This window comes from Mesorhizobium sp. M1307 (genome assembly GCF_040318155.1).
In the GTDB taxonomy this organism is placed as follows: domain Bacteria; phylum Pseudomonadota; class Alphaproteobacteria; order Rhizobiales; family Rhizobiaceae; genus Mesorhizobium.
In genome coordinates, this window is record NZ_JAMYLR010000004.1 from 172,693 (window position 1) to 268,672 (window position 95,980).

The window sequence follows — 95,980 nt, forward strand, 5'->3', positions numbered from 1 at the left end:
CTTCGGCCACCATGTTCGACACGGCCTAAATTGGACAATAGCGTTGCGAAACTATATTTGCGTAAAAATCAGGCAGCAGGATTTTCAGCACGATGAGTACTGACGAAACGATTGGCGCAATGGTCGAAGGCGAGGATACCTCGCTGCTGATCGTGGACGACGACAAGCCGTTCCTGACGCGGCTTGCCCGCGCCATGGAAACCAGGGGTTTCGTGGTCGAGACGGCGGAGAGCGTCGAGGAGGCGGTTGCCAAGGCGCGCGCCAATCCGCCGGCCTATGCGGTGGTCGACATGCGGCTGGCCGACGGCAACGGCCTCGACGTCGTCGCCGCGATTCGCGAGAAGCGCGACGACGCCCGCGCCATCATCCTCACCGGCTACGGCAACATCGCCACTGCGGTGACGGCGGTAAAGCTCGGCGCCATCGACTATCTGTCGAAGCCGGCCGATGCCGACGATATTTTTGCCGCTCTGACCCGCACCGCGGGCGAACGCGCAGCGCCGCCAGAAAATCCAATGTCGGCCGATCGCGTGCGCTGGGAACACATCCAGCGCGTCTACGAAATGTGCGACCGCAACGTCTCGGAAACCGCACGCCGCCTGAACATGCATCGCCGCACGCTGCAACGCATCCTCGCCAAGCGCGCGCCGCGCTAAAGGGCTCTCATTACAGGCTTGCCCGGCCAGCGCTGTTTGCGCATCATCGCTTGGCGGTGTCGGACCTTGCCGCTGATACGACGGAGGCGACATGCAGGACGAAAAGCGGCTGGTCTCCATGCTGCGCGAATTCCTCGACAGCGAGGCGGCCGGCGGCCTCATCCTGATGGCTGCGGCGGCCTTGGCCCTGATCGTCGCCAATTCGCCGCTGGGCGAGGCTTATTTCTCCGCCCTCCATGCCTATCTCGGACCGCTCAGCGTCTCGCACTGGATCAATGACGGCCTGATGGCGGTGTTCTTCCTGCTGGTCGGCCTCGAGATCAAGCGCGAAATGCTTGACGGCCAGCTGTCGACCTGGCCGCGCCGCGTGCTGCCCGGCATCGCCGCCGCCGGCGGCATGGCAGCGCCGGCACTGGTCTACGTCGCCATCAACCGCAACAATCCAGCCGCTCTGTCCGGCTGGGCGATCCCAACCGCCACCGATATCGCCTTTGCGCTCGGCGTGCTGTCGCTGCTCGGCAGCCGCGTCCCGGGCTCGCTGAAGATATTCCTCACCGCGCTCGCCATCATCGACGATCTCGGCGCGGTGCTCATCATCGCGGTGTTCTATACCAGCGGCCTCTCGCTCGCCTATCTCGGCGCCGCCTTCGCCGTGATCGCGCTGCTGGTGGTGCTCAACCGCATGCGGGTGCTGACGCTGCTGCCGTACATCTTGCTCGGCATCGTTCTGTGGGTTTTGGTGCTCAAATCGGGCGTCCATGCGACGCTCGCCGGCGTCGCGCTGGCCCTCACCATACCGCTGAAGATATCGCCGGGCAGCGGCCATGATCTCGACCATTCGCCGCTGCACCGGCTCGAACACGGCCTGCACAAAGTCGTCGCCTTTTTCGTCATCCCGATTTTCGGCTTTGCCAACGCCGGCGTCTCGCTCGCCGGTCTCAGCGCTGCCGCCCTGGCCGAGCCGCTGACGCTCGGCGTCGCCGCCGGCCTCGTCTTGGGCAAGCTGGTCGGCGTGTTCGGGTCTTCCGCGCTTGCCATCCGGCTTGGCTTCGCCGATCTGCCGGTCAATGCCGGCTGGCTGCACATGGTCGGCATTTCGCTGCTCTGTGGCATCGGTTTCACCATGAGCCTGTTCATCGGCCTGCTCGCCTTCGCCAGCGACGCCGCCCTGCAGGACGCGGTCAAGGTCGGCATCCTCGCCGGCTCCTTCATCGCCGCGCTCCTCGGCGCCGCTGTGCTGCTGGTGGCGCCGGCCGCAGGCGAGGCGGAGGAGGCGGAAGAATAGGCGTCTCCTCGCGGGCGCTACCCGTGAGCGACCATGACGTGGCGGACGGCGGTATAGTCCTCCAGCGCGTAGAGCGACATGTCCTTGCCGTAGCCGGATTGTTTTAACCCGCCATGCGGCATCTCGTTGGTCAGCATGAAATGGGTATTGATCCAGGTGCAGCCATATTGCAGCCGGGCCGCCGTCGCCATGGCGCGCGAAACATCCTTGGTCCACACCGACGACGCCAGGCCGTAGTCAGAGTCATTGGCCCAGTTCACCGCTTCGTCGACTTCGGAAAAGCGGGTGACCGAGACCACCGGACCGAACACTTCGCGGCGCACGATCTCGTCCTCCTGCAGCGCGCCGGCGACGACGGTCGGCTGGTAGAAGAAGCCGGAGCCCTCGCCCGGCTTGCCGCCCGTGGTGATCTCGATGTGCTTGAGCTCAGAGGCGCGCTCGACGAAGCTCGAGACGCGGTCGCGCTGGCGACGCGAGATCAGCGGGCCGATCTCGTTTTCGGTATCGTCAGGACGATCATACTTGATGGTCGAGACGGCAGCGGAGAGGTCGGCGACGAGCTTGTCGTAGATCTTCTTGCCGGCGTAGATGCGGCAGGCGGCGGTGCAGTCCTGGCCGGCATTGTAATAGCCGAAGGCGCGCAGGCCGTTGACCACCGCGCCGAGATCGGCGTCGTCGAAGACGATGACCGGCGCCTTGCCGCCGAGCTCGAGATGTGTGCGCTTGACCGATTTGGCGGCAGCCTGCAGCACCTTCTTGCCGGTGGCGACGTCGCCGGTGATCGAGATCATGTTGACCTTCGGGTGGTTGATCAGCGTGTTGCCGACGCTGTCGCCGCGACCGAGCACGACGTTGACGACGCCTTCCGGCAGGATCTCGGCAAGGATTTTCGCCAGCTTCAGCGCGGTCAGCGGCGTCTGTTCCGACGGCTTGAAGACGACGGTGTTGCCGCCGGCAATCGCCGGCGCCAGCTTCCAGGCCATCATCATCAGCGGATAGTTCCACGGCGCGATCGACGCGACAACGCCGATGGCGTCGCGGCGGACCATCGAGGTGTGGCCGGGAATGTATTCGCCGGCGACCTGGCCGGGCATCGAGCGGACCGCGCCGGCAAAGAAGCGGTAGCAGTCGACGATCGCCGGGATCTCGTCATTGAGCACGGCATTGATCGGCTTGCCACAGTTCAGCGCCTCGAGCGCCGCGAAATCCTGTGCAGCAGCCTCGATGCGATCGGCGATCTTCAGGAGATAGCCGGCGCGCTGCGCCGGTGTTGTGCGGGACCAGGTGACGAAGGCTTTTTCGGCAGCAAGCACGGCCGCCTCGATCTGCGCTGGGCTGGCCTCAGGCAGATTGAGGATGGTCGCCCCGGTCTTCGGGTTGAGGATCGGCTCCTCGGTCTCGGTGCCTTTTTCGAATTTCGAGCCGATCAGCATCTGCTTGTCCATGGAAGTCTCTCCCTTATGAACGAGATCATTTGCCCGAACCGGCGATCTGGTCGCCGTCGCGGGTCAGGTAATAGGCAGCGAGGATGGGGAGCAGCGTCACCAGCACTACCACCATCGCCACGACATTGGTGACCGGACGCTGGCGCGGACGGATCAATTCTTCGAGCATCCAGATCGGCACCGTCTGCTGCTGGCCGGCGGTGAAGGTGGTGACGATGACCTCGTCGAAGGACAGCGCAAAGGCAAGCATGCCGCCGGCCAGCAGCGCGGTAGCGATGTTGGGCAGCACGACATGCCGAAAGGTCTGGAAACCATCGGCGCCGAGATCCATCGACGCCTCGATCATCGAGCCGGACGTGCGGCGGAAACGGGCGACCGCGTTGTTGTAGACGACGACCACGCAGAAGGTGGCGTGGCCGAGCACGATCGTCCAGAACGAGAACGGGATTTCGGCCAGCGCGAAGGCCGAGCGCAGCGCGATGCCGGTGATGATGCCGGGCAGCGCGATCGGCAGGATGACCAGCAGCGAGATGGTTTCGCGGCCGAAGAATTTTGTGCGGGACACGGCGGCTGCGCACAGCGTGCCGAGGATCAGAGCGATGGCAGTCGAGATCGCCGCGACCCGCACAGACAATGACAGCGCCTGCCAGACGTCGGGGCGGTTCCAGGTGACGGCGAACCATTGCGTGGTCAGGCCCGGCGGCGGCCAGACGAAGCTCTTCTCCTCGGTGGTGAAGGCATAGACGAAGATCAGCAGGATCGGCAGGTGCAGAAAGAGCAGGCCGCCGGTGGCAGCGAGCTTCAGGCCGATCGGCGCAGATGGGCCACGGTCAGAGCGCATCGAAAGCCCCCATGCGCTTGGCGCCCCAGAGATAGAAGCCCATGATGACGATGGGCACCACGGTAAAGGCGGCGGCGAGCGGGATGTTGCCGGCGGTGCCTTGCTGCGAATAGACGGCCTGGCCGATGAACAGCCGCGAGGTGCCGATGATCTGAGGAATGATGTAGTCGCCGAGCGTCAGCGAGAAGGTGAAGATCGAGCCGGCAACGATGCCGGGCAGCGCCAGCGGGAACAGCACGTTGCCGAAGGTCTGGCCGGGCGAGGCGCCGAGATCGGACGAAGCCTCGACCAAATTGCCCGGCACGCGCTCGAGTGCGGCCTGCACCGGCAGGATCATGAATGGCAGCCAGACATAGACGAAGACGACGAAGGTGCCGGTTGAGGAGACCGACAATGAGTTGCCGCCGACGATCGGCAGCGATAGCCAGGCATCAAGCAGCCAGAGAAGATGCAATTTGGCCAGCAGCCATGTCAGGATGCCTTCCTTGGCCAGGATCAGCTTCCAGGCATAGATCTTGACCAGGTAGCTCGACCACAGCGGCAGCATGACGCCGAGATAAAACAGCGCCTTCCAACGGCCACGCGCATAGCGCGCCGCGTAATAGGCGATGGGAAAGGCGATGACCGCCGCAGCCAGCGTCACCAGCGCCGCCATCGTCACCGTGCGCAGGATGATGTCGAGATTGGCGGCCTGCAGCAGGTCGCCATAAGTCTTCAGCGTGAACTCGCGGTTGATGAGGCCGGAGAACTCATCGATCGAAAAGAAGCTCTGCAAAAGCAGCGCAAACAGCGAGCCGATATAGACGATGCCGAGCCAAAGAACCGGGGGTAGCAGCATCAGGAGCAGCAAGAATTGCGGCCGGCGCCAGAAGAGATCGGAGAGCCCGCCGCGTACGCCGCCACTACCCGGCAGGATGGCGGGGGCCGTGGCCCGCGGCATGGCAGCGTCCAGGCTCATCCTGGCTCGTCCATCAGATGCAAATGCTCGCGGTTGAAGGTGAGCACCACCGCCTCGCCTTCCCGGGGCAAGGCAGCACCCGCCGGCACGATGGCATGCAGCCGCAAGCCCTCTGCATCGAGCGCCAGTCTTGTCGTGGCGCCGAGATAGTTGGTCGAGACCAGGCGGGCGGCAACCCCTTCGCCGTTGGCCCGGCCAATACGGATGGATTCGGGCCGCAGGCTGCCCCAGCGATGCTGGCCGGCATAGCGCTGGACGAAATCCGGCGGCAGCACGTTGGACGAGCCGACGAAATCGGCGACGAAGCGGGTCTTGGGGCGCTGGTAGATGTCTTCCGGCGTGCCGATCTGCATGATCTTGCCGTCATTGAAGACGGCCACGCGGTCGGCCATCGACAGCGCTTCGCCCTGGTCGTGGGTGACGAACACGAAGGTGATGCCGAGCGCCTTCTGCAGCGATTTCAACTCCTCCTGCATGTTTTCGCGAAGCTTGAGGTCGAGGGCGCCGAGCGGCTCGTCGAGCAACAGCACCTTGGGCTGGTTGACCAGCGCACGGGCGAGCGCGACGCGCTGGCGCTGGCCGCCGGAAAGCTGGCCAGGGCGACGGGCGCCGTAGCCGGGAAGCCGCACCAGCGCCAGCGCTTCTTCCGCCGCCTTTTGCCGCTCCGGTCTGCCGACGCCCTTGACCATCAGCCCATAGGCGACGTTGTCGAGCACGTTGAGATGCGGGAACAGCGCATAATCCTGGAACACGGTGTTGACGTTGCGGCGATAGGGCGGCACGCCCTCGGCGCGTTCGCCGAAGATCGAGATCGAGCCCGCCGTCGGCTGCTCGAAACCGGCGATGAGGCGCAGGCACGTCGTCTTGCCCGAGCCGGAAGGCCCGAGCATGGCGAAGAACTCGCCCGGCACGATGTCGAGATCGACCGCGTCGACGGCACGCACGCTGCCGAAATGGCGAGAGACGTTTTGGAAGGAAACGGCGGAGGTCATGGGGCTGTCCTGATCTGTCAGGCTCATCAAATTTCAGGCGGTAGCGCTGCCTCTCATCCGCCTGCCGGCACCTTCTCCTCGTATAGTGGACGGGGAGAAGGGAGGCGCTCCAACGCTGGCGACCCCCCGTTCTTCACGGGGAGAGGGTAAGGGTGAGGGGCAGCGCCGAGCTTCGTAGGTGAGGCGAACTCACCGCCCGCCGATGACGCCGATATAGTCCGACACCCAGCGGTAATAGGGCACGCACTGGTCGTTCTGGGTGGCGCATTTCGAGACCGGCGTCTTCCAGAACTTGATCTTGTCGAAATTGTCGTACCCGTTGGTCTTGCAGCCTTCCTCCCCGAGCAGTTCGTTGCCCTTGCAGGCGGCGGGCACAACCGGCAGCGAGCCGAACCAGGCGGAGACGTCGCCCTGCACTTTTGGCGACAGCGAATGCTCCATCCACATGTAGGCGCAGTTCGGGTGGGCAGCATCGGCCTCCATCATCGTGGTATCCGCCCAGCCGGTGACGCCCTCCTCGGGGATAGTCGAGGCGACCGGCTTCTTGGCCGCGATCAGCGTGTTGACCTGGTAGGGCCAAGAACCGGAGGCGACGACGCCTTCGTTCTGGAAATCGTCGACCTGGATGGCGGCGTCGTGCCAATAGCGTCCGACCAGCGTACGCTGGACCCGCAGCAGGTCGAGCGCCGCCTTGTACTGATCCTCGGTCAGTTCGTACGGATCCTTGATGCCGAGCTCCGGTTTGTGAGCCATCAGGTAATTGGCGGCGTCGGCGATGTGGATCGGCCCGTCATAGGCCTGGACGCGGCCCTTGTTCGACTTGCCGTCGGGAAGCTTCATTTCCTCGAAGACCACGTTCCAGCTCTTCGGCGCCTCCTTGAACACTTCGGTGTTGTACATCAGCACGTTCGGCCCCCACTGATAGGGGACGCCGTAATGGACTCCGCCGACGGTGAACCAGGGCGCATCCTTCAGCCGGTCGTCGACCGTCTTCCAGCTCGGGATGAGGTCGGTGTTGATCGGCTGGACGCGCTTGCCGGCGACCAGACGCAGCGAGGCATCGCCCGAGGCGGTGACCAGGTCGAAACCGCCCTCGTTCATCAGCGAGACCATCTCGTCGGAGGTGTTAGCGGTCTTGACGTTGACCTTGCAGCCGGTTTCCTTCTCGAAGGACGTGACCCAATCATAGCCCTTGTCGGTTTCGCCGCGCTCGATATAGCCCGGCCAGGCGACGATATTGACCTCGCCTTCGCCTTTGCCGAGCTCCTTGACCTGGGCGATGGCCTGGCCGGAGAAGCTCAGCGCGACCGTTAAGGCAGTGCATGATTTCAGCAATGAATTCATCGTCGATCTCCCATTTTGCATGACCTCGAAACCGGTTTCGGGTTTCGGAAGAAGATCATGCGCCCGTTCAAAAACGTTGGATGCGCGGCTCTGAAAGCCCGATGCGAAAACTAAAAGTCTTAGAGCGTACTATGTGCGTCCAATTGGACGCACGTCGCTCTAACGGCAGCTTTGTTCCCTGACCGAAAAGTGCTGCGAAATTTCCGGTTTCGCAAATTCATTTATCAGAAAGCCGATATCGGTTTTTCCGATACGTCAGCGGCCGATCTTCTCGGGCCGTTGGCGCACCATGCGCTGCGACTGGGCAAGTCCGATGAAGTCGCGCGCCGCCTGCGGCAGGCCGGAGCCGCGCCGCCAGACCATGCCGACCTGGACGACTGGTAACGACCCCGAAATATCGCGCGATTCGATGCGGTCGCCTTCCAGCGACCATGGCCGGTAGACGAGGTCGGGCAGCAGCGCCACGCCGGCGCCGGTAGCGACGAGGCTGCGCACCGCTTCGACCGAGCGGGTGCGGAAGGCGACATGCGGCTTGGCGCCGATTGCCGTCAGCAGCTTTCCGGTGTTCTCCTCGATCTCGTCGACGGTCAGCATGATCAGCGGTTCCGAGGCGATGTCGCCGATGCCGATGATGTCGGCACCGGCCAAGGGATGGCCGAGCGGCAGCCACAGCCGATAGGCCGAGACTTCGAGGATTTCGGACTGCAGTGCCGTGCGGTCGCGCAGGTTCGAGGTGACCATGACGGCAATGTCGAGCTTGCCGCCAATTAACAGGTGCTCGAGATAGTCGCCATTGTCCTCGATCGCCGAGACCTCGACACCCGGATAGGCGCGGCGGTAGCGGGCAAGAAGATCGGAAAGCACATAGCCGGCGACCAGCGAGGTGACGCCAAGTTGCAGCCGCCCGCTTGCCGCGGCCTGTTCGCCGAAGAAGGCGCGGCGCGCATCGGAAACGTCGGCCAGGATCTTTCTCGCATGGCGCAGGAACTGGTGGCCTTTGTGGGTGATGTTCAAGCCGCGCGGGTGGCGCTCGAACAGCTCGACGCCGAGATCGTGCTCCAGCTCCTTGATCGCCTCGGTGACCGAGGATTGCGAGATCGACAGGTTCTGGGCGGCGCCCGACACTGTGCCCTGCTCGGCGACGGCGATGAAGAACTGCAATTGGCGGATGGTGAAAGCCATGGCCGGACTAAACACGGCAGAGGCGGCGCTGGGAAGTGGGTGCTGGCGCAGATCTCCCGATGGTGCTCCCGATAGAGCTCAGCCCTCGCTTCCGCCATCGGCAATGCTGAGCCGTGCGCCGGCCTGGGCAAGGGCGGCGGCGATGTCGTGCGGCGGCGGACGGTCGGTCGCGAGTTCGGAAAAGCCGCCGAAGCCGCAGACCTGAACAAGGCCCTGGCGGCCGAATTTGCTGTGGTCGGTGACGACAAGCGAACGCTGGCCGCGCGACAGCACCATGCGGGCGAATTCGGCCTCTTCCAGATCATAGTCCATGACGCCGGTGACGGCATCGACCGCACCGGTCGATATCACTGCATGGCTGACGGAAAAGCGGCTGACGAATTCGATGGCCGAGACGCCGAAGGCAGCACCGGAATCGCTGCGCAGCTCGCCGCCGGCCATGTAGACCTTATTGCCGTTGACGGTGGCCAGCGTGCGGGCGATGTCGGAGGAGTTGGTGACGACCGTCAGCCGCCGGTGGCCGAGCAGTTCCCGGGCCAGGAAAGAGGTGGTGGTGCCGGTGTCGAGCATGATCGATTCGCCGTCGCGGATGGTGGCGGCGACCATGCGCGCTATTGCCCGCTTGGCATCGGCGTTCTCGCGCATGCGCCGCTCGAACGGCGCTTCGCCGGCAATCGACGGCAGGCCGACGGCGCCGTGCATCTTGAGGATGGAACCGTCGCTGGTCAGTGGCTTGACGTCGCGGCGTACTGTCTCCAGCGAGACGCCCAGCCGGTTGGCCAGGCTCGCAATGGTCACGGTGCCTTCCTCCTTGAGGAGGCGCAGGATTTCGCCATGCCGCTTCGAGTGGACCATCGGCTCCATCCGGTCGGATTGTTGCACCGCTGACCGCTTCTACGGCATAAATGCCACTAACTCCAAGGAATTTAGCAAAATTCGGGCAAAAAACCAGAAAATACCACAATTTCGCGTTGACAACGCCTCCAGCGTGGCGCGACATTATCGCTGTGACAGGCTCGGAACGGAGGACGGAGGCTGAGCCGCACGAAAAATCGCTTGCCCGAACACCCGGGAGATCGTCGGGTGCAAGGGTACCGAAATTCAGGATCCGCGGGGGCGGATGCCGGCGTCGAAGAACCCGGCACAAAGGGGCTCGTCGGTGCGGTGCGGGATACCGATCCCGGGATCTGCACCGACGAGATCTTCGCGTTGCCTCCATTCCTCCGTCCGATTGTCATCGCTGGCCAGCCGTGACATGCGTGGAAAATTGACCCAATGTTGGACGAGATCGTGACTGTCGAAGACCGCATCCGTGCGCTGCCTTGCTGGACCGGCAGCATCGACATCGCGCCGCTGCCGGGCGGGCTGAGCAATGCCAATTATCTGGTCAAGGACGCGGCCGGGCGGCACGTCGTGCGGCTCGGCCAGGACTATCCGTTCCACCATGTCTTTCGCGAGCGCGAGATGATGACGGCGCGGGCAGCGCACGCGGCAGGCTTCGCTCCGGCCGTCCACTACACTGGACCCGGCGTCATGGTGACGGAGTATCTCGGCGCCAAGGCCTATGTCGCGCAGGACGTGCGCGCCGATCTCGGCCGCGTTGCCGCGTTGCTGCGCGGTTTCCACCGGGAGATGCCCGGTCATGTCTCCGGCGCCGGCTTCATGTTCTGGGTATTCCATGTCATTCGCGACTATGCGCGCACGCTGGAGGAAGGCCGCAGCCGCAAGCTGGGCGAACTGCCGCGCCTGCTGACGCTGGCGGACGAGCTCGAGCGCGCGCAAAAGCTGCTGCCGATCGTCTTCGGCCATAATGACCTCTTGCCGGCTAACATAATCGACGACGGTCACAGGCTGTGGCTCATCGATTTCGAATATGCAGGCTTCAACACCGCGATGTTCGACCTTGCCGGCGCGGCGTCGAATGCAGGCATGAGCGACGAGGAGTCCTTCGCCTTCCTGACCGTCTATTTCATGAAGGAGCCAGACCCGGCGATACGGCGCTCGCACGCCGCCATGCAATGCGCGTCGCTGCTGCGTGAGGCGATGTGGGGCATGGTTTCCGAGCTTTACCTCGACGCGCCCGGTGTCGACTACGCCGCCTACGCCGACGAAAACCTGGCGCGGCTCGAAGCCGCCCTGGAAAACTACAGGACAAAATACGGGACGCGGACATGACCTTGCCCGCCCAGGCCGGGATCGTCGTCATCGGCGGTGGCATCATCGGCTGTTCGACGGCCTATCATCTGGCGCGCGACCACAAGGCCGAAATCGTGCTGCTCGAACAGGGCAAACTGACCTCGGGTTCGACCTGGCATGCTGCCGGGCTGGTCGGCCAGCTACGCTCGTCGGCGTCGATCACGCGCGTGCTCAAATATTCGGTCGATCTCTACAAGGGGCTGGAAGCCGAAACCGGCCTCGCCACCGGCTGGAAGATGACTGGCTGCCTGCGCCTCGCCACCAATGCCGACCGCTGGACCGAGTATAAGCGGTTGGCAACGACGGCCAAGAGCTTCGGCATGGACATGCATCTGCTGTCGCCGGCCGAGGTCAAGGAGATGTGGCCGCTGATGGAAACCGGCGACCTCGTCGGCGCGTCCTGGCTGCCGACCGACGGTCAGGCAAGCCCTTCCGACATCACCCAGTCACTGGCCAAGGGCGCGCGCATGCATGGCGCCAAATTGTTCGAGGAGGTGCGGGTCACCGGCTTTGAAATGAGAGACGGCCGCATCACCACGGTAAAGACCAGCAAGGGCGATATCGCCTGCGACAAGGTGGTGAACTGCGCCGGGCAATGGGCGCGGCAGGTGGGTGCGCTGGCCGGCATCAACGTGCCGCTGCAGCCCGTGAAGCACCAGTACATCATCACCGAGAGGATCGTCGGCTTGGCGACCGACGCGCCGACAATTCGCGACCCCGATCGCCGCACCTATTTCAAGGAGGAGGTCGGCGGGTTGGTGATGGGCGGCTACGAGCCGAACCCGCAGGCGTGGACGACCGGTCTGCCGGGCGGCGATGTGCCGGACGATTGGGAGTTCCGGCTCTTCGACGATGATTACGATCATTTCGAGCAGCATATGAGCCAGGCGATCGAGCGTGTCCCGGCGCTCGCCAATGCCGGCGTCAAGCAGATGATCAACGGGCCGGAGAGCTTTACGCCGGATGGCAATTTCATCCTCGGTGTGGCGCCGGAATGCGCCAATATGTTCGTCGGCGCCGGCTTCAATGCCTTCGGCATCGCGTCCGGCGGCGGCGCCGGCTGGGTGCTGGCGCAATGGGTCGTCGACGGCGAGGCGCCGCTCGATCTGTGGGTGGTCGACATCCGCCGCTTCTCCGATCTCCACCGCGACCGGCAATGGGTCCGCGACCGCACGCTGGAAGCCTATGGCAAGCACTACACGATCGGCTTCCCGCATGAGGAATATGTCAGCGGCCGGCCGCGCATCGTCTCGCCTTTGTACGAGCGGCTGCAAAAACATCGCGCCGTGTTCGGCTCGAAACTTGGCTGGGAGCGGCCGAACTGGTTCGCGCCGGAAAGCATCGAGCCGAAGGACTTCTATTCGATGGGCCGGCAGAACTGGTTCCCGGCGGTTGGCGACGAGCACCACCACGTGCGCGAGAAGATCGGTATTTTCGACCAGTCGTCTTTCGCCAAATACGAAATGACCGGAGCCGACGCGCTGAAGGCGCTGGACTGGATCTGCGCCAACGACGTCGCCAAGCCGGTCGGCCGGCTGACCTACACGCAGCTCCTCAACACGCGCGGCGGCATCGAGGCCGATTTGACCGTGGCGAGGCTCGGTGAGGAGAAATTCTACATCGTCACCGGCACCGGTTTCCGCACGCATGATTTCTCCTGGATTGCCGATCATATCGGCAGGGAGTTCGACGTGATGCTGACCGACGTCACGGAGGATTTCGGCACATTGTCGCTGATGGGGCCGCGCGCCCGTGACGTGCTGTCAGCGGTGACCGATGCCGACGTCTCGAATGCCGCCTTTCCATTCGGCCATGTTCGCGAGATCGCCATTGCCGGTCATGCCATCCGGGCACTGCGCGTCACCTATGTCGGCGAACTCGGCTGGGAACTGCATGCGCCGATCGCGGCGACGGGCGAGGTTTTCGACGCGCTGATGACGGCGGGCGCTGTCCACGACATTCGCCCGGTCGGCTATCGGGCGCTGGAATCGCTGCGGCTGGAAAAGGGCTACCGCGCCTGGGGCGCCGACATCACGCCCAACGACACGCCGCAGGAGGCCGGCCTCGGCTGGGCGGTGAAGCTCAGGAAGAACACCGATTTCCTCGGCCGGCGGGCTCTGGAAAAGCTCGACGGCGCGGCGCTCGGGAAACGCTTTGCCGGCTTCACTGTCGATGATCCGGACGTCGTGCTGCTCGGGCGCGAGACCATCCTGCGCAACGGCGAGGCGGTCGGTTATCTCACCAGCGGCGGCTATGGCTACACCATCGGCAAGAACATCGGCTACGGCTATGTGCGCAATGCCGATGGCGTCAACGATGATTTCCTCACTTCCGGCAACTACGAGCTGGTGGTGGCAATGGAACGGACGCCGGCTAAGATACACCTCGAGCCGCTTTACGATCCGGCAGGAGCAAAGGTGAAGGCGTAGAGCCTTTCGGTTTCAGCCTCAGTTCACGATGAGCACCAGCCCCCGGCTCGGCACGGTATCGGCCTCGCCTGGCATCGAAACATAGGACGGCGTCTCTTCGGCGCGCGTGACGGTGCCTTGCGCCTCGAGATCGGCGATCCGCGCGGCAAACCCGGCATCCCACAGCGTGTTCTTCACTGTCAGCACGATCACCCCGCCCGGCCGGCAGATGCGGATCAGCTCGTCCAGACCCTCGGCCCCGACATGACCGGACGTGAAGACGCCGGCTGAGATGATCCCGGCATAGGCGTCGTCCACGAAGGGCAGCGGTCCGCCAAGCGCCAGGCAGTGCAGCGCCGAATAGACGCCCTTGCGCGCGGCTTGCGCCAGCATGCCTTCCGAGATGTCGAGCGCCTCGACCTGCGGATAACCGGTAATGGCAAGCCATTCGCCGATGAGCCCGGTGCCGGCGCCGGCATCGAGCAGAGGAGCGGCGCCGCGCGGCAGATGGCGGGCCAGCAAGGCAAGGCAGATGGTGGGATGGCGATAGCCAGCCGCCGACATGTCGGCGTCATAGGTGCCTGCCCAACTGTCGTAGAGCGCCGCGACGTCTTCCGGCCGCTTCGCCGCATAGGCTGCGGCGAGTGCGCTCTGCTGATTGCTGTCCGTCATCGCTTTCCGTCGCCTGGTATCGATCCGCAACGCGATCATAGCCAAACGGCGAAAACTGTGGAACCGTCGTCGTCCCAATAACACGGGGAAAGGAGCGAAATCCATGGCGGACGACCGGGCGCGCGCCGCACTTGCGGCCATTCCGATGCTGGCCGGCTATGACGGCCCTCTGGAACGGCTCGGCGGTCTCACCAACCTCGTCTTCAGGGGTAAGGATTTCTGCCTGCGTATCCCCGGCAAGGGCACCGAGGAATACATCAACCGCGCCAACGAGGCAGTGGCGGCGCGGGAAGCGGCGAAGGCAGGCGTCAGTCCCGAAGTGCTGCATGTCGATGCCGAGACCGGCGTGTTGGTGACCCGCTTCGTTGCCGGTGCCGAGACGATGTCACCGGAAAAGTTCAAGACTCGGCCGGGCAGCCCGGCACGCGCCGGCAAGGCCTTTCGCAAACTGCACACATCCGGCGCGGTGTTCCCCTTCCGCTTCGAGCTGTTTGCGATGATCGACGATTATCTGAAAGTGCTGTCAACCAAGGACGTCGCCCTGCCTGCCGGCTACCACGATGTGGTCCGCGAGGCGGAGGCAGTGCGCTCAGCACTTGCGGCTCAAGCTCTGCCGATCGTCGCCTGCCACTGCGACCCGCTCTGCGAAAACTTTCTCGATACGGGCGACAGGATGTGGATCGTCGACTGGGAATATTCCGGCATGAACGATCCGCTCTGGGATCTCGGCGACCTCAGCGTCGAAGGGCAATTCAACGCCGCGCAGGACGAAGAGATGATGCTGGCCTATTTCGGCGGCGAGCCGAGACCGGCGGAGCGCGGCCGCATCGTCATCTACAAGGCGATGTGCGACCTGTTGTGGACGCTCTGGGGCTTGATCCAGCTTGCCAACAAAAATCCGGCCGACGACTTTCGCGCCTATGCCGACGGCCGGTTTGCGCGCTGCAAGGCGCTGATGGAGACGCCGGAATTTTCGCGGCATCTCGCGGCGGTGCGCCGGGGTTAATTTACACCCTTCGGCACGTTTTCCGGCGGTACCGTGTCGACCACCTTCTGGCGGTGGAAGATGAACAGGCCGGCCAGCACGACGATGGCCGAGCCGATCAGGATGCGCGGCCCAGGCACATCGCCGAAGAAGGCGAGGCCGAAGACCACTGCCCACAACAGCAGGCTGTAATGCAGCGGCGCCAAGGTCGAGGCCGGCGCCAGCTTCAACGCCCTGGTGATCATCAGATGCGCGCCGCAGGAGACGATGCCGAGAAGCAGCATGGCGCCGAAATCGAGCGAGGACGGCGTCTTCCAGCTGCCGAGGGTCAACGCAGCGCCGACCAGCAGCGTGCCGATGGTTTGCCAGGTGACCAGCGAGGTGTCGCTGGTGCCGCGCAGCCGCCGATTGAGGATGATGGCGAAGGCAAAGGAAATGCTGCCGGCGAGCGCGAACATCGACGACAGCGAGAACGCGGCCGAGGACGGCTTCAGCATGATCAGCACGCCGCAGAAACCGACCAGGATAGCCGCCCAGCGGCGCCAGCCGACCCTTTCGCCGAGCAGGAAGTGCGACAGCGCCGCGACATAGATCGGCCCGGCCATGTAAAAACTCATCACATCGGCGAGCGGCAGATAGACGACCGCCGCGTAGAACAGCGCCGTGTCGAGCGTCGTCATCACCACGCGAAGCAGCTGCAGCTCCGGCCGCTCCATGCGAAACAGCTTGGCCGCACCCTGATGTGCAATCATCGGCCCGAGTATGAAAAACGCGCCGATCGAGCGGATCAGCACGACCTGGCCGACGGAAAAACTGGCGACCAGCCACTTGCCCATCGCGTCGTTCAGCGCAAACAGGAAGTCGCCGGCGAGCATCAGCAGGATGCCGGCCAGCAGCACGTTCATGATCGTTGAGTACTGGGCTGCGGGCTGCGCCATCCGTTACCGGTTCCTCGCCGTGGGGTACGGTGACCCGCGTCGTAGTCGCAAGCTGCGGCCATGACGAGGCGAAAATCGAGAATTCGGTAAGACCAGCGCCGGAAATCGGCTGGACTAATGCATGTCGCGCAAAAGTGTGCAGCGGTTTTGCGATAACGACACGCTTAAAAACAAGACCTTAAAGCGCGTCGCGTGGGTCCGTTCAAACGCGACGCGCTTTAAGCGTGGCGCCGGTTCACCGTGCCCGGCCTTCCAGCGATCGAAAGCCGCGTGTCCTGCCGGCTGCGCTCGGCCACCACCTTGCCCCTGGCGATGACGCAGAGACGCTCTGGGCGCAGCCGCAGCGCCTCGACTGGGTTGCCGGCATCGAGAACGACCAGGCTGGCGCGCTTGCCGACCGCCAGGCCAAGGTGGTCGAGGCCCATGATGGCGGCATTGACGTTGGTGACCATATCGAAGCAGCGCGCCATCTCGGCCGGGCTCGACATCTGCGCGACATGCAGGCCCATGAAGGCGACGTCGAGCATGTCTGCGGTGCCCAGCGAATACCAGGGGTCGAGCACGCAATCCTGGCCCCAGCCGACGCGGATGCCTTGCGCCAGCATCTCCTTGACCCGCGTCAGTCCGCGGCGCTGGGGAAAGGTGTCGTGGCGGCCCTGCAGCATGATGTTGATCAGCGGATTGGGGATCGCCGAAACGCCGGCCTCGGCAATCAGCGGCAATAGCTTCGAAACGTAGTAATTATCCATCGAATGCATCGATGTCAGGTGCGAGCCGGCCACTCTGCCCTGCAACCCGAGCCGCTGCGTCTCATAGGCAAGCTGCTCGACGTGGCGCGACAGCGGATCGTCGGTCTCGTCGCAATGCAAGTCGACCATCAGGCCGCGCTTCGCCGCGATTTCGCAGAGCTCGGTGACGGAGCGCGTGCCGTCGGCCATTGTGCGCTCGAAATGCGGAATGCCGCCGACGACATCGACGCCTATGTCGAGCGCCCGGATGGTGTTGTCGCGCGCCGTCGGCGAGCGGTAAAACCCGTCCTGCGGGAAGGCGACCAGCTGCAGGTCGATATAGGGGCCAACCGTCTTCTTCACGTCGAGCAGCGCTTCGACCGCCAGCAGGCGGTCGTCGCAAACATCGACATGGGTGCGGATGGCGAGCAGGCCCATCGACACCGCCCAGTCGCAATAGGCGAGCGCACGGTCGCGCACCGCTTCGTGGGTCAGAAGCGGCTTCAACTCGCCCCAAAGCGAGATGCCTTCGAGCAGCGTGCCCGAGACATTGATGCGCGGAATGCCGAGCGAAAGCGTGGCGTCCATATGGAAATGCGGATCGACGAAGGGCGGCGAGACCAGATTGCCATGGGCATCGATCGCCGTGCCGGCGCTGACGTTCAGCTCGGGCTCTATCGCTGCGATCGTTTCGCCGACGATGCCGATATCCGCGATCCTGCCGTCGGGCAGCATCCCGCCGCGCACCACAAGGTCAAAATCCATCTAGCGCCACCTCGTTCAAAAAAGCCGTTTCTTTCCATGCAGCGTGCTGCCGCAAGGCGGAACCTTCAGGCGCGGCCCTTCCCTTCTTCCCTTGTGGAAGAAGGTGGCCGCGAAGCGGCCAGATGAGGGGTGTTCCAGCTTGGCGCCGGCGGCACTCCGTCCAGCACCCCTCAACCGTCTTGGCGTTGCGCGCCAATCCACCTTCTCCCACAAAGGGAGAAGGAAAAGCCTCTATTCCGGCACGTACCGCACCGCCCCCTTGGCGGCACTTGTCGCCATCGCCGCATAGGCGCGCAAGGCTGTCGTCACCTTGCGCTTGCGCTTTTCTTCGGGCTTCCAGGCAGCCGTTCCCCTGGCCTCCATCGCGGCGCGACGGGCGATGAGTTCGGCGTCGTCGACAGCAAGCCTGATGGTGCGGTTGGGGATATCGATCTCGATCGTGTCGCCTTCCCTGACCAGCCCGATCAGACCGCCTTCCGCGGCTTCCGGCGAGACATGGCCGATCGACAGGCCGGAGGTGCCGCCGGAAAAACGACCGTCGGTGATCAGTGCGCAGGCTTTGCCGAGACCTTTCGACTTCAAATAGCTGGTCGGGTAGAGCATTTCCTGCATGCCGGGTCCGCCGCGTGGCCCTTCATAGCGGATGACGACGACATCGCCGGCCTTGATCTCGTTCGACAGGATCGCCTTGACGCTGGCGTCCTGGCTTTCGAACACTCTTGCCGGACCGGTGAATTTCAGGATCGATTCATCGACGCCCGCCGTCTTCACGATGCAGCCATCGATTGCCAGATTGCCTTTCAGCACGGCAAGGCCGCCATCCCTGGAGAAAGGATGTTCGGCCGAGCGGATGACGCCCTTCTCGCGGTCGAGATCGAGATCGTCCCAGCGGCGGTCCTGGCTGAACGCGACTTGCGTCGGCACGCCGCCGGGTGCCGCCAGGAAGAAATCCCGGACATTCTGGCTGGTGGTGCGCGAAATGTCCCAATGATCGAGCGCTTCGCCGAGGCTTGCGGTGTGCACCGTCGGCAGGTCGCGGTTGATCAGCCCGGCGCTATCCAACTGGCCGAGGATGGCCATGATGCCGCCGGCGCGATGGACATCCTCCATGTGGACGTCAGCCTTGGCCGGAGCCACCTTGCACAGCACCGGCACCCGCCGCGACAGCCGGTCGATGTCCTCCATGGTGAAGTCGACCTCGCCCTCATGTGCCGCGGCGAGGATGTGCAGGACCGTGTTGGTCGAGCCGCCCATGGCGATGTCGAGCGTCATGGCATTCTCGAAGGCGCCCTTCGAGGCGATGCTGCGCGGCAGCGCGGTGTCATCGTCCTGCTCGTAATAGCGCTGGGCGAGATCGACGATCAGATGACCGGCCTCGACAAACAGCCGCTTGCGGTCGGCGTGCGTGGCCAACGTCGAGCCGTTGCCGGGCAGCGAGAGGCCGAGCGCCTCGGTCAGGCAGTTCATCGAATTGGCGGTGAACATGCCGGAGCAGGAGCCACAGGTCGGACAGGCCGAGCGCTCGATGATCCTGACGTCCTCGTCGGACACCTTGTCGTCGGCGGCTGCGACCATGGCGTCGACCAGGTCAAGCGCCTGGGTCTTGCCGGCGAGCACCACCTTGCCGGCCTCCATCGGCCCGCCGGAGACGAAGACGGTCGGGATGTTGAGGCGCAGCGACGCCATCAGCATGCCGGGCGTGATCTTGTCGCAATTCGAGATGCAGACCATCGCGTCGGCGCAGTGCGCGTTGACCATGTATTCGACCGAGTCGGCGATCAATTCGCGCGACGGCAGCGAATAGAGCATGCCGTCATGGCCCATGGCGATGCCGTCATCGACGGCAATGGTGTTGAACTCCTTGGCGACGCCGCCGGCTTTTTCGATCTCGCGGGCAACCAGCTGGCCGAGATCCTTCAAATGGACATGGCCCGGCACGAATTGGGTGAAGGAATTGACCACGGCAATGATCGGCTTGCCGAAATCCGAATCCTTCATGCCGGTAGCGCGCCACAGGCCGCGGGCGCCGGCCATGTTGCGGCCATGGGTGGTGGTGCGGGAACGGTAGGCGGGCATTGAACTGTCCTTGCTGTCTGCGTCGCGCCCAAAGGTGCGGAAAACCGGAATTGAGCCGCAGACCTTATAGACGGCACACTCTGGTCTGGCCACAATTTTGCGCTGCGCCAGGGTGCGGAACGAGCGGCCAGCCAAAGACGCAGCCGGTCCAGGCCGTAAAAAAGTCAGAAGCGCTGTCGGATCGTGGTTTGCTCGAGCGTCCTTGAGCAGACGGCGGACCGGGCATCAATTGCCAGCCGGCCGTTTGCGAGCGAAACAAGCCAAAACCAGCCCGAGGAGCAAGCGAATGCAAAAGATCACCCCCTGCCTGTGGTTCGACGACCAGGCCGAGGAGGCCATGAACCATTACATCTCCATCTTCAAGAATTCGAAGGTGCTGAGCGTGATGCGCTGGCCCAAGGGCAGCGGCGATAATGAGGGCAAGGTGCTGATGGTCTCATTCGAGCTCGACGGCGTTCAGTTCCAGGCGCTCAACGGCGGCCCGCAATTCAAGTTCACCCAGGCAGTCTCGCTTTCCATCGACTGCAAGACGCAGGAAGAGGTCGACTATTTCTGGGACAGGCTCATCGCGGGCGGTGGCCAGCCCAGCCAGTGCAGCTGGCTGAAGGACAGATTCGGCCTCTCCTGGCAGGTCGTTCCCGAACAGCTGCCCAGGCTGCTGCTGGACCCCGACACGGAAAAGGCTGGCCGCGTGATGCAGGCGATGATGCAGATGAGCAAGATCGACATCGCCAAGATCGAAGAGGCAGCCAAGGGGTGAATGGAACGCGATCTTGCCTTCTCCCCCTGTGGGAGAAGGTGGATCGGCGCGAAGCGCCGAGACGGTTGAGGGGTGTGGGACGGAATGAGACGTTGGTGTTTTCTGGAACACCCCTCATCCGTCGCCTTCGGCGACACCTTCTCCCACAAGGGGAGAAGGGAAAACCAACAGCTCAAGCCGCCCTGTCGCGGACCTGATAATCCTTGACCGCGGTGAAGCGGATCGCCTTCCAGCGCTCGGCCTCGTAGTTGAGCGAGAAGGCGTGCTGGGCGAGGAACACCGGATCGTTGTCGAGGTCGCGGGCAATGTCGCCGCGATGCGCCTCGATGAAGCGCTGGAGCTCGGCCCTGTCGTCGGCCGATATCCAGCGGCAGACGGAAAAGCGCGACATTTCGAAATCGACCGGCAGTGTGTATTCGAAGTTTAGCCGCTCCTTCAAGACGTCGAGCTGCAGGGCGCCGACGACGCCGACGATGGCTGGCGAGCCGTCCTCCGGCGAGAACAATTGCACGACGCCTTCCTCGGCCATCTGGTGCAGCGCTTCCTTGAGCTTCTTGGCTTTCATGGCATCGCCGAGGCGAACGCGGCGCAGGATTTCAGGCGCGAAATTCGGCACGCCGCGAAACAGGATCTCCTCGCCCTCGGTCAGCGTGTCGCCGATGCGCAGCGTGCCGTGGTTGGGGATGCCGACGACATCGCCGGCGAACGCCTCGTCGGCCGTGACGCGGGTGCGGGCGAAGAAGAATTGCGGTGCCGACAGGCTCATCGGTTTCCCCGTGCGCACCAGCTTGGCCTTCATGCCGCGCTCGAGCTTGCCGGAGCAGACGCGCACGAAAGCGATGCGGTCGCGGTGATTGGGGTCCATATTGGCCTGGATCTTGAAGACGAAGGAGGTCATCTTGTCCTCGGTCGCCTCGACCTTGCGGCTGTCGGCCTCCTGCGCGCGCGGCGGCGGCCCGTAGGCGCCGAGCGCCTCGATCAGGTCGCGCACGCCGTAATTGCGCAGCGCCGAGCCGAAATAGACCGGGGTCAGATGGCCCTCGCGGAAGGCATCGAGGTCGAGCGGGCGACAGGCCGCGCGCGCCAGCTCCAGCTCCTCGATGAAGGCCTCGCGCTCGTTCTCCGGCAACAGGCCGGCGACGCGGTTGGAATCGGGTCCATTGACCGGCGTGCGCTCCTTTTCGGCGTCGCCCTTGCGCACCGCGTTCAGCGCCAGATGGTAGGTCCCGGAAAAGGTCTTGCCGCGGCCGATCGGCCAGGTGATCGGCGCTGTATCCAGTGCCAGCTTCTGCTCGATCTCGTCGAGGATGTCGAATGGGTCTCGGCTTTCGCGGTCCATTTTGTTGACGAAGGTGATGATCGGGATGTCGCGCAGCCGGCAGACCTCGAACAGTTTCAGCGTGCGCGGCTCGATGCCCTTGGCGGCGTCGATGACCATGACCGCGCTGTCGACCGCCGACAGCGTGCGATAGGTGTCGTCGGCGAAATCCTCGTGGCCGGGCGTGTCGAGCAGGTTGAAGACGGTGTCCTCGTATTCGAAGGTCATCACCGAGGTGACCACCGAAATGCCGCGCTCGCGTTCGATCTTCATCCAGTCCGAGCGGGTCTGGATGCGGTCCTTCTTGGCCTTGACCTCGCCGGCAAGCTGGATGGCGCCGCCGAACAAAAGCAGTTTTTCGGTGAGCGTCGTCTTGCCGGCGTCGGGGTGGGCGATGATCGCGAAAGTGCGGCGGCGCGATACCGCTTGTTCGATGTCTTCAGCCAATTTCATGGAATCCTGTCTGTGGCGCGGGCTTCTAGCAGCGCTTTTCCAGCCTGTCGAACGGAAACACCGCTGATACCCCGGCAGCAGGTTCAGTCTCTGACGATAGCCGCCTGCGAGACCGAGCCAACGTCATCCAGGCGCATAACCAGCCATTCAGAGTCGATCGAAAAAAATCCTCTTTCCGAACCAAGAATATAAACCAGACTCCAGTCCTCGAAATAGTCCGTCTTCGGCGGCTCGCCGAGCATGGCAACAACTTCTGCCCGCGATTTCCCAACCAACGCCCCGGTCAGCACCAAACCGTCAGCGATGCGATGGCGTTTATGCAAAGGATCCAGCCAGTTGTCGTCCTGCCACCAAGATCGAACGAACGGCAGCGGGCCAAAGAAGACGGCATAGACAATGGCGGCTCCGGCTGCAGCAAAAACCAACCCTTTTATCCAGCGGCGCAAATGACCCTCATGTGATTGAGCTGAACGTTTCCAGTGAGGCGATCGTCATCGACCCGCTTCGAGAGCGGTCCCGGCAACGCCCTTGGTAAGTCTGTAGCATGGTGGCAATGAGGGCAAGAAGTCCTGGGCGTTTGAAGGTACACGGCCGTGAGCAAGAACATCATCGTCATTGGATCCGGCATCATTGGCGCCTCCATCGCTTGGCACCGGCAGAGCTAAGCTGTCGACCTCTCCGGCTGCCGCCGGTTCACGTCCCGACGTCAGGCCGATTCGGTCGCTCGGCTCTCGAAGGCCACCTCCGGAATCCACTCGGCAATTGTGGCGCCGATCCTGCCGGCATGGTCCTCCTGTAGATAATGCGCGCCGGGTCCGAGATCGATCAACCGGCAGTTCTTCAGGCCGGCCGCGAATTCCCGTGCCGCATGCGGCGAGACGAGGGCCCCCGGATCGCCTGAGAAAAGCAGCTTCGGGTAGGAGGAGAGCCGGAGCGCCCGATGGTCGTGCTCGCTGATGGCAGCGACATCGGCGGGCTGGCCTTCAATCGGCAGGTCGCGCGGCAGCCGCAGGATCGGCTTGCGCGATTGGGGCGTCGGGAACGGTGCCCGGTAGGAGGCCATTTCCTCATCGCTCATCGTGCGCAGCACCGCAGCCGGAAGCACCTTTTCGACGAAGACGTTGTCTTCCAGGACAAGCTTCTCACCGACGCCAGGCGTGCGCATTGCCTTGAACAATTCGCGCGCCTGCGGACGCTGGTGAAAATCGTCCCAACTCTCGAAGGGGCGGATGAATTCCATGAAGGCGAGGCCGAGGATCCGCTGCGGCCGCCGGGCCGCGAGATGGAAGGCGAGCGCGGTGCCCCAGTCCTGCGCGACGACCACCACGTCACTGATGCCAAGCGTCTCGATGAAGGCGTCGAGATAGCGGACGTGGTCGAAGAAGCGATAGTCGATGTCCGGCTTGCCGGATTGGCCATAGCCGATCAGGTCGGGCGCAATGCAGCGGCCGAACGGCGCCACATGCGGGATGATGTCGCGCCAGATGTAGGACGACGTCGGGTTGCCGTGCAGGAATAGCACCGTCGGACCGGCAGTACCTGCCTCGACATAGGAGATGGTGGAATCGAGTACCGCGACTTCCGAGCGCGGCACCGTTGTGCGGGATTGCTGCTTTTCGAGTTTCGGGTTCATCGGATCAGCTCCTTTTTTACGAAGACTGTTTTGAAGACGATATTCTTGAAACGCTCGAGCGGTTCGGGACTGCGCTCCACCTTCATGCGCAGCATCGCGCCTTGCCAGGAACTCAACAGGAAATCGGCGAGGTCCTCGGCATCGAACGCGTCGGTGATGTCGCCAGCCGCCTGGCCCTCGGCGATGCATTCGGCAAAGGGCTTGCGCCAGCGTTCGAAGATGGCGACGAGTTGCAGCCTCAGCGCCTCACTGTGAGCCGCCGTCTCGAGGCTGAGATTGCCGATCATGCAGCCCCGTGCCCAATCATGCGCCTCCAGCTTCGACGTGATGATTTCGAGATAGCGGCGCAAGCGCCCGACCGGGGGTGTGCCGTCCCGGGCAAGGGCCTGCTCCGCCAAACCGCTCACATAGGCGAAATAGCGGTCCAGCACCTCGCCGGTGAACGCCTCCTTGGAGGCAAAATGATTGGTGAAGGACCCCGGACGGGCATCGGCCGCGGCGACGATGTCGCGTACGCCGGCGGCCGAATAGCCGGAGCTCCAGATGGTTTTGAAACCGGCGTCGAGAAGTTTTTCGCGAAGTGAATGTCTAGCCATGCCAGGTAAAATACGTACGTACGTATTAAAGTCAAGAGGCACATTTGATACGGCTCGCTCTTGGCAGAACCCACGGGCAATGGCATCGCAGTGGTGGCGTTGGAACGAGGAGTGAAGCATGACAGCTGCGAAAGAAGTGATCGTCATCGGCGCCGGTATCATCGGCGCCTCCATCGCCTGGCACCTGACCAGGGCTGGAGCAAAGGTGACGGTCGTTGCCGGCAGCGGCGCCGGCGGCGTCGCGACACCGAATTCCTTTGCCTGGATCAATGCCAGCTGGGGTAATCCGCAGCCTTACTTCCGACTACGGACTCGATCGATGGCCGAATGGACGCGACTGGCGAACGAGGTGCCCGGCATCCCGTTGCAATGGTGCGGCGGCCTGTGCTGGGACCTGCCACGTCCCGAACTCGAAGCCTATGCGGCCGAGCACTCCGCATGGGGCTACGGCATCGAGCGTGTCGACCTTGCCGGAGCGGCCCGCATCGAGCCCAATCTGACCGAGCTTCCCGATTTCGCCCTTTATGTCGCCGAGGAAGGCGTTGCCGAGCCGGTCGCCGCCACGCAAGCACTGCTGGCCGACGCCGAACGGCGCGGCGCGCGAATTGTAGCCGGGACGACCGTCACCGCTCTGGTGCAAGCCAACGGCAGGATTGCCGGCGTCGATACATCCGGCGGGCGGATTGCTGCCGACGAGGTGGTGATCGCGGCCGGAGCCGGCTCCCCGGCAATCGCTGCCACAGCCGGGATAGAACTGCCGATCGAAACGCCGCCCGGCCTGATCGTGCATTCGCGCCCCTACGAAAAGCTGCTCAACGGCCTGGTGATCGGCGACCGCCTGCATATGCGCCAGACGGCGGAAGGCCGCGTCATCGCCGGCTCGGATTTCGGTGGCGCCGATCCCGGCATGGATGCCCCGGCCACCGCCCGCGAGCTGTTTGCGGCGATGAAGGCGATGCTGCGCGGCGCGGATGGGCTGGAACTCGATTTCCACACCATTGGCTATCGGCCCACGCCGGTCGATGGCTTTCCGATCATAGGCCGCGCCGAAGGCACGAGCGGCGTCTATGTCGCCGTTATGCATTCCGGCATCACGCTGGCGCCGGCCGTCGCCCTGTTCGCCGCCCGCGAAATCCTCGACGGCGAGCGCGATCCGCTGCTTGATCCCTACGGACTGGCGCGGTTTACTCAATAGCCGGGCGGGCGGCGAAAGCCGCCGGCCAGCGGCTCGATTGCCCTGGCGATTCCGAGCAGGCGCCGCTCCGACCAGCGTTTGCCGACAAGCTGTAGTCCGATGGGCAGGCCGTCGCGATCTTGTCCGCAGGGCAGCGACAGTGCCGGATGGCCGCTGTAGTTGAACACCGCGCCATAGGCCGGCAGCATCAAGTAGCTTTGCGTCTTGCCGTCGACCTCGATCGGCGTTCCCGGCTCGCAATGCGGGAAGGCGGTGGCCATGGCGACCGGGCACAGCAAGGCGTCGCAGCCGTCGAAGAACCGTTCCCACGCCAGGATGGAGCTGTCGCGGCGGGCGAGCGCCTCGAACCAGCGCGAGACCGGCGTCGGCTTCTCCGGTGGTTTGGGCTGGGCCGCCTCCAGCATCATGCCGATCAGCGCACCGCCTTGTGCTAGGTCGTCGTGCAGGTCGAGCTCCGGCAATTTGGCATCCTCGACGATGGCGCCTGCCGACTGAAGCTCCTTTGCCAGACTTTCGACCGCCGCGCTGATCTCGCCGGCCACCGGAAAGCCCGGAAAGGACGGCGCGACGGCAATGCGCAAATTTCTGAGATCCAGCTCCGGCATGGTTTCGACCGGTACCGGCGCAAGGTCGGTATCGCTTCCATCCGGCCCGGCAATGAGGCCGTAGATCAGTGCCAGGTCCTCGACGCTGCGCGCCAGCGGTCCGAGGCAGGACATCAGCCGCACGCTGCGCGGCGCCCCGCCCGGGTCGGGGAAGGCGCCGGCGAGCGAGACGCGGTGCTCGGTCGGCTTGAGGCCGTAGACGCCACAAAAGGCGGCCGGCAGCCGGATCGAATCCTGCATGTCGGTGCCGACCTCGAACGGCGTCATACCAGTGCCGAGCGCCGCCGCCGCACCGCCGCTGGAGCCGCCGGCGGTGCGCTGGAGGTTCCAGGGGTTGCCGGTGCGGCCGAACAGTGGATTGTCAGACTGCCAGTCACCGAGCATCGTCGCCACGTTCGTCTTGCCCACCAGCACGCCGCCTGCCGCCTTCAGCCGGGCAACGACCGGACTGTCTGCCCTCGGAGCATAGTCGGCGAAGGCCGGGAAGCCGACGGTGGTTCTCATGCCGGCGGTTTCATGCGTGTCTTTCAGTGTGAACGGCACGCCATGCAGCGGCCCAAGAGCCTCGCCGCGCGCCTGCGCGTCGTCGGCTTTGACGGCGCGTTGCCGCGCACCGTCCCGATCGAGGGTTACGACGGCATTGACCGCCTTATTGTGCCTGTCGATCTGCGCCAGATGCTCGTCCAGCACCTCTATTGCGGAAACCGTACGGTCGCGGATGGCCGCGGCCAGTTTGGTGGTCGAGGAAAAGACGATATCCATGGTGAATGCTCCGGGCTATCGCGCCGCGATCCTCAAAATGGCGGATTGGCGCGTGGATACAAGCCTGGCTCGGCATTCGACGATGGCGGCGCTTGATCGGGATTGCGCTGCGGGGCCTGTTGAGGGTCGGCGCTGTCCAGCGGCCTCGCTGCGCTCGGTACCTCTGCGGCTTACCGTCCTCTGTTGTGCGTCCGCTCATAGAGCTCACGGATGATGCCGCTTGCCGTGGTCTCGAACAGAAACGGCAAGAAAGCATGAACGAGCGCGGCAAAGGCCGCCATGAACAATCGCGACGAGAACCATGCGGCGAAAGCCATATGGCCGAAATAACTCTCGCCGACCGCGGCCGGGTGAGAGGTGAAAAGTCTTGCGAGCCGTGCGGTCATGTCGATCCCTCCTGCCGGCATGAAGAGCCGGCGATGAGTATACTGGCATGGGTGTTCGGTTCATCGGTCTCAAATTGTCCTTGTGAAAGGCTGAATTTTGGGACAAACATCCCACATGGCGCCGGAAATAGACGAAATAGACCGGAGATTGCTGGCCGAGCTGCAACGCGACGGCACGCTGTCCGTCGACCAGCTCTCGGCAAGAATATCGCTGTCGCGCAATGCCTGCTGGCGCCGGGTGAAGCGGCTGGAGGAGGACGGCGTCATCACCGGCCGGGTGGCGCTGGTCGATGCCGACAAGCTTGGGCTCGGCCTTTCGGTGTTCATCCTGATCCGCACCTCCAACCACGATCCCGACTGGCTGCAAAGATTCCGGGCGGCGGTGACCGGCTTTGCCGAGATCACCGGCGCTTACCGCATGTCCGGCGATCTCGACTATGTCCTGCGCGCCCGCGTCGCCGATGTGAAGGCGTATGACCGGCTCTATCAACGGCTGATCGCCAAGGTGGCACTATCCGACGTTTCGGCCTCCTTCGTCATGGAGGAGATCAAGGAGACCACGGTCGTTCCGATGGAACTGCGCTGAGGCGGAACCGCACTGAAAGAAAGCCGTTGATAGCATTGCCGCCGAGTTGACTGAGCCGGCGTTCGCGACGATAGGATCAGCCTCATGCGCGCAGCACTTTATCCCACCTCCGTCATCGGTCCGGCTGTCGGCTTCGTCAGGCTGCCGCATGGCGAGGGCTTGCCGCTTCCGGCCTATGAAAGCTCGGGCGCCGCCGGCATGGACCTGCGCGCCGCCGTCCCGGACGACAGGCCGCTTTTGATCCTGCCGGGAAAGCGCGCGCTGGTGCCGACCGGGCTGGTCCTGGAAATTCCGGAGGGCGTCGAAGGCCAGGTCCGGCCGCGTTCGGGCCTCGCCTTCAAGCACGGGCTCACCTGCCTCAACACGCCGGGCACCATCGACAGTGACTATCGCGGCGAGGTCAAGGTGCTGCTGATCAATCTCGGCGACGAGGATTTCGCGGTGACGCGGGGCATGCGGATCGCCCAGATCGTCTTCGCCCCGGTGACGCAGGCGACCGTCGAGGAGCGCACATTGGCTGGCGGTACGGCGCGCGGCTCGGGCGGCTTCGGATCGACCGGCACGGCCTGATGAAAATACCCAAGCTCGTCATCTTCGATTGCGACGGGGTTCTGGTCGACACCGAGAACCTGGCCAATCGGCGCCTCGCCGAGTGGCTGACCGCGGCCGGCTTTCCGGCCAGCTTCGAATATTGCCGCAAGAATTTCTCCGGCCGCAGCATGGTCTCGGTGCAGAAGGAAGTCGAGGCGACCGGCGTCAGCCTCGGCGCCGATTTCGTCGAGCGTTGGAACGCCGGCCTGCCGGACCTGTTTGCGCATGGCGTCGAGGCCATCCCCTACGTTCGCGAGTTCATCGAAACCGTGCACGCCGCCGGCATCGCCACCTGCGTCGCCTCGTCGGCACGGGTACCGAAAATGCACATCACGCTCGGTCAGACCGGGCTGCTGCCGCTGTTCGAGCATGCGCTGTTCAGCTCGACCATGGTCTCGCGCGGTAAGCCGTTCCCCGACCTCTTCCTGCATGCGGCAGCGACGATGGGCTTCGCACCCGCCGACTGCATCGTCATCGAGGACAGCGTCGCCGGCACGGCAGCCGGCATCGCCGCCGGCATGCGCGTCTATTCCTACCACGGCGACCCGCTTTCCGACCGCGACGGGCTGATCGAAGCCGGCGGCATCCTGTTCGACGACATGCGTGAACTGGCCGGGCTGGTGCCGATCCACTGATCGCCTTTGCGCAGCCTGCATGCGCGCCCGATCTCAGACCGGGCGCGGCGCCCCAAGTACTCGGTCGACCGTGTCGCGTATGAGACTGCGCAGATTGGCCGGCCTGTCGAGATGACTGACGACAAGGAGGCCGTCGGCCGCCACCGTTAGCGCGTCCGCGGTGCGGTCCGGATCGGGATCTGCGTCGGCGATCAGCAAGTCCCTGAGGGTGCCCCACTTCCAGTGACGATGCTGATCGATCGCCTGGCGAACCGGGCTGCTGGGGTCCGGATATTCAGCAGCGGCGTTCTGAAACGGGCAGCCGCGGTAGCCCGGCTGATCCGCCGCGTCGGCGATGAGATCGAATATGGCAAGGATCATCTGGCGAGGTGGCCGCCGGCCAAGGCTCGCGATTGCCGCCCGTCCTCCCTTGCTGAGCTCCTCGATATAGGCGCGGACGAGGTCGTCCTTGGCCGCGAAGTGATGATAGAACGTCGCCTTGGCAACGCCGGCCTCGGCGATGATGCGGTCGATCCCGACTGCACGGACCCCCTCCAGAGAAAACAGTGCGGTCGCCGTATCGAGGATGCGACGGGACGGTGGGCGACTTCGCCGGCGGCGCCCAACGGATAGCCCCAGGCGTTTTTCGTCGACTGCCGGGTGGATGAGGGCGACGTACGGGCCCTTACTTTCGCCGACGGCAAGATTGTGCGAGAGCGGCTCATCGCCCGCGACGAGCAGAGCCGGCGGATCGTGTGGGGATGGCTCGGCGACGAGGTCACCCACGATAATACCTTCATGCAGGTCTTTGCCGAGGGCGAGGGCCGGAGCCGCCTGGTCTGGATCCACGACACTCTGCCCGACGAACTCGGCGCGTGGCTCGCAGCCGCCATGGATCAGCTGGTGCCGGTTTTCCAGCAGACCCTGGCGAGCCAAGCCAAGCCAACATAGTGAGGCAACGCCAGGTGTTTCCTCTTGGTCGCAAAATGCTCTAGCTTGCGCGCGCCCGACATAACGAGCGCGCGCATGACCTTCTCCCTGCTTCGTTTCATCTTTGCCTGCCTGCTGCTGCCTTGCCTTTGGACGGCGGCCAGCGCCGAGGCCGTCAGTTTCCCGGAGCTCGGCAGCGCTGTCCCCGGCCACGGCGATGTCACCTATCTCGATCTCGCCAGGATGGTCATTCCCGATCTGACCGCGGACAAGAACGGTTTTTTCCGAGGTTCGATGCCGATCGAGATGCGCCACGTCGCTGGACCGGACTACGACGGCTCGCCGCCGGCGACGTCGGGTCTTTCCAGCGGCGACGTGCTCGGCATCAAGGCCGGCGGCAAGGACCGGCTGGCGATGCTGCTCGACCTCGGCGACTCGCCTGACAGCGCCGAGGGTTATGCCGTGCTGGCACTCTACGACATCACCGGCAAGCCGGCCTTGCTCGACGCGGTCAATGTCGCCGTCGACCGCAGCACCTACTTTCGCGATCCGGGCAAGCTGTCGATCGGGCCCGGCGATGACGCCATCATCAGCATGAGCATGCATTTCAATTCGAGCCAGGGCTATGGGATCACGCCGCTGATCATGGTCCGCAACGACAGGTTCGAGCTGATCGACATGATCTATACGTTCGACGAAAACCTCTGCACCCATAGGAGGACACAGAATGCGGCGTTCCAGGTGATCGCCGACGGCCAGCCCTATGCAGCCATCAAGGTCACGGTGACCGACGCGACGCTGCCGGGAGAAGAAAGCTGCGACGGCCAGCCGCCGCCAGAGGCGTCTTCGCGCGACATCTCCGTCACCTATCATTGGGACAAAAATGCTTCGCGCTACGTCAAGGATTCCGACGCGCTGGATCGATTGGCAGATGACAACGCCAAACGCTTCTGAGCCAACCGCATTTGTTTGCCCGGCGCCTTCCGCCGGGCTAGAATTTGCCTCACATTCTGCACTGGAGGGGAGCATCCATGGACAAGGGCAAGATTTTTCGCGACCTGCATGCCTCGATCTTCGTCATGGCCAATTCCTGGGACGTCGGCACGACCAAGCTCTTGGCCTCATTCGGCTTCAAGGCGCTGGCCACGACCAGCGCCGGCTTTGCCTTTTCGCGCGGCCTGCCGGACGGCGCGGTGACGTTCGAGGCGATGATCCATCATTGCCGTGAAGTGTCAGCGGCGACCGGGCTGCCGGTTTCGGCGGACCTCGAAAAGGGCAAGGGCGACAGCGCGACAAGTGCCGGCGAGACCATCTTCGCCGCCGAGGCGGCTGGCCTCGCCGGCTGCTCGATCGAGGACCATACCGGCGAGCCCGACAAGCCGATCTATGATTTTGCGCATGCCGTCGAGCGCGTCGCGGCGGCGGCGGAAGCGGCACGGGCACTGAAACGCGATTTCGTCTTCACCGCGCGGGCCGAGAATTTCCTGTGGGGCAAGCCCGACCTCGACGACACGATCAAGCGGCTGCAGGCCTTCGAGAAGGCCGGCGCCGACGTGCTCTATGCACCGGGGCTGGGCGACATCGAGATGGTGCGAACCGTCTGCTCGGCGCTGACCAAGCCGGTCAACGTCATGGCCGGGCCCGGCTTCACCATCGCCGACCTGGCCATGGCGGGGGTAAAGCGCGTCTCGCTCGGCCCATGGCTGACCAATTTCGCCTTCGGCATGCTGGAGACCGCGGCGCGCGAGATCCAGCAGGATGGCACCTTCGGCTTCACCCGCGCCGCCATGCCGTTCGGCAAGCTGCAGGCGCTATTTGCCAAACCTTCCGCCTAGGTCGGGCCCGGCGAATGACGCTCACCGTCGTCGACATGCACACCGGCGGCGAGCCGCTGCGGATCGTCACCGGCGGCTACCCCGACATTCCCAAGGGCACGATCCTCGAAAAGCGTGCCTACGTGCGCGACTATCTCGATCATCTCAGAAAGATCCTGATGTTCGAGCCGCGCGGCCATTACGACATGTATGGCGCGCTGCTGGTGGAGCCCGACCTGCCGGGCGCCGACCTCGCGGTGCTGTTCATGCACAATGAGGGCTATTCGACGATGTGCGGCCACGCCATCGTCGCGCTCGGCCGCTACGCCGTCGACGAGCGGCTGGTGGCGCCACGCGAGCCGCTGACGACCGTCAATATCGAGGCGCCATGCGGGCTGATTTCGGCTGCAGTCGAGGTAAGGGATGGCAAGGCCGGCGCGGTGTCCTTCGAAAGCGTGCCGGCGTTTCTGTTTGCCCGCGACCGGCGGATCGAGCTGCCGGGCTATGGTCCGGTCGGCTTTGACATCGCCTATGGCGGCGCCTTCTATGCACTCGCCGACTGCCGCCAGTTCGGGCTGGAATTCGGCAGGAATCGGGTGCGCGATTTCGTCGATGCGGCGACCGCGCTGACCAATAAGCTCAAGGCCGAATTGCCGCTGTCGCATCCCGACCATGCCGATCTCGCCTTTCTCTACGGCACCATCCTGACCGACGGACAGGATGCGTTCTCCGATACGCCGACCAAAAACATCTGCGTTTTCGCCGAAGCCGAGGTCGACCGTTCGCCGACCGGCTCCGGCGTCACCGCGCGGCTGGCGACCATGCACGCCAAGGGTCAGATCGAAATTGGCCGGACGCGGCTGTTCGAGAGCATTGCCGGCTCGCGCTTTTCCGGCGCCGTCGTACGCACGGCCACGGCCGGGCCGCATGACGCCATCATCGCCCGCGTCGGCGGCCGCGCCTATTACTCAGGGCGGGCCGAATTCATCGTCGAGGACGATGATGAACTGGGGCGCGGCTTTCTGCTGCGCTAGCTCCCTTCCCGTGCCGAGATCGCCTTGTGCAGGTGCACCATCATGGCGGCGGCGAACAGTGGCGTCAGAAGGTTGAGCAGCGGCACGGCGAGGAAAGCGGCGACCACCAACCCGGCCAGGAACACGGTGATGGAGTGCTTTCTGCGCAACGCCCGTGCCTCGGCCTCCGGGCGAAAGCGCATGGCGGCGAACTCGAAGAACTCGCGCCCGAGCAGATAGCCGTTGACGACGAAAAAGGCGGCGATGTTGATGCCTGGCACCAGCAGAAGCAGCAGGGCGACGATATTGCCGAGGATGACGACGCCGAAAAACCGGATCGCTAGCACCAGCGAGCGCAACGCCGGCACGGCGCGGCCGGGCGGATCGTTTGGATAGTCGGTGCGCTCGACCACTTCGGCGACGTCGTCGAGGAACAGGCCGGCGATGATCGCCGTCACCGGCGCGATGAGCAGCGCCAAGCCCAGCGCAAGGCCGACGCCGGCGACGACGGCGCCCAGCCACCCGGCCCAGGAGGGTAGGGCGGGCAGCCATGCATCGATCCACGGCCAGGCCAGCCATTCGAACAGGCTCTTGATCCCGAACCAAAGCGCCGCCAGCGCCAGCAAGGTCAGCCCAGCGTCTTCAGGAACACGGAACGGAATGCGGGCGAGAACTGCCGGCTCAAGGCGGCACGGGCGGCGTCGAGGATCACGGCGTTTCCAATTCCATGTCAAACGAGGCCATGGGCGATATTTCGGGATAGGCGGAGACAGGTCGCGAGACAAGCGCAAACCGCGCGATACGAAGCATGCGCTCTGCCCGGATTTATAACTCGCGGCCTAGGCAAAGCCGCATCAAACCGCTAGACCCGCCCGCGCCCGGCGTGGCAGAAAGCCGGTGGGCTTTTGGCGGAGACATGAATTGATGCCGGACTATGACGTGCTTTGTATCGGAAATGCCATCGTCGACATCATCGCCCAGTGCGACGAGGCGTTCCTGGAGACCAACGGCATCATCAAGGGCGCAATGAATTTGATCGACACGAGGCGCGCCGAACTGCTCTACAGCCGCATGGGCCCGGCCATTGAAGCCTCGGGCGGCAGCGCCGGCAACACGGCGGCGGGCGTGGCCTCCTTCGGCGGTCGCGCCGCTTTCTTCGGCAAGGTCTCCAACGACGCGCTCGGCGAAATCTACGCGCATGACATCCATGCCCAGGGTGTCGCCTTCGACACCAGGCCGCTTAACGGCGAACCGCCGACAGCGCGCTCGATGATCTTCGTCACGCCGGACGGCGAGCGCTCGATGAACACCTATCTCGGCGCCTGCGTCGAGCTCGGCCCGGAGGACGTCGAGGCCGACAAGGCCTCGGGCGCCGCGGTCACCTATTTCGAGGGCTATCTGTGGGACCCGCCGCGCGCCAAGGAGGCGATCCGGCAGACGGCTAAGCTCGCCCACGCCGCCGGGCGCGAAGTGTCGATGACATTGTCGGACTCGTTCTGCGTCGATCGCTACCGCGACGAATTCCTCGATCTGATGCGCTCCGGCACCGTCGATATCGTCTTTGCCAACAGCCACGAGATCAAGTCGCTCTACCAGACCGCGTCCTTCGACGAGGCGCTGGCCCAGATCCGCAAGGATTGCAAGATCGCCGCCGTCACCCGCTCGGAAAAGGGCTCGGTCATCGTGCGCGGCGACGAGACCGTGACCATCAATGCGACCAGGATCCGCGAGCTGGTCGACACCACCGGCGCCGGCGACCTCTATGCCGCCGGCTTCCTCTACGGCTACACGCAAGGCCGCAGCCTCAAGGATTGCGGCGATCTCGGCTCGCTGGCAGCCGGGCTGGTCATCCAGCAAATCGGCCCAAGGCCACGGCAAAATCTGCGCCGAGAGGCCGAGCAGGCGGGGCTTCTGTAGCGGCACCTCTTCCTTCTCCCCCTGTGGGAGAAGGTGGATCGGCGCGCAGCGCCGAGACGGTTGAGGGGTGCTGGACGGAGTGCTGCCGGTGCCAAGCTGGAACACCCCTCATCCGACCGAGCTTCGCTCGGCCACCTTCTCCCCCAGGGGGAGAAGGGAGAGGCGCTGCTGCTGCCCCCGCTCGTCAAGCTCCCGCGCTATACGCCGCAATCGCTGCCATGTTGACGATGTCCGAATCCTTGGCATTGAGCGAGACGATCTGAACCGGCTTGTTCAGGCCGACCAGCAGCGGGCCGATGACGGTCGAGCCGCCGAGCTCCTGCAGCATCTTGGTCGAGATCGAGGCCGAGTGGAAGGCCGGCATGATCAGCACATTGGCCGGGCCGGTCAGCCTGATGAACGGGTACTGCGCCATGGCGCGGGCGTTGAGCGCCACGTCGGCGGCCATCTCGCCGTCATACTCGAAATCGACGCGGCGCTTGTCGAGGATGCGCACCGCTTCCTGGACGCGCTCGGAGCGCTCGCCCTGCGGATGGCCGAAGGTTGAATAGGCGAGCATGGCGAGCCTCGGCTCGTAGCCCATGCGGCGGGCGAAACCGGCGGCCTCCTCGGCGATGTCGGCGATCTCGACGGCATCCGGCATGTCATGCACCGCGGTGTCGGCAACGAGGACGGTGCGACCGCGCGCCAGCACGATCGACACGCCGATGACGCAATGGCCAGGCCTTGCGTCAATGACGCGGCGGATGTCGTCGAGCGCCGTCGAATAGTTACGGGTAACGCCGGTGACAATGCCGTCGGCATCGCCCAGCGCCACCATGCAGGCGGCGAAATGGTTGCGGTCGTTGTTGATCAGCCGCTGGCAGTCGCGGAACAGAAAGCCTTTGCGCTGCATGCGCTCGTAGAGATAGTCGGTGTAGACCGAGTTGCGCCGCGACAGCCGCGCATTGATGATCTCGATGCCTTGCTTGCCGAGATCGATGCCGGCGTTCCTGGCGTTTTCCTTGATGATGTCGTCGCGGCCGAGCAGGATGGCGGTGCCGAGCCGCTGGTTCACATAGGAGACGGCGGCGCGCATCACCTGCTCCTCCTCGCCCTCGGCAAAGACGATGCGCTTGGGCTGGCGGCGGACGCGGTCGTAGATGCGCTGCAGCGTCGAGGCGATCGGGTCGCGGCGCGCGGAAAGCTCCTGCGCGTAGCGGTCGAGATCAAGGATCGGCTTGCGCGCGACGCCGGAGTCCATCGCCGCTTTGGCCACCGCAATCGGAATGGCCGAGATCAGGCGCGGGTCGAACGGCACCGGGATGATGTAGTTGGGGCCGAATTTCGGCCGCATGCCCTGGTAGGCGGCGGCGACGTCGTCGGGCACGTCCTGGCGCGCCAGTTCGGCGAGCGCTTTAGCCGCGGCGATCTTCATGTCGTCGTTGATGGTGGTCGCCCGCACATCGAGCGCGCCGCGGAAGATGTAGGGGAAGCCAAGCACGTTGTTGACCTGGTTCGGGTAATCCGAGCGGCCGGTCGCCATGATGGCGTCGGTGCGGATCTCGGCGACCTCCTCCGGCGTGATCTCGGGGTCGGGATTGGCCATGGCGAAGATGATCGGGTTTTTGGCCATCGACTGCACCATCCTGGTGGTCAGCGTGCCTTTGGCCGAGAGGCCGAGGAACACGTCGGCGCCGTCCAGCGCCTCGGCCAGCGAGCGCGCGCCGGTTTTCACGGCGTGCGCCGATTTCCACTGGTTCATGCCTTCGGTGCGGCCCTGGAAGACGACGCCCTTGGTGTCGCAGAGAATGATATTTTCGGACGCAAAGCCCATCGCCTTCATCAATTCGATGCAGGCGATGCCGGCAGCACCGGCGCCGTTGCAGACCATTTTCGTGGTCTTCATGTCGCGGCCGGTGATTTCCAGCGCGTTGATCAGGCCGGCGGCCGAGATGATGGCGGTGCCGTGCTGGTCGTCATGGAAGACCGGGATGTCCATCAGCTCGCGCAGCCGCTGCTCGATGATGAAGCATTCCGGTGCCTTGATGTCCTCGAGGTTGATGCCGCCGAAGGAGGGTCCAAGGAAACGCACGCAGTTGATGAATTCGTCGGCATCCTCGGTGTCGACCTCGAGGTCGATGGAATCGACATCGGCGAAGCGCTTGAACAGCACCGCCTTGCCTTCCATCACCGGCTTCGAGGCCAGCGCGCCGAGATTGCCGAGGCCGAGGATGGCGGTGCCGTTGGAGATGACCGCGACCATGTTGCCGCGAACCGTGTAGTCGAAGGCGCGGCTCGGGTCCTCGGCGATGGCGAGAACCGGCACGGCGACGCCCGGCGAATAGGCAAGGCTGAGATCGCGCTGCGTCGCCATTGGTTTTGTGGCTACGATCTCCAGCTTACCGGGGCGGCCCATGGCATGGAATTCCAATGCCTCCTGGGCGCTGACGGAGGGCCCGTTGCTTTCGGTTTTCTTGGCCATGGTACTTTTGGTTTCCTCGCCCGTACGGCACCGCTTGAGATGGGTGCGCATGCTTTCTTTTGTGGAAGGTTCGGGATTAAGGCTACACTTCGCCGCTGTAAACCGCCAAGCATGGCTTGCAAAATTTTGGAAGCAGCTTCTTGAACGACGAGACGCCCATTCGAAGCGACAACGCCACGCCGGCCTTCGCGCCGGCGACGCCGATGATGGAGCAGTATATCGAGATCAAGGCGGCGAATCCGGATTCGCTGCTGTTCTACCGCATGGGCGATTTCTACGAGCTGTTCTTCGACGATGCCGAGAAGGCAAGCCGGGCGCTCGGCATCGTGCTGACCAAGCGCGGCAGGCACCAGGGGCTCGACATCCCGATGTGCGGCGTACCGGTGCATGCCGCCGACGATTATCTGCAGAAGCTGATCGGCCAGGGGTTCCGCGTCGCCGTCTGCGAGCAGATCGAGGATCCGGCCGAGGCGAAGAAGCGCGGCGGCAAATCGGTGGTGCGCCGTGATGTGGTGCGGCTGGTCACCCCAGGCACCATCACCGAGGACAAACTGCTGGCGCCGTCGGAATCGAGTTTCCTGATGGCGCTGGGACGGGTCAAGGGCGGCAGCAGCGATACAAGAGGCGGGGAGCGCGGCAGCGCGACAGGGAACCAAGGAAGTTTCGCCCTAGCCTGGATCGAGATCTCGACCGGCGTCTTCCGCGTCGCCGAGACAACCGCCGACCGGCTGCTCGCCGATGTCTTCCGCGTCGATCCGCGCGAGCTGATCGTCGCCGAGCCGGTGTTTTACGACCCGGAGCTGAAACCGGTGTTCGACGTGCTCGGCCGCGTCGCCAGCCCGCAGCCGCCGTCACTGTTCGATTCGGCTTCGGCCGCCGGCCGCATCGCCCGCTTCTTCGAGGTGGCAACGCCGGATAGTTTCGGCACGTTTTCGCGCGCCGAACTGTCGGCGATCTCAGGCGTCATCGCCTATGTCGAGAAGACGCAGAAAGCCGAGCGGCCGCCGCTGTCGCGGCCGCAGCGCGAGGAGCAGGGTTCGACGCTGTTCATCGACCCGGCGACGCGCGCCAATCTGGAGCTGCTGCGCACGCTGTCCGGCAGCCGCGACGGATCGCTGTTCAAGGCGATCGACCGCACGGTGACCGGCGGCGGTGCAAGGCTGCTCGCCGACCGCTTGATGGCGCCGCTGACCGACCCGGCGGCAATCGCTGCAAGGCTGGACTCGGTGTCGTTCTTCCGCTCCGAAACGCGCCTCTGCCAGGCGGTGCGGGCAAGCCTGAAGAGCGTCGCCGACATGCCGCGGGCGCTGTCCAGGCTGGCGCTCAACCGCGGCGGTCCGCGAGACCTCGGCGCGCTGCGCGCCGGTTTCGAAGCGGCCGGCGCCATCGCCGAACTGTTCGGCCAAACCGCATTGCCGGCCGAACTGACCGCGGCGTTGGGAGCTATCAAGGCACTGCCCAGTGATCTGGCGACGCATCTGGCACAGGCGCTCAGCGACGAGCTGCCGTTGCTCAGGCGCGACGGCGGCTTCGTCCGCGGCGGCTACCACACCGAACTCGACGAGATGCGGGCACTGCGCGACGAGTCGCGGAAGGTGATCGCCGGGCTGGAGCGTTCGCTGATCGACGAGACCGGCATCCGCTCGCTGAAGATCAGGCACAACAATGTGCTCGGCTACTATATCGAGGTCACCGCCAATCATCATGCGCTGATGACCGGCAGCGACGGCGCCAAGGCGCGCTTCATCCATCGCCAGACCATGGCCAACGCCATGCGCTTCACCACCACGGAACTCGCCGAACTGGAAACCAAGATCGCCAACGCCGCCGACCGGGCGCTGGCGATCGAGCTTGCCGCTTTCGAGGCGCTGACGGCGGAAGTGGTCGGCCAGGCCGACACGATCCGTGCCGGCGCCGAAGCGCTCGCCGTGCTCGACGTTTCGACCGCACTTGCCTTGCTTTCCGAGAGCGAGGCCTGGTGCCGGCCGCTGGTCGATGCAAGCCTTGCCTTCGAGATTTCGGGTGGACGTCATCCGGTGGTCGAACAGGCGCTGCGGCGTTCCGGCGAAGGCCCGTTCGTCGCCAATGATTGCGATCTGTCGCCGCAAGGCGATGCCAAGGCCGGCGCGATCTGGCTGCTGACCGGCCCCAATATGGGCGGCAAATCGACCTTCCTCAGGCAAAACGCGCTGATCGCCATCCTCGCCCAGACCGGCTCCTTCGTGCCGGCGGCATCAGCCCATATCGGCGTCGTCGACCGGCTGTTTTCGCGGGTCGGCGCCTCCGACGATCTGGCGCGCGGCCGCTCCACCTTCATGGTCGAGATGGTCGAGACGGCGGCGATCCTCAACCAGGCAGGCGAACGCGCACTGGTCATCCTCGACGAGATCGGCCGCGGCACCGCCACCTTCGACGGCCTGTCGATCGCCTGGGCGGCGGTCGAATATTTGCACGAGAAAAACCGCTGCCGGGCGATCTTCGCCACGCATTTCCATGAAATGACGGCGCTGGCCGGAAAACTGCCGCGGCTCTCAAACGTCACCATGCGGGTCAAGGAATGGGAGGGCGACGTGGTCTTCCTGCACGAGGTCGGCAAGGGTGCGGCCGACCGTTCCTACGGCGTCCAGGTAGCGCGGCTGGCCGGCCTGCCGGAAGCGGTCGTCGGCCGGGCCAAGGAAGTGCTGCACCAGCTTGAAGCCGGCGAGGTCTCGGGCAAGGCCAACCGTCTGGTCGACGACCTGCCGCTGTTTTCAGTGGCGGCGAAGCGGGAAGCGTCGAAGCCGGCGAAGAGTGACGGGCTGGGCGCGGCGCTAGCGGAGATCAATCCCGACGAGATGACGCCAAGGGAGGCGCTGGAGGCGCTGTACCGGCTGAAGGGGCTGGCGGGGAAATAGTGCTCGTCCGATAGCGCTCTACGGCACCCCCCTCTGTCCTGCAGGACAGAGGGGGGTGTGACGGAACGCTGCTTTGGCTTGCCTTCCGCCCCACCCCTCAAATCATCGCCAGGCCCGACTTCCGCCTCGGCGGCGGAAAAGCGCGATCAATTTCGGCGAAATCTTCGCTCGTGAGCGCGATGTCCAACGCCGCGACATTCTGCCGGATATGCTCCGGGCGGCTGGCCTTCGGAATGGCGATGACGCCCTCCTGCGCCATCACCCAGGCAAGTGCGATCTGCGCCGGCGTCGCACCGTGGCGGGCGGCGATGGCATCTAACCTGGCGTTGCGCGCCAATACCCCCTGATCGACCGGCGAATAGGCCATCAGCGGCATGCCGCGTTGCCGGCTCCACGGGGCGAGGTCGAACTCGACGCCGCGCTGCGACAGATTGTAGAGCACCTGGTTGGTCTGGACGTTGCCTCCGGCCGGCAACCGAACCAGCTCTTCCATCTCATCGGTATCGAAATTGCTGACGCCCCAGTGGCGGATCTTGCCGGCTGCCTTCAACGCTTCGAATGCCTCTACCGTTTCCGTCAAAGGCACGCTGCCCGGCCAATGCAGCAGATAAAGATCGATTCGGTCGGTGGCGAGATGCCTCAGGCTGTTCTCGCAGGCCCGTTTCACGCCGGAGCGTGAGGCATTGGACGGCAGCACCTTGGAGACCAGGAAGACCTCGTCGCGGCGCCCGGCGATGGCCTCCGCCACCACCTCCTCGGCGCCGCCGCCGGCATACATTTCGGCGGTGTCGATCAGCGTCATGCCGAGATCCAGCCCGAGCTTCAGGGCATTGGCCTCGTCGCCACGGCGGCGGCCGTCCTCGCCCATCTTCCAGGTGCCCTGGCCGAGCACCGGCACGGCTTCGCCGCAGGGCAGGGTGGTCGTTCTTATCGTCGATGGCATGGCATGCTCCAGTCCGAGACCCGGATAGCACCATAGCCGCCAAGGCAAATCCAGGTGAAGCACAAATCCAGGCGAAGCCTCTCGCCCGGATTCCCCGACAGCGTGACGCCTACTTCACCGGATGGGCGGCGAGCCAGTCATGCATCTGCTTGATCTCGGCTTGCTGCGCGGCGATCACTGCTTCCGCCAGCTTGCGGATTTCCGGGTCCTTGCCATTGGCGAGCTCGACCTTGGCCATGTCGATGGCCGCCTGGTGATGCGGGATCATGCCGCGGGCGAAATCGACATCGGCATTGCCGGAATATTCGATTGCCATCATGTCGGTATGCATCTTGTCCATCGCCGCCTTGTAGCCCTCGGTCGAGGGACTCTGCGCACCCATTGCGCCCATGTCGTGCTTCATCTCCTCGGCCTGCGCCGGAACGCTTTCGAGGAAAACGGCAAGCAGCATTCCCGCCGCCATCATCAGCAGCACGATCTTCTTGGCCAACGTCATTCGTCGTCTCCTTTTTTGAACAGGGTCTATCTGGAAGTTTTACTCAGAGTTTCAACATCCTGAGCCGCAATGCGTTGGCGATCACCGAAACCGAAGACAGGCTCATCGCCGCCGCCGCAATCATCGGCGACAGTAGCGTGCCGGTGAGCGGATAAAGCACGCCGGCAGCAACCGGCACGCCGAGCACATTGTAGAGGAAAGCGAAAAACAGGTTCTGGCGGATGTTGCGGATCGTCGCGCGGGCGAGCGTGCGGGCCCTGACGATGCCGTTGAGATCGCCCTTGACCAGGGTAATTCCCGCACTTTCGACCGCAACATCGGCGCCGGTGCCCATGGCGATGCCGACGTCGGCGGCGGCCAGTGCTGGCGCATCGTTGACCCCGTCGCCGGCCATGGCGACGCCGGCGCCGTTTGCACGCAATTCCTCGACCAGCGCACCCTTCTGCTCGGGCAAAAGCCCAGCACGCACCTCGTCGATGCCGAGCTTGGCTGCGATGGCCTTGGCGGTGCGCTCGTTGTCGCCGGTCGCCATGACGATCTTCAGCCCGCTGTCATGCAGCGCCTTGATCGCCTCGGCGGTGGTCGCCTTGATCGGGTCGGCGACGGCGACGAGGCCGGCGAGCCGGGTGCCGACAGCAACGAACATCGCGGTCTTGCCGTCGGCCTGCAGCGCCTCGGCGCTGGCCAGGACCGACGCCGTGTCGATGCCGAGATCGGCCATCATCGCGGCATTTCCGAGCGCCACCTTCTGTCCCGAAACCGTGCCGGAAACACCCTTGCCGGTGACGGCCTCGAAACCGCCGGCATCCGGGATATTCACCCCGCGTTCGCGGGCGCCGTCGACGATCGCCTCGGCCAGCGGATGCTCCGAGCCTTTTTCCAGCCCGGCGGCGAGCGCCAGCAGATCGTCTTGCGCCATCCCTTCGAAAGCGACGACGTCGGTCAGCCGCGGCCGGCCTTCGGTCAGCGTTCCCGTCTTGTCGACGATCAACGTGTCGACCGAGGCAAAGCGCTCGAGCGCCGCCGCTTCCTTGATCAGCACGCCGGCATGCGCGCCGCGCCCGGTGGCGGTCATGATCGACATTGGCGTGGCAAGGCCGAGCGCACAGGGGCAGGCAATGATCAGCACCGAGACCGCCGAGACGATGGCAAACACCAGGCTGGGTTCCGGTCCGACGATCGCCCAGGCGACGAACGCAATGATCGCAACCAGAACGACGGCCGGGACGAAGTAGAACGAGACGCGGTCGGCCAACCCCTGGATCGGCGCGCGTGAACGCTGCGCCTTGGCGACCAGCTCGACGATGCGCGCCAGCGTCGTCTCGGCGCCGATCTTTTCGGCGCGCATGATCAGCGAACCGTTCTTGTTCAGCGTGCCGCCGGTGAGGTTGTCGCCTTCGGTCTTTTCGACCGGCAGCGGCTCGCCTGTGATCATCGATTCATCGATGGAAGAGCGTCCTTCGAGCACAATGCCGTCGACCGGCACGGCGTCACCGGGGCGGATGCGCAGACGGTCGCCGGCTTTGACAATATCGAGCGGCACGTCGTTTTCGGAACCGTCCGCGCCGATCAGCCGCGCCGTCTTCGGCGCCAGGTCGAGCAGCGCACGGATCGCCGAACCGGTTTTCTCGCGGGCACGCAATTCCAGCACCTGGCCGAGGAACACCAGCGCGACGATTACCGCCGCCGCCTCGAAATAGACCGGTACGGTGCCGTCATGGCCGCGGAACTGGTGCGGAAAGAGGCCTGGAAACAGCGTGGCGATGACGCTGTAGAGGTAGGCGGCACCGACGCCGAGCGAAATCAGCGTCCACATATTGGGGCTGCGGTTGAGGATCGAATCCCAGCCGCGGTGGAAGAACGGGAATGCCGCCCACAGCACCACCGGGCTGGCCAGCGCCAGCTCCAGCCAGACCTTCGCCCGCTCGTCGATAAAGGCCTGAAACGTCAGGCCGAGCATCGGCGCCATGGCGATGAGCAGCAACGGCACGGACAGCACCGCGCTCACCCAAAAGCGCCTGGTGAAGTCGACCAGTTCCGGGTTAGGTCCCTCGTCGCCGGTCGGCACGCCCATCGGCTCCAGCGCCATGCCGCAGATCGGGCAGGAGCCGGGCTTGTCGCGGATGATTTCCGGATGCATCGGGCAGGTGTATTGCGTGCCTTTCGGCATCGGCTGCGGCGCCGGCCTGTCGCCGAGATATTTTGCCGGCTCGGCTTCGAACTTCGCCTTGCAGCCGGCCGAGCAGAAATAGAAGCCCCGGCCCTCGTGCCGCAAAAAGTGCTTGGCCGTGGCGCGATCGACGCTCATGCCGCAGACGGGATCGGTAGCGGTCAGGTATTTTTCCGGCTCGGCGACGAATTTCGCGCGGCAGCTCTCGCTGCAGAAATGATAGCGATGGCCGTCATGCTCGGCCGTCGGCTTGCCGGCAGCCGGATCGACGGTCATGCCGCAGACCGGATCGCGGACGACGGCGTCCGCAGCAGAGGAGGCGCCTTTTGCCGAGCAGCAGCTGCCATGGGCGTGATGATGGTGGTCGGAATGCGTCATGCCGAAAGCCCCTGTATTTCGATGTTGCGGCGGAGGTAGTGCTTCCAGTAACTGGAAGGTCAAGGGCTGATTTCGATTTTTCGTGGCCAGGCCCAAACTGCACCGGCCGCGGGCATGAGACGATCGTCCCGTTCCACGGCTGCGGAGAACGCGTCCGTCCGCCCCATACCCAGCGCCGCGAAAACGCGCTATAGACGCCGCCGAAACGGCGAGGCCGAACGGCATTTATGGCAAGAATATCCCTGAAGCTCGAGGAACTGATCGACGGCGAAGCCTTGCGCCGCGAGATGACCGAACTGACCGCGGCCACGGCAGGGGACGGCTCCGGCAAGGCCGCGCGCAGCGGCGTTCTCAAGCTTCTCAAAAGCCGACTAGCCGACGGCCGCACGGTCGCCGAACGCATGCTGATGGACGATGGCAGCGGTACCGCCTGCGCCGCCCGGCTGTCGCATCTGATGGATGAGATCATCCGCGCGCTCTACGACTTCGCCGCCACCCATGTCTATCGCGTCAAAAACCCGTCATCGGCCGAGCGCATGGCGGTCGTGGCCGTCGGCGGCTATGGCCGTGGCACGCTGGCGCCCGGGTCCGACATCGACCTGCTGTTCCTGCTGCCCTACAAGCAGACGCCATGGGGCGAGCAGATCGTCGAATACATGCTCTACATGCTGTGGGACCTCGGGCTGAAGGTCGGCCATGCCACCCGCAACATCGACGAGTGCCTCAGGCTGTCGCGCACCGACATCACCATCCGCACCTCGATCCTGGAGGCGCGCTTCCTGTGGGGCGAGCAAAAGCTCTATGACGAGCTTTTGCAGCGCTTCGACCACGAGGTGGTGCGCACCACCGGCCCCGAATATGTCCAGGCCAAGCTCGCCGAACGCGACGAGCGCCACGCCAAGGCCGGCGAGAGCCGCTATCTGGTCGAGCCCAACGTCAAGGACGGCAAGGGCGGCCTGCGCGACCTGCAGACGCTGTTCTGGATCGCCAAATATTTCTACCGCGTGCGCACCGGCGAGGAACTGGTCGACAAGGGCGTCTTTACCGACGCCGAATACAGGGAATTCCAGAAGGCCGAGGATTTCCTATGGGCGGTGCGCTGCCACATGCATTTCCTCACCGGCAAGGCCGAGGAGCGGCTGCATTTCGACATCCAGCGCGACATTGCCGAGCGGCTGGGCTACACCACCCATCCCGGCCTGTCGGCGGTCGAACGCTTCATGAAGCACTACTTCCTCGTCGCCAAGGATGTCGGCGACCTGACCCGCATTTTCTGCGCCGCGCTGGAAGAAGAGCAGGCCAAGCATGTGCCGGGCTTCAACCGCATCTTCCTCACCTTTTCGCGCCGCAAGCGCAAGCTCGCCGGCACGGCCGATTTCATCGTCGACAACCACCGCATCAACATTGCCGACGACGAGGTGTTCGAGCGCGATCCGGTTAACCTGCTCAGGCTGTTCTGGTTTGCCGACAAGCATGGCCTTGAATTCCACCCCGATGCGCTGAAGCTGTTGACCCGTTCGCTCGGCCTCGTCGGCAAGGCGCTCAGGCGCGACGAGGAGGCCAACCGGCTGTTCCTCGACATCTTGACCTCGGACCGCAATGCCGAGCTCAATCTGCGGCGCATGAACGAGGCCGGACTGCTGGCAAAGCTGATCCCGGATTTCGGCAAGATCGTCGCCATGATGCAGTTCTCGATGTACCACCACTACACGGTGGACGAGCACCTCATCCGCTGCATCGGGGTGCTGGCCGAGATCGAGCGCGGCGACGGGGAAAAGATCCATCCACTCGCCCACTCGCTGATGCCGGGGCTGAAGAAGAGCCGCGAGGCGCTCTATGTCGCCGTGCTGCTGCACGACATCGCCAAGGGCAGGCCGGAGGACCATTCGCAAGCCGGCGCCAGGATCGCCCGGCGCATCTGCCCGCATATGGGGCTCTCGCCGGCCGACACCGAAACGGTCGCCTGGCTGGTCGAGAACCACCTCGTCATGTCGATGACGGCGCAGACCCGCGATCTCAACGACCGCAAGACGATCGAGGATTTTGCCGCCATCGTGCAGTCGGTCGAACGGCTGAAGATGCTGCTTGTGCTTACCGTCTGCGATATCCGCGGCGTCGGGCCTGGGGTCTGGAACGGCTGGAAGGGCCAGCTGCTGCGTACGCTCTATTACGAGACCGAGCTTTTGTTGACCGGCGGGTTTTCGGAGGTGTCGCGCGCCAAACGGACGGCGGCGGCGCGCGAACAACTGGCCGAGGCGCTTGCCGACTGGCCGGAAAAGGCCCGCAAGCGTTATGTCGGCCAGCACTACGAGAACTATCTGCTGGCGGTCGATCTTCCCGACCAGCTCCGCCATGCCGAATTCATCCGCGAGGCCGATCACGCCGGCAAGAAGCTCGCCACCATGGTGAAAACCCACCAGTTCGAGGCGGTGACCGAGATCACGGTGCTGGCGCAGGACCATCCGCGCCTGCTTTCGGTGATTGCCGGCGCCTGTGCCGCGGCCGGCGGCAACATCGTCGACGCGCAGATATTCACCACCTCGGATGGTCGGGCGCTCGACACCATCCTGATCTCGAGGGAGTTCGACCTCGACGAGGACGAGCGCCGCCGTGCCGAGCGCGTCGGCCGGCTGATCGAGGACGTGCTGTCGGGCAAGAGCTGGCTGCCCGAAATGATCGAGAAGCGGACCAAGCCGCGGCGCGGCGCCAAGGTTTTCCGTATTCCGCCACGCGCCGAGATCCGCAACACCCTGTCGAACCGTTTCTCGGTGATCGAGGTCGAGGGGCTGGACAGGCCGGGCCTTCTGTCGGAGATCACCGGCATGTTGTCGGACCTGTCGCTCGACATCGCCTCGGCCCACATCACCACCTTCGGCGAAAAGGTCATCGACACGTTCTACGTCACCGATCTCACCGGCCAGAAGATCGACAGCCCGTCGCGCACCGCGACCATCCGCAACAGGCTGATCGCGGTGCTCGAGGGCACGGCGTCCGAGCGCGGCAAGACCAAAACGGCCGCCGAGTGACCGTTACCTTCCATTTGCCCCAATCGCACAGGCAGTCTTCAAGCGCATGAGCCTTGTCAAGAAATTCGCCACGGTCGCTTCCGGCACTCTGATGAGCCGCGCCCTCGGTTTCGGCCGCGAGATGCTGATGGCTGCCGCACTCGGCACCGGGCCGATCGCCGACGCCTTCAACGCCGCCTTCCAGTTTCCCAACACCTTTCGCCGGCTGTTCGCCGAAGGCGCCTTCAATGCCGCCTTCGTGCCGCTGTTCGCCAAGGAGATCGAGACGCACGGCACCGACGGCGCCAAGCGCTTTTCCGAAGAGGTGTTCGGCGTCTTGTTCACGGCGCTTCTGGCGCTGACCATCGCCATGGAACTGGCGATGCCGCTGATCGTGCGCTACCTGGTGGCGCCGGGCTTTGCCGACACGCCGGGAAAATTCGAGACGACGGTGGCGCTGGCGACCGTCATGTTCCCCTACCTGATCTGCATGTCGCTCGGCGCCATGATGGCCGGCATGCTGAATTCGCTGCGCCGCTATTTCGCCGCTGCGGTGGCGCCGGTGTTCCTCAACGTCATTCTTATCGCCGTGCTTGCCTATGCCTGGTACAAGGGTTCGGACGCCCGCACCGTTGGTTTCGGTCTGGCCTGGGGCGTGCTGGCGGCCGGCCTGGTGCAGCTGGCGATCGTCTGGGCGGCGGTGCGCCATGCCGGCATTTCGATCGGCTTCCGGCGGCCGAAGATGACGCCGAACGTCAAGCGGCTGCTGATCCTGGCACTGCCGGCGGCGATCACCGGCGGCATCACCCAGATCAACCAGCTGATCGGCACGGCGATCGCGTCGGCGCAGGACAGCGCGGTGTCGTCGCTGGCCTATGCCGACCGCGTCTACCAGCTGCCGCTGGGCGTCGTCGGCGTCGCCGTCGCCATCGTGCTTTTGCCGGAACTGTCGCGGGCGCTGAAATCAGGCAATCTGGTCGAGGCCGCCAATCTGCAGAACCGCTCGGTCGAGTTTACCCTTTTCATGACCTTGCCGGCGGCGGCCGCGCTGCTGGTCATGTCCGAGCCGATCGTGCGGCTGGTCTATGAGCGCGGCGCCTTTGCCGCCAACAATTCGACGCCTACGGTCGCGGCAATCCTGGCGATCTTCGGCATCGGCCTGCCGGCCTTCGTGCTGATCAAGGCGTTCACCCCAGGCTATTTCGCCCGCGAGGACACGCGCACGCCAATGATTTTTGCCGCCATCTCGGTGGCGGTTAACATTACGACGGCACTGACGCTGTTTCCGACCATGGGCGCGCCCGGCATTGCGGTTGCCTCGGCCGTCGCCGGCTGGGTGAATGCGGCGATGCTGCTCGCCGTGCTGATCCGGCGCGGCCATTGGGGCCGCGACGTGCCGCTCATGAAACGCATCCCGCGGCTGGTGCTGTCGGCGGCGGTGATGGCCGCGGCGCTCTATTTTGCCGAACACTGGTTCGCCGCAAGTCTCGGCTCCGGCTCGCCGCTGGTGATCAAGGCGGTGACGCTGCTTGCGCTCGTCGCCGGCGGGGCGCTGCTTTACTTCGTCACCGCCTTCGCCACCGGCGGCGCCGATTTCGGCATGATCCGCCGCAATATCGGGCGCAAGGGCTCCCAGCCGGTCAAGCAACAGTCTCCAGATCCGTGAAGCGGAATTCGTCCGCCGTCGAAAGCATCGGAACGGCGTAGTAGCGCGCACAGGCGTAGTGGAAACAGTCGGCCATGTTGAGGCGGCCAGCGTTGTTGCGAAACCGCGATGCAGCCTCAACAGCCAGAGATGCCGCGTCAGAGGGAGGCGGAAGCTCCCGCAAGGTGATTCCACGCTCTTCGAGAAAACGGCTGACTATCTTGAAGCTTGTGGCGACCGGTACGGCCAGCTTTTCCGATCGCGAAAGCGCCATCGCCGCTTCCCAAACCGCGATCGCCGACGTGAACGGAGCCGACGCTTTCATGACCGCCTGCGCGCAGCGCGGGGCTTCGGTCTCGTTGCTCAGTATTGCAACGATAGCGGCTGCATCGATGAACATCAGTCTTCGCCGGACAATTCGTCGTAGACCGAGCGCGGCAGCGGCTTGCGCGCCTGCTCGCTCAGCTCAATCCCGAACTCGGCCCGGAGCCGTGCCGCCGTTTCCAGCGGCGTCTCGCGATTGCGCCGGCGCTCCAGAGCTTCGCGCATGGCGATCACGATTGCCTCGGTGATCCCGACACCTTCAAGCCTGGCAAAAGCCCGCGTCAGGCTGTCCGCTTCCTTGTTGTTGATGTTGATCGTCATTGTTTTGCTTCCGCTGTGTAGCAAATATTATGTAGCTATCTACATCAGTCCGTCAATGTGACCCTAAGCCAAATCGAAGCGATTGCCGACGCGAGCTATTTTGTTCTTGCTTTGTGCCGGCAGCTATGCTATTAATCTCGCTATGGTGCTAATTGGCTCCAACGACCCGCCCACCGAGGCGGGTTTTTGTTTCTGGTCGGCGCCATCCCTCAAACAGCCTTCTGTTCGGCCGACGTCAAAGCCTGCGCGCCCTGGCCAACGCCCCTCTTGATCGTCTCCTCGCTCTCGTCCATAAGCGCGCCGTCGCAAGACTTTCGCCGCGCGCGAAACGGCCCTCCACAAGCCAGGGAAACACCATGACCGATCAGCCCGCCTTCAAACCGCTCGTTTTTTCCGGCGTCCAGCCAACCGGCAATCTGCATCTCGGCAATTATCTCGGCGCCATCAAGAAATTCGTCGCCCTGCAGGACACCTCCGACTGTATCTATTGCGTCGTCGATCTGCATTCGCTGACCGCACAGCTCGTCTATGAGGATCTTCAGGACCAGACGCGTTCGATCACCGCGGCGTTTCTCGCCTCGGGCATCGACCCGAAAAAACACATCGTCTTCAACCAGTCGCGGGTGATGCAGCACGCCGAGCTTGCCTGGATCTTCAACTGCGTGGCGCGCATCGGTTGGATGAACCGCATGACGCAGTTCAAGGATAAGGCCGGCAAGGACCGCGAGAACGCCTCGCTCGGCCTGCTCGCCTATCCCTCCCTGATGGCCGCCGACATCCTCGTCTACCGCGCCACCCACGTGCCGGTCGGCGACGACCAGAAGCAGCATCTGGAGCTGACCCGCGACATCGCGCAGAAATTCAACAACGACTTTTCGGACCGCATCGCAGCGCTTGGCGTCGGCGTCGAAATGGAGGTCGGCGAAGAGACGGTGAACGGCTATTTCCCGCTGACCGAGCCGGTCATCGGCGGCCCGGCAGCGCGCATCATGTCGCTGCGCGACGGTTCGAAGAAGATGTCGAAATCCGATCCGTCGGACCTGTCGCGCATCAACCTGACCGACGATGCCGACGCCATCTCGAAGAAAATCCGCAAGGCCAAGACCGACCCGGAGGCTTTGCCCGGCGAACTGGACGGGCTTGCCGGCCGGCCGGAAGCGGAAAACCTCGTCGGCATCTATGCCGGCCTCGCCGAAATCTCGAAAGAGGCGGTGCTGAAGGAATATGGCGGCCAGCAGTTTTCGGTGTTCAAGCCGGCGCTGGCCGACCTTGCGGTGGAAAAGCTGGCGCCGATCGCCGGCGAGATGCGCCGCATCTCCGGCGACCGCGCCTATGTCGACGCGGTGCTGCGCGATGGCGGCGAGCGTGCCGGCACATTGGCCGAAGCGACCATGAAGACCGTGCGCGACATTATCGGCCTGTTGCAAGGCTAATGCATGTCGCGCAAAAGTGTGCAGCGGTTTTGCGATAACGACATGCATAAAACAAGAACCTGAAGCGCGTCGCTGGTCGAACGCATCGCGCTTTAAGCTGCACCAGCATTGCCACAGCCGCCGGTCGCTTGCGGGCGGGCTGTGGCGGTGGCAGATTGCGGCCGAAACCATCGAACAGGGTGAATATGGTCTCCAAACGCCTCAGCCGCGAAGTCGGTCATCGCCGCAAGTTCCTGGCGATCATCGACGATACGCCCGAATGCGAGCGCGCCGTCGCCTACGCCTCGAAGCGGGCGCAAAGCACGGGCGGCGTGCTGGTGCTGCTCTATGTCATCGAGCCGGATGATTTCCAGCACTGGCTGGGCGTCGAGAAGATCATGCGCGAGGAGGCGACCGCCACGGCGCGTGCCGCACTGGACAGCTACGCCAACAAGGTGCGCCAGAAGCTCGGCATCGAGCCGGAACTGGTGGTGCGCGAAGGTAAGCCGACCGAAGAGATCCACAAGCTGATCGAGGAAGACCAGGACATCGCCATTCTGGTGCTGGCGGCAGGCGCCGGCAAGGAAGGCCCAGGGCCGCTGGTCGGCGCGGTCGCCGGCAAGGGCGCCGCCTTTCCGATTCCCGTCACGGTGGTGCCGCAGAACCTGTCGGACGAGGAGATCGACAGCCTCGCCTGAGATGTGCTGATATTCAGGTGAGGCCGGCCTGCAAGTGGCGGCTTCCTGCGCTTCCGGTGCTCACGTACCAAAAGTACGCTCCGCTCCGGTTCTCGGAAACCACCATTTTCGGCTCGGCCTGACCTGAATCTCAACACATCTCCAATCGTTTCAGCGAACTAGCAAAACATTCCGCCAGCCAGCCGTTCCCCCCGATGCCTTTCGCTTGAATGTCGGGCGGATAAAGCCTAATTAGAATTATTCCAAACTAGCTGCCCCAAACGGGCACGGAGACGGCCATGTTCATCCAGACCGAGTCGACGCCAAACCCGGCGACGCTGAAATTCCTGCCCGGCAAGGAAGTGCTGCAAGAAGGCACCGCCGATTTCCGCGATGCCGATAGCGCCGCGACGGCTTCGCCGCTCGCCGGCCGGCTGTTCGAAATCCCCGGTGTCACCGGCGTCTTCTTCGGCTATGATTTCATCACCGTGACCAAGGACGGCCCCGACTGGCAGCATCTGAAGCCGGCTATCCTCGGCGCCATCATGGAGCATTTCATGTCCGGCGCCCCGGTGATGGCCAAGGCTGGCCCCGCCGCCGAGACCAGCCAGACCGGCGAATTCTACGACAAGGCCGACGAGGAGCTGGTCGTCACCATCAAGGAGCTGCTCGACACCCGGGTGCGCCCGGCGGTGGCCCAGGACGGCGGCGACATCACCTTCCGCGGCTTCGAGAACGGCACCGTGTTCCTGCACATGAAGGGCGCCTGCGCCGGCTGCCCGTCGTCGACGGCGACGCTGAAGCACGGCATCCAGAACCTGCTCCGGCACTTTGTGCCGGAAGTGCAGCATGTCGAACAGGTCTCCTGACGCGACGTTCCATCGTCAACATCGATAGACAACAAAAAACCGGGCCAAAGTGCCCGGTTTTCTGTTTGCGACGTCTGTGTTGTTGCCTAGACGGTCCGCGTATAAGGGTTTTATATCACAATGACCTTGGCGCCGACCGAGGTGCGGTCGTAGAGGTCGATAATGTCCTGGTTCATCAGCCGGATGCAGCCCGACGACATCGCCTTGCCGATCGAATTCCATTCCGGGCTGCCATGCAGGCGATAACCCATGTCGCCACCCTTGTTGAACAGGTACATAGCGCGCGCGCCGAGCGGGTTCTTCAACCCCGGCTCCATGCCACCGGCAAACTTGGCCAACTCCGGCTGGCGCTTGATCATCTGCGAAGGCGGTGTCCAGGTCGGCCATTCGCGCTTCAGCGCGATATGGGCGGTGCCGTGCCATTCGAAACCCTCACGGCCGACGCCGATGCCGTAGCGCATCGCTTCGCCGTCGCCCATGACGAAATAGAGGAACTTGTTCTGCGTATCGACGATAATGGTGCCTGGCTTTTCCCTGGTGTCGTAGTCGACGATCTGCCGGCGGTATTTGAACGGCACCTTTTCGATCGGAACGCGCGGCAAATGATAGCCGGCGTCGGTTACCGCGCCGTAGTTGTTGGTGAAGATCTGCGAGCCGATGGTGCTGCAACCGGCGACAGCCGTCGACAGCGCCAGGGCCGCGACGATTGCAAGTGACTTCATGCGCATGAAAAGGTCCGATGCCTGCCCAAACAACAGCGGCTCGAGTCGGCCGCTTTTTTCATCTTCATTCATGCTGGCATTTGCTTTGCTTGCCAAGCGGGCGATGCCCATATCCTTGGACTTACGTGCTGGTAAACCTGCGACTATGGCATTTCGGCAACAGCCCCGGCAGGATTATGTTGCAAAATCAATGGGCCAAGAACAAGAACCAGGAGACGAAGAAATCACCCATGAATGTCGGTGACGCTGCCCGGCGCTCTGGCCTGCGGCCAAGACCATCCGTTGCTACGAGGAGATCGGCCTGAGACGCGGCCGCTGCAGGGGAAAGTCCAGACGGGCCGAGTTCAATAAAGGACGCCGCGAAGCACGGTCCAAGCCAGAAGCCCGAACGTGCCGATCACCACTAATGCACCAAGGACCGCGCCGATCTTTTCAGGCAGTCCATCGGGGCGACCAGGATCGTTGGCCATTCAACTATCGATCATGACGTAGGCCGCACCAAACACGGCAACGATAATTGCCCCAAGCATCGCCCAGCCTCTGATGGCCGAGCGGATTTCCTCCGGCGTCGCCGATTTCCGGTCGTCATCTTCCGTCATCTAATGCTCCTCCTAAAATCCGTGGCAGACATTGAAAGCGCAAGCTGCCGGCGCTGCCAAGAGCCGCAGTGGACTCTTTTGCGCAAAAGTTTAGGAACGTGCGCAGTTCGCGAGCAAGCGTTACCAGCCTTCGACACTCCGCAAAGCGCGGGCGGCGGTCACGATCCCGGTGGGCGATACCGGATCGACTTGGCTTTCCCAAGAGCGTCCATCGTCTCTTCGACACTTAACAGCACGGTGGTCTGGTACGAGCTGAGCGCGCCTCCCGCACCGATGGCCAGCATGACGGATGCCATCGACACGTTGTCCGGCGCCTCCCATAGGTTCCAGCCATCGTACTCTCCGAAGGCATACCAGAACCCGTGCAGCTTTCCGCCGACCGACTCGATGTAGGAGCGGGCAGCCTCGCGTCTATCCTCGGGATTATCCATCAAGCGCGCCCAGGTTTCGGGCCTGTAGCTGAATCGCGTGAGATACATCGGCATGGTTCGTCTCCTCCCAGAGCTGCCCCCACCAAGACAGTTAAGCGCCCCAATCCCGGAGAACGCGAGTCGTTTCCGAGGCGTAGTACCGCTGGCTTAGTTGCGGGGCCGCTAATAGACCTGTTTCAATGTTTTTTTCAGGGAGTAAGGTCAATGGCCGCATATCTCATTGCTGATGTAGACATAACCGACGCCGCCGTTTTCGAGGAATACCGCCGGGACGTGCCGGCAACCGAAGCCCGCTATGGGGGGAGGTATATCGCTCGCGGCGGAGCCACCAAAGTTCTGGAGGGCGATTGGGAACCTCATCGCCTCGTCATTGTCGAATTCCCGGACATGGCGTCCCTCCTGGCATGGTACGACTCTCCGGAATACGGCCGCCTCAAAGCCATCCGCGAACGCTGCGCAAAGACGAGAATTATTGCTCTGGAGGGCATGATGCCGGTTAGCTGAGGGCTGGGTCGATGACAATGGCAAATCTGAGTTGCCATATCTGGTGCGGCCCGGCGACGGGACAGGAGCATTCTGATATGAATCAGCAAGCTTTAAACTTGCGGGCGGGAAATGACGGCCAATGATGGGAGGATGACGCCGGAAGCACTCATTGAACGGGACCTACAAATCAATATGACCCAACACCAGATCGGCAGGCGGTGTTACAGCGTGACCTAGGGTTGTGTCATGGCATTGAAAATGCCGGCGCCAACTATCGCACATAAGGCTGCGGCCCCAAGCCCTCCCACAATGATGCACCACCAGGCGCGGCCATTTCCCCGAAGCACGGGATTCATTTTTATCATCCGTCGCGCCAGAAGCCCCTGGTAGAGTGCATAAGAAGACCCGAAACCGGCGAGCCAAATGACGGAAAATACGACGCCCCGCGCGAGCATCCTGTTGAGCCTGGTTTGCTCGGCCGTCAAACTCGTATTCTCAGTAGCCATGCTTCGCCACCTTTGTGGTCACGCTATGACCACTCGGGCCTGCAGCGGTGAATATTAGATCGACGGCGACGCCTCGCGAAAACATAGCTCCGTCACCGTAGGAATTGCATTGCTAACGCGAGCGGCACGCCTTGTGGTAGGGTGGGCCTTTATCGTTTCTCAAAAGGCAATTATGTACTTTACAAACAGGAAGGCCTGAAGACGCGGGTAGGCCCTTCTTCGGGGTCGATCACCAGCACAACGTTTTCTGGGTTTTGCCAAGGCAACAACATCACGTAGGCCGCAAAATCGTCTTCAGGGAAATGGTTGAAGCCACCACCGGCTACAAACATTTGCGGGTGCTTGCTGCCGCCAAAGCTATCCTCGACGCTGTTAAGTTGTTGGAAGGGGGCGCGCTCTGCCAGCCATTCCTGTATGTTCTCGAAGAGAATGGGCAGGCCGTTCGGGCTCGATAGATCTTCAGCAGAAGACGTACAAAGCACCACACCGCTCACGACGCTCATTGTGACTCAGCCATTGCCTGACGGGTCTTCTTGCCCGTCTCCAGCCGTTCGAAAGCAGCTTCTTCGTTGTGGAAGTGTGGCTCGAAAAGGACACTCATAACCCGGATTCCTACTGTGGATTCAAGGTATCAGGCACATCGCCGTGTTTGTAAAGTGCGTAATCGCCCGCAAAACCGGTTCAAACCGTGAACAAAATCTGCCATGGTATCCTCCATGCCGATCATCTCACCTCTACCCCTCAATCCGCTCATCGACGGCCGCCAGTCGGAGCGTGCCATGCTGGTCAGGCGTGGCGTGCAGCGGCTGCTCAGGCAGATGGGCGCGCATGTCTTGCCCGAACTGTCGCTGGCCACCAGCCGGCGCGCCGATCTCGTCGCGCTGACCCGCCAGGGCGACATCTGGATCATCGAGATCAAATCCTCGATCGAGGATTTCAGGGTCGACCGCAAATGGCCGGACTACCGCCTGCATTCCGACCGGTTCTTCTTCGCCACCCATCCCGGCGTACCCCAGGAGATATTTCCGGAGGAGTGCGGCTTCATTCTCTCCGACGGCTACGGTGCCGAGATTTTGCGCGATGCGCCCGAGCACCGCATGGCAGCGGCGACGCGCAAGGCGCTGATGCTGCGGATCGCACGCGCCGGTGCGTCGCGGCTGCTCGCGGCCGAGCTTGCCGGCGTGTCGGTGCCGGCGCTGGACGGCGAGAGCGAGTAGGGGCTTTTCGCTCGTCGTAATTTTGGACGTCGCGCTGCCCCTCATCCGGCTGCCGCCACCTTCTCCCCGTAAGTGACGGGGAGAAGGGAGTAAGCCGGACTGCTATTCCACGATGCGGTAGATGTTCCACAAGCTGGTGCCCCGACACCACATAGGGCTCCATCTCCTTGCCCCATTTGGCGTGCGCGTCGATCTTGCCGATCCTGGCGAAGAACGCCTCCAACTGGCGAGGCTTTCGACCTGGTGATGTGACCCGACCGTCGCTTCCCGCGTCGATCGATCCGGTCATGATCTGGAACTTGAGGTCGTCGAGACCGGCCTGCGAGCCGATCTCGCGTTCCCATTTCTTCAACAGAGCACGGTCTGCTTTTGGCCGAATTTTGCGTCGATCTGCCATCTGGCACTGAACATCGCCGCCTCCTCACTCGTCCCACGCCTGCACGACGGTCTGCCGCACGATCAGGCCGTTCTTCAGCTCCAGTATCGCCGCGCAGAACACCTTGGTCCCGTCCGGATAGGCGCAGGCCTGGGTGAAGGCGAGATTTTTGCCGTCGGCGATGGTGGTGTCGACCTTGTGGGTCATCGCCCGGCTGCAGATGTCGTCCCAGAACGTGGTGATCGCAGCGCGCCCGCGGATTTCGCGCGGCTTGCTCGGCGGGTTGTTGCGGTCGATCACCCGCACCAATGCGTCGTCGGCATAGAAGCTCGCCAGCAATTTTCCATCACGGCCCTCAATCGCCTTCTTGATCGCAGCGCCGTCTATCGTCTGTGTCTTGGTCAGCATTTTTTCCTCCATAGGCCCGTCTTCACCGGGCGTTCAATTGATCAGAACCGCCCGGCGCTCATAGACGGGCAGGTGGTTCACTGCGACTTCGCCTTGACGGCCGCGAACACCTCGTCGGACTGCTTCTTGAAAGTGGCGAGATCGACCTGGCTGCCGTTGAGCATCGTCGACCAGTGGCGCACGATCGCCGCCATCGCCACCGCCTCCTTGATCTCCTCGTCGCTGGCCCCATTGAGCTTGGCCGCCTGCGTGTGGAAATAGATGCAGTACTGGCAGGGGATCTGCGAGGCGACGGCGAGGCCCATCAATTCCTTGGTCTTGCCGTCGAGCGCGGTGTTCGGGTTGAGCTGCACGCCCTTGATCTCGGCCCAGGCGCCGGCAACGGCGACGTCCGGCAGCGTCTTGAACATGTCCGGTACCGAGCCGAGCGTTGCCTGGATGTCCTTGTAGGCAGCCGTCGCCGAGGCGTCTTCGGCCTTGGCAGGAACTATCGCCAACAGCGCGCCAACGCCTGCCGCTAGCACCAGTGATTTGAGTGTCAACTTCAGCATTTTATTCCTCCCTTCGCAGCGCCTTTCCCGGCGATATCCGCCTGGCCTGCATGGGACGAAGTGATAGCGCTTACGCATGCCCGGCCGCTTCGCCCGAAAGCGCCATGGCTCCTATGGCCCGTGCGGGCCAGCGTGCCGGGCCGAGAACGCCGCCGCCGCCGCCCGCGACGGCAGGTCCAGCTTGAGCAGAATATTGGCGACGTGGCGCTTGACGGTGTGTTCGCTCAGCTCGAGTTCGGCGGCGATCGCGGCATTGCTCTTGCCATCGGCGATGAGGTTCACCACCTCGCTTTCGCGCGCCGTCAGTGCGGCCGGCTCGGCAGCCTTGGCCTTCGGCCGGCAGGCCGGCTCCAGATGCTGTTCCGAGGTCGCCTGCACCAGCGCCAGCGGCTCATCCAGCTCGTCAAGCGCAATGCGCCCGGCGTCATTGAAATGAAGGCCTGAACCGGCGGCGAGGTCGGCGACCAGCCGCGAAGCGAGGATGTCGCCGCGCCCGGCATGCGCGGCAAGCTGCATCGTCACGCGCGCCGTCAATCCCGTCGGCGGTCCGCGCAACTCGACCTCGCCGACATGCACGCCCTGCGCGCTGGCGACGCCGATCTCCTGCGCCGCATCGCGCAGCGCCGCCGCGCAGCGTACGGCCCGCGCCGGGCCGTCGAAGCGCGCCATCATCAACTCGCCATGCGTGCCGGCCGGGCGGCCGCCATGGCGCCCGACCAGCCGCCGCCAGCTTTCCAGGAACCGCTGGCTGCGCTCACTCCACATGCGGTCGCCAAGCCGCGCCGTATCGTAGATCCGGGTCACCAGCAGTGCCGCCAGCACGCGTTCCACCTCGGCTACCGCTCGCGCTCCGGTCAGGAACTCCTCGATCAGATCGGCCACCCGGTCGACATCGCCGGTCCAGATCGGGTGGTCGCGCCCGGGCACCTCGACCAATCGCGAATTCGGGATCTTCCTTGTCAGGAAGCGGCTGGCCTCCGGGTCGACGCGTGCGTCGTTGCGGCGATGGATCAGCAGTGTCGGTGCGCTGATCGCTTCCAGTACGCCGCGCACGTCGATCGCCGCATTCATGCGGGCCAGGGCGATTGCCGCCGTCGGGCTCGCCGACAGCCGCTCGAAGCGCGCCCACCACGTCGCGAAACGCGGATCGTCGACGCGTCCGGGCGCGAAATGCGGCAGGGTGGCGCCGGTGCCCCATGCGGTCTCCGCCGTCGCGATGAAGGCCTCCAGGCGCTCCGGCGGCATCACCCATTTGTGGAAATGCGCATAGCCGCCATAAAGCGTCAGCGCCCGCGTCCGCTCCGGGTAGGTGGCGGCGAACAGCATTGCCATCGGCGCGCCTTCCGAAGCGCCGAGCAAGGCGGCGCGGCCGCTGCCGGTCGCATCCATCACGGCGCGCACATCGTCCATGCGGGTTTCGAGGCTGGGCAGGTGGTGGACATCGACGCGGTCGGACAGGCCGGTGCCGCGCTTGTCGAACAGGATCAGCCGTGAGAACGCGGAAAGCCGCTTCAACAGCCGGGTGTAGCCCTCGTCTTCCCAGTGCAGGTCGAGATTGGAAATGAAACCCGGCACGAAGACGAGATCGAGCGATCCCTGGCCGACCACCTGATAGGCGATCCGCACGTCGCCACTGAGCGCGTATCGAGTTTCGATCGGCCTCACGAGTTGCCCGCCCGACCCGACGATTTCTTATCGCCGGATCATAGCAGAGCCGCGCAGCTTGCGGCAGATGAAACTTTAGAGCGAGTGAATGTGGGCCCGCGACGCCTACTTCTGTGACGCGGCGGTCTCGGTGTTCGCTCCGCCGACGCTAAAACCTGCGCCCTCCGGCGCGCCCGGCCGCTTGATGTGTGGCGCGGCCGCGACGACAAGTTCATTGAACCCTTCGCCGCCGCTGTCAAGCATCTCGAACAATTGCCGGCGCATCCTCGGCTCCCAGAACTTGTTGATGTGCTCGGCGACGCCGGCAATGCCTTGCTCGCGCGGCTTGGAGTGGAAAAAGGCGGCGATCTGGTTGGCCATGCGAACCAGCTTTTCGCTGGTGCTCATGAGGTGGCCCTCGTCATGCGACATGCTTGGCAACTCCGGAAACCACTCGGTCAGGATGGGTGAAAATATCGAAATCGTCGCCGCGCACCAGCGCCACCAGCGTCATGCCGGAATCGTCCGCGGTGCGGATGGCAAGTGCGGTCGGCGCCGAGACGGCAATGATGACGGCCGAGCCGATCGCCGCGGTCTTCTGCACCATCTCGACCGAAACGCGCGACGTGACGACGACCGCACCCGACCTGCCGTCGATACCGGCTTTGGCCAGCGCGCCAGCCAGCTTGTCCAGCGCGTTGTGGCGGCCGACATCCTCGCGCGCCATGACGATGCCCTTGCCGGGAAGGTAAAAACCGGCGGCGTGGACGGCACCGGTCTCGGCGTGCAGCGGCTGCAGCTTCGACAAAAGCTTGACCGAGCGGACGATGTCATCGGCCTGAAGTGTAAGTTGCGACGCACCGACCGGGTTTACCGAGCGCATTGCCTCCTCGATGGATTCGATGCCGCACAGCCCGCAGCCGACCGGCCCGGCGAGCCTGCGCCGCCGCGCTTCGAAGCGGGTGTTGGCCTGATCCTTCAGCCGGATCTGGATATCGATGCCGGCGCCGTGATCCTCGACCTCGATCGCTTCGATTTCGTCCGGCGAGGCAATGATGCCTTCGGTCAGCGAGAAGCCGAGCGCGAAATCCTCGAAATCAGCCGGGCTTGCCATCATCACCGCATGCGTGGTGCCGGCAAAGGAGAACGCCACCGGCGTCTCTTCCGGCACCATCCGGTTCGCGGCCGCAGTGCCGCCGGCGCGGCGCGCCAGGCGGCTGATCTGTGTGACAGCACGACGTTTGGGCATCACGCGGCACCCCCCTCTGGCCTGCCCTCTTTGTCATCATTTGGCATCTCCCCCTCAAGGGGGGAGATCGGCAGTTCAGGCGTCGCGGCGCACCTTTCGACTTTGGTGATTGGCGAAAGTCGAGATGACATCCAATCTCCCCCCCTGAGGGGGAGATGGCCGGCAGGCCAGAGGGGGGTACTCCGGCACGAAACCAAAACCGCTACTCCGCTGCTTGCAGCGGGGCGATGCGGCGGCTTTGCTTTGCCTGCTCGTCATAGTCGCGCTGCCATTCCGACGGGCCGTTGGATGCACCCACCTGCACCGCGGTCACCTTGTATTCCGGGCAGTTGGTCGCCCAGTCGGAGAAGTCGGTGGTGATGACGTTGGCCTGGGTGTCGGGATGATGGAAGGTCGTATAGACGACGCCCGGCGACACCCGCTCGGTGATCAGCGCGCGCAGCGTCGTCTCGCCGGAGCGGCTGGTCAGCCGCACCCAGTCGCCGTCGCGCAGGCCGCGATTTTCGGCATCGTGCGGATGGATCTCCAGCCGGTCCTCGCTATGCCAGACCACATTGTCGGTGCGCCGGGTCTGCGCGCCGACATTGTATTGCGACAGGATGCGGCCGGTGGTCAGCAGCAGCGGGAAGCGCGGTCCGGTCCTTTCATCGGTCGCGACGTATTCGGTGCGGATGAACTTGCCCTTGCCGCGCACGAAGCCGCCGATATGCATGATCGGCGTGCCTTCCGGCGACTTCTCGTTGCAGGGCCACTGCACCGAGCCCACCCTGTCGAGAAGGTCGAAGGAAACGCCGGCGAAACTTGGTGTTGTCTTGGCGATCTCGTCCATGATCTGGGACGGATGCGTGTAGTTCCAGCCGAGGCCGAGCGCCTTGGCGAGCTCCTGCGTCGCTTCCCAGTCGGCATAGCCGCATTTCGGCTCCATCACCTTGCGCACCATGTTGATGCGGCGCTCGGCATTGGTGAAGGTGCCGTCCTTCTCGAGGAACGTCGAGCCGGGCAGGAACACATGCGCGTAGTTGGCCGTCTCGTTGAGGAAGAGGTCGTGCACGACGACGCATTCCATCGCGGCGAGACCGGCGGCGACATGCTTGGTGTCGGGGTCCGACTGCAGGATGTCCTCGCCCTGCACATAGAGCCCCTTGAACGAGCCGTCGACGGCCGCATCCAGCATATTGGGGATGCGCAGGCCGGGCTCGTCGTCGAGCTTGACGCCCCACAGGCTCTCATAGATGGCGCGCACCGCGTCGCCTGAAATGTGGCGATAGCCGGGAAGCTCGTGCGGGAACGAGCCCATGTCGCAGGAGCCCTGCACATTGTTCTGGCCGCGCAGCGGGTTCACGCCGACGCCCGGCCGGCCGATATTGCCGGTCGCCATGGCGAGGTTGGCAATGGCGATGACGGTGGTCGAGCCCTGGCTGTGCTCGGTCACGCCGAGGCCGTAATAGATCGCGCCGTTACCGCCGCGAGCGTAGAGCCGCGCCGCGCCGCGTATGTCGTCGGGATCGACATTTGCAAGCTGGCCGACGACTTCCGGGCTGTTTTCCGGCAGCGCCACGAACGATGCCCAGTCCTGGAACTCGTCCCAGTCGCAGCGCTCGCGGATGAAGGCCTCGTCGAACAGGCCCTCGGTGACGATGACATGGGCAAGTGCGGTCAGCATGGCGACATTGGTGCCCGGCTTCAGCGGCAGATGGAACTGCGCCTCGACGTGGGCCGAGCGCACGATGTCGGTGCGGCGCGGATCGAGCACGATCAGCTTGGCGCCCTCGCGCATGCGCTTCTTCATGCGCGAGGCGAACACCGGATGCGCATCGGTCGGATTGGCGCCGATCAGCAGGATCACGTCCGTCTGCTCGATCGAATCGAAGTCCTGCGTGCCGGCGGAGGTGCCGAAGGTCTGGCCGAGACCATAGCCGGTCGGCGAATGGCAGACGCGGGCGCAGGTATCGACATTGTTGTTGCGGAAGCCCTGCCGGACAAGCTTCTGGACGAGGTAGGTCTCCTCGTTGGTGCAGCGCGAGGAGGTGATGCCGCCGATCGAGGTGCGGCCGTACTGGTACTGGATGCGGCGGAATTCATTCGCCGTATGGGTGAGCGCCTCTTCCCACGACACTTCGCGCCACGGATCGCCGACCTTCTCGCGGATCATTGGTTTCAGGATACGGTCCTTGTGCGTCGCGTAGCCATAGGCGAAGCGGCCCTTGACGCAGGAGTGGCCGTGATTGGCCTTGCCTGCCTTGTAGGGCATCATGCGGATGACCTCGTCGCCCTTGACCTCGGCCTTGAACGAGCAGCCGACGCCGCAATAGGCGCAGGTGGTGACGGTCGAGCGCTCGGGAAGGCCTTTCGCCAGCACGGTCTTTTCCCTCAGCGCATCGGTCGGGCAGGCCTGCACGCAGGCCCCGCACGACACGCATTCGGAATCGACGAACGCCTCGTGCATGCCGGCCGAGACCCTGGATTCGAAGCCGCGGCCCTCGATGGTCAGCGCGAACGTGCCCTGCACCTCCTCACAGGCGCGCACGCAGCGCGAGCAGACGATGCACTGCGTCGGATCGTAGGTGAAATACGGGTTCGATTCATCGCGGGCGATGTAATCGATGGTCAGCGAGCCATGGCCGGGCGCCACGCCGTTTTCCTGCTTGACGTGGTTGCGGCCGTCCACGCCATAGCGGTTCTCGGTCAGGCCGACCGTCCTGACGATCTTGTCGAACTCGCTGGCGCCAGTGCCGGCCTTCTCGCCCCATGCGACAGGATGGTCGGAGACGTAGAGTTCCATCACGCCGCGGCGAACGGCGTCTAGCCGGTCGCTCTGCGTATGCACGACCATGCCTTCGCCGACCGGCGTCGTGCACGAGGCCGGCGTGCCGCCGCGCCCGTCGATCTCGACGAGGCAGACCCGGCAGGAGCCGAACGAGTCCAGCATGTCAGTGGCGCAGAGTTTCGGGATTTCGACGCCCGCTTCCATCGAAGCGCGCATGATCGAGGTCCCCGCCGGCACCGTCACCGACTTGCCGTCGACGGTCAGCGTCACTTGCTGCTCGGCTTCAGAGGCAGGTGTGCCGTAGTCGATTTCCTGGACCAGCGATTTGATATCGAATGCCGCGTTCATACCTGTCCGCTCCTATTCCGCTGCTTCGGCGACCGGCGTCGGCCGAAAGTCGTCCGGGAAATGGTTGAGTGCACTCATCACTGGATATGGGGTGAAGCCGCCGAGAGCGCAAAGCGAGCCGAACTTCATCGTGTTGCAAAGGTCGGTGACCAGCGCGATCTGCTTTTCCGGTTCGACGTTCTGGGCGAGCCGGTCCAGCACCTCGACACCGCGCGTCGAGCCGATGCGGCACGGCGTGCACTTGCCGCAGCTCTCGATGGCGCAGAATTCCATGGCAAAGCGTGCCTGCTTCAGCATGTCGGCGCTGTCGTCGAAAACGACGATGCCGGCATGGCCGATCAGCCCGTCCTTGGCGGCAAACGCTTCGTAGTCGAACGGCGTGTCGAACAGCGCGCGCGGGAAATAGGCGCCGAGCGGGCCACCCACCTGCACCGCTTTGACCGGGCGTCCCGTCGCCGTGCCGCCGCCGATATCGTCGACGATCTCGCCCAGCGTCATGCCGAACGCCGCCTCGTAGAGACCGGGATACTTGACGTTGCCGGCAATCTGGATCGGGATGGTGCCGCGTGAACGGCCCATGCCGAAATCCTTGTAGAAGGCGGCGCCCTTGTCCATGATCACCGGCACAGAGGCCAGCGAGATGACGTTGTTGATCACTGTCGGCTTGCCGAACAGGCCCTTGTGCGCCGGCAGCGGCGGCTTGGCCCGCACCTGTCCGCGCTTGCCTTCGAGGCTGTCGAGCAGGGCGGTTTCCTCGCCGCAAACATAGGCGCCGGCGCCGACGCGCACTTCCATGTCGAATGAATTGGCCGAGCCGAGCACATTGACGCCGAGCACGCCGGCCTTGCGGGCGATCTGGACGGCCTTCTGCATCACCGCCACCGCGTGCGGATATTCGGAGCGGATATAGATAAAGCCCTTGGTCGCGCCGGTGGCGATGCCGGCGATCGCCATGCCTTCGATCAGCACGAAGGGGTCGCCTTCCATGATCATGCGGTCGGCGAACGTGCCGGAATCGCCTTCATCGGCATTGCAGACGATGTATTTGCGGTCGGCCGACGTATCGAGCACAGTTTTCCATTTGATGCCAGTCGGGAAGCCGGCGCCGCCACGACCGCGCAGCCCGGACTCGGTCACCTGCTTGACGACCTCGGCCGGCGTCATCGCCACTGCATTCTGCAGGCCCTTCAGCCCGCCATGCGCCTTGTAGTGATCGAGCGACAGCGGATCGGTGACGCCGCAGCGCGCAAAGGTCAGCCGCGTCTGCCTGGCAAGGAACGGGATCTTGTCCGGTGCGCCCAGCCAGCGCTTGTGGTGGCCGCCGGTGAGAAAGCCGCAGTCGAACAGGCTTTTGACGTCGGAGGGCTTCACCGGCCCATAGGCGACGCGGCCACTAGCTGTTGCCACTTCGACCATCGGCTCGAGGAAATAGGCGCCGCGCGAGCCGTTGCGCACGATCTTGGCCTCGATGCCGCGCTCGGCCAGTTCCGCCCGAATCGCCTTGGCGACCTTTTCCGCGCCGAGCGCCAGCGCGCCGGAATCGCCGGGAATATAGATACGCGGGATCATGAGCGCACCTCGGCAACGATCTCGTTGAGCTTTTCGTCGTCGAGCCGACCGATCACCTCCCCGTCCAGCATCGCCGACGGTGAGCAGGCGCAAAGGCCGAGGCAATAGACCGGCTCCAGCGTCACCGAACCGTCACGGGTTGTCTCGTGGAAGCCGATGCCCAGCAATGATTTGAGCTTGGCGGCGATCGCATCCGAACCCATCGACTGGCAGGCTTCCGCCTGGCAGAGCTTCAGCACATGGCGGCCAGCCGGCTGGCTGCGATAATCGTGATAGAAGGTCACGACGCCGTGCACCTCGGCCCTGGAGATGTTCAGCGCCTCGGCGATGACCGGAAGCGCGTCCTGCGGCACATAACCGAACTCTTCCTGGATGCCGTGCAGGATCGGCAGCAGCGGGCCTTCGAGGCCTTTCAGCTCGTGGATGATCGCCGCGGTGCGCGATGCGATCTCGGTACTTGCAGGCTGCATCGTCATGCAGCGCCCTCCCTGGTCGTGGCGGTCTTCCGCTAAGTGCTTAGGAAATCAGAGGAAACCCGCTAAATCAATAAAGCCGATCCGTTGCTCGATAGAAATTTTCTATCGTTCGCGGTCACCAGCCTTGTCTAGCCTAGCGGCGGGCACGGAAATCGTCCGCCAGCGCCATTGCCTCGTCCAACAGCGCCGAGACCAGTGGCGTGTGCGGTTCGCGCGGTGCCGCCACCAGCCCGACGGTGTGGCTGGCATCCGGCTCGACGATCGGGATAGCCCGGATCGGCTCGGAAAAGCCGAACGTTTCCGCAAGGTTAAGCGGCATGATGGACGACCATTTGCCGGTGCGGATATGCGAAAACAGCACGATCATCGAGTTGGATTCCAATGTCGGCCGCACCTGCACGCCGGCTTCGGCCAGATGCTGGTCGATGATGCGGCGGTTCTGCATGTCGGGCGTCAGCAGGCAGAGCGGCAGCTGACTGAGTTCCGCCCATGTCACTTTGTCGCGGTCGAAATAGGGGTTCCCGACGGCGGTGATCAGTTGGTAGCGCTCGTCGTAGAGCGGCACGCTGGTGACGCGTCCGAGCGGTTCGTTGTCGAGATAGGTGATACCGGCGTCGATGTCGAAATTGCCGAGCAGCGACAGCACCTCGATCGAGGTGCGCGACAGCACCGAGAAGGTGACGCCGGGATGCTTTGCCCGAAACGGCGTCGTCAATCGCGCCACCATGGCCAGCGCCGTCGGGATCGCGGCGATGCGGATGCGCCCCGACAGGCCGTGGCGTGCCGCCCGCATCTCCTCGCGCATGGTCCTGCTGTCGCCGACGATGCGGCGCGCCCATACCAACACCTGCTTGCCTTCCGGCGTCAATCCCTGGAAGCGCGAGCCGCGCAGCACCAGCATCACGCCGAGCTGGCCTTCCAGCTGCTTGATGCCGGCCGAAAGCGTCGGTTGGGTGACGCCGCACACCTCCGCCGCCCGGCCGAAATGTTCTTCCCTGGCAAGTGCTATGAAGAATTCCAGCTTATCGATCATGCCGTCGGGAGCCTGTCACGGACGCTGTGTCCGATTGTAGCGCGCAACGTCGTGGAAATCGCCTTCGGCCGCAAGCCGCGTGTGTAAATCGTCCGCATCCACATCTTTCAGCCGGCTTACTGTTTCCCGCGATGGAATGCGGCGCTATGTGAATGAGACGGGGTCGTGGACTGGACACGACGGGAGACCGAACATGCTGGGCTGGTTCCGCAAGCTGCTGCCGCGCGAAGATCGCTTCTTCGACCTGTTCGAGCGGCATTCCCGCACCGTGGTCGGTGGCGCCGAGGCACTGCAGCAGCTTTTGCAGGGCAACGACATCGACCGCTGGTGTCAGACGATCATCGATCTCGAGGACGAAGCCGATCAGATCACCGCGGAAGTGCTGCTGGCCGTGCGCCGCTCCTTCATCACGCCCTTCGACCGCGGCGACATCAAGGACCTGATCCAGTCGATGGATGATGCCATCGACATGATGCACAAGACCGTCAAGACGGTAAAGCTGTTCGAAAAGAAGGAATTCGACCCGCTGATGCAGGAAATGGGGGGCGTCATCGTCGAGGCCGCCAAGTTGGTGGCCGAGGCGATCCCGCTTCTCGGCAAGGTCGGGGCGCATACGGTGCGCCTCAACGCCATCGCCGAGGAAGTCATGCGCGCCGAAGGCCGGGCCGACGACCTGCACGAACAGGGCCTGAAGGACCTGTTCAAGCGGCACGGCCGCAGCGATCCTATGGCCTATCTGATCGGCAGCGAGATCTACGGCCAGCTGGAAAAGGTGGTCGACCGCTTCGAGGACGTCGCCAACGAAATCAGCGGCATCGTCATCGAGAACGTATAGTGGAAGCCGCGATAGCCTTTCCGGTGCTGGTCGGCCTTGTCGTCGTCGCGCTGTTCTTCGATTTCCTCAACGGCCTGCACGATGCCGCCAACTCCATCGCCACCATCGTCTCCACCCGGGTGCTGCGGCCGCATTATGCGGTGTTCTGGGCGGCCTTCTTCAATTTCATCGCCTTCATGTTCTTCGGTCTCCACGTAGCGGAGACGCTCGGAACCGGCATCATCGACGCCAGCATCGTCACGCCGGCAGTGGTCTTCGCAGCACTTGTCGGCGCCATCGTCTGGAATATCGTCACCTGGCTCGTCGGAATTCCGTCCAGCAGCTCGCACGCGCTGATCGGCGGTTTGGTCGGCGCCGGCGTTGCCAAGGCAGGCACCGGTGCCATCGTCTGGACCGGGTTGGGCAAAACGACGGCGGCCATCGTGCTATCGCCGGCGGCAGGTTTTCTGCTGGCGCTCGTCCTGATCCTCGCGGTCTCCTGGCTGTTCGTGCGGCGGACGCCGTTCGCCGTCGACAGCACCTTCCGCGTCATGCAGTTCTTTTCCGCCTCGCTCTATTCGCTCGGCCATGGCGGCAACGACGCGCAGAAGACTATGGGCATCATCGCCGTGCTGCTCTATTCGCAAGGCATGCTCGGCGCGAATTTTTACGTGCCGCTGTGGGTCGTCATCACCTGTCAGTCGGCGCTAGCGCTGGGCACGTTGCTCGGCGGCTGGCGCATCGTCCACACCATGGGCTCGAAGATCACCCGGCTGAACCCGATGCAGGGTTTCTGCGCCGAGACCGGCGGAGCGATCACCCTGTTCGCCGCCACCTGGCTCGGTATTCCTGTATCGACCACGCACACGATCACCGGCGCCATCATCGGCGTCGGCGCCGCCCGCCGCCTCTCCGCCGTTCGCTGGGGCATTGCCGGTAACATCGTGGTGGCATGGATCGTCACCCTGCCGGCAACCGCGGCGATCGCGGCTCTCACCTACCTCGCGGTCGGCCTGGCATGGTGACAGCACCGTAGCACTGCGCGGCAGGCGATGCGCCGTATCTACCTATCCACAAGGTTCAGTATGTTGCCGTCCGGATCCTTGAACCATGCGACCTTCATGCCCTGACCGACATGAACGTCACCCTCCAGCGTCAGGCCTGGCATGTCGTAATGCTCGAAGGTCACGCCCTTCGATTTCAATGCCTCAACGATCTTGCCGAGTTCGTCGCCGACCGTCCATGTCACAGCCGTCGCCTTGTTGGTCCCAGCGAAGTTCGAACGGTAGACGTTGATGCTGGTGTCGCCGCTTTTATAGACGATCAGTTCGCCACCTTCATTGTGCACCTCTTTCAGGCCAAGGACCCCTTCGTAGAATGCCCTGGCCTTGGCCAGGTCCTTCACGGCGAGATTGGCCGTCGCGTTGCTGTTTGCGAGCATGATTCGTCTCCTTCCCTGGCTGTCATTCCATGCTCATGAAATAGGCTGCGTTGCCGATTTGGCGACGGCTGCTCCCACTGGAAATGCCGTCATATGCTCGCTGCCTCCCCGATACGCCGCTGCAATTGGTGGTCCATCGCTTGGTTCTGTTCCGGAACTGCATTATCTGGAGCGGAAAAGTAGAGGAAAAACTCATGCCCGCCGCCAATGAAAACGTGACCAAGGAAATCGTTATCGAGCGCCTGAAGACGGTCAATGGGCCGGATTTCACCGGCAATATCGTCGACCTCGGCCTGGTTTCCGAGATTTTCATTGCCGATGCCAAGGTGTTCTTTTCGATCACCGTTCCCGCTGCCCGTGCCCAGGAGATGGAACCGCTGCGTGCGGCGGCCGAACGTGTCGTCAAGGCGATCCCCGGTGTTGCCGGCGCCGTGGTCGCGTTGACGGCGGAAAAGAAGGGCGGCGGCATGGAGGCGCCGGTTCCGCAAAGACCGGCTCAGAGGCCCGCTCCGCCGGCCGCACCTGCGCGTCCCGCGCCGCAGGCGCCCGCCTCGCACAGCCAGGGCAAGCGCGGCGTACCCGGCATCGAAGCGATCATCGCCGTCGCTTCCGGCAAGGGCGGCGTCGGCAAGTCGACCACCGCCGTCAATATCGCCCTTGGGCTTGCCGCCAACGGGCTGCGGGTCGGGGTGCTCGATGCCGACATTTATGGCCCTTCCATGCCGCGTCTGCTCAACATTCGTGGCAGGCCGCAGACCGTCGACGGCAAGATCCTGAAGCCGATGCAGAATTATGGCCTCAAGGTCATGTCGATGGGCTTCCTCGTCGATGAGGAGACGCCGATGATCTGGCGCGGGCCGATGGTGATGTCGGCATTGACGCAGATGCTGCGCGAGGTCGAATGGGGACCGCTTGATGTGCTCGTCGTCGACATGCCGCCCGGCACCGGCGACGCCCAGCTGACCATGGCCCAACAGGTGCCGCTGGCCGGCGCCGTCATCGTCTCGACGCCACAGGACTTGGCCCTGATCGATGCGCGCAAAGGCCTCAACATGTTCAGGAAGGTCGACGTGCCGCTATTGGGTATCGTCGAAAACATGAGCTATTTTCTCGCCCCCGATACGGGAAAACGCTACGACATCTTCGGCCATGGCGGCGCGCGCCGCGAGGCCGAGCGTCTCGGCGTCACCTTCCTTGGCGAAGTGCCGCTCGAGATGGGCATCCGCGAAAGCTCCGATGCCGGCACGCCGGTGGTGGTCTCCAAGCCGGATGGCGCTGAGGCGAAAATCTATCGCGACATCGCCGCCAGGGTCTGGGACCGCGTCAATGAAGAGCGCGGCGCGGCCGAGGCTGCAGTGCCGAGCATCGTGTTCGAGTGATGCGGATGTCCCTCCCCCAAGTGGGCCCCTTGAGGGGGAGGGTGGCCGGAAGGGTCAGGTAGGGTCCGCGGCGACGCGCTCCAACTCTCCGGGATAGCGGGCTGACAAACCACGATCCCGTCTAGCGCGGAGGCAGATGTATGTCTTTCGTACCAAAGAGCGGATTCGGATGGCGCGTGCCCCTTGCCTGCTCCCGCGCGTTGTCATATCGATTTGTCATACAAATACGGAGACCACGATGGCAGGCCCCCCCACTCACAAGAAAAAATTTCGCTCGCAGGAGTGGTTCGACAATCCCGACAATCCGGGCATGACGGCACTCTATCTGGAGCGCTACCTGAATTACGGGCTGACGCGGGCCGAACTGATGTCCGGCAAGCCGCTGATCGGCATCGCCCAGACCGGCTCGGACCTGTCGCCCTGCAACCGCCATCACATCGAACTGGCCAAGCGCGTGCGCGAAGGCATCGTCTCGATGGGTGGCATCCCTTTCGAGTTCCCTTGCCACCCGATCCAGGAGACCGGCAAGCGGCCGACTGCTGCACTTGACCGCAACCTTGCCTATCTCAGCCTGGTAGAGGTGCTCTACGGCTATCCGCTCGACGGCGTGGTGCTCACCATCGGCTGCGACAAGACGACGCCGGCCATGCTGATGGCCGCGGCCACCGTCAACATTCCGGCTATCGCGCTTTCGGTCGGCCCGATGCTCAACGGCTGGCACAAGGGCAAGCGCACCGGCTCCGGCACTATCGTCTGGGAATCGCGCCAGCGCCTGTCGGCCGGCGAGATTGGCTATGACGAGTTCATGGATATCGTTGCCTCCTCGGCGCCGTCGACCGGCTATTGCAACACGATGGGTACCGCCACCACGATGAATTCGCTGGCCGAGGCGCTCGGCATGCAATTGCCGGGCTCGGCCGCTATCCCCGCCCCCTATCGCGAGCGCGGCCAGATCGCCTACGAGACCGGAAAGCGCATCGTCGACATGGTGCATGAGGATCTGAAGCCCTCCGACATCATGACCCGTAAGGCCTTCGAGAACGCCATCGTCGTCAACTCGGCGATCGGCGGCTCGACCAATGCGCCGATCCACCTCAACGCCATCGCCCGCCATCTCGGCGTTTCGCTCGACAATGACGATTGGCAGAAGGTCGGCCTCAACATACCGCTCATCGTCAATCTGCAGCCGACGGGCGAATATCTCGGCGAGGACTATCACCATGCCGGCGGCGTGCCGGCCGTGGTCGCCGAACTGATGAAGGGCGGCCTGCTGCCCTATCCGGATGCCATGACAGCTAACGGCAAGACCATCGGCGACAATTGCAGCGGCGCCGTCAACGAGAACCTCGACGTCATCCGCACGGTTGCCGAGCCGTTGAAAGCCAATGCCGGCTTCATCAATCTCAAGGGCAATCTGTTCGATTCGGCGATCATGAAGACCAGCGGCATCTCGCCCGAATTCCGCGAGCGCTATCTGTCGAACCCGAAGGACCCCGAAGCCTTCGAGGGCAACGCCATGGTCTTCGACGGCCCCGAGGACTATCACGCCCGCATCGACGACCCGGCACAGGGCATCGACGAGCACACCATCCTGTTCATGCGCGGCGCCGGCCCGATCGGCTATCCCGGCGGCGCCGAAGTCGTCAACATGCAGCCGCCTGCCTATCTGATCAAAAAGGGCATCCACGCGCTGGCCTGTATCGGCGACGGTCGCCAGTCGGGCACGTCGGGCTCGCCATCGATCCTCAACGCCTCGCCGGAAGCCGCCATCGGCGGCGGCCTGGCGCTGCTGAAGACCGGCGACCGCGTCCGCATCGACCTGCGCAAGGGCACCGCCGACATCCTCGTCAGCGACGACGAGATCACGCGGCGCCGCGCCGAGCTGCAAAACAATGGCGGCTATCAGTATCCGAAGCACCAGACGCCCTGGCAGGAAATCCAGCGCGGCATGGTCGACCAGTTTTCCGAAGGAATGGTGCTGAAGCCGGCGGTGAAATACCAGGATGTGGCTCATACAAGCGGCGTGCCGAGGGACAATCACTGACCAGGGTCCGTCGCACGAGCCAGCCGCCGATGCAGGCAATTTGCCGAGGTCAGCGCCAGGAGGGGTAGGGGTGGGGGTACATCGTAGAGCGAAAGCCTCGGCTTTCCACCTGCGATAGCCTGCCGTTAATGGGCAGAAATGCCCGGCACAGGGTTGGACGCGGTCATTTGTCAACAGCGATTGCTCCCGCGAGAACGGCAATGCTTGACAAGCGGGCGTGACAAATCCACGATCATCGCAAGGGGTGCATCGCGACGACCCCGTGAGGCGTCAGCCCAACGTTCGCGTCCAAGCTTCTCTTTCAAGGAGGTGGACGCCATGCCGTCAACAACCGCTATCACTGTATCGCAACTGTCCCGTCTGATTGGGCTGCCGGGTGCACCCGCAATCATCGACGTCCGCATCGATGATGACTACAACGCCGATCCGCGCCTGCTGCCGGGGTCGGATCGTCGTGATTTCAGGAGTGTCTCGAACTGGGCTGCCGACTTCGCCGGCAGGCAAGTGACAGTTGTCTGCCAACAGGGAAAAAAGCTCTCGCAAGGCGTGGCCGCATGGCTACGGCAGGAGGGCGTTGCCGCCGAATCGCTCGATGGCGGGTTTGAAGCGTGGCGCGATGCCAAGGGCCTTCTCGTTCACGCCGACAAGATACCGCCCGCCGATGCCAAGGGCCGCACCGTTTGGGTGACGCGTACGCGCCCGAAGATCGACCGCATCGGCTGCCCCTGGCTGATCCGGCGCTTCATCGATCCTCACGCGGTCTTTCTCTTCGTCGAGCCGGCCGAAGTGGCGGCCGTCGCCGATCGCTTTCAGGCCATCCCCTTCGACATCGAGAACGTGTTCTGGAGCCACCGCGGCGAACGCTGCACCTTCGACACCATGATCGAGGAGTTCGGGCTCAAATCCGAAGCGCTCGATCGCCTGGCCACGATCATACGCGCTGCCGATACTGCGAGCCTCGATCTTGTTCCACAGGCGGCCGGGTTCCTGGCCGCCTCGCTTGGCCTGTCACGGATGTTTCGCGACGATCTGGAGCAGCTCGAGGCCGGCATGCTGCTTTACGATGCGTTCTTCCGCTGGTGCCGCGATGCCACCGAGGAGACGCATAACTGGCCGGTCGCCGGCGCAGTCAGTCTCGGCACAGGCAAACCATCGTGAGCGCCGTCCTTTCGAAAAAGCCGGCGGAGATTCAGGAGCCCGCTGTGCCGAGCTTCCGGCAGGCCGTGAAGGTCTGGGCAAAAATCGGCGTGCTCAGCTTTGGCGGCCCGGCCGGGCAGATCGCGCTCATGCACAAGGAACTGGTCGAGGAACGGCGCTGGATCGGCGAACAGCGCTTTCTGCATGCGTTGAACTACTGCATGCTGCTGCCTGGCCCCGAGGCCCAGCAACTCGCCATCTATATCGGCTGGTTGCTGCACAAAACGGCCGGCGGCCTTGTTGCCGGCATTCTCTTCGTCGTGCCGGGCGCGCTTGTCATGCTCGTCCTGAGCAGCCTCTATGCGCTCTATGGCGATGTACCGCTCGTCGCGGCGCTGTTTTTCGGGGTCAAGGCGACCGTGCTCGCCATTGTCATCGACGCGGTGATCCGGATTGGCAGACGCGCGCTGAAAAACCCGGTCATGGTGTCGATCGCACTCGCCGCCTTCATTGCCATCTACGCGTTGAACGTGCCGTTTCCGCTGATCGTGCTGCTTGCCGGGCTGGCAGGCTGGATCGGCAACCGTAGTGCGCCGGCAGTTTTTTCCGGCGCCTCGCATGGCAAGGGCGATGTTCCCGACATAAAGGGCGTGGTCGATCTGATGTTCGAGCGCGGTGAACTGACCCACGTCAGGCCGACACGATGGCACGCGCCGCGCACTTTGGCGATCTGGCTGCCGATCTGGCTGGGGCCTGTTCTGCTGGTCTGGGCTTTCACCGGCCCTGCCAGCGTTTGGACTCAAATCGGTGGCTTCTTCAGTGTCATGGCGGTCGTCACCTTCGGCGGCGCCTACGCAGCCCTTGCCTATGTCGCGCAGGCAGCGGTCGAGTACTTCGGCTGGCTGGCACCCGGTGAAATGGTCGACGGCCTCGGACTTGCCGAAACCACGCCGGGTCCGCTCATCCTGGTCTTGCAGTTCGTCGGCTTCGTTGCCGCGTTCCGCCAGCCGGGCTTGCTGGCGCCGCTGCTTGCCGGACTGTTTGGCGGGCTGTTCACGCTGTGGGCGACGTTTACCCCATGTTTCCTATGGATATTCCTTGGGGCGCCTTACATCGAAGCGCTGCGCGGCAACAAGGCGCTGTCGGCGGCGCTCGGTGCGATCACCGCCGCCGTCGTCGGCGTCATCATGAATCTCGCTCTATGGTTCGGCTTGCACGTCATCTTCGGCGAAGTGCGCAATGTCGGGCTTGGAATGGACGTGCCGGTGCTTTCATCGATAGACTGGCGCGCGGCGCTGCTTTCCTGTGCCTCGATGATCGCCATTCTGAAGCTGAAGATCGGTATGCTGCCGACGCTTGCCGGATCGGCGCTGGCCGGTGTCTTGTTGCTGGCGGCGAGCGGGTAACGCTCAGCCGCCCATTCTGCTTCGCGGCAGCTTGATCATATCGCCGAAGCGGGCGCGCAATTTGTCGTCGACCGGCTTTGGCACATGGCGCGGGAAGCGTTCGGCAAGCACGCGTTTCTTCTCGATGATCGCCCGCTGCAGGATATCGGGCCTGCCTTTCTCATTCCATTCCTTCGGCGAAAAGCGGTCGCCGACGGCCGGATAGAAATATTCGGTCTGCATCAGCCGCAGCGTCTGCTCGTTGCCGAGATAATGGCCCGGGCCCTTCAGGCAGACATCGGCAATCGTGTCGATCGACAGCGACTCGTCCGTCACTTCGATGCCGCGCACGCAGCGCAGGCAGTGGCCGAGCATGTCGTTGTCGATGATCAGGCTCTCAAGGCAAAAGCCGAGCAGCGAGGCGTGCATGCCGGCCGATTCGTAAACCAGGTTGAGGCCGGCAAGACCGGCCATCACGTCGGTTATGCCCTTTTCGTAGCCGGACTGAATATCAGGCAGTTTCGAATCTGTCATGCCGGCGGCCGAACCACCCGGCAGGTCGTAAAATTGCGCCATCTGCGCGCAGGCCGCGGTCAGCACCGCCTGCTCGGCCGAACCGCCCGACATGGCGCCGGTCCGGAGATCCGAGACAAACGGCCAGGTACCGAAAATCGCCGGATGGCCTGGCTTGATGGCGTTGACGTAGATGAGGCCGACGAGCACTTCGGCGACCGCCTGCACCACGGCGCCGGCAATCGCCGCCGGTGCCGTCGCACCCGCCTGTCCTGCCGACAGCAGCAGGATCGGAATGCCGCCCTCGACGCAGGCTTCGAGAACGCCACAGGCGTCCTCGGCAAACTTCATCGGCGGCACGACAAAGCAGTTCGAATTGGAGACGAAAGGCCGCGCGCGAAAATTCTCTTCGCCGCCCGCGATCGCATAGAGCATGTCGAGCGCCGGCTTGACGTTCTCACGCACGGTAAACGAGGTGCCGACATGCTTCGACGTGCCCATGACGCAGGCGTAGAGCGTGTTGAAATCCATATCGAGCGGGTCGGGAATGTCGCGCGGCACCATCGGCCGCTGAAAGAAATGGATGTTGTCGAGCCCTTCGACCAGGCGCGCGGCATCATAAATGTCCTGCAGCAGCGACTCGCGATACTCACGCTTTTCGACATCGACAAGATGCACCGCAGCACCGGCCGTGCCGTAGTGCACACGCTTGCCCTGGATCACCATGTCGTGCTTCGGATCCTGGCCGTGGAGGGTGAAATGCCGCGCCGCGTTCTTGATGGTGTCGAGCACAAGGCCGCGAGGAAAGCGCAGGCGGCCGTCCTCACTGAAGGTCGCGCCGGCTTTGGTCAGCGCCTCGATGCAGGAGGGGATGGCGTTGGCGAAGCCGACCGTCTCCAGAAGGGTAAGCACGGCCTCGTGGATACGTTCGCAATCGCTGCCGCTGAGCGGGCTGTAGCTTCCGCCTTCGAGGCCGGCACGCACCGGCTTGACGTCGTCGGCAAGCGGTGCCGCCCGCATGGCGCGGCGCGCCTCGCGCCCGCCGGACCGCCGCGAACGCTGGTCTGCGGACACGTCCTGCTTCTCATGGGCCATTGGCATGAAGGACTCCAACTTTAGCTGCGGAGCGGGCGCAGCGGTTGGTCCACCATCGGCCTGCTCCGTCCCCTCTATACAGCGACTATGCCGCCGGCATTGGCACAGCCTATGTGCCAGCCGGTCCCGTCGCATATGCCAAGGAGCTAAAGAACCGGAGCCGCACTACATGCGCCAGGCTCCGGTCGGGGAAGGGAGATCAGGCCGCTGCCGGCCTGCGTCCAGCTGCCGTCGCAAGTTCGCGGATACCGGGTTCGATGTGCTGCAACGCGATCGAGGAAATGCCCAAGCGCATGAAACGCGATGGCTTTTCGGTGCGGTCGAAGAAGCGGTCGCCAGGCTCGATGATGACGCTGCGCGAGGCCGCGGCCTCCGCCAGCCCGCGCGAATCGGTGCCGCGCGGCCCCTCGAGCCAGAGCGACGTGCCGCCGGCCGAATCGGTCGAGCGCCACTCCGGCAGGAAGGCGGAAATCGCATGGACCAGACGCTTGCGCCTCTCGTCGAAGGCGCTCGACAGCCGCCGCACCAGCGCCTCGTGATGGCCGAGCGACAGGAACAATGCGACGGCGCGCTGGTTGTTCGCCGGCGGATGGCGCAGCATGAAGCGGCGGAGCGCCCGAAGCTCGGAGATCAGCCCGGCCGAGGCGACGATGTAGCCGAGCCTGAGGCCGGGAGCCAGCGTCTTCGACATCGAGCCGACATAGACGACGCGGCCGGAGCGATCGAGGCTCTTCAGCGCCTGCTGCGGCGCCTCGTCCAGGAGCTGGCTGTCATATCCGTCCTCGATGATGATCTGGTTGTGCCGGTTGGCGCGCGCCAAAAGCTCCTGCCGCCGCTCTGCCGACAGCGGCACCATGGTCGGGCAATGGTGGCTGGGCGTGACGAAGACGAAGCCGGAATCATTGGGAATGGCCGAGGTTACGATGCCGGAGTGGTCGACCGGAACCGGCTGGATCTCGGCGCCGGCCAGCCGGAAGATCGAACGTGCATCGGGATAGCCGGGGTCCTCCATCGCCACCTTGGAGCCCTTGGTCATCAACAGCGTCGCCAGCATGTAAAGCGCGTTCTGGGCGCCCAACGTCACGATGATCTCGTCCGGATTGGCGAAGATGCCGCGTCGCGGCAGCAGCCGTGCCTGGATCTGCTCGATCAGGAGCGGATCGTCGCGGTCGACCATGTCGGATGCCCAGTTGCGGATTTCGAGCACCGCCAACGCCATGCGGTTGCACTCGCGCCATTCGGCGGTCGGGAACAGCGCCGGGTCGAATTGGCCATAGACGAAGGGGTATGACGACTTGATCCAGTTGTCGTGCTTGGCCGGCGGCGGCATGTCGCTCGCCGCGATCTGCCGACGCGCCTTCCAGTCGATCTCGTTGGCCTGGTCGGGCGCCTTCTGATGCGGCTTGGCCGGCGTCGCCAGCACTTCGGGATTGACGAAATGGCCGCGGCGCTCGCGCGCCACCAGGAAGCCCTGGTCGACCAGCTGCTGGAAGGCCAGCACCACGGTACCGCGCGCCACGCCGAGTTTTTCGGCAAGAATCCGGCAGGACGGAAGCGGCATGGAAGCCGCGATCTGCCGGTCGAGGATGGCGGCGACGATCGCCTGGCGGATCTGCGCCTGCAGGGTCTGACCGGATTCCGCCGAAATCCGGAACAGGCCGGACCATATGGCCGTGTCGTTTCGCTGTGGCATGGGAGATGTTCCTCGATGGCCAGCTTTTTTCACTTGGCTGGACCAGTCGAATGTACCGGTGGCACAAGGTGTTGCGCCAATCAATTTTTCTGATCGCTGGGATTTATGCCAGTGATCCTTTGAGCCGGCCCACGCTGCGCTGCGGCATCGCTGCGCATTGAAACAGATGGAATTCGACCCGATAGTTTGCCGCGACGACACGCGCCGGAAACATCCGGCCTGATAAGATGCATCTCAAGAGACCGGAGCGAAGCAGTGGATCAATCGTCCTTTCAAAAGCAGCTCGACGCATTGCGCGATCATCGTGCGGCCAAATCGGGCTCGATGCGCGAGGCTTTCGCTGCCGATCCGCAGCGCTTCGAGAAATTCTCCGCCAGTGACGGCGACCTGCTGCTCGACTGGTCGAAATGCGCGGTCGATGCGCGGACTATGGAGTTGCTGGAGAAGCTGGCTGAGGCCGCTGACCTCGAAGGCCGGCGCGACGCGATGTTTGCCGGCAAGAAGATCAACGTCACTGAAGGCCGTGCCGTGCTGCACACGGCGCTGCGCAACCTGACCGGCAAGGGCATCGTGCTCGACGGCCAGGACGTGAAGGCGGAAGTCCTTGCCGTACTCGACGCGATGGGTGCCTTCGCCGACGCGGTGCGTTCCGGCAAGGCGGCCGGCGCGACCGGCAAGAAAATCACCGACATCGTCAACATCGGCATCGGCGGCTCCGATCTCGGCCCGGCCATGGCGACGCTGGCGCTGGCGCCCTATCATGACGGCCCGCGCGCGCATTACGTATCCAATATCGACGGTGCCCATATCCACGACACGCTGAAGGGTCTTTCCGCCGAAACCACCCTGTTCATCATCGCCTCCAAGACCTTCACCACGGTCGAGACGATGACCAATGCCGAAACCGCGCGCAGATGGGTCGAGAAGGCGCTCGGCAAGGAAGCGGTCGGCAAGCATTTCGCCGCCGTCTCGACGGCGCTCGATCTGGTCGCCAAATTCGGCATCGCGCCCGATCGCGTCTTCGGCTTCTGGGACTGGGTCGGCGGCCGCTATTCCGTCTGGGGTGCGATCGGTCTGCCGGTGATGATCGCCATCGGCCCGAAGGATTTTCGCGCCTTTCTCGACGGCGCCCATGAGATGGACGAGCAGTTCCGCACCGCGCCGCTGGCGAAGAACCTGCCGGCGCTGATGGGGCTGATTGGCTGGTGGCACCGCGTGATCTGCAAATACTCCGCTCGCGCCGTCATCCCCTACGATCAGCGTCTGTCCAGGCTACCGGCCTATCTGCAGCAGCTCGACATGGAATCGAACGGCAAGAGCGTCACCCTGGACGGCGGCGCTGTAACGACGCCGACCGGCCCGCTGGTCTGGGGCGAGCCCGGCACCAATGGCCAGCATGCCTTCTTCCAACTTCTGCATCAGGGCACCGATTTCATTCCGGTCGAATTCCTTGCCGCTGCCGTCGGCCACGAGCCGGAACTGAAGCATCACCACGACCTTCTGCTTGCCAATTGCCTGGCGCAGTCGGAAGCCTTCATGAAGGGCCGCACGCTTGAGGAAGCCCGCGCGCAGATGCTGGCGAAAGGCATGAAGCCGGCCGATGTCGACAGGATTGCTCCGCACCGTGTCTTCTCCGGCGACCGCCCCTCAGTGACGATCCTCTACAGGAAACTCGACCCCCACACGTTCGGACGGCTGATTGCGCTTTACGAACACCGCGTCTTCGTCGAAGGCACGCTGTTCAACATCAACTCCTTCGACCAGTGGGGCGTCGAGCTCGGCAAGGAACTGGCGACCGGGCTGCTGCCCGTCGTTGAAGGCAAGGAGAACGCCGCAAAGCGGGATGCCTCGACTGCCGGACTGGTGGAATACATCCACCGCTTGCGCGGCCCGGAGTGAAAAGCTTGGCGGACATTAAGGGAATATTGTTCGACAAGGACGGCACGCTCGTAGATTTCAACGCGACATGGCTGGGCATCGCCGACTTCATGGCGATGGATGCGGCCGAAGGCGATCGCTGGAAAGCAGACAGGCTGCTTGCGGCGGCGGGCTTCGACTTCGCCACCAAGCGCTTCAAGCCGGATTCGATTTTTGCCTCAGGCACCAACATGGACGTCGTCGAGCTGTGGTTTCCACGGCTGTCCGACGAGGACCAGATGCTTGCCGTCGCCCGCTTCAACGCCATCACTTCGGCGCAGGGATCGGCAATGGCGGTGGCGCTGCCGGGTGTGGTCGAGACGCTTGGGCTGCTTCACAGAAAATCCTACCGGCTTGGCGTCGCCACCAACGACTCGACCAGCGGCGCGGAAAAAACCTTGGTCACGCTGGGCGTCGCGCAGCTTTTCGAAGCCGCCTATGGTTACGACGCGGTGGCCAATCCAAAACCGGCGCCGGATACGATCCTTGCCTTTTCGGATCTGACAGGGCTCAGGCCGGCGACGATCGCAATGGTCGGCGACAATCGTCACGATCTGGAGATGGCGCGCGCCGGCGGCTGCGGCCTGGCGATTGGCGTGCTTTCCGGCACCGGCACACGTGAATCGCTGTCGCAGATCGCCGACGTCATCCTGGATTCGGTGGCCGATCTGCCCGATTTTCTTGCGGCGCGGGTCAGCGAGACAGTCTAGACTCGCAGCTAGCTGGTCCGAACGAGAACACGCCGCTCGGTTTCATCGCCGCATTCCTGCCTTCGCCGACATCCGGCACCTCGTATTCGGCCAGCAGGCGAAGCCGCGAGCGGGGCAGATAGGCGCGGCCCGGATCGCCGATCAGCACGGCGATGCCGGCTGCAAGGCAGCGGTCGAGGAAAGAAAGGGCCCGGCCGGCAAGATCATGGGCGTAAAACAGGTCGCCGACCACCACGACATCCACCGGTGGCGGCGGACCGCTGGTGATGTCTTCGCCAATGATCATGATAGCGACGCCGTTCGCAGTCGCGTTGAGGCCGAGCGCAACCACACCATTGTGATCGATCTCGGCCGCGACGACCTCGCTGGCTCCGGCTTTTGCCGCTGCGATACCGACGAGACCCGAACCGGCGCCGAGGTCGAGCACGCGACGCCCGGCCACGGTCTCCGGCCGGTCGATTATGTAGCGGGCAAGCACCGCGCCGCCGGCCCAGACATAGGCCCAGTACGGTGGCTCCGGTTCAGGTCCGTCTTCTTCGGTCGCATGTTGGTTCCATTCGAGAAGCCGCCTGAGCCCGCTTCCCGGATGGGCGGTGTAAAGCCGGATTTCGGGAAGCGCGGGCACGGGGGCGATCCGCATGTTCGCCCGGGTGAACTCTGCCGGGTCCGGGCGCGAACCTATACTCACGGCGTTGGCGCCGGCGATGCAATCGCTCAAGCTGCGCCTAGCCCCGCAACGCCCGTCGCAGGATCTTGCCGACCGGTGTCTTCGGCAGCTCGGTGCGGAACTCAATATATCTGGGACGCTTGTAGCCGGTCAGGTTCTCGCGGCAATAAGCCGTCAGCATGTCGGCGGTCAGTGCCGGGTCCTTCTTGACGACGAACAGCTTCGGCACTTCACCCGAATGCTCGTCCGGCACGCCGATCGCCGCCACTTCGAGTACGCCTGGATGCTGCGCCACCACTTCCTCGAGTTCGTTCGGATAGACGTTGAAGCCGGAAACCAGGATCATGTCCTTCTTGCGGTCGACGATCTTGGTGTAGCCAAGCTCGTCCATGAAGCCCATGTCGCCCGATTTGAAGAAGCCGTCCTCGGTCATCACCTTGGCGGTCTCGTCCGGCCGGTTCCAGTAGCCGGCCATCACCTGCGGTCCGCGGATGCAGATTTCGCCGACTTCGCCGAGCGGCAAATTGTTGCCGTCGTCGTCGCGGATGGCGATCTCGGTCGAGGGCAGCGGCAGGCCGATCGTGCCGGTGTAAACGCCGTCGCTGAATTTGTTGATGGTTGTCCCCGGCGAGGTCTCGGTGAGCCCGTAGGCCTCGCTGATCGGGCAGCCGGTCAGCGCCTTCCAGCGTTCGGCGATGGCCCTCTGCACCGGCATGCCGCCACCCAGCGTCAGGATCAGCGGCTTGAAATCGAGCTTGCGAAAATCCTCATTATTGAGCAGCGCATTGAACAGCGTGTTGAGGCCCGGAAAGATGTGGATCGGGTATTTCTGCAGCTCCTTGACGAAGCCGGGAATGTCGCGCGGATTGGGGATGAGGACATTCTGCGCGCCTTGCTGCATGCCTACCAGCACGTTCGCCGTCAGCGCAAAAATGTGATAGAGCGGCAGCGCGCAGAGGAAGTTCAGATGCGCCGGCTTCGGCTTGACGGTAAAAGCGTCTTCGGCCCACAGCGCGTTCTGCGCGACGTTCGCCAAAATGTTGCTGTGCAAAAGCATCGCGCCCTTGGAGATGCCGGTCGTGCCGCCCGTGTATTGCAGGAAGGCGATGTCGTCGGCCGCGACCTTTGCGGGCCTGAAGGCCATGCCGGTGCCGGCCTTCAGCGCGGCGTTGAACTTGACATGGCCGGGCAGCGACCATGCCGGCACCATCTTCTTGACGCGGCGTACAACGAAGTTGACGATCGTTCCCTTGAGCCCGCCGAGCATGTCGCCCATCGAGGCGACCACGACATGCTTGACCGCGGTCCTGGCGATCACCGCCTGCAGGGTGCAGGCAAAATTTTCGAGGATGACAATGGCTTGAGCGCCGGAATCCTTGAGCTGATGCTCCAGCTCGCGCGGCGTGTAGAGCGGATTGATGTTGACCACGACATAGCCGGCGCGAAGCACTGCCATAATCGCCACCGGATATTGCAGCACATTCGGCATCATCAGGGCGACGCGCGCGCCCTTCTGCAGCCCCGTTGATTGCAGATAGGCGCCGAAGGCGGCCGACTGTCGCTCGAGGTCGGCATAGGTGATCGATTTGCCCATGCAGACGAAGGCCGGCCGATTCGCAAACTGCTTGCACACGGCGACGAGAAAGTCGCCGATCGAGCTGGAGGGCAGGTCGCCAATCTCGGCCGGCACGATCTTTGGGTAACTCTGGAGCCACGGTTTTTCAGGCAGGCCAGCGGCCAGTGCGGTGATCGCCTTCGGTAATCTCTTGGCCGGACCTGCCGGCGGTCGTGGCGCTGTCGGCACTGCCTTCGCCGCCGGCTTGGCGGCAGATTTTGCAGCAGGCGCAGTCTTGCCGGTTGCCGCTTTAGCAGCCGTTCCAGCCGTGGTCTTCGCCGCCGGCTTCGCGCTTGCCTTCGCGGTAGCCGTCGGCTTGGCGGCGGCCGCTTTTGGCTTGACCGCTTTCGATGTTGCCTCGGCCTTTGCTTTCGCCGCGTTGGTTGTCTTTGCCGGTCTTGCCACCTGTCGCTCCCTCAATCGTTCTTATTGTTTCGGCATGCTTGCGCGCCACCACCGCCCTGATCAACAAAGATATCCCACCGCTTGCCGCAATATCCGGAACCTGGGAAAATCCGGCACGCTGCCCATCTATCTATGTATTGCCACAAGCGGCGGCCGTGCAAGCCTCGCCACCTGGAGTGCGGTAAGACTTGCCGTCAAACCTCTTGGCCGCGGCCGGTTTTCGGACGCGCATCTCTTGAACCGAACGGCTCGATTCCCCCAATCGGCGGCATTACCGATCAACAAAAAATTGAAGTCGCTAATAATGTCGTGATCTGCGGATTCGGCTCGTTTTTTCCACAATTTGCCGCGTGCCGGAAATTTTTTCTGCTTCCCGTGGGTTAGGCAAACAAGCAGTTCCAAAGCTAGAAAAACGGTGCTTATATGCGGCCTTCGCGAGCCTGACAGAGGGGCTTGGAAGAACATCAGGGAGTGCTCAATGAAAAAGAAACTGACTTTTGCAGCCGCGTTGCTGGCTGCAAGCGTCCTCGGCGGCGTGGCCAATGCAAAACAACTGGTCTATTGCTCGGAAGCTTCGCCGGCCGGCTTCGACCCGTCGCCATGGAGCGGCGGCAACGACTTCGACGCCTCGTCGCGCACCATCTATTCGCGCCTGGTCGAGTTCGAGCATGGCAAGACCACCATCTCGCCCGGCCTGGCCGAGAGCTGGACGGTTTCCGATGACGGTCTCGAATACACCTTTAAACTTCGCCCGGGTGTGAAATTCCAGACGACCGATTATTTCACGCCGACGCGCGACCTCAACGCCGACGACGTGATCTTTTCCTTCGAACGCCAGTGGAAGAAAGAAAGCCCGTGGTACAGCTATCTGGAAGGCACCGGCTGGGAATATTTCACCGGCATGGGCTTCCCCGATCTCCTGAAGGAAATCGTCAAGGTCGACGACCTGACGGTGAAATTCGTGCTGAACAAGCCTGAAGTCGCGTTCCTGCCGGACCTCGGCATGGATTTCGCCTCGATCGTTTCCAAGGAATATGCCGACCAGCTCGACAAGGCCGGCACCAGGCAGCAGTTCACCCAGAAGCCGGTCGGCACTGGTCCGTTCCAATTCGTCGACTATCAGGTCGATGCGGTCGTGCGCTATGCAGCATGGGACGGCTACTATGGCGGCCGCCAGAAGATCGATGATCTGATCTTCGCCATCACGCCCGACCCCGCCGTGCGCGCGCAGAAGCTGAAGGCAGGCGAGTGCGATATCATGTCATACCCGGCGCCGGCCGACATTGCCGGACTGCAGGCTGACGCGAACCTCAAAGTCGACGAGCAGGAAGGCCTGAACATCGGCTACATGGCTTACAACACGACGCAGCCGCCCTTCGACAAGGTCGAGGTCCGCAAGGCCCTCAACATGGCGGTAAACAAGAAGGCGATCATCGACGCGGTCTATCAGGGCGCCGGCGCGCCGGCCATCAACCCGATCCCGCCGACCATGTGGTCCTATAACAAGGACATCAAGGACGATCCCTATGATCCGGAGGCGGCCAAGAAGATGCTGGCCGATGCAGGCGTCAAGGATCTGTCGATGAAGATCTGGGCTATGCCGGTCAGCCGCCCCTACAACCCGAACGCCCAGCGCGTCGCCGAGTTGATCCAGGCCGACTATGCCGCCGTCGGGGTCAAGGCGGAGATCGTCAGTTACGAATGGACAGAGTATCGCCAGCGCGGCAAGGCTAAGGATCGCGATGGCGCCTTCCAACTGGGCTGGACCGGTGACAATGGCGATCCGGACAACTTCTTTTTCCTGCTCGGTTGCGATGCCATCGGCCAGTCCAATTATGCGATCTGGTGCAACCAGGAATTCGAAGCCCTGCTGAAAAAAGGCAAGGCGACGACGGACGTCGCCGAGCGCACCAAGATCTACGAGGAAGCTCAGGTGGTGTTCAAGCGTGAGGCTCCGTGGCTGACCATCGCCCACTCCAAGGTCTTCATGCCGATGAACAAGAAGGTGTCGGGCTTCGTTATGGACCCGCTCGGCATTCATCGGTTTGACGGCGTCGACGTCACCGAATAAGTCCTGAGAAATTGAACGGCGGCGCTGGACTTCCCGCGCCGCCGTTCTATGAAGCAAGATGCTCCGTTATCTCCTCCACAAGCTCGCTTTGATCATCCCGACCGTGTTCGGCATATCGCTGGCGGCGTTTGCTTTCGTCCGGCTTCTGCCCGGCGATCCTATCCTGGCCCTGGCGGGCGAGCGCGGTGTCAGCCCCGAGCGCTACGCCCAGCTCATCGAGCAGTTTGGCTACAACCGGCCCTATGTCATTCAGTACCTGGAATATATCGGCAGGGTCCTGACCGGCGATTTCGGCATATCTATTGCCACCAAGCGGCCAGTGCTCGGCGAATTCCAGGCGCTGTTTCCAGCCACGCTGGAACTGGCGACAGTGGCGTTGATCATCGCCGTCCTGCTCGGCATTCCTGCCGGTATCTTCGCCGCGGTCAAGCGCGGCTCGTGGTTCGACCAGGCGACGATGGGTGTCGCGCTGACCGGCTATTCGATGCCGATCTTCTGGTGGGGGTTGCTGCTCATTATCTTCTTCTCCGGCTATCTCGGCTGGACGCCGGTTTCCGGCCGCATCGGCCTGCAGTATTTCTTCAGGCCGACGACCGGGTTCATGCTCATCGACAGCCTGATCTCCGGCAGGAGCGGCGCTTTCAAATCTGCCGTCAGCCATTTGATCCTGCCGTCGATCGTGCTGGCGACGATCCCGCTTGCCGTCATAGCGCGCCAGACGCGCTCGGCGATGCTCGAGGTGCTGGGCGAGGACTATGTCCGCACCGCGCGCGCCAAGGGCCTGGCGCCGCGCCGCGTCATCGGTCTGCACGCTTTTCGCAACGCGCTGATCCCGGTAGTCACCACCATTGGACTGCAGGTCGGCACCTTGATGGCGGGCGCCATTCTGACCGAAACCATTTTTTCCTGGCCAGGCATCGGCAAATGGATGATCGATGCCATCGGCAAGCGCGACTATGTCGTCGTGCAGAGCGGATTGCTGATCATCGCGCTGATCGTCATGGCGGTGAACCTGATCGTCGACGTGCTCTACGCCGTCATCAATCCGCGCATCCGGGTGCAGTGAGATGACCGACGAATCCGCCGCCGAAGCTACCGCCGCCTCCATCCCGACAGGCGGCAGGCAACGGGCTTTCGCCGAGTTCTGGCACTATTTCTCGATGAACACCGGCGCGGTCATCGGCCTTGTCGTGTTTTCGGCGCTGGTGCTGGTGGCGATCTTTGCGCCGTTCGTCGCCCCACATTCGCCCGACGAGCAGTTTCGCGATGCGCTGCTGGCACCCCCTGCCTGGCAGGAAGGCGGCAAATCGATGTTCCTGCTCGGCACCGACGCGGTCGGTCGCGACATGCTTTCACGGTTGATCTTCGGGGCGCGTTTCTCGCTGTTCATCGGTCTGGTGGTCGTTGTCTTCTCGCTCACCAGCGGCATCGTGCTTGGCGTGCTCGCCGGCTATTTCCGCGGCTGGGTCGACACGCTGATCATGCGCATCATGGATATCATCCTGGCCTTCCCGTCGCTGCTTCTGGCGCTGGTGCTGGTGGCGATCCTTGGCCCCGGCCTTTTCAATGCCATGCTGGCGATCGCGCTGGTGCTGCAGCCGCATTTTGCGCGCCTCACCCGCGCCGCCGTGATGGCCGAAAAGAACCGCGAATATGTCATCTCCGCCAAGGTGGCTGGTGCCGGTCATCTTCGCTTGATGGTGAGGACGATCCTGCCGAACTGCCTGGCACCGCTGATCGTGCAGGCGACGTTGTCCTTCTCCAACGCTATTCTCGAGGCTGCGGCGCTCGGCTTCCTCGGTGTCGGTGCGCAGCCGCCGACGCCGGAATGGGGCACGATGCTCGCCTCGGCGCGCGAGTTCATCCTGCGCGCGCCTTGGGTGGTGACCTTCCCCGGCCTTGCTATCCTGATCACTGTGCTTGCCATCAATCTGATCGGCGATGGCTTGCGCGATGCCTTCGATCCCAAGCTGAAGAGGTCATAATCCAATGCCTCTTCTCGAGATCAAGAACCTGACCGTTTCCTTCGACACCGCCGCTGGACCATTCATGGCGGTACAAGGCATCGACCTGTCGGTCGAACCGCGTGAGGTGCTGGCGATCGTCGGCGAATCCGGTTCGGGCAAGTCCGTGGCGATGCTGGCGGTGATGGGGCTTTTGCCCAACACCGCGACGGTGAGGGCCGACCGCATGGCCTTCGACGGCATCGACCTGCTCAAGCTCGGCCCATCCGAGCGGCGCAAGATCGTCGGCAAGGACATTTCGATGATCTTCCAGGAGCCGGTCGCCAGCCTCAACCCGTGCTTCACCGTCGGCTTCCAGATCGAGGAGGTGCTGCGCTTCCATATGGGCATGGACCGCGCCCAGCGCCGGGCGCGTGCCATCGAATTGATGAAGTTGGTCGGCATCGCCGACCCCGAGGAACGGCTGGGCTCCTTCCCGCACCAGATGTCGGGTGGTCAGTGTCAGCGCGTCATGATCGCCATCGCCATCGCCTGCAATCCCAAGCTTTTGATCGCCGACGAGCCAACCACGGCGCTCGACGTCACCATCCAGAAGCAGATCCTCGATCTGCTGGTCGGCCTGCAGGCCAAATATGGCATGGGCCTGATCATGATCACCCACAATATGGGGGTGGTTGCCGAGACCGCCGACCGTGTCATCGTCCAGTACAAGGGCCGCAAGATGGAAGAGGCCGACGTGCTGTCGCTGTTCGAGTCCCCCAAGAGCAACTACACGCGCGCGCTCCTGTCGGCGCTGCCGGAAAATGCCGTCGGCGACCGATTGCCTACTGTTTCCGACATGCTGTTCGAGCCGGCCCCATCTGTGGTCGCAGCCCGGTCCGCAGGAGGAACCGCCTCATGAGCGTGACGGTAGTCGAAGGCAAGAACATCGTGCGCGACTATCATGTCGGTGGCGGGCTTTTCCGCCCCTCCCGTACGGTTCATGCGGTCAAGGGTGTTTCGTTCAGCGTCGACAAGGGCAAGACGCTGGCCATCGTCGGCGAGAGCGGCTGCGGCAAGTCAACACTCGCCCGCATCATCACCCTGATCGACCCGGCGACCTCCGGCGAGCTTTTCATCGACGGCAAGAAGGTAGACATCGGCAGGAACGGCCTGTCGAAGGAAATGCGCCGCAAGGTCCAGATCGTCTTCCAGAACCCTTATGGTTCGCTCAATCCACGCCAGAAGATCGGCGACGTGCTTGGCGAGCCGCTGCTCATCAACACCGACAGCACGGCCGACGAGCGGCGCGATCTTGCCATGAAGATGCTAAAGAAGGTCGGTCTCGGCCCCGAGCACTTTAATCGCTACCCGCATATGTTTTCGGGCGGCCAGCGCCAGCGGATCGCCATCGCCCGCGCGCTGATGCTCAACCCCAGCCTTCTGGTGCTGGACGAGCCGGTCTCGGCACTTGATCTTTCGGTGCAGGCGCAGGTGCTGAACCTGCTCGCCGACCTGCAGGACGAGTTTCAGCTAACCTATGTTTTCATCAGTCACGACCTGTCGGTGGTACGCTATATCGCCGACGACGTGATGGTGATGTACTTCGGCGAAGCGGTCGAATACGGCTCGCGCGACGAGGTCTTCGCCGACCCCAAGCACAGCTACACCAGGACGCTGTTCGCGGCGACGCCGCGTGCCGACGTTGCCAGCATCAAGGCACGGTTGGCGAAGAAGAAGGCCGCCTGATCCGGCGAGGTTTGCCGGCCGGCTACCGCTTCTCGATCCCCGGAATGCCGGAGATCTGCTCGGCGAGAAAGTCGACCAGCAGCCGCACCCGGGCAATGCCCGCACGCTCCGGAACGATCAGCATGCTCAGCGGGACGGGAGGCGGAAAATAGCCCGGCAGGACCACTTCCAGCCGGTCGGCCGCCAGAAGATCGTCGACAAGCCAGTGGTGGGCGGGTGCGATGCCGCGTCCGGCGACAAGGGCTTCGCGCGCAGCAAGCCCATGGTCGACCAGAAATCTGCCGCCAAAGGGCACCGCAAAGGTCTCGCCGCCCGGCCCCTGCAAGGTGAGCGTGTCGCTTCCCGCGATGTTCGACATCCGGATGCCTTCATGGCCAGGCAGATCCTGCGGGACAGCCGGTCTGCCCCGCGCCGCCAGATAGGCCGGCGCCGCCACCAGCAGACGCCGGGACTGGCCGAGCGCCCGCAGTTTCATTGAGCTGTCGGTGAGCGGGCCGAGGCGAAGCGCGATGTCGACGCCCTCCCGCACAAGGTTGATGCGCTCGTCGGTAAGGCTGAGATCGATGCCGATATCGGGATAGCGGTCTTGAAAGGCGAAGATCAGCCGGCTGACATGCAAGACCCCGAGCGCCGCCGTGCAGGATATCCGGATCGTGCCGGCCGACGCGCCGCGCGTGCCCCGCGCCTCATCGCCGGCCTGCTCGACGAGGCGCAGGATCTGGACGCTGTCGGCATAGTAACGGCTGCCTTCATCGGTCATCGTGACGCGCCGGGTGGTCCTGCTGAGCAAGGGCACTCCGACGGCCTCCTCGAGTTCTCGCAAATGCCGTGTGACCGTCGACTGCCCAACTCCGAGCTCGCGCGCCACCGCCGAGAGGCTGCCGCGCTCGGCGACGCGAACGAAGGTGCGCATGCGCTCAAGGGTGACGTCCGATCTATCCATTATTCGGCATTATCTTATACATTTCCTACATATAGTGGATCAGCCCACGGCTGGCTACCTTTGGTGTCTATCGTCCTTCTTCGGAGTAGACCCATGAAAGTCCTGCTTGTTTTTGCTCATCCTGAACCGCGTTCGCTCAATGGCGCACTGCGTGACGTCGCCATCAGGGAACTCGAGGCCCAGGGCCACGAGGTGCGGGTGTCGGACCTCTACGCCGATGGCTGGAAAGCCGAGGTGGACCGTGCCGACTTTCCGTCGTGGCCGCCCGAAGCACGCTTCCTGCCGGCCGGCGCCTCCAAAAAGGCTTTTGCGACCAACACTCTGACCGATGACGTCAAAGTGGAGATCGACAAGCTGCTATGGGCCGATACCCTGATCCTCCAGTTCCCGCTGTGGTGGTACGCCATGCCGGCGATCCTCAAGGGCTGGGTCGATCGCGTGTACGCCTACGGCTTCGCCTATGGCGTTGGCGAGCACAGCGACAAGCGGTGGGGTGACCGCTTTGGTGAGGGAACGCTCGCCGGCAAGCGCGCAATGCTGATCGTGACCACCGGCGGCTGGGAGGAGCATTATTCCGCCCGCGGCGTCAACGGCCCGATCGACGACCTGCTGTTCCCGATCAATCACGGGATTCTATACTATCCGGGCTACGACGTGCTTCCGCCGTTCGTGGTTTACAGGGTGGACCGTTTCGGGGAGGCGGATTTCGAGCCTGTCGCGGAGCGACTGCGCGAAAGGATGCGAACGCTCGAGACAATCCGGCCCATTCGTTATCGGCAGCAGAATGGCGGCGATTACTTGATCCCAAGCATGCAATTGCGCCCCGGCTTGGAGAACCCGGGTGCGATCGCCTTTGCGCTTCACGAGGATCGCGCCGGCGCCGCCGCCCAGTCCGATCAGGACAGCCGGGCGATGATGGTGCGCAGCGCCTCGCCGAAGCGCCGGACTTCCTCGATCGTATTGTAATGCACCAGCGAGGCGCGCACGGCGCCGCTGTCCATGCTGAGGTTGAGCCGCTTCATCAGACGCGGCGCATACATGTGGCCGTCGCGAATGCCGATCTGCATCTCGGCCATCTCTTCGACGATCCTCTGCGGCGACAGCGTGCCGACATTGAAGCAGAAGGTCGGCACGCGCTCGCCGAGGCGTGCCTCTTCGGCCACGCCGTAGATCGTCGCATCGCAATCTTTGAGCACCGCCAGCATTTCGCGCGCCAGCACCTGTTCGTAGTCGCGGATGGCATTCATGCCGGCGACGATGTTGTCGCGGCGCGACCGGTTATTCTCGGACAAGAAATTGCGGCCGATCGATTCGAGGTAGCGCACCGCAGCATCCATGCCGGAGACGTTCTCGTAGATGAACGTGCCGGCTTCGATTTTGTGGGGCGGCTCGTCGGGGATGAAATCCTCGCGGAAGGTCGGCAAGCGCTTCAGTGTTTCGAAGCGGCCCCACAGGAAGCCCATATGCGGCGAGAAATTCTTGTAGCCGGAGCAGACCAGATAGTCGCAATCCCAGGCCTGCACATCAATCAGCCCGTGCGGCCCGTAATGCACGCAGTCGAGGAACACTTCGGCGCCTGCCGCATGCGCAATCCCAGCCACGGAGGCAACGTCGACAATCGAGCCGATCGAATGCGCCGTTACCGTGCAGGCGACGAGCCGGGTGCGCTCTGAGACCAGCGGGCGCAAATCGTCGACATGCAGATTGCCGTCCTCGCGCATCCGCCACCATTTGAACTTGGCGCCGGCGGGCGCCAGCGCCAGCCACGTCGCGATATTGGCGTCGTGATCCATGTCGGTGATGACGATCTCGTCACGCTCCCCGTTTGGGCGCTCGGAAAGCATCTGGCCGATGCCGAGGCTGACCAGGCGGATGAACGTAGTGGCGTTCATGCCGAAACAGATCTCCGCCGGGTTGGTGGCGTTGATCAGCAAGGCCACGCTTTCGCGAGCGCCGGCGACGGCTTGGTCGACGGTGACGCTGCGGCCATAGCGGCCGCCGCGCTGCACATTATGCGCGACCAAATGGTTGGTGACCGCATCGAGCACGCTTTGCGGGATCTGCGCGCCGGCGGCATTGTCCATGAAGACGAAGTCCCCGGCTTGCTGCAAGGCGGGAAACATGGCGCGGATCGTCTCGACCGGGAAAGCTGCGGCATCGCCGGTTTTCGAAATCTGATGCTGGTTCAAGGTCGTCTCCTGCGAAGTGCGCTGACAGATTCAGCGGGTCTTTTCGGTTTGAAAGCGGCGTTCAAGGAGGCTGACGAGACGGACCATCGGCCAGAGAAAGATGAGATAGACCAGCGCCGCGCCGATCAGCGGTGAAGGGTTGGCATAGAGCGATTGCGCGTTGGTCGCTTCCTTCAGCAGTTCGGGCAGCGCCACGGTGGAAGCGAGCGAAGTATCCTTGAACATCGAAACGCAATTGCTGGTCATTGGCGGAATGACGACGCGGATCGCCTGCGGCAGCACTACCTTGCGCAAGGTCAGCAAGAACGGCAGGCCGAGCGCCTGCGCCGCCTCGAACTGGCCGCGCGGAATGCTCTCTATACCGGAGCGGAACACCTCGGCCGAATAGGCCGCCATGATGATGGCGAAGGCCATCACCGCGGACGTCCACGATGACAGGCGAATGCCGAGGAACGGCAGCGCATAGTAGATCAGGATCAGCACGACCAGCACCGGCATCGCCCGGAAAATGTCAATGTAGCCGACAGCCAGCAGCCGAAGCGGCTTTGGCGCATAGAGCCGCACCAAGCTGATCGCGAGGCCGACGGGAATACCGATGCCGATGCTCATGATTCCGAGCAGCAGGGTGTTCAGGAAACCGCGCAGCAGCGCCGGCAGGCTGGAGACCATGACGTCGGCGTTGAAGAAGGTGTCCAGCAGCGACATCGCAGCATTTCCGAAACGTTTGGCGTCCCGCGACGCTCGAGCCCGAGCCCGAAATCCGAAATCGTGCCGGCATCGAAAGCCGGCACGACATTTAAGCGCGAACTGCCGCTCAGGCCTTCGGCATAGGCATTTCCTTGACGGTCGAGGAATCGGCAGGTGCGTCGCTGCCGAACCACTTCTTGTGGATCGCGGCCAGCGTGCCGTCCTTCTTCATCGCGGTCAGCGCGTCGTTCAGCTTGCCGAGCAGCGGGTGGTCCTTGGTCATCATCAGACCGTACTGCTCGCCGGTCTTGATGCGCTCTTCTACGGCGAGATCCTTCATCCTGGTGAAAGAATATTCCAGGCCCGGAATATCGCTGACCGCCGCATCGACGCGGCCGGAGCTGAGATCGAGCAGCAAATTCTGCTGCGTGTCGTAGCCCTTGACGTCACTGAACCCGTCCGCTTCCTGGTGGGCCTTGACCCAGGCTTCGCCGGTCGAGCCGGACAGCACGCCGACGATCTTGCCCTTGAGGTCGGCCTCGGCCTTGATCGGGCTGTCGGCCTTCGCGGCGATGCCCATGTCGGAATCATAGTAGGGCTGCGTGAACGACTGAGACTTCAGCCGCTCCGGCGTGATGGTGATCGACGAGATGGCGACGTCGATGCGCTTCGAGGTGGTGGCGGCGAACAGCGCCTGGAAACCGAGATCGGCGATATCAGTGGTCATGCCGATACGCTTTGCCGCCTCATTGATGATGTCGACTTCGAAACCCTCGAACGTGCCGCTCTCGTTCTTGTATTCAAAAGGTGGATTGGTCGGATAGGCGCCGACATTCAGCGTGCCTTCGGCGTAGGCCGGGCCGCCGGCGATGCCGATGGCAGCAGCAAGAAGCAGCAGGTTGCGACGGGTGAAGTTCATTTTCGTTCCCTCTGGTTGTGATCGGACGGGTTTGACCCCGCACGGTTTTGATGCGCCAAGTGACGGGACTGCCGGAAAGCCCTCCCGGCACGGCAGTCGCAAGACATCGGATGCTATCCAAAGTGCCGCGCTTTTCAAGGCGAAAGTTTTAAGCTTAAAAAATTGCCACGTGTTGCCGTCACTCCGGAATAACCGCCGTGGCCTGGATCTCAACCTTGGCGCGATCCTCGACCAGCGCCATCACCTGCATGGCGGCCATCGCCGGAAAATGCCGGCCGATCACCTCGCGATAGACCTCTCCGATCCCCTTGAGATTGGCCAAATATTCCGCCTTGTCGGTAAAGTACCAGGTCATCGAGGTGATATGTTCCGGCTTGGCGTCGGCCTCGGCGAGCACAGCAACAATATTGGCCAGCGTCTGCCGCACCTGGCCGACAAGATCATCGGTCTCGAAGCGGCCCTGTCCGTTCCAGCCGACCTGCCCGCCGACGAAGACAAGCTGCCCACGCGCGGCGACGCCATTGGCGTAGCCGACGGGTTTCGCCCAGCCTTCCGGCTGCAGGATGGTGTGCATGTCAAAACCTCCCAATGCTCAAATCCGGTCGTTCAAAACTCGAAGACAATAATTTTCACGCAAACTCCTGTCTCAGGCCGCTCCCATCACTTGCCGTGCAATCACCACCTTCTGCACGTCGGACGCTCCCTCGTAGATGCGCAGCGCCCGGATCTCGCGATACAGGCTTTCGACGATATGGCCCTTGCGGACGCCGTCGCCGCCATGCAGCTGCACAGCCTTGTCGATCACCTCCTGCGCTTTGTCGGTAGCGAACAGCTTGGCCATGGCGGCTTCGCGGGTAACCCGAGCCGCGCCCATGTCCTTGGTCCAGGCGGCACGATAGACCAGCAACGCGGCGGCATCGACATCCAGCGCCATGTCGGCGATGTGGCCCTGCACCATCTGCAGCTCGGCCATCGGCGCACCGAACAGCCTGCGCTCTGCCACTCTTGTGATGCTTTCGTCCAGCGCGCGCCGGGCAAAGCCGAGCGCCGCTGCGCCGACGGTCGAACGGAACACGTCGAGCACGGACATGGCGATGCGAAAACCGTCACCGGCTTTGCCAATCAGCGCCGAGGCTGGAATGCGTGCATTGTCGAAGGACAGCCGGGCGAGCGGGTGCGGCGCGATCACCTCCAGCCGCTCGGCAACGATCAGCCCCTCGGTTTCGGAAGGCACGACAAAGGCGGAAAGCCCCTTGGCGCCGGGCGCTTCGCCGGTGCGGGCAAAGACAGCATAAAAGTCAGCGATACCGCCGTTGGAGATCCAGGTCTTTTCGCCGGACAAGAGATAGCTGTCGCGGTCACGCGTGGCCGTCATTTCCATATTGGCGACGTCCGAGCCCGAGCGCGGCTCCGACAGCGCGAAAGCCGAAATCGCCTTGCCGGCCCGTGTCTTCGCCAGCCAGTGCTGCTGGTCGGGCGTGCCGAACAGGCTGAGTGCGCCGGTGCCGAGCCCTTGCATGGCGAAGGCGAAATCGGCCAGCCCGTCATGCCGGGCCAGCGTTTCGCGCGTGAGGCACAGGGTGCGCACGTCGAGCGGTCCCGGATTGTCCACATCGAACGCCGTTGGCTTCAGCCAGCCGTCTTTGCCAAGCCTCGCCACCAACTCGCGGCAGGCCGCGTCGACATCGTCATGCGCGACCGGCAGGTTCTTGGCGCACCATGCCTCCAGCCGCTCCGCCAGATCGCGGTGGCGATCCTCGAAGAACGGCCAGGAGAGGAAGGAACGGTCAGGCATTGCTGCCTCCACAATTCTCCGGCCCCGGCGCTCCACGGCGCGCCCCTCTGTCCTGCTGGACATCTCCCCCTCTAGGGGGGAGATTGGCGGCTTCGCTGCCACGGCTCTCCCTGCGATGTTGGAGATTGGCGAAAGCGGGCCTGATATCCAATCTCCCCCCTGTTTGGACCGGAGACATCGCGAACAGGTGTGCGAGGACATCGCGAACAGTGCTCCATGCTATCTCTCGACGAGGTTGAGGTCGA

The 95,980-nt window shown here is 63.7% G+C and carries 88 protein-coding genes and 1 pseudogene (1 of these 89 cut by a window edge); 39 read left to right on the plus strand and 50 right to left on the minus strand.

All coding sequences use genetic code 11. From position 1 onward, the window contains the following. The 3 genes from NKH16_RS07970 to nhaA form a co-directional block, all read left to right on the plus strand. Positions 1 to 29, plus strand: the end of a protein-coding gene (locus tag NKH16_RS07970; RefSeq protein ID WP_352448476.1) for an ActS/PrrB/RegB family redox-sensitive histidine kinase. Its footprint begins 1,297 nt before the window's first position; the window shows 29 of its 1,326 coding nt (coding positions 1,298–1,326); the start codon falls outside the window, past its left edge; the stop codon is at positions 27 to 29. A 63-nt stretch (positions 30 to 92) separates the two neighbouring features. Then, positions 93 to 656, plus strand: coding sequence for an ActR/PrrA/RegA family redox response regulator transcription factor (locus NKH16_RS07975; RefSeq protein ID WP_023676342.1), 564 nt, complete (start codon positions 93 to 95; stop codon positions 654 to 656). 91 nt (positions 657 to 747) lie between these two features. After that, entirely contained in the window at positions 748 to 1,941 is a 1,194-nt protein-coding gene (gene nhaA, locus NKH16_RS07980) for a Na+/H+ antiporter NhaA (protein WP_352454677.1), read from the plus strand. 17 nt (positions 1,942 to 1,958) lie between these two features. Here nhaA and NKH16_RS07985 read toward each other — a convergent pair whose 3' ends face one another. The 7 genes from NKH16_RS07985 to NKH16_RS08015 form a co-directional block, all read right to left on the minus strand. Then, entirely contained in the window at positions 1,959 to 3,386 is a 1,428-nt protein-coding gene (locus tag NKH16_RS07985; protein ID WP_352743068.1) for a gamma-aminobutyraldehyde dehydrogenase, read from the minus strand. Positions 3,387 to 3,411: 25 nt separating this feature from the next. Further along, positions 3,412 to 4,227, minus strand: coding sequence for an ABC transporter permease (locus NKH16_RS07990; RefSeq protein ID WP_023676345.1), 816 nt, complete (start codon positions 4,225 to 4,227; stop codon positions 3,412 to 3,414). Beyond that, positions 4,217 to 5,167 carry an ABC transporter permease gene (locus NKH16_RS07995; RefSeq protein WP_352448480.1) on the minus strand — a complete coding sequence of 317 codons (951 nt, stop codon included), beginning with the start codon at positions 5,165 to 5,167 and terminating at the stop codon, positions 4,217 to 4,219. Before NKH16_RS07995 ends, NKH16_RS07990 begins: the two co-directional genes overlap by 11 nt. Positions 5,168 to 5,181: 14 nt before the next feature. Then, complete coding sequence (locus NKH16_RS08000; protein ID WP_352448481.1) at positions 5,182 to 6,177, minus strand: ABC transporter ATP-binding protein; 996 nt, start codon at positions 6,175 to 6,177, stop codon at positions 5,182 to 5,184. Positions 6,178 to 6,366: 189 nt separating this feature from the next. Then, on the minus strand, positions 6,367 to 7,521 hold the full coding sequence (locus NKH16_RS08005; RefSeq protein WP_352448482.1) for an ABC transporter substrate-binding protein: 1,155 nt from the start codon (positions 7,519 to 7,521) through the stop codon (positions 6,367 to 6,369). A 255-nt stretch (positions 7,522 to 7,776) separates the two neighbouring features. Further along, the gene (locus NKH16_RS08010) at positions 7,777 to 8,703 is read right to left on the minus strand and encodes a LysR family transcriptional regulator (protein WP_023676350.1); all 927 of its coding nucleotides are present in this window, start codon (positions 8,701 to 8,703) and stop codon (positions 7,777 to 7,779) included. A gap of 78 nt (positions 8,704 to 8,781) precedes the next feature. Beyond that, the gene (locus NKH16_RS08015) at positions 8,782 to 9,558 is read right to left on the minus strand and encodes a DeoR/GlpR family DNA-binding transcription regulator (protein WP_352743073.1); all 777 of its coding nucleotides are present in this window, start codon (positions 9,556 to 9,558) and stop codon (positions 8,782 to 8,784) included. Between the two features lie 435 nt (positions 9,559 to 9,993). Between NKH16_RS08015 and NKH16_RS08020 the strand changes: the two genes are divergently transcribed. Together NKH16_RS08020 and NKH16_RS08025 are read left to right on the plus strand one after the other, a co-directional pair. Next, on the plus strand, positions 9,994 to 10,878 hold the full coding sequence (locus tag NKH16_RS08020; RefSeq protein ID WP_352899043.1) for a phosphotransferase: 885 nt from the start codon (positions 9,994 to 9,996) through the stop codon (positions 10,876 to 10,878). After that, entirely contained in the window at positions 10,875 to 13,328 is a 2,454-nt protein-coding gene (locus tag NKH16_RS08025) for a GcvT family protein (protein WP_352898953.1), read from the plus strand. The genes NKH16_RS08020 and NKH16_RS08025 overlap by 4 nt, the downstream gene beginning before the upstream one ends. 18 nt (positions 13,329 to 13,346) lie before the next feature. On the opposite strand, the gene NKH16_RS08030 is transcribed toward NKH16_RS08025, so the two are convergent. Continuing rightward, complete coding sequence (locus NKH16_RS08030) at positions 13,347 to 13,979, minus strand: class I SAM-dependent DNA methyltransferase (protein ID WP_352448485.1); 633 nt, start codon at positions 13,977 to 13,979, stop codon at positions 13,347 to 13,349. Between the two features lie 103 nt (positions 13,980 to 14,082). On the opposite strand from NKH16_RS08030, the gene NKH16_RS08035 reads away from it, so the two are divergent. Continuing rightward, positions 14,083 to 14,985 (plus strand): phosphotransferase, encoded by a 903-nt coding sequence (locus NKH16_RS08035; RefSeq protein WP_352898957.1) that lies wholly within the window; start codon positions 14,083 to 14,085, stop codon positions 14,983 to 14,985. On the opposite strand, the gene NKH16_RS08040 is transcribed toward NKH16_RS08035, so the two are convergent. The 3 genes from NKH16_RS08040 to ilvD form a co-directional block, all read right to left on the minus strand. Beyond that, positions 14,982 to 15,902, minus strand: coding sequence for a DMT family transporter (locus NKH16_RS08040; RefSeq protein WP_352540426.1), 921 nt, complete (start codon positions 15,900 to 15,902; stop codon positions 14,982 to 14,984). The two genes, NKH16_RS08035 and NKH16_RS08040, sit on opposite strands and share 4 nt — an antisense overlap. A gap of 218 nt (positions 15,903 to 16,120) precedes the next feature. Then, on the minus strand, positions 16,121 to 17,395 hold the full coding sequence (locus tag NKH16_RS08045) for an amidohydrolase family protein (RefSeq protein ID WP_352898960.1): 1,275 nt from the start codon (positions 17,393 to 17,395) through the stop codon (positions 16,121 to 16,123). A gap of 231 nt (positions 17,396 to 17,626) precedes the next feature. After that, a complete protein-coding gene (gene ilvD / locus NKH16_RS08050) occupies positions 17,627 to 19,471 on the minus strand; it encodes a dihydroxy-acid dehydratase (protein ID WP_352614564.1) in 1,845 nt (614 codons plus the stop codon). A gap of 286 nt (positions 19,472 to 19,757) precedes the next feature. Between ilvD and NKH16_RS08055 the strand changes: the two genes are divergently transcribed. After that, the gene (locus NKH16_RS08055; RefSeq protein ID WP_352743080.1) at positions 19,758 to 20,231 is read left to right on the plus strand and encodes a VOC family protein; all 474 of its coding nucleotides are present in this window, start codon (positions 19,758 to 19,760) and stop codon (positions 20,229 to 20,231) included. Positions 20,232 to 20,403: 172 nt separating this feature from the next. On the opposite strand, the gene NKH16_RS08060 is transcribed toward NKH16_RS08055, so the two are convergent. From NKH16_RS08060 to NKH16_RS08075, 4 genes are all read right to left on the minus strand, one after another. Continuing rightward, positions 20,404 to 22,002, minus strand: a complete 1,599-nt coding sequence (locus tag NKH16_RS08060) for a peptide chain release factor 3 (RefSeq protein WP_502893745.1) — start codon at positions 22,000 to 22,002, stop codon at positions 20,404 to 20,406. A gap of 83 nt (positions 22,003 to 22,085) precedes the next feature. Continuing rightward, entirely contained in the window at positions 22,086 to 22,448 is a 363-nt protein-coding gene (locus tag NKH16_RS08065; RefSeq protein ID WP_352469957.1) for a hypothetical protein, read from the minus strand. Between the two features lie 260 nt (positions 22,449 to 22,708). Beyond that, a complete protein-coding gene (locus NKH16_RS08070; RefSeq protein ID WP_352469958.1) occupies positions 22,709 to 23,635 on the minus strand; it encodes a haloalkane dehalogenase in 927 nt (308 codons plus the stop codon). Beyond that, positions 23,632 to 24,231 carry a TetR/AcrR family transcriptional regulator gene (locus NKH16_RS08075; RefSeq protein ID WP_352614617.1) on the minus strand — a complete coding sequence of 200 codons (600 nt, stop codon included), beginning with the start codon at positions 24,229 to 24,231 and terminating at the stop codon, positions 23,632 to 23,634. The genes NKH16_RS08070 and NKH16_RS08075 overlap by 4 nt, the downstream gene beginning before the upstream one ends. A gap of 118 nt (positions 24,232 to 24,349) precedes the next feature. Between NKH16_RS08075 and NKH16_RS08080 the strand changes: the two genes are divergently transcribed. After that, complete coding sequence (locus tag NKH16_RS08080) at positions 24,350 to 25,426, plus strand: NAD(P)/FAD-dependent oxidoreductase (RefSeq protein WP_352469959.1); 1,077 nt, start codon at positions 24,350 to 24,352, stop codon at positions 25,424 to 25,426. Here NKH16_RS08080 and NKH16_RS08085 read toward each other — a convergent pair. Then, positions 25,420 to 26,793, minus strand: a complete 1,374-nt coding sequence (locus tag NKH16_RS08085) for an amidase (protein WP_352614557.1) — start codon at positions 26,791 to 26,793, stop codon at positions 25,420 to 25,422. The two genes, NKH16_RS08080 and NKH16_RS08085, sit on opposite strands and share 7 nt — an antisense overlap. Before the next feature lie 170 nt (positions 26,794 to 26,963). Beyond that, positions 26,964 to 27,179, minus strand: coding sequence for a DUF6356 family protein (locus NKH16_RS08090; RefSeq protein WP_352469961.1), 216 nt, complete (start codon positions 27,177 to 27,179; stop codon positions 26,964 to 26,966). Between the two features lie 115 nt (positions 27,180 to 27,294). Here NKH16_RS08090 and NKH16_RS08095 point away from each other — a divergent pair, with 115 nt between their 5' ends. From NKH16_RS08095 to NKH16_RS08105, 3 genes are all read left to right on the plus strand, one after another. After that, on the plus strand, positions 27,295 to 27,765 hold the full coding sequence (locus NKH16_RS08095) for an Lrp/AsnC family transcriptional regulator (protein WP_023676368.1): 471 nt from the start codon (positions 27,295 to 27,297) through the stop codon (positions 27,763 to 27,765). A gap of 84 nt (positions 27,766 to 27,849) precedes the next feature. After that, on the plus strand, positions 27,850 to 28,335 hold the full coding sequence (gene dut, locus NKH16_RS08100; protein WP_352448498.1) for a dUTP diphosphatase: 486 nt from the start codon (positions 27,850 to 27,852) through the stop codon (positions 28,333 to 28,335). Then, positions 28,335 to 28,991, plus strand: coding sequence for an HAD family hydrolase (locus NKH16_RS08105; RefSeq protein ID WP_352614552.1), 657 nt, complete (start codon positions 28,335 to 28,337; stop codon positions 28,989 to 28,991). The genes dut and NKH16_RS08105 overlap by 1 nt, the downstream gene beginning before the upstream one ends. A 33-nt stretch (positions 28,992 to 29,024) precedes the next feature. On the opposite strand, the gene NKH16_RS08110 is transcribed toward NKH16_RS08105, so the two are convergent. Continuing rightward, a complete protein-coding gene (locus tag NKH16_RS08110; protein WP_352872189.1) occupies positions 29,025 to 29,756 on the minus strand; it encodes a TetR/AcrR family transcriptional regulator in 732 nt (243 codons plus the stop codon). Positions 29,757 to 29,768: 12 nt separating this feature from the next. Between NKH16_RS08110 and NKH16_RS08115 the strand changes: the two genes are divergently transcribed. The 4 genes from NKH16_RS08115 (at position 29,769) to NKH16_RS08130 (ending at position 32,748) form a co-directional block, all read left to right on the plus strand. Then, positions 29,769 to 29,921, plus strand: coding sequence for a hypothetical protein (locus NKH16_RS08115; protein ID WP_352872187.1), 153 nt, complete (start codon positions 29,769 to 29,771; stop codon positions 29,919 to 29,921). 75 nt (positions 29,922 to 29,996) lie between these two features. Further along, a complete protein-coding gene (locus NKH16_RS08120) occupies positions 29,997 to 30,854 on the plus strand; it encodes a hypothetical protein (protein WP_352469964.1) in 858 nt (285 codons plus the stop codon). Between the two features lie 77 nt (positions 30,855 to 30,931). Next, the gene (locus tag NKH16_RS08125; RefSeq protein WP_352469965.1) at positions 30,932 to 31,735 is read left to right on the plus strand and encodes an isocitrate lyase/PEP mutase family protein; all 804 of its coding nucleotides are present in this window, start codon (positions 30,932 to 30,934) and stop codon (positions 31,733 to 31,735) included. A 14-nt stretch (positions 31,736 to 31,749) separates the two neighbouring features. Beyond that, on the plus strand, positions 31,750 to 32,748 hold the full coding sequence (locus tag NKH16_RS08130) for a proline racemase family protein (RefSeq protein ID WP_352898966.1): 999 nt from the start codon (positions 31,750 to 31,752) through the stop codon (positions 32,746 to 32,748). Here the strand turns inward: NKH16_RS08130 and NKH16_RS08135 are convergent. After that, positions 32,745 to 33,439, minus strand: a pseudogene (locus NKH16_RS08135) (sulfate transporter family protein). The gene NKH16_RS08130 and the pseudogene NKH16_RS08135 sit on opposite strands and share 4 nt — an antisense overlap. A gap of 212 nt (positions 33,440 to 33,651) precedes the next feature. Between NKH16_RS08135 and NKH16_RS08140 the strand changes: the two are divergent. Continuing rightward, positions 33,652 to 34,644 (plus strand): adenosine kinase, encoded by a 993-nt coding sequence (locus tag NKH16_RS08140; RefSeq protein WP_352458263.1) that lies wholly within the window; start codon positions 33,652 to 33,654, stop codon positions 34,642 to 34,644. A gap of 184 nt (positions 34,645 to 34,828) precedes the next feature. On the opposite strand, the gene NKH16_RS08145 is transcribed toward NKH16_RS08140, so the two are convergent. Next, positions 34,829 to 37,108 (minus strand): NADP-dependent malic enzyme, encoded by a 2,280-nt coding sequence (locus NKH16_RS08145; protein ID WP_352898969.1) that lies wholly within the window; start codon positions 37,106 to 37,108, stop codon positions 34,829 to 34,831. A 203-nt stretch (positions 37,109 to 37,311) separates the two neighbouring features. On the opposite strand from NKH16_RS08145, the gene mutS reads away from it, so the two are divergent. Further along, positions 37,312 to 40,002 carry a DNA mismatch repair protein MutS gene (gene mutS, locus NKH16_RS08150; protein WP_352899045.1) on the plus strand — a complete coding sequence of 897 codons (2,691 nt, stop codon included), beginning with the start codon at positions 37,312 to 37,314 and terminating at the stop codon, positions 40,000 to 40,002. A gap of 97 nt (positions 40,003 to 40,099) precedes the next feature. Here mutS and NKH16_RS08155 read toward each other — a convergent pair whose 3' ends face one another. The 3 genes from NKH16_RS08155 to NKH16_RS08165 all read right to left on the minus strand — a co-directional run bounded on the left by NKH16_RS08155 (position 40,100) and on the right by NKH16_RS08165 (position 43,989). Then, complete coding sequence (locus NKH16_RS08155; RefSeq protein WP_352898971.1) at positions 40,100 to 40,945, minus strand: aldo/keto reductase; 846 nt, start codon at positions 40,943 to 40,945, stop codon at positions 40,100 to 40,102. Positions 40,946 to 41,054: 109 nt separating this feature from the next. After that, positions 41,055 to 41,441 carry a CopM family metallochaperone gene (gene copM, locus NKH16_RS08160; RefSeq protein ID WP_352898974.1) on the minus strand — a complete coding sequence of 129 codons (387 nt, stop codon included), beginning with the start codon at positions 41,439 to 41,441 and terminating at the stop codon, positions 41,055 to 41,057. A 43-nt stretch (positions 41,442 to 41,484) separates the two neighbouring features. After that, positions 41,485 to 43,989, minus strand: coding sequence for a heavy metal translocating P-type ATPase (locus NKH16_RS08165; RefSeq protein ID WP_352898977.1), 2,505 nt, complete (start codon positions 43,987 to 43,989; stop codon positions 41,485 to 41,487). A 227-nt stretch (positions 43,990 to 44,216) separates the two neighbouring features. Between NKH16_RS08165 and NKH16_RS08170 the strand changes: the two genes are divergently transcribed. Both NKH16_RS08170 and murJ read left to right on the plus strand, forming a co-directional pair. Then, a complete protein-coding gene (locus tag NKH16_RS08170; protein WP_352448510.1) occupies positions 44,217 to 47,015 on the plus strand; it encodes a [protein-PII] uridylyltransferase in 2,799 nt (932 codons plus the stop codon). A 46-nt stretch (positions 47,016 to 47,061) separates the two neighbouring features. Then, positions 47,062 to 48,660 carry a murein biosynthesis integral membrane protein MurJ gene (gene murJ, locus NKH16_RS08175; protein WP_352898980.1) on the plus strand — a complete coding sequence of 533 codons (1,599 nt, stop codon included), beginning with the start codon at positions 47,062 to 47,064 and terminating at the stop codon, positions 48,658 to 48,660. On the opposite strand, the gene NKH16_RS08180 is transcribed toward murJ, so the two are convergent. Both NKH16_RS08180 and NKH16_RS08185 read right to left on the minus strand, forming a co-directional pair. Beyond that, positions 48,635 to 49,039 (minus strand): type II toxin-antitoxin system VapC family toxin, encoded by a 405-nt coding sequence (locus NKH16_RS08180; RefSeq protein ID WP_352898983.1) that lies wholly within the window; start codon positions 49,037 to 49,039, stop codon positions 48,635 to 48,637. The two genes, murJ and NKH16_RS08180, sit on opposite strands and share 26 nt — an antisense overlap. Further along, on the minus strand, positions 49,039 to 49,284 hold the full coding sequence (locus tag NKH16_RS08185) for a type II toxin-antitoxin system VapB family antitoxin (RefSeq protein WP_023676383.1): 246 nt from the start codon (positions 49,282 to 49,284) through the stop codon (positions 49,039 to 49,041). The genes NKH16_RS08180 and NKH16_RS08185 overlap by 1 nt, the downstream gene beginning before the upstream one ends. 356 nt (positions 49,285 to 49,640) lie before the next feature. On the opposite strand from NKH16_RS08185, the gene trpS reads away from it, so the two are divergent. From trpS to NKH16_RS08200, 3 genes are all read left to right on the plus strand, one after another. Further along, positions 49,641 to 50,717, plus strand: a complete 1,077-nt coding sequence (trpS, locus tag NKH16_RS08190) for a tryptophan--tRNA ligase (RefSeq protein ID WP_352455044.1) — start codon at positions 49,641 to 49,643, stop codon at positions 50,715 to 50,717. A gap of 185 nt (positions 50,718 to 50,902) precedes the next feature. Continuing rightward, positions 50,903 to 51,394 carry a universal stress protein gene (locus NKH16_RS08195; RefSeq protein WP_023676385.1) on the plus strand — a complete coding sequence of 164 codons (492 nt, stop codon included), beginning with the start codon at positions 50,903 to 50,905 and terminating at the stop codon, positions 51,392 to 51,394. A gap of 278 nt (positions 51,395 to 51,672) precedes the next feature. After that, a complete protein-coding gene (locus tag NKH16_RS08200; RefSeq protein WP_023676386.1) occupies positions 51,673 to 52,242 on the plus strand; it encodes a NifU family protein in 570 nt (189 codons plus the stop codon). 110 nt (positions 52,243 to 52,352) lie between these two features. On the opposite strand, the gene NKH16_RS08205 is transcribed toward NKH16_RS08200, so the two are convergent. The 4 genes from NKH16_RS08205 to NKH16_RS08220 form a co-directional block, all read right to left on the minus strand. Beyond that, positions 52,353 to 52,970, minus strand: coding sequence for a L,D-transpeptidase (locus NKH16_RS08205; protein ID WP_352448678.1), 618 nt, complete (start codon positions 52,968 to 52,970; stop codon positions 52,353 to 52,355). Between the two features lie 338 nt (positions 52,971 to 53,308). Then, positions 53,309 to 53,434, minus strand: coding sequence for a hypothetical protein (locus NKH16_RS08210; RefSeq protein WP_352898985.1), 126 nt, complete (start codon positions 53,432 to 53,434; stop codon positions 53,309 to 53,311). Beyond that, complete coding sequence (locus NKH16_RS08215; RefSeq protein WP_352898988.1) at positions 53,435 to 53,563, minus strand: hypothetical protein; 129 nt, start codon at positions 53,561 to 53,563, stop codon at positions 53,435 to 53,437. Between the two features lie 158 nt (positions 53,564 to 53,721). Then, positions 53,722 to 54,048, minus strand: coding sequence for a GYD domain-containing protein (locus tag NKH16_RS08220; RefSeq protein ID WP_023676390.1), 327 nt, complete (start codon positions 54,046 to 54,048; stop codon positions 53,722 to 53,724). 150 nt (positions 54,049 to 54,198) lie between these two features. Between NKH16_RS08220 and NKH16_RS08225 the strand changes: the two genes are divergently transcribed. Beyond that, entirely contained in the window at positions 54,199 to 54,498 is a 300-nt protein-coding gene (locus NKH16_RS08225; protein WP_023717905.1) for a DUF1330 domain-containing protein, read from the plus strand. A gap of 667 nt (positions 54,499 to 55,165) precedes the next feature. Here the strand turns inward: NKH16_RS08225 and NKH16_RS08230 are convergent. Next, on the minus strand, positions 55,166 to 55,489 hold the full coding sequence (locus NKH16_RS08230) for a hypothetical protein (protein WP_352898990.1): 324 nt from the start codon (positions 55,487 to 55,489) through the stop codon (positions 55,166 to 55,168). 213 nt (positions 55,490 to 55,702) lie between these two features. Here NKH16_RS08230 and NKH16_RS08235 point away from each other — a divergent pair, with 213 nt between their 5' ends. After that, a complete protein-coding gene (locus tag NKH16_RS08235; RefSeq protein WP_352898993.1) occupies positions 55,703 to 56,203 on the plus strand; it encodes an MmcB family DNA repair protein in 501 nt (166 codons plus the stop codon). A gap of 421 nt (positions 56,204 to 56,624) precedes the next feature. Here the strand turns inward: NKH16_RS08235 and NKH16_RS08240 are convergent, their stop codons facing one another. The 9 genes from NKH16_RS08240 to NKH16_RS08280 all read right to left on the minus strand — a co-directional run bounded on the left by NKH16_RS08240 (position 56,625) and on the right by NKH16_RS08280 (position 66,624). Next, positions 56,625 to 56,987: a nuclear transport factor 2 family protein gene (locus NKH16_RS08240; RefSeq protein ID WP_352898996.1), complete on the minus strand. Its 363-nt coding sequence runs from the start codon at positions 56,985 to 56,987 to the stop codon at positions 56,625 to 56,627. 77 nt (positions 56,988 to 57,064) lie between these two features. Next, positions 57,065 to 57,538, minus strand: a complete 474-nt coding sequence (locus NKH16_RS08245) for a carboxymuconolactone decarboxylase family protein (protein ID WP_352898999.1) — start codon at positions 57,536 to 57,538, stop codon at positions 57,065 to 57,067. Positions 57,539 to 57,649: 111 nt separating this feature from the next. Beyond that, positions 57,650 to 59,203, minus strand: coding sequence for an alpha/beta fold hydrolase (locus tag NKH16_RS08250; protein ID WP_352899002.1), 1,554 nt, complete (start codon positions 59,201 to 59,203; stop codon positions 57,650 to 57,652). A gap of 105 nt (positions 59,204 to 59,308) precedes the next feature. Continuing rightward, positions 59,309 to 59,614 (minus strand): formate dehydrogenase subunit delta, encoded by a 306-nt coding sequence (locus NKH16_RS08255; protein ID WP_352488059.1) that lies wholly within the window; start codon positions 59,612 to 59,614, stop codon positions 59,309 to 59,311. Further along, positions 59,604 to 60,431 carry a formate dehydrogenase accessory sulfurtransferase FdhD gene (gene fdhD / locus NKH16_RS08260; protein ID WP_502911679.1) on the minus strand — a complete coding sequence of 276 codons (828 nt, stop codon included), beginning with the start codon at positions 60,429 to 60,431 and terminating at the stop codon, positions 59,604 to 59,606. Before fdhD ends, NKH16_RS08255 begins: the two co-directional genes overlap by 11 nt. A 202-nt stretch (positions 60,432 to 60,633) precedes the next feature. Continuing rightward, on the minus strand, positions 60,634 to 63,546 hold the full coding sequence (gene fdhF, locus NKH16_RS08265) for a formate dehydrogenase subunit alpha (protein WP_352899007.1): 2,913 nt from the start codon (positions 63,544 to 63,546) through the stop codon (positions 60,634 to 60,636). A gap of 12 nt (positions 63,547 to 63,558) precedes the next feature. Next, on the minus strand, positions 63,559 to 65,115 hold the full coding sequence (locus tag NKH16_RS08270) for a formate dehydrogenase beta subunit (RefSeq protein ID WP_352469987.1): 1,557 nt from the start codon (positions 65,113 to 65,115) through the stop codon (positions 63,559 to 63,561). Beyond that, positions 65,112 to 65,591, minus strand: a complete 480-nt coding sequence (locus NKH16_RS08275) for a formate dehydrogenase subunit gamma (protein ID WP_352448523.1) — start codon at positions 65,589 to 65,591, stop codon at positions 65,112 to 65,114. The genes NKH16_RS08270 and NKH16_RS08275 overlap by 4 nt, the downstream gene beginning before the upstream one ends. Positions 65,592 to 65,724: 133 nt before the next feature. Further along, a complete protein-coding gene (locus NKH16_RS08280) occupies positions 65,725 to 66,624 on the minus strand; it encodes a LysR family transcriptional regulator (protein WP_023717897.1) in 900 nt (299 codons plus the stop codon). A 193-nt stretch (positions 66,625 to 66,817) separates the two neighbouring features. On the opposite strand from NKH16_RS08280, the gene NKH16_RS08285 reads away from it, so the two are divergent. Next, complete coding sequence (locus tag NKH16_RS08285; RefSeq protein ID WP_023676807.1) at positions 66,818 to 67,459, plus strand: DUF47 domain-containing protein; 642 nt, start codon at positions 66,818 to 66,820, stop codon at positions 67,457 to 67,459. Further along, entirely contained in the window at positions 67,459 to 68,463 is a 1,005-nt protein-coding gene (locus NKH16_RS08290; RefSeq protein ID WP_352899010.1) for an inorganic phosphate transporter, read from the plus strand. Before NKH16_RS08285 ends, NKH16_RS08290 begins: the two co-directional genes overlap by 1 nt. A gap of 38 nt (positions 68,464 to 68,501) precedes the next feature. Here NKH16_RS08290 and NKH16_RS08295 read toward each other — a convergent pair whose 3' ends face one another. Continuing rightward, a complete protein-coding gene (locus NKH16_RS08295; protein ID WP_352448526.1) occupies positions 68,502 to 68,879 on the minus strand; it encodes a VOC family protein in 378 nt (125 codons plus the stop codon). A gap of 194 nt (positions 68,880 to 69,073) precedes the next feature. Between NKH16_RS08295 and NKH16_RS08300 the strand changes: the two genes are divergently transcribed. The 4 genes from NKH16_RS08300 (at position 69,074) to chrA (ending at position 74,845) form a co-directional block, all read left to right on the plus strand. Continuing rightward, on the plus strand, positions 69,074 to 70,258 hold the full coding sequence (locus NKH16_RS08300) for an Mrp/NBP35 family ATP-binding protein (RefSeq protein WP_352448527.1): 1,185 nt from the start codon (positions 69,074 to 69,076) through the stop codon (positions 70,256 to 70,258). Between the two features lie 238 nt (positions 70,259 to 70,496). Further along, positions 70,497 to 72,302, plus strand: a complete 1,806-nt coding sequence (locus tag NKH16_RS08305; protein WP_352899012.1) for an IlvD/Edd family dehydratase — start codon at positions 70,497 to 70,499, stop codon at positions 72,300 to 72,302. A 318-nt stretch (positions 72,303 to 72,620) separates the two neighbouring features. After that, positions 72,621 to 73,460, plus strand: coding sequence for a chromate resistance protein ChrB domain-containing protein (locus tag NKH16_RS08310; RefSeq protein WP_352743111.1), 840 nt, complete (start codon positions 72,621 to 72,623; stop codon positions 73,458 to 73,460). Next, positions 73,457 to 74,845 carry a chromate efflux transporter gene (gene chrA / locus NKH16_RS08315; protein WP_352448530.1) on the plus strand — a complete coding sequence of 463 codons (1,389 nt, stop codon included), beginning with the start codon at positions 73,457 to 73,459 and terminating at the stop codon, positions 74,843 to 74,845. Before NKH16_RS08310 ends, chrA begins: the two co-directional genes overlap by 4 nt. 3 nt (positions 74,846 to 74,848) lie before the next feature. Here the strand turns inward: chrA and NKH16_RS08320 are convergent, their stop codons facing one another. Continuing rightward, complete coding sequence (locus NKH16_RS08320) at positions 74,849 to 76,438, minus strand: trimethylamine methyltransferase family protein (RefSeq protein WP_352448531.1); 1,590 nt, start codon at positions 76,436 to 76,438, stop codon at positions 74,849 to 74,851. A gap of 193 nt (positions 76,439 to 76,631) precedes the next feature. Continuing rightward, positions 76,632 to 78,125 carry a MocR-like pyridoxine biosynthesis transcription factor PdxR gene (pdxR, locus tag NKH16_RS08325; protein WP_023676815.1) on the minus strand — a complete coding sequence of 498 codons (1,494 nt, stop codon included), beginning with the start codon at positions 78,123 to 78,125 and terminating at the stop codon, positions 76,632 to 76,634. A gap of 255 nt (positions 78,126 to 78,380) precedes the next feature. On the opposite strand from pdxR, the gene pgi reads away from it, so the two are divergent. Beyond that, positions 78,381 to 80,024, plus strand: a complete 1,644-nt coding sequence (pgi, locus tag NKH16_RS08330) for a glucose-6-phosphate isomerase (RefSeq protein WP_352899015.1) — start codon at positions 78,381 to 78,383, stop codon at positions 80,022 to 80,024. A 5-nt stretch (positions 80,025 to 80,029) separates the two neighbouring features. Beyond that, positions 80,030 to 80,752, plus strand: coding sequence for an HAD family hydrolase (locus NKH16_RS08335; RefSeq protein WP_352570248.1), 723 nt, complete (start codon positions 80,030 to 80,032; stop codon positions 80,750 to 80,752). Here the strand turns inward: NKH16_RS08335 and NKH16_RS08340 are convergent. Together NKH16_RS08340 and NKH16_RS08345 are read right to left on the minus strand one after the other, a co-directional pair. Further along, positions 80,736 to 81,392, minus strand: a complete 657-nt coding sequence (locus NKH16_RS08340) for a class I SAM-dependent methyltransferase (RefSeq protein WP_352748898.1) — start codon at positions 81,390 to 81,392, stop codon at positions 80,736 to 80,738. The genes NKH16_RS08335 and NKH16_RS08340 overlap by 17 nt on opposite strands. Before the next feature lie 85 nt (positions 81,393 to 81,477). Continuing rightward, entirely contained in the window at positions 81,478 to 83,169 is a 1,692-nt protein-coding gene (locus tag NKH16_RS08345; protein WP_502911681.1) for a long-chain fatty acid--CoA ligase, read from the minus strand. A gap of 100 nt (positions 83,170 to 83,269) precedes the next feature. Here NKH16_RS08345 and NKH16_RS08350 point away from each other — a divergent pair, with 100 nt between their 5' ends. The 6 genes from NKH16_RS08350 (at position 83,270) to NKH16_RS08375 (ending at position 89,202) form a co-directional block, all read left to right on the plus strand. After that, a complete protein-coding gene (locus NKH16_RS08350; RefSeq protein ID WP_352899021.1) occupies positions 83,270 to 83,752 on the plus strand; it encodes a hypothetical protein in 483 nt (160 codons plus the stop codon). A gap of 165 nt (positions 83,753 to 83,917) precedes the next feature. Next, positions 83,918 to 85,510 carry an ABC transporter substrate-binding protein gene (locus tag NKH16_RS08355; protein ID WP_023676821.1) on the plus strand — a complete coding sequence of 531 codons (1,593 nt, stop codon included), beginning with the start codon at positions 83,918 to 83,920 and terminating at the stop codon, positions 85,508 to 85,510. Positions 85,511 to 85,568: 58 nt separating this feature from the next. After that, a complete protein-coding gene (locus NKH16_RS08360) occupies positions 85,569 to 86,576 on the plus strand; it encodes an ABC transporter permease subunit (RefSeq protein ID WP_023676822.1) in 1,008 nt (335 codons plus the stop codon). 1 nt (position 86,577) lies between these two features. Continuing rightward, positions 86,578 to 87,495 (plus strand): ABC transporter permease subunit, encoded by a 918-nt coding sequence (locus NKH16_RS08365; RefSeq protein WP_023676823.1) that lies wholly within the window; start codon positions 86,578 to 86,580, stop codon positions 87,493 to 87,495. A gap of 4 nt (positions 87,496 to 87,499) precedes the next feature. Then, complete coding sequence (locus NKH16_RS08370) at positions 87,500 to 88,375, plus strand: ABC transporter ATP-binding protein (RefSeq protein WP_023676824.1); 876 nt, start codon at positions 87,500 to 87,502, stop codon at positions 88,373 to 88,375. Beyond that, on the plus strand, positions 88,372 to 89,202 hold the full coding sequence (locus NKH16_RS08375; protein ID WP_023676825.1) for a dipeptide ABC transporter ATP-binding protein: 831 nt from the start codon (positions 88,372 to 88,374) through the stop codon (positions 89,200 to 89,202). The genes NKH16_RS08370 and NKH16_RS08375 overlap by 4 nt, the downstream gene beginning before the upstream one ends. 22 nt (positions 89,203 to 89,224) lie before the next feature. Here NKH16_RS08375 and NKH16_RS08380 read toward each other — a convergent pair whose 3' ends face one another. Further along, positions 89,225 to 90,145, minus strand: coding sequence for a LysR family transcriptional regulator (locus NKH16_RS08380; protein ID WP_352698200.1), 921 nt, complete (start codon positions 90,143 to 90,145; stop codon positions 89,225 to 89,227). 93 nt (positions 90,146 to 90,238) lie between these two features. Between NKH16_RS08380 and NKH16_RS08385 the strand changes: the two genes are divergently transcribed. Further along, complete coding sequence (locus NKH16_RS08385; protein WP_352899024.1) at positions 90,239 to 91,111, plus strand: NAD(P)H-dependent oxidoreductase; 873 nt, start codon at positions 90,239 to 90,241, stop codon at positions 91,109 to 91,111. On the opposite strand, the gene NKH16_RS08390 is transcribed toward NKH16_RS08385, so the two are convergent. From NKH16_RS08390 to NKH16_RS08410, 5 genes are all read right to left on the minus strand, one after another. Continuing rightward, positions 91,042 to 92,334, minus strand: a complete 1,293-nt coding sequence (locus NKH16_RS08390; RefSeq protein ID WP_352899027.1) for a cysteine desulfurase-like protein — start codon at positions 92,332 to 92,334, stop codon at positions 91,042 to 91,044. The two genes, NKH16_RS08385 and NKH16_RS08390, sit on opposite strands and share 70 nt — an antisense overlap. 30 nt (positions 92,335 to 92,364) lie before the next feature. After that, on the minus strand, positions 92,365 to 93,039 hold the full coding sequence (locus NKH16_RS08395; protein ID WP_292656040.1) for an amino acid ABC transporter permease: 675 nt from the start codon (positions 93,037 to 93,039) through the stop codon (positions 92,365 to 92,367). Positions 93,040 to 93,148: 109 nt separating this feature from the next. Further along, on the minus strand, positions 93,149 to 93,940 hold the full coding sequence (locus NKH16_RS08400) for an ABC transporter substrate-binding protein (protein WP_352899030.1): 792 nt from the start codon (positions 93,938 to 93,940) through the stop codon (positions 93,149 to 93,151). A 178-nt stretch (positions 93,941 to 94,118) separates the two neighbouring features. Then, entirely contained in the window at positions 94,119 to 94,514 is a 396-nt protein-coding gene (locus tag NKH16_RS08405; RefSeq protein WP_023676831.1) for a RidA family protein, read from the minus strand. A 72-nt stretch (positions 94,515 to 94,586) separates the two neighbouring features. Next, entirely contained in the window at positions 94,587 to 95,735 is a 1,149-nt protein-coding gene (locus NKH16_RS08410) for an acyl-CoA dehydrogenase family protein (RefSeq protein ID WP_352899032.1), read from the minus strand. Between the last annotated feature and the right edge of the window lie 245 nt (positions 95,736 to 95,980).

What these genes read in the sequence shown, in the direction of transcription:
- murJ (WP_352898980.1), top strand. Translation starts at nt 47,062, where the DNA reads ATGAGCCTTGTCAAGAAATTCGCCACGGTCGCTTCCGGCACTCTGATG.
- NKH16_RS08280 (WP_023717897.1), bottom strand. Translation starts at nt 66,624, where the DNA reads ATGATCGATAAGCTGGAATTCTTCATAGCACTTGCCAGGGAAGAACAT.
- NKH16_RS08410 (WP_352899032.1), bottom strand. Translation starts at nt 95,735, where the DNA reads ATGCCTGACCGTTCCTTCCTCTCCTGGCCGTTCTTCGAGGATCGCCAC.
- NKH16_RS08205 (WP_352448678.1), bottom strand. Translation starts at nt 52,970, where the DNA reads ATGCGCATGAAGTCACTTGCAATCGTCGCGGCCCTGGCGCTGTCGACG.
- NKH16_RS08185 (WP_023676383.1), bottom strand. Translation starts at nt 49,284, where the DNA reads ATGACGATCAACATCAACAACAAGGAAGCGGACAGCCTGACGCGGGCT.
- NKH16_RS08235 (WP_352898993.1), top strand. Translation starts at nt 55,703, where the DNA reads ATGCCGATCATCTCACCTCTACCCCTCAATCCGCTCATCGACGGCCGC.
- NKH16_RS08130 (WP_352898966.1), top strand. Translation starts at nt 31,750, where the DNA reads ATGACGCTCACCGTCGTCGACATGCACACCGGCGGCGAGCCGCTGCGG.
- mutS (WP_352899045.1), top strand. Translation starts at nt 37,312, where the DNA reads ATGATGGAGCAGTATATCGAGATCAAGGCGGCGAATCCGGATTCGCTG.
- trpS (WP_352455044.1), top strand. Translation starts at nt 49,641, where the DNA reads ATGACCGATCAGCCCGCCTTCAAACCGCTCGTTTTTTCCGGCGTCCAG.
- NKH16_RS08000 (WP_352448481.1), bottom strand. Translation starts at nt 6,177, where the DNA reads ATGACCTCCGCCGTTTCCTTCCAAAACGTCTCTCGCCATTTCGGCAGC.
- NKH16_RS08030 (WP_352448485.1), bottom strand. Translation starts at nt 13,979, where the DNA reads ATGACGGACAGCAATCAGCAGAGCGCACTCGCCGCAGCCTATGCGGCG.
- NKH16_RS08210 (WP_352898985.1), bottom strand. Translation starts at nt 53,434, where the DNA reads ATGGCCAACGATCCTGGTCGCCCCGATGGACTGCCTGAAAAGATCGGC.
- NKH16_RS08365 (WP_023676823.1), top strand. Translation starts at nt 86,578, where the DNA reads ATGACCGACGAATCCGCCGCCGAAGCTACCGCCGCCTCCATCCCGACA.
- NKH16_RS08225 (WP_023717905.1), top strand. Translation starts at nt 54,199, where the DNA reads ATGGCCGCATATCTCATTGCTGATGTAGACATAACCGACGCCGCCGTT.
- NKH16_RS08370 (WP_023676824.1), top strand. Translation starts at nt 87,500, where the DNA reads ATGCCTCTTCTCGAGATCAAGAACCTGACCGTTTCCTTCGACACCGCC.
- fdhD (WP_502911679.1), bottom strand. Translation starts at nt 60,431, where the DNA reads ATGCCCAAACGTCGTGCTGTCACACAGATCAGCCGCCTGGCGCGCCGC.
- fdhF (WP_352899007.1), bottom strand. Translation starts at nt 63,546, where the DNA reads ATGAACGCGGCATTCGATATCAAATCGCTGGTCCAGGAAATCGACTAC.
- NKH16_RS08395 (WP_292656040.1), bottom strand. Translation starts at nt 93,039, where the DNA reads ATGTCGCTGCTGGACACCTTCTTCAACGCCGACGTCATGGTCTCCAGC.
- ilvD (WP_352614564.1), bottom strand. Translation starts at nt 19,471, where the DNA reads ATGCCCGCCTACCGTTCCCGCACCACCACCCATGGCCGCAACATGGCC.
- copM (WP_352898974.1), bottom strand. Translation starts at nt 41,441, where the DNA reads ATGACGTTGGCCAAGAAGATCGTGCTGCTGATGATGGCGGCGGGAATG.
- NKH16_RS08285 (WP_023676807.1), top strand. Translation starts at nt 66,818, where the DNA reads ATGCTGGGCTGGTTCCGCAAGCTGCTGCCGCGCGAAGATCGCTTCTTC.
- dut (WP_352448498.1), top strand. Translation starts at nt 27,850, where the DNA reads ATGCGCGCAGCACTTTATCCCACCTCCGTCATCGGTCCGGCTGTCGGC.
- NKH16_RS08400 (WP_352899030.1), bottom strand. Translation starts at nt 93,940, where the DNA reads ATGAACTTCACCCGTCGCAACCTGCTGCTTCTTGCTGCTGCCATCGGC.
- NKH16_RS08195 (WP_023676385.1), top strand. Translation starts at nt 50,903, where the DNA reads ATGGTCTCCAAACGCCTCAGCCGCGAAGTCGGTCATCGCCGCAAGTTC.
- NKH16_RS08355 (WP_023676821.1), top strand. Translation starts at nt 83,918, where the DNA reads ATGAAAAAGAAACTGACTTTTGCAGCCGCGTTGCTGGCTGCAAGCGTC.
- NKH16_RS08305 (WP_352899012.1), top strand. Translation starts at nt 70,497, where the DNA reads ATGGCAGGCCCCCCCACTCACAAGAAAAAATTTCGCTCGCAGGAGTGG.
- NKH16_RS08095 (WP_023676368.1), top strand. Translation starts at nt 27,295, where the DNA reads ATGGCGCCGGAAATAGACGAAATAGACCGGAGATTGCTGGCCGAGCTG.
- NKH16_RS08200 (WP_023676386.1), top strand. Translation starts at nt 51,673, where the DNA reads ATGTTCATCCAGACCGAGTCGACGCCAAACCCGGCGACGCTGAAATTC.
- NKH16_RS08105 (WP_352614552.1), top strand. Translation starts at nt 28,335, where the DNA reads ATGAAAATACCCAAGCTCGTCATCTTCGATTGCGACGGGGTTCTGGTC.
- NKH16_RS08275 (WP_352448523.1), bottom strand. Translation starts at nt 65,591, where the DNA reads ATGACGATGCAGCCTGCAAGTACCGAGATCGCATCGCGCACCGCGGCG.
- NKH16_RS08075 (WP_352614617.1), bottom strand. Translation starts at nt 24,231, where the DNA reads ATGGCTAGACATTCACTTCGCGAAAAACTTCTCGACGCCGGTTTCAAA.
- NKH16_RS08040 (WP_352540426.1), bottom strand. Translation starts at nt 15,902, where the DNA reads ATGGCGCAGCCCGCAGCCCAGTACTCAACGATCATGAACGTGCTGCTG.
- NKH16_RS08090 (WP_352469961.1), bottom strand. Translation starts at nt 27,179, where the DNA reads ATGACCGCACGGCTCGCAAGACTTTTCACCTCTCACCCGGCCGCGGTC.
- NKH16_RS07990 (WP_023676345.1), bottom strand. Translation starts at nt 4,227, where the DNA reads ATGCGCTCTGACCGTGGCCCATCTGCGCCGATCGGCCTGAAGCTCGCT.
- NKH16_RS08380 (WP_352698200.1), bottom strand. Translation starts at nt 90,145, where the DNA reads ATGGATAGATCGGACGTCACCCTTGAGCGCATGCGCACCTTCGTTCGC.
- NKH16_RS07975 (WP_023676342.1), top strand. Translation starts at nt 93, where the DNA reads ATGAGTACTGACGAAACGATTGGCGCAATGGTCGAAGGCGAGGATACC.
- NKH16_RS08300 (WP_352448527.1), top strand. Translation starts at nt 69,074, where the DNA reads ATGCCCGCCGCCAATGAAAACGTGACCAAGGAAATCGTTATCGAGCGC.
- nhaA (WP_352454677.1), top strand. Translation starts at nt 748, where the DNA reads ATGCAGGACGAAAAGCGGCTGGTCTCCATGCTGCGCGAATTCCTCGAC.
- NKH16_RS08230 (WP_352898990.1), bottom strand. Translation starts at nt 55,489, where the DNA reads ATGAGCGTCGTGAGCGGTGTGGTGCTTTGTACGTCTTCTGCTGAAGAT.
- NKH16_RS08115 (WP_352872187.1), top strand. Translation starts at nt 29,769, where the DNA reads ATGCAGGTCTTTGCCGAGGGCGAGGGCCGGAGCCGCCTGGTCTGGATC.
- NKH16_RS08375 (WP_023676825.1), top strand. Translation starts at nt 88,372, where the DNA reads ATGAGCGTGACGGTAGTCGAAGGCAAGAACATCGTGCGCGACTATCAT.
- NKH16_RS08080 (WP_352469959.1), top strand. Translation starts at nt 24,350, where the DNA reads ATGACAGCTGCGAAAGAAGTGATCGTCATCGGCGCCGGTATCATCGGC.
- NKH16_RS08140 (WP_352458263.1), top strand. Translation starts at nt 33,652, where the DNA reads ATGCCGGACTATGACGTGCTTTGTATCGGAAATGCCATCGTCGACATC.
- NKH16_RS08045 (WP_352898960.1), bottom strand. Translation starts at nt 17,395, where the DNA reads ATGGATTTTGACCTTGTGGTGCGCGGCGGGATGCTGCCCGACGGCAGG.
- NKH16_RS08170 (WP_352448510.1), top strand. Translation starts at nt 44,217, where the DNA reads ATGGCAAGAATATCCCTGAAGCTCGAGGAACTGATCGACGGCGAAGCC.
- NKH16_RS08035 (WP_352898957.1), top strand. Translation starts at nt 14,083, where the DNA reads ATGGCGGACGACCGGGCGCGCGCCGCACTTGCGGCCATTCCGATGCTG.
- NKH16_RS08240 (WP_352898996.1), bottom strand. Translation starts at nt 56,987, where the DNA reads ATGCTGACCAAGACACAGACGATAGACGGCGCTGCGATCAAGAAGGCG.
- NKH16_RS08060 (WP_502893745.1), bottom strand. Translation starts at nt 22,002, where the DNA reads ATGAAATTGGCTGAAGACATCGAACAAGCGGTATCGCGCCGCCGCACT.
- NKH16_RS08180 (WP_352898983.1), bottom strand. Translation starts at nt 49,039, where the DNA reads ATGTTCATCGATGCAGCCGCTATCGTTGCAATACTGAGCAACGAGACC.
- NKH16_RS08025 (WP_352898953.1), top strand. Translation starts at nt 10,875, where the DNA reads ATGACCTTGCCCGCCCAGGCCGGGATCGTCGTCATCGGCGGTGGCATC.
- NKH16_RS07985 (WP_352743068.1), bottom strand. Translation starts at nt 3,386, where the DNA reads ATGGACAAGCAGATGCTGATCGGCTCGAAATTCGAAAAAGGCACCGAG.
- NKH16_RS08125 (WP_352469965.1), top strand. Translation starts at nt 30,932, where the DNA reads ATGGACAAGGGCAAGATTTTTCGCGACCTGCATGCCTCGATCTTCGTC.
- NKH16_RS08120 (WP_352469964.1), top strand. Translation starts at nt 29,997, where the DNA reads ATGACCTTCTCCCTGCTTCGTTTCATCTTTGCCTGCCTGCTGCTGCCT.
- NKH16_RS07995 (WP_352448480.1), bottom strand. Translation starts at nt 5,167, where the DNA reads ATGCCGCGGGCCACGGCCCCCGCCATCCTGCCGGGTAGTGGCGGCGTA.
- NKH16_RS08245 (WP_352898999.1), bottom strand. Translation starts at nt 57,538, where the DNA reads ATGCTGAAGTTGACACTCAAATCACTGGTGCTAGCGGCAGGCGTTGGC.
- NKH16_RS08155 (WP_352898971.1), bottom strand. Translation starts at nt 40,945, where the DNA reads ATGCCATCGACGATAAGAACGACCACCCTGCCCTGCGGCGAAGCCGTG.
- NKH16_RS08010 (WP_023676350.1), bottom strand. Translation starts at nt 8,703, where the DNA reads ATGGCTTTCACCATCCGCCAATTGCAGTTCTTCATCGCCGTCGCCGAG.
- NKH16_RS08085 (WP_352614557.1), bottom strand. Translation starts at nt 26,793, where the DNA reads ATGGATATCGTCTTTTCCTCGACCACCAAACTGGCCGCGGCCATCCGC.
- NKH16_RS08220 (WP_023676390.1), bottom strand. Translation starts at nt 54,048, where the DNA reads ATGCCGATGTATCTCACGCGATTCAGCTACAGGCCCGAAACCTGGGCG.
- NKH16_RS08405 (WP_023676831.1), bottom strand. Translation starts at nt 94,514, where the DNA reads ATGCACACCATCCTGCAGCCGGAAGGCTGGGCGAAACCCGTCGGCTAC.
- NKH16_RS08055 (WP_352743080.1), top strand. Translation starts at nt 19,758, where the DNA reads ATGCAAAAGATCACCCCCTGCCTGTGGTTCGACGACCAGGCCGAGGAG.
- NKH16_RS08165 (WP_352898977.1), bottom strand. Translation starts at nt 43,989, where the DNA reads ATGACGCATTCCGACCACCATCATCACGCCCATGGCAGCTGCTGCTCG.
- NKH16_RS08295 (WP_352448526.1), bottom strand. Translation starts at nt 68,879, where the DNA reads ATGCTCGCAAACAGCAACGCGACGGCCAATCTCGCCGTGAAGGACCTG.
- NKH16_RS08215 (WP_352898988.1), bottom strand. Translation starts at nt 53,563, where the DNA reads ATGACGGAAGATGACGACCGGAAATCGGCGACGCCGGAGGAAATCCGC.
- pdxR (WP_023676815.1), bottom strand. Translation starts at nt 78,125, where the DNA reads ATGCCACAGCGAAACGACACGGCCATATGGTCCGGCCTGTTCCGGATT.
- NKH16_RS08270 (WP_352469987.1), bottom strand. Translation starts at nt 65,115, where the DNA reads ATGATCCCGCGTATCTATATTCCCGGCGATTCCGGCGCGCTGGCGCTC.
- NKH16_RS08070 (WP_352469958.1), bottom strand. Translation starts at nt 23,635, where the DNA reads ATGAACCCGAAACTCGAAAAGCAGCAATCCCGCACAACGGTGCCGCGC.
- NKH16_RS08015 (WP_352743073.1), bottom strand. Translation starts at nt 9,558, where the DNA reads ATGGTCCACTCGAAGCGGCATGGCGAAATCCTGCGCCTCCTCAAGGAG.
- NKH16_RS08005 (WP_352448482.1), bottom strand. Translation starts at nt 7,521, where the DNA reads ATGAATTCATTGCTGAAATCATGCACTGCCTTAACGGTCGCGCTGAGC.
- NKH16_RS08145 (WP_352898969.1), bottom strand. Translation starts at nt 37,108, where the DNA reads ATGGCCAAGAAAACCGAAAGCAACGGGCCCTCCGTCAGCGCCCAGGAG.
- NKH16_RS08320 (WP_352448531.1), bottom strand. Translation starts at nt 76,438, where the DNA reads ATGCCAATGGCCCATGAGAAGCAGGACGTGTCCGCAGACCAGCGTTCG.
- NKH16_RS08385 (WP_352899024.1), top strand. Translation starts at nt 90,239, where the DNA reads ATGAAAGTCCTGCTTGTTTTTGCTCATCCTGAACCGCGTTCGCTCAAT.
- NKH16_RS08310 (WP_352743111.1), top strand. Translation starts at nt 72,621, where the DNA reads ATGCCGTCAACAACCGCTATCACTGTATCGCAACTGTCCCGTCTGATT.
- NKH16_RS08340 (WP_352748898.1), bottom strand. Translation starts at nt 81,392, where the DNA reads ATGCGGATCGCCCCCGTGCCCGCGCTTCCCGAAATCCGGCTTTACACC.
- NKH16_RS08360 (WP_023676822.1), top strand. Translation starts at nt 85,569, where the DNA reads ATGCTCCGTTATCTCCTCCACAAGCTCGCTTTGATCATCCCGACCGTG.
- NKH16_RS08255 (WP_352488059.1), bottom strand. Translation starts at nt 59,614, where the DNA reads ATGTCGCATGACGAGGGCCACCTCATGAGCACCAGCGAAAAGCTGGTT.